General features: G+C 60.7%; 79 protein-coding genes, 4 tRNA genes, 2 pseudogenes and 1 riboswitch. Of the genes and pseudogenes, 52 read left to right on the plus strand and 33 right to left on the minus strand.

Features of this window, described 5'->3' with window-relative positions; all coding sequences use genetic code 11:
• Positions 1–239 precede the first annotated feature (239 nt).
• Positions 240–842 (plus strand): hypothetical protein, encoded by a 603-nt coding sequence (locus tag QCBJ_RS28765; RefSeq protein ID WP_102062084.1) that lies wholly within the window; start codon positions 240–242, stop codon positions 840–842.
• Positions 843–1,087: 245 nt separating this feature from the next.
• Here QCBJ_RS28765 and QCBJ_RS28770 read toward each other — a convergent pair whose 3' ends face one another.
• The 4 genes from QCBJ_RS28770 to QCBJ_RS28785 all read right to left on the minus strand — a co-directional run bounded on the left by QCBJ_RS28770 (position 1,088) and on the right by QCBJ_RS28785 (position 6,167).
• Positions 1,088–3,514 (minus strand): TonB-dependent siderophore receptor, encoded by a 2,427-nt coding sequence (locus tag QCBJ_RS28770; RefSeq protein ID WP_102062085.1) that lies wholly within the window; start codon positions 3,512–3,514, stop codon positions 1,088–1,090.
• Between the two features lie 121 nt (positions 3,515–3,635).
• On the minus strand, positions 3,636–4,574 hold the full coding sequence (locus tag QCBJ_RS28775; protein ID WP_102062086.1) for a FecR domain-containing protein: 939 nt from the start codon (positions 4,572–4,574) through the stop codon (positions 3,636–3,638).
• 3 nt (positions 4,575–4,577) lie between these two features.
• Positions 4,578–5,087, minus strand: coding sequence for a sigma-70 family RNA polymerase sigma factor (locus QCBJ_RS28780; protein ID WP_102062087.1), 510 nt, complete (start codon positions 5,085–5,087; stop codon positions 4,578–4,580).
• A 156-nt stretch (positions 5,088–5,243) separates the two neighbouring features.
• Positions 5,244–6,167 (minus strand): LysR family transcriptional regulator, encoded by a 924-nt coding sequence (locus QCBJ_RS28785; RefSeq protein WP_102062088.1) that lies wholly within the window; start codon positions 6,165–6,167, stop codon positions 5,244–5,246.
• A 195-nt stretch (positions 6,168–6,362) separates the two neighbouring features.
• On the opposite strand from QCBJ_RS28785, the gene QCBJ_RS28790 reads away from it, so the two are divergent.
• The 3 genes from QCBJ_RS28790 to QCBJ_RS28800 are packed head-to-tail and all read left to right on the plus strand — an operon-like array spanning position 6,363 to position 9,053.
• Complete coding sequence (locus QCBJ_RS28790) at positions 6,363–6,767, plus strand: heme-binding protein (RefSeq protein WP_082893894.1); 405 nt, start codon at positions 6,363–6,365, stop codon at positions 6,765–6,767.
• A 57-nt stretch (positions 6,768–6,824) separates the two neighbouring features.
• Positions 6,825–8,339 carry an MFS transporter gene (locus QCBJ_RS28795; protein ID WP_102062089.1) on the plus strand — a complete coding sequence of 505 codons (1,515 nt, stop codon included), beginning with the start codon at positions 6,825–6,827 and terminating at the stop codon, positions 8,337–8,339.
• 30 nt (positions 8,340–8,369) lie between these two features.
• A complete protein-coding gene (locus tag QCBJ_RS28800) occupies positions 8,370–9,053 on the plus strand; it encodes an HAD hydrolase-like protein (protein WP_102062090.1) in 684 nt (227 codons plus the stop codon).
• A 157-nt stretch (positions 9,054–9,210) separates the two neighbouring features.
• On the opposite strand, the gene QCBJ_RS28805 is transcribed toward QCBJ_RS28800, so the two are convergent.
• Entirely contained in the window at positions 9,211–10,104 is an 894-nt protein-coding gene (locus tag QCBJ_RS28805) for an AraC family transcriptional regulator (RefSeq protein ID WP_102062091.1), read from the minus strand.
• Between the two features lie 138 nt (positions 10,105–10,242).
• Between QCBJ_RS28805 and QCBJ_RS28810 the strand changes: the two genes are divergently transcribed.
• From QCBJ_RS28810 to QCBJ_RS28820, 3 genes are read left to right on the plus strand one after another with little or no spacing between them, the layout of a single operon-like run.
• A complete protein-coding gene (locus QCBJ_RS28810) occupies positions 10,243–10,986 on the plus strand; it encodes an SDR family NAD(P)-dependent oxidoreductase (protein ID WP_102062092.1) in 744 nt (247 codons plus the stop codon).
• Positions 10,987–11,004: 18 nt separating this feature from the next.
• Positions 11,005–11,406: a VOC family protein gene (locus tag QCBJ_RS28815; RefSeq protein WP_102062131.1), complete on the plus strand. Its 402-nt coding sequence runs from the start codon at positions 11,005–11,007 to the stop codon at positions 11,404–11,406.
• Positions 11,403–12,380, plus strand: coding sequence for a trans-acting enoyl reductase family protein (locus tag QCBJ_RS28820; RefSeq protein ID WP_102062093.1), 978 nt, complete (start codon positions 11,403–11,405; stop codon positions 12,378–12,380). Before QCBJ_RS28815 ends, QCBJ_RS28820 begins: the two co-directional genes overlap by 4 nt.
• Before the next feature lie 349 nt (positions 12,381–12,729).
• Here QCBJ_RS28820 and QCBJ_RS28830 read toward each other — a convergent pair whose 3' ends face one another.
• Positions 12,730–13,977, minus strand: a complete 1,248-nt coding sequence (locus QCBJ_RS28830; RefSeq protein ID WP_102062094.1) for an acyl-CoA dehydrogenase family protein — start codon at positions 13,975–13,977, stop codon at positions 12,730–12,732.
• Between the two features lie 241 nt (positions 13,978–14,218).
• On the opposite strand from QCBJ_RS28830, the gene QCBJ_RS28835 reads away from it, so the two are divergent.
• A complete protein-coding gene (locus QCBJ_RS28835; protein ID WP_102062095.1) occupies positions 14,219–15,145 on the plus strand; it encodes an ABC transporter substrate-binding protein in 927 nt (308 codons plus the stop codon).
• A gap of 462 nt (positions 15,146–15,607) precedes the next feature.
• Here QCBJ_RS28835 and gudD read toward each other — a convergent pair whose 3' ends face one another.
• Positions 15,608–16,933 carry a glucarate dehydratase gene (gene gudD, locus QCBJ_RS28840; protein WP_102062096.1) on the minus strand — a complete coding sequence of 442 codons (1,326 nt, stop codon included), beginning with the start codon at positions 16,931–16,933 and terminating at the stop codon, positions 15,608–15,610.
• Positions 16,934–16,952: 19 nt separating this feature from the next.
• Positions 16,953–18,311: an MFS transporter gene (locus QCBJ_RS28845; protein WP_015885037.1), complete on the minus strand. Its 1,359-nt coding sequence runs from the start codon at positions 18,309–18,311 to the stop codon at positions 16,953–16,955.
• Between the two features lie 325 nt (positions 18,312–18,636).
• Between QCBJ_RS28845 and QCBJ_RS28850 the strand changes: the two genes are divergently transcribed.
• The 3 genes from QCBJ_RS28850 to QCBJ_RS30885 all read left to right on the plus strand — a co-directional run bounded on the left by QCBJ_RS28850 (position 18,637) and on the right by QCBJ_RS30885 (position 22,508).
• Positions 18,637–19,356, plus strand: a complete 720-nt coding sequence (locus QCBJ_RS28850; RefSeq protein ID WP_046036683.1) for a FadR/GntR family transcriptional regulator — start codon at positions 18,637–18,639, stop codon at positions 19,354–19,356.
• Positions 19,353–20,048, plus strand: a complete 696-nt coding sequence (locus QCBJ_RS28855; protein WP_102062097.1) for a tRNA (adenine(22)-N(1))-methyltransferase TrmK — start codon at positions 19,353–19,355, stop codon at positions 20,046–20,048. Before QCBJ_RS28850 ends, QCBJ_RS28855 begins: the two co-directional genes overlap by 4 nt.
• A gap of 1,452 nt (positions 20,049–21,500) precedes the next feature.
• Positions 21,501–22,508, plus strand: a complete 1,008-nt coding sequence (locus tag QCBJ_RS30885; protein ID WP_370636186.1) for a methyl-accepting chemotaxis protein — start codon at positions 21,501–21,503, stop codon at positions 22,506–22,508.
• 3 nt (positions 22,509–22,511) lie between these two features.
• Here the strand turns inward: QCBJ_RS30885 and QCBJ_RS28865 are convergent, their stop codons facing one another.
• Positions 22,512–23,633, minus strand: a complete 1,122-nt coding sequence (locus tag QCBJ_RS28865) for a lactonase family protein (RefSeq protein ID WP_102062132.1) — start codon at positions 23,631–23,633, stop codon at positions 22,512–22,514.
• Positions 23,634–23,902: 269 nt separating this feature from the next.
• Between QCBJ_RS28865 and QCBJ_RS28870 the strand changes: the two genes are divergently transcribed.
• The 4 genes from QCBJ_RS28870 (at position 23,903) to QCBJ_RS28885 (ending at position 28,832) form a co-directional block, all read left to right on the plus strand.
• Positions 23,903–24,361, plus strand: coding sequence for a transposase (locus QCBJ_RS28870; protein ID WP_064052818.1), 459 nt, complete (start codon positions 23,903–23,905; stop codon positions 24,359–24,361).
• Positions 24,362–25,474: 1,113 nt separating this feature from the next.
• The gene (locus tag QCBJ_RS28875) at positions 25,475–27,217 is read left to right on the plus strand and encodes an OPT family oligopeptide transporter (RefSeq protein ID WP_102062099.1); all 1,743 of its coding nucleotides are present in this window, start codon (positions 25,475–25,477) and stop codon (positions 27,215–27,217) included.
• A gap of 135 nt (positions 27,218–27,352) precedes the next feature.
• Positions 27,353–27,979, plus strand: coding sequence for a glutathione S-transferase family protein (locus QCBJ_RS28880; protein WP_046036594.1), 627 nt, complete (start codon positions 27,353–27,355; stop codon positions 27,977–27,979).
• 127 nt (positions 27,980–28,106) lie between these two features.
• Complete coding sequence (locus QCBJ_RS28885; protein WP_102062100.1) at positions 28,107–28,832, plus strand: BPL-N domain-containing protein; 726 nt, start codon at positions 28,107–28,109, stop codon at positions 28,830–28,832.
• A 261-nt stretch (positions 28,833–29,093) separates the two neighbouring features.
• Here the strand turns inward: QCBJ_RS28885 and QCBJ_RS28890 are convergent, their stop codons facing one another.
• Positions 29,094–30,341: a hypothetical protein gene (locus QCBJ_RS28890; RefSeq protein WP_102062101.1), complete on the minus strand. Its 1,248-nt coding sequence runs from the start codon at positions 30,339–30,341 to the stop codon at positions 29,094–29,096.
• A gap of 148 nt (positions 30,342–30,489) precedes the next feature.
• Here QCBJ_RS28890 and QCBJ_RS28895 point away from each other — a divergent pair, with 148 nt between their 5' ends.
• Positions 30,490–31,209 carry a hypothetical protein gene (locus QCBJ_RS28895; RefSeq protein WP_102062102.1) on the plus strand — a complete coding sequence of 240 codons (720 nt, stop codon included), beginning with the start codon at positions 30,490–30,492 and terminating at the stop codon, positions 31,207–31,209.
• On the opposite strand, the gene QCBJ_RS28900 is transcribed toward QCBJ_RS28895, so the two are convergent.
• The 3 genes from QCBJ_RS28900 to QCBJ_RS28910 form a co-directional block, all read right to left on the minus strand.
• Positions 31,193–31,573 carry a hypothetical protein gene (locus QCBJ_RS28900; protein WP_015885026.1) on the minus strand — a complete coding sequence of 127 codons (381 nt, stop codon included), beginning with the start codon at positions 31,571–31,573 and terminating at the stop codon, positions 31,193–31,195. The genes QCBJ_RS28895 and QCBJ_RS28900 overlap by 17 nt on opposite strands.
• A 94-nt stretch (positions 31,574–31,667) precedes the next feature.
• A complete protein-coding gene (locus tag QCBJ_RS28905; protein ID WP_046036599.1) occupies positions 31,668–32,363 on the minus strand; it encodes a DUF1963 domain-containing protein in 696 nt (231 codons plus the stop codon).
• A gap of 40 nt (positions 32,364–32,403) precedes the next feature.
• Complete coding sequence (locus QCBJ_RS28910; RefSeq protein ID WP_102062103.1) at positions 32,404–33,267, minus strand: LysR family transcriptional regulator; 864 nt, start codon at positions 33,265–33,267, stop codon at positions 32,404–32,406.
• A gap of 112 nt (positions 33,268–33,379) precedes the next feature.
• On the opposite strand from QCBJ_RS28910, the gene QCBJ_RS28915 reads away from it, so the two are divergent.
• Entirely contained in the window at positions 33,380–33,988 is a 609-nt protein-coding gene (locus QCBJ_RS28915) for a LysE family translocator (protein WP_102062104.1), read from the plus strand.
• Positions 33,989–34,002: 14 nt separating this feature from the next.
• On the opposite strand, the gene QCBJ_RS28920 is transcribed toward QCBJ_RS28915, so the two are convergent.
• The 4 genes and pseudogenes from QCBJ_RS28920 to QCBJ_RS28940 all read right to left on the minus strand — a co-directional run.
• Positions 34,003–34,539: a hypothetical protein gene (locus tag QCBJ_RS28920; RefSeq protein ID WP_256581573.1), complete on the minus strand. Its 537-nt coding sequence runs from the start codon at positions 34,537–34,539 to the stop codon at positions 34,003–34,005.
• Positions 34,540–34,577: 38 nt separating this feature from the next.
• Positions 34,578–34,820 (minus strand): hypothetical protein, encoded by a 243-nt coding sequence (locus QCBJ_RS28925; protein WP_015885021.1) that lies wholly within the window; start codon positions 34,818–34,820, stop codon positions 34,578–34,580.
• Positions 34,821–35,182: 362 nt separating this feature from the next.
• Positions 35,183–35,821 carry a DUF2625 domain-containing protein gene (locus QCBJ_RS28935; RefSeq protein WP_102062106.1) on the minus strand — a complete coding sequence of 213 codons (639 nt, stop codon included), beginning with the start codon at positions 35,819–35,821 and terminating at the stop codon, positions 35,183–35,185.
• Between the two features lie 30 nt (positions 35,822–35,851).
• Positions 35,852–35,962, minus strand: a pseudogene (locus QCBJ_RS28940) (transposase domain-containing protein); the annotation flags it as partial.
• 64 nt (positions 35,963–36,026) lie between these two features.
• On the opposite strand from QCBJ_RS28940, the gene QCBJ_RS30530 reads away from it, so the two are divergent.
• The 3 genes from QCBJ_RS30530 (at position 36,027) to QCBJ_RS28950 (ending at position 38,834) form a co-directional block, all read left to right on the plus strand.
• Entirely contained in the window at positions 36,027–36,152 is a 126-nt protein-coding gene (locus tag QCBJ_RS30530; RefSeq protein WP_256581574.1) for a hypothetical protein, read from the plus strand.
• Positions 36,153–36,255: 103 nt separating this feature from the next.
• The gene (locus tag QCBJ_RS28945) at positions 36,256–37,824 is read left to right on the plus strand and encodes a J domain-containing protein (protein WP_102062107.1); all 1,569 of its coding nucleotides are present in this window, start codon (positions 36,256–36,258) and stop codon (positions 37,822–37,824) included.
• Positions 37,821–38,834: a DUF3829 domain-containing protein gene (locus QCBJ_RS28950; RefSeq protein WP_102062108.1), complete on the plus strand. Its 1,014-nt coding sequence runs from the start codon at positions 37,821–37,823 to the stop codon at positions 38,832–38,834. Before QCBJ_RS28945 ends, QCBJ_RS28950 begins: the two co-directional genes overlap by 4 nt.
• 48 nt (positions 38,835–38,882) lie before the next feature.
• Here the strand turns inward: QCBJ_RS28950 and QCBJ_RS28955 are convergent.
• A pseudogene (locus QCBJ_RS28955) lies at positions 38,883–39,100 on the minus strand (DUF3313 family protein); the annotation flags it as partial.
• A gap of 5 nt (positions 39,101–39,105) precedes the next feature.
• Between QCBJ_RS28955 and QCBJ_RS30890 the strand changes: the two are divergent.
• Together QCBJ_RS30890 and QCBJ_RS28965 are read left to right on the plus strand one after the other, a co-directional pair.
• Positions 39,106–39,369 (plus strand): hypothetical protein, encoded by a 264-nt coding sequence (locus QCBJ_RS30890; RefSeq protein WP_371916692.1) that lies wholly within the window; start codon positions 39,106–39,108, stop codon positions 39,367–39,369.
• 465 nt (positions 39,370–39,834) lie between these two features.
• Positions 39,835–40,254: a contact-dependent growth inhibition system immunity protein gene (locus QCBJ_RS28965; protein ID WP_102062109.1), complete on the plus strand. Its 420-nt coding sequence runs from the start codon at positions 39,835–39,837 to the stop codon at positions 40,252–40,254.
• 666 nt (positions 40,255–40,920) lie between these two features.
• Here the strand turns inward: QCBJ_RS28965 and QCBJ_RS28975 are convergent.
• From QCBJ_RS28975 to QCBJ_RS28990, 4 genes are all read right to left on the minus strand, one after another.
• Positions 40,921–41,160, minus strand: coding sequence for a DUF6124 family protein (locus QCBJ_RS28975; protein ID WP_102062110.1), 240 nt, complete (start codon positions 41,158–41,160; stop codon positions 40,921–40,923).
• 335 nt (positions 41,161–41,495) lie between these two features.
• Positions 41,496–42,485 carry a zinc-dependent alcohol dehydrogenase family protein gene (locus tag QCBJ_RS28980; RefSeq protein ID WP_102062111.1) on the minus strand — a complete coding sequence of 330 codons (990 nt, stop codon included), beginning with the start codon at positions 42,483–42,485 and terminating at the stop codon, positions 41,496–41,498.
• An 85-nt stretch (positions 42,486–42,570) separates the two neighbouring features.
• Positions 42,571–42,996, minus strand: a complete 426-nt coding sequence (locus tag QCBJ_RS28985) for a DUF6691 family protein (RefSeq protein WP_102062112.1) — start codon at positions 42,994–42,996, stop codon at positions 42,571–42,573.
• A 2-nt stretch (positions 42,997–42,998) separates the two neighbouring features.
• Entirely contained in the window at positions 42,999–43,430 is a 432-nt protein-coding gene (locus QCBJ_RS28990; protein ID WP_102062113.1) for a YeeE/YedE family protein, read from the minus strand.
• A gap of 128 nt (positions 43,431–43,558) precedes the next feature.
• Here QCBJ_RS28990 and QCBJ_RS28995 point away from each other — a divergent pair, with 128 nt between their 5' ends.
• From QCBJ_RS28995 to QCBJ_RS29015, 5 genes are all read left to right on the plus strand, one after another.
• Complete coding sequence (locus tag QCBJ_RS28995) at positions 43,559–44,500, plus strand: hypothetical protein (RefSeq protein WP_102062114.1); 942 nt, start codon at positions 43,559–43,561, stop codon at positions 44,498–44,500.
• A gap of 106 nt (positions 44,501–44,606) precedes the next feature.
• Entirely contained in the window at positions 44,607–44,840 is a 234-nt protein-coding gene (locus tag QCBJ_RS29000; RefSeq protein ID WP_046036616.1) for a hypothetical protein, read from the plus strand.
• Positions 44,841–45,024: 184 nt separating this feature from the next.
• Positions 45,025–45,585 carry a nucleotidyltransferase family protein gene (locus QCBJ_RS29005; RefSeq protein ID WP_046036617.1) on the plus strand — a complete coding sequence of 187 codons (561 nt, stop codon included), beginning with the start codon at positions 45,025–45,027 and terminating at the stop codon, positions 45,583–45,585.
• A gap of 65 nt (positions 45,586–45,650) precedes the next feature.
• Entirely contained in the window at positions 45,651–46,091 is a 441-nt protein-coding gene (locus tag QCBJ_RS29010) for a TspO/MBR family protein (RefSeq protein WP_046036618.1), read from the plus strand.
• A complete protein-coding gene (locus QCBJ_RS29015; protein WP_102062115.1) occupies positions 46,091–47,017 on the plus strand; it encodes an alpha/beta hydrolase fold domain-containing protein in 927 nt (308 codons plus the stop codon). The genes QCBJ_RS29010 and QCBJ_RS29015 overlap by 1 nt, the downstream gene beginning before the upstream one ends.
• Positions 47,018–47,205: 188 nt before the next feature.
• On the opposite strand, the gene QCBJ_RS29020 is transcribed toward QCBJ_RS29015, so the two are convergent.
• Positions 47,206–47,640 (minus strand): DUF6678 family protein, encoded by a 435-nt coding sequence (locus QCBJ_RS29020; RefSeq protein WP_102062116.1) that lies wholly within the window; start codon positions 47,638–47,640, stop codon positions 47,206–47,208.
• A gap of 213 nt (positions 47,641–47,853) precedes the next feature.
• Here QCBJ_RS29020 and QCBJ_RS29025 point away from each other — a divergent pair, with 213 nt between their 5' ends.
• Entirely contained in the window at positions 47,854–48,078 is a 225-nt protein-coding gene (locus QCBJ_RS29025) for a hypothetical protein (RefSeq protein WP_102062117.1), read from the plus strand.
• A complete protein-coding gene (locus tag QCBJ_RS29030; RefSeq protein ID WP_102062118.1) occupies positions 48,075–48,572 on the plus strand; it encodes a GNAT family N-acetyltransferase in 498 nt (165 codons plus the stop codon). Before QCBJ_RS29025 ends, QCBJ_RS29030 begins: the two co-directional genes overlap by 4 nt.
• Positions 48,573–48,767: 195 nt before the next feature.
• On the opposite strand, the gene QCBJ_RS29035 is transcribed toward QCBJ_RS29030, so the two are convergent.
• The 3 genes from QCBJ_RS29035 to QCBJ_RS29045 are packed head-to-tail and all read right to left on the minus strand — an operon-like array spanning position 48,768 to position 51,540.
• On the minus strand, positions 48,768–49,532 hold the full coding sequence (locus QCBJ_RS29035) for an ABC transporter ATP-binding protein (protein WP_102062119.1): 765 nt from the start codon (positions 49,530–49,532) through the stop codon (positions 48,768–48,770).
• The gene (locus QCBJ_RS29040) at positions 49,529–50,533 is read right to left on the minus strand and encodes an iron ABC transporter permease (protein ID WP_015884998.1); all 1,005 of its coding nucleotides are present in this window, start codon (positions 50,531–50,533) and stop codon (positions 49,529–49,531) included. Before QCBJ_RS29040 ends, QCBJ_RS29035 begins: the two co-directional genes overlap by 4 nt.
• A complete protein-coding gene (locus QCBJ_RS29045) occupies positions 50,530–51,540 on the minus strand; it encodes an ABC transporter substrate-binding protein (RefSeq protein ID WP_102062120.1) in 1,011 nt (336 codons plus the stop codon). The genes QCBJ_RS29040 and QCBJ_RS29045 overlap by 4 nt, the downstream gene beginning before the upstream one ends.
• Before the next feature lie 115 nt (positions 51,541–51,655).
• A riboswitch (cobalamin riboswitch) is annotated at positions 51,656–51,851 on the minus strand.
• A 103-nt stretch (positions 51,852–51,954) separates the two neighbouring features.
• Between QCBJ_RS29045 and QCBJ_RS29050 the strand changes: the two genes are divergently transcribed.
• Complete coding sequence (locus QCBJ_RS29050) at positions 51,955–52,398, plus strand: hypothetical protein (RefSeq protein WP_015884996.1); 444 nt, start codon at positions 51,955–51,957, stop codon at positions 52,396–52,398.
• 465 nt (positions 52,399–52,863) lie between these two features.
• Here QCBJ_RS29050 and QCBJ_RS29055 read toward each other — a convergent pair whose 3' ends face one another.
• On the minus strand, positions 52,864–53,793 hold the full coding sequence (locus QCBJ_RS29055) for a DNA/RNA non-specific endonuclease (protein WP_102062121.1): 930 nt from the start codon (positions 53,791–53,793) through the stop codon (positions 52,864–52,866).
• Between the two features lie 128 nt (positions 53,794–53,921).
• Between QCBJ_RS29055 and QCBJ_RS29060 the strand changes: the two genes are divergently transcribed.
• Positions 53,922–54,983: a M4 family metallopeptidase gene (locus QCBJ_RS29060; protein ID WP_015884994.1), complete on the plus strand. Its 1,062-nt coding sequence runs from the start codon at positions 53,922–53,924 to the stop codon at positions 54,981–54,983.
• Positions 54,984–54,997: 14 nt separating this feature from the next.
• Positions 54,998–55,303 carry a protealysin inhibitor emfourin gene (locus tag QCBJ_RS29065; RefSeq protein ID WP_015884993.1) on the plus strand — a complete coding sequence of 102 codons (306 nt, stop codon included), beginning with the start codon at positions 54,998–55,000 and terminating at the stop codon, positions 55,301–55,303.
• Between the two features lie 3 nt (positions 55,304–55,306).
• On the opposite strand, the gene QCBJ_RS29070 is transcribed toward QCBJ_RS29065, so the two are convergent.
• Positions 55,307–56,506, minus strand: a complete 1,200-nt coding sequence (locus QCBJ_RS29070) for an MFS transporter (RefSeq protein WP_102062122.1) — start codon at positions 56,504–56,506, stop codon at positions 55,307–55,309.
• A 112-nt stretch (positions 56,507–56,618) separates the two neighbouring features.
• Here QCBJ_RS29070 and QCBJ_RS29075 point away from each other — a divergent pair, with 112 nt between their 5' ends.
• Complete coding sequence (locus QCBJ_RS29075; protein WP_102062123.1) at positions 56,619–57,527, plus strand: LysR family transcriptional regulator; 909 nt, start codon at positions 56,619–56,621, stop codon at positions 57,525–57,527.
• Between the two features lie 117 nt (positions 57,528–57,644).
• Here the strand turns inward: QCBJ_RS29075 and QCBJ_RS29080 are convergent, their stop codons facing one another.
• Entirely contained in the window at positions 57,645–59,036 is a 1,392-nt protein-coding gene (locus QCBJ_RS29080; protein ID WP_102062124.1) for an aldehyde dehydrogenase family protein, read from the minus strand.
• Positions 59,037–59,139: 103 nt separating this feature from the next.
• Here QCBJ_RS29080 and QCBJ_RS29085 point away from each other — a divergent pair, with 103 nt between their 5' ends.
• Complete coding sequence (locus QCBJ_RS29085; protein ID WP_102062125.1) at positions 59,140–60,012, plus strand: LysR family transcriptional regulator; 873 nt, start codon at positions 59,140–59,142, stop codon at positions 60,010–60,012.
• Positions 60,013–60,029: 17 nt separating this feature from the next.
• Here the strand turns inward: QCBJ_RS29085 and QCBJ_RS29090 are convergent, their stop codons facing one another.
• Both QCBJ_RS29090 and QCBJ_RS29095 read right to left on the minus strand, forming a co-directional pair.
• Positions 60,030–60,239, minus strand: a complete 210-nt coding sequence (locus QCBJ_RS29090) for a hypothetical protein (protein WP_046035306.1) — start codon at positions 60,237–60,239, stop codon at positions 60,030–60,032.
• Between the two features lie 306 nt (positions 60,240–60,545).
• Positions 60,546–61,742 carry an amino acid aminotransferase gene (locus tag QCBJ_RS29095; RefSeq protein ID WP_015884988.1) on the minus strand — a complete coding sequence of 399 codons (1,197 nt, stop codon included), beginning with the start codon at positions 61,740–61,742 and terminating at the stop codon, positions 60,546–60,548.
• 343 nt (positions 61,743–62,085) lie between these two features.
• Between QCBJ_RS29095 and uvrB the strand changes: the two genes are divergently transcribed.
• The 13 genes from uvrB (at position 62,086) to QCBJ_RS29160 (ending at position 74,515) form a co-directional block, all read left to right on the plus strand.
• Complete coding sequence (gene uvrB, locus QCBJ_RS29100) at positions 62,086–64,101, plus strand: excinuclease ABC subunit UvrB (RefSeq protein ID WP_010209048.1); 2,016 nt, start codon at positions 62,086–62,088, stop codon at positions 64,099–64,101.
• Between the two features lie 196 nt (positions 64,102–64,297).
• Positions 64,298–65,779, plus strand: a complete 1,482-nt coding sequence (gene gltX / locus QCBJ_RS29105) for a glutamate--tRNA ligase (protein WP_015884987.1) — start codon at positions 64,298–64,300, stop codon at positions 65,777–65,779.
• Positions 65,780–65,926: 147 nt separating this feature from the next.
• Positions 65,927–66,002: transfer RNA gene (locus QCBJ_RS29110), tRNA-Ala, on the plus strand.
• 78 nt (positions 66,003–66,080) lie between these two features.
• A tRNA-Glu gene (locus tag QCBJ_RS29115) sits at positions 66,081–66,156 on the plus strand.
• 50 nt (positions 66,157–66,206) lie between these two features.
• Positions 66,207–66,282, plus strand: a tRNA-Ala gene (locus QCBJ_RS29120).
• Positions 66,283–66,359: 77 nt separating this feature from the next.
• Positions 66,360–66,435: transfer RNA gene (locus QCBJ_RS29125), tRNA-Glu, on the plus strand.
• Positions 66,436–66,617: 182 nt separating this feature from the next.
• The gene (locus QCBJ_RS29130; protein ID WP_043205666.1) at positions 66,618–67,157 is read left to right on the plus strand and encodes a TetR/AcrR family transcriptional regulator; all 540 of its coding nucleotides are present in this window, start codon (positions 66,618–66,620) and stop codon (positions 67,155–67,157) included.
• A gap of 14 nt (positions 67,158–67,171) precedes the next feature.
• On the plus strand, positions 67,172–68,005 hold the full coding sequence (locus tag QCBJ_RS29135; protein WP_043206304.1) for an alpha/beta hydrolase: 834 nt from the start codon (positions 67,172–67,174) through the stop codon (positions 68,003–68,005).
• Positions 68,006–68,045: 40 nt separating this feature from the next.
• Positions 68,046–68,480 carry a thioesterase family protein gene (locus tag QCBJ_RS29140; protein ID WP_015884984.1) on the plus strand — a complete coding sequence of 145 codons (435 nt, stop codon included), beginning with the start codon at positions 68,046–68,048 and terminating at the stop codon, positions 68,478–68,480.
• Positions 68,481–68,535: 55 nt separating this feature from the next.
• On the plus strand, positions 68,536–69,513 hold the full coding sequence (locus QCBJ_RS29145) for a tRNA-dihydrouridine synthase (RefSeq protein ID WP_102062126.1): 978 nt from the start codon (positions 68,536–68,538) through the stop codon (positions 69,511–69,513).
• A 563-nt stretch (positions 69,514–70,076) separates the two neighbouring features.
• Positions 70,077–71,480 (plus strand): hypothetical protein, encoded by a 1,404-nt coding sequence (locus QCBJ_RS29150; RefSeq protein ID WP_102062127.1) that lies wholly within the window; start codon positions 70,077–70,079, stop codon positions 71,478–71,480.
• A gap of 269 nt (positions 71,481–71,749) precedes the next feature.
• Positions 71,750–72,511: a hypothetical protein gene (locus tag QCBJ_RS29155; RefSeq protein WP_318185836.1), complete on the plus strand. Its 762-nt coding sequence runs from the start codon at positions 71,750–71,752 to the stop codon at positions 72,509–72,511.
• A 69-nt stretch (positions 72,512–72,580) separates the two neighbouring features.
• Entirely contained in the window at positions 72,581–74,515 is a 1,935-nt protein-coding gene (locus QCBJ_RS29160; RefSeq protein WP_102062129.1) for a hypothetical protein, read from the plus strand.
• On the opposite strand, the gene QCBJ_RS29165 is transcribed toward QCBJ_RS29160, so the two are convergent.
• Both QCBJ_RS29165 and QCBJ_RS29170 read right to left on the minus strand, forming a co-directional pair.
• Positions 74,512–77,808 (minus strand): EAL domain-containing protein, encoded by a 3,297-nt coding sequence (locus QCBJ_RS29165; RefSeq protein WP_046035316.1) that lies wholly within the window; start codon positions 77,806–77,808, stop codon positions 74,512–74,514. The genes QCBJ_RS29160 and QCBJ_RS29165 overlap by 4 nt on opposite strands.
• Before the next feature lie 65 nt (positions 77,809–77,873).
• Positions 77,874–78,764, minus strand: a complete 891-nt coding sequence (locus tag QCBJ_RS29170; protein WP_015884978.1) for a LysR family transcriptional regulator — start codon at positions 78,762–78,764, stop codon at positions 77,874–77,876.
• Positions 78,765–78,904: 140 nt separating this feature from the next.
• On the opposite strand from QCBJ_RS29170, the gene leuC reads away from it, so the two are divergent.
• The 5 genes from leuC (at position 78,905) to asd (ending at position 84,202) form a co-directional block, all read left to right on the plus strand.
• Positions 78,905–80,323 carry a 3-isopropylmalate dehydratase large subunit gene (leuC, locus tag QCBJ_RS29175; RefSeq protein WP_015884977.1) on the plus strand — a complete coding sequence of 473 codons (1,419 nt, stop codon included), beginning with the start codon at positions 78,905–78,907 and terminating at the stop codon, positions 80,321–80,323.
• Positions 80,324–80,333: 10 nt separating this feature from the next.
• Complete coding sequence (gene leuD, locus QCBJ_RS29180; RefSeq protein ID WP_015884976.1) at positions 80,334–80,978, plus strand: 3-isopropylmalate dehydratase small subunit; 645 nt, start codon at positions 80,334–80,336, stop codon at positions 80,976–80,978.
• Positions 80,979–81,124: 146 nt separating this feature from the next.
• Positions 81,125–81,889, plus strand: coding sequence for a class I SAM-dependent methyltransferase (locus tag QCBJ_RS29185; RefSeq protein ID WP_102062130.1), 765 nt, complete (start codon positions 81,125–81,127; stop codon positions 81,887–81,889).
• A gap of 53 nt (positions 81,890–81,942) precedes the next feature.
• Positions 81,943–83,025 carry a 3-isopropylmalate dehydrogenase gene (gene leuB / locus QCBJ_RS29190; RefSeq protein WP_049712330.1) on the plus strand — a complete coding sequence of 361 codons (1,083 nt, stop codon included), beginning with the start codon at positions 81,943–81,945 and terminating at the stop codon, positions 83,023–83,025.
• Positions 83,026–83,089: 64 nt separating this feature from the next.
• The gene (gene asd / locus QCBJ_RS29195) at positions 83,090–84,202 is read left to right on the plus strand and encodes an aspartate-semialdehyde dehydrogenase (protein WP_015884973.1); all 1,113 of its coding nucleotides are present in this window, start codon (positions 83,090–83,092) and stop codon (positions 84,200–84,202) included.
• The last annotated feature ends 252 nt before the right edge of the window (positions 84,203–84,454 follow it).

The following is an 84,454-nucleotide window of genomic DNA, read 5'->3' on the forward strand; positions in this document are numbered from 1 at the left end:
ACCATGCTGGCAGCCTTGAGCTTGAACTCACTCGAATAAGATTTACGCATATCCAAACACCTCAGATTTGGGCGCTATCATAGCGCCCGATTGAAGTGTCCAAAATCATTAGGCCAGTTCAGTTGCCTTCGCACAGGGATGATCAAGCGCGTCGCTAACGGCCCGAAATCTTTCACCGGTTACGCAATGCTCCTCCTTTCTTGTGGTCTCTACTCCGACTCCGCAAAAGGACAGGCTTCATGTCGATACGCGCTGCGTTCTGCCTGCTGCCCCTGCCATTATTCGCAGGCTGCCAGTACTTCCCACACACCAATTACTTCACTGCACCTGTAAACGAGCCCAATCCTGCCTGGATACGCATCGTCAACTTCACTCAGCATGCCGATCTGTACCAATACGAAAACGGTATACGTTCGGGCGGCGTAATTCGCAGTGGGCCGCTTCCTTTCACCCGTACGCAGGATGAGGGTATGCCGAAAGCAGGGCAAAACCTCACGTCGGACTATTACGAAACCCGGATCAGACCCGGCATCGAAACTCACGTGGGTATGTTCTGGGAAGGGGCGCGCACGCAATCCTGCTACGTCACGACGAAGTTCATGCCTCAAGCTGGGCGCCTTTACCAGTTCAGGCTGACATCCGGTTCATCAGGCACCTGTACGTTGTACCCGTCGCTGATCGAGCGCGACAAGGACGGAGGCGGGTGGCATCTCACTCCAAACACGCAGGTGACGTACAAGGGCGAAGGGCCGACGGCCAAAACCCATTACAACAATAGCCGCTTTGAGGATCCCGATTACCATCCACCTGCGGATCTCTATCCCGGCATAGACGTTTTATAAATAGGCAAACGAGCACACGCTTGTGGCTGCCAACACGACTACAAGGAATCGTTCATTGGGTGTCAGAAAGTATTGGCTAACGCTTGGCGAACGAGCATCAGAGGGTCTGTGGAGCAATGGGAAGATGTCCGATATAACGACATTGGCGTCAGCGCTGGGATGAGGCTGCCCCAGCATTTTTACTCGGGCATAAAAAACGGCTTACCTCTCGGTAAGCCGCTTTTTAGTCAATGATGTGCATCTGATCACCAGGAGTATTTAACGCTGGTCAGTAGCGTGCGCCGCATCCCGGGGTAGCACTCATAGGAATCGTCACAGGTGGCCACATATTCAGTGTCCAACAGGTTTTGCGCATTGACCGAGACGGTCACGTGTTTGTTGATCGGGTAGCTGGCGCCCGCATCGAACAGTGTGTAGTTGTCGATGTGGTAGGTATTGCCGTTGTCGCCATACAGCACGCCGGTGTAGCGGGCACCGCCGCCCAAGCTCAGGCCTTTGAGCGGGCTGTCGTTGAAGGTGTAGTTCAACCAGGTGGACGCCATGTGCCTGGGCACGTTGGCCGGGCGTTTGCCTTCGTCGCCGCGATTGCTCTTGGTGATTTCGGCGTGGGTGTAGGTGTAGGACGCGATCAGATCCCAGTGCTGATCCAGCCGCGCCTTGATCTCGGCTTCGATGCCGCGCGATTGTTGTTCGCCCGACGCAACGGTGAAGCCGGTGTTCACGCCGCCGACGATTTCCGTCGTCAGCACATTGGTCTTGGTCAGGTCGTAAGCGGCCAGAGTCATCAGGATGGCGTCGGTGGGCTGGTATTTCACACCCACTTCCCATTGATGCGCCATGCTTGGGTCGAACGCACTGCCGTTGCGGTCTGTGCCGGTGTTGGGGGTGAACGACTCGGCATAGCTGACGTAGGGTGCCAGGCCGAACTCGGTGAGATAGGTCAGGCCCAGCCGGCCGGTGAAGGCATTGTCTTTCTGGTTGGAGGACGCGCCGACATGGTTATCCAGAGCGTTGCGAACATAGTCATAGCGCCCGCCGGCCGTGACGATCCAGTGGTCGTCGAACTTGATCTGGTCTTGAATATAACCGCCAACCTGTTCGATGGTCTGGTCGTAATCAATTGAGCTCAGGCTGTTGGCGGCGTTGGGACGAGCGATCGCCAAGCCATATTGTGGCGCGTTCAGGTTCAGGCCTGGCGCTTGAGTGCGCCAGCGCGAGATATCGGCGTCTTGCCAGGTATAGTCGACGCCCATCAACAGGGTGTGGCTGAGCGGGCCGGTGGTGAAGTCGGCCTGCAATTGGTTGTCCAGGTTGAACGTGTCCATGTGCTGGTCGAAGCGGTCGGCGATCCGCGTCACGTTGCCGGTGTTGGTGTCGACGGCGGTGGGCAGCAGATTCTGGAAGATCAGGTCGACCTGCCCGTAGCGGGCGTTCTGGCGGAACTCCCAGGTGTCGTCCAGCCGATGGCGAAACTCGTAGCCCAGGCTGAATTGTTCCTGGTCCAGATGGTTGAAGCTGTGATCGCCCATCAGCGTGTTGGTGGTGTGGCCGTTCGGCGTGCTGTAGGCGAACAGCGAGCCGCCGTTCGAATCGCGCATGAAGTCACTGAGCAGGGTCAGGCTGGTGTCTTCATCCGGCGCCCAGGTGAGGGACGGCGCGATGTACAGGCGGTCGTCTTTCAGCGCGTGGCCGTCCGCATAATCCACTTGGGTATCGGCTTCACGGGCCAGGCCGACTACGCGGTAGAGCAGGTGTTGCTCGTCACTCAGCACGCCGCCGATATCAAACTGGCCTTGCAGGCGATCATGGTTACCGCCGGTCAACTGCACTTCGTTGACGTGATTGGCCTCGGGCTTTTTGCTGACCCGGTTGACAATGCCGCCCGCATCCCCTTGGCCGAACAGGCTGGAGGCCGGGCCACGCACAACGTCTATGCGGTCCAGCGAGTAAGGTTCGCTGCGGAAAAACGCGTAGCTGTTGTTTTGCTGACGCAGCCCATTGAGGTAGTCACTGCTGGCCTGGCCGTTGAAGCCTCGAATGTACAACCAGTCAAAACCCTTGGGGTCCAAGCCGTAGGCTTCCACCTTGACGCCGGGTACGTAGCGCAACGCGTCGGTGACAGTCTGCGCGCCTTGGGCCTGCATTTGCTGGCGGGTGATCACCGAGATCGACTGCGGGATTTCGATGATCGGTGTATCGGTCTTGGTACCTGCGCTGCTGCGGGTGGCCACGTAACCTTCCACTGGGCCTGCGGCTGACTCAACCGATTGGCCGGTGATGCTCGTGGGGTCCAATTGCAGCGTTGCGTCGACGGCAGGGATCAGCGAGTAGCTGCCGTTACTCAGCGACACGGCCTGCAACTTGCTGCCGGCCAGCAGCTGGCGCAAGCCTGAGTCCACCGTGTAGGCGCCGTGTAAACCAGGCGAGCGTTGCCCTTGCGCCTGGGCAGGGTCGAACGAAATATTGACCCCCGCCGTGGCTGCAAACTGTGCCAGTGCGGTGTTGACCGAGCCGGAGGGGATGTCGAACTGGGTCGCGGCCGTCTGCGCCCAGGCGGGCGCGGCAACCATGATCGAGGTCAGCGGCGCGCCCAGGGCCATGCCGAGCAGCGTGCGGCGCACGATGCGGGTCAGTGAAGGGGGTCGTTGAGTGGTTGGCTTGTGTACGGACATACCGTTTCCTTTCGCCCAGTGGCAGTAGAGTGAGAGCGGCGTCTGATGCGCCTCTATCTACCAAGTCGAATGAGAAATTGAATCAACAACCCCTGGCGGGCATTTATTTTCTGGCGCTTGTTCAGACCGACTCCACGCGCGTCCAATAGCGACTGAATTGGCGGATGCGCACAGGCAGGGTAGCGGACAGGTTTTCCAGGATCGTATCGATATTGTTCAAATGAAACGCCCCCGAAATACGCAGCCCCGCGACCTGCGCTTGGCAGCCCAGGTGCCCAGGACGGTAGCGTTGGAGTTCAAGGATCAAATCCTCCAAGCGCCAGTTGTTGACCACCAACATGCCGTGGGTCCAGGCATCGGCGTCGGGGCTCGCAGGCTGCACGTCAGCCACCTGGTCCTGGCTGAACCACACCTGCTGGCCCGCCTCCACCCGCACTGTCGGCGTGTGGGTTGCGCTGCGCACTTCGACGGCATGTTCAAGCACACAGACCCGGGTTTGAGCGTCTTCGCAGCGCACGATAAAGCGTGTTCCCAGCGCACGGACACTGCCTTCGCGGGTGTGCACCACAAAGGGCCGGGCCTGGGCATCACGCGCGGTTTCTACAAAGATTTCCCCGCTGAGCAATTGCAGCTCGCGAAGGCTTGGGCTGAAGTGAATATTCATTGCGGTGGCGGTATTGAGGCGTACCCGACTGCCATCTTCCAGGCGCAGGCTTTTGCTTTCCCCCGTCACGGTGCGCTGGTCTGCCACCAGTGACGGCAGTGCAGTGGTGCGCCAGGCCAACGTGCCGGCCCCACCGGCCGCAAGTAATAGCGACAGCACCTTGAGCACTTCACGGCGCTTGACCCGTGCACTGTTGAGCGTTGGCCGAGCGATACCGGAGCCGACCCGATCAAAGCGTTCCTGCAGTTGGATCAGCCGTTCCCAGGCCTGACGATGTCCAGGCGCACCCTCAAGCCAGCGCCGATGCGCTTCCTGGGTGGTTTCATCGGCGTCATCACATCGCAAGTCGACGTACCAGCGTGCGGCGGCTTCAAGGGTTGCGTGATCCAGTGCCACGCCTTACTCCTCGGTGGCCAGCAGGCAGTGCATCAACGCGCGCACCGCGTGTTTCTTGACGGTGTTGACCGACACGTGCAGTTGTCGGCCGATCTCCACATAGCTCAAGCCATCCAGCTGGGCCATCAGGAAAATCTGCCGAGTGCGAGCGCCCAGGCCATTCAGAATCCGGTCGATTTCCAGCAAGGTTTCAATGATCAGAAAGCGTGTTTCCGGCGAGATATCCAGCGCTTCGGGTCGGGATGCCAGGGTTTCCAAATACGCCTGTTCCACCGTCCGGCGCCGGAACATATCAATCATCAGGCTGCGCGCGATGGTGCTCAAATACGCACGCGGCTCACGTAGTTCAGGCGCTTTTCGTTGGGTCAGTACCCGCATGAAGGTATCTTGAGCCATGTCCGCTGCGTGATCGACACAGCCCAGGCGTTTGCGCAGCCAGCCACACAGCCAGCGATGATGATCGGCGTAGAGGGTGTGTACGGTCTGTTGGTGCAGGCGGTCGACGGAGGACATGGCTCAAACCTGAAAAGGTTTATATGATAATCAATCTCATTTTCGTGTTTGCTGGATGATTTTGCAAGGCTGGAAATTGGGGCAGGCGGCGTCGTTGCGGCTGGAGCCCCTGGAGAAATAACCATGTCGCCCTATAGCCCAAGGGACGCCTACCCTTCAGGGCATTTCTTGCTGCGCACTCCGCAGAGGATCGCCGTTCCACACGCGTTCATCGGTCTCAAGGATCTGGCTAATCAGGTTGCACACAATCGGCAGCCTCTCATGGCGGCGAAACAAAGCCCCCACCTCTGAAAAAATGGGAGGCCCGGCGATCTCCCGAAAGACCACATTTGGCAGTTGAATCGTTTGAATCAGAACGCTGGGAATGACTGCTATACCCACGCCCAGTGCCACGTGTGTCAGCACTGCGACCAGACTTCCAGGCGCCGAGACAATGTATGGATCGAATCTCCCGCGCTTGGCCACCTCACGCACCCCTAGCGCTTGTTCAGGCAGCACAAACAACTCGCTCGCAAGCGCACTCGGGCGAATGGCATCATCTGTCTTCGCCAAGACATGGTCAGTTGGCAACGCCAGGCAGAAGCGGTCGCGCGCCAAAATACGGCTGGAGATTGCATCAGGTAGATGCACGGGCATTCGTACAAAGGCCACATCAATCCGCCCATCCTCAAGAAGTGCCGTGAGGTGCTCGGTAGGGAGTTCCTTGGTGTTCACCATGACGTCTGGCCACTGATTGCGAAAGCGCTGGACTTGGTCCTGGAGTACCCCGAAAAAGGCGGCTGAACCAACGTAGCCGATTTCCACTCGGCCAACCTGGCCTCGGCCTGCACGTTGGCCCACGTTAATAGCCCTCTCAAATTGCTCAAGGGTAGAGCGGGCTTCTGTCAGAAACGCTTCCCCAGCCGGCGTCAAAACGACAGACCGCTTTGTTCTATTAAACAGCCGAGCGTCTAACAAGCGCTCTACTTCCTGGATCTGCGCAGTGAGCGTTGGGGCCGAAACGCCCAACTGCTCAGCTGAGCGTGAAAAATGTAGATTTTCCGCAACGGTGACGAAGGCGCGAAGATGGCGAATGTCCATGTCACTTGATTCCAGTATTCAGTTCTTCTGAATTATATAGCTGATAGGTTTTATTGTTCTGAATTGTCTCCCCTGTTTCAATCGTTGGACTCACTTTCCCAGGAGTTCACCGTGTTCCGTCTTCTCCCCGTCGCAATCGCTGTTGGCCTAGCGGGATCCCTCGCACTTGTTTCCTTGCCAGCCGCCGCATTAGATTTGCCCAACCAGCCAGTTCTGACGCTTGCCGCCGCTCAACAGATCCTCACAGCGGCGCAAACGAAGGCGCAAACGGCTGGGTGGCCGTGCGTCATCTCCGTTGTCGATAGTGCTGGCCTGCCCATTCTCCTCGTTCGCATGGACAACGCCGCTGTGCCAGCGGGTGTTGAGCTCGCCCCCGGAAAAGCGCGTACCGCCGCTCTGTTCCGACGTCCCAGCGGCGCCTTGGAAGATGCCATCAACGGCCCCCGACCTGCCGCGATCACCGCCCAAGGCTTTGTGCTGATGCGTGGTGGTTTTCCGATCATCGTCAACGGACACACCGTTGGGGCGGTAGGGGTATCTGCGGACACACCCCAGCACGATGAAGAGATCGCTCAAGCCGGGCTGGCTGCATTTAAATAAATGCCCTGTTGAGAACGTGCAGTTACCGCTCCCGCTATTAGAAGAGACTGTCATTCCATGAGAAAAGAAGCGGCCATACTGGTTGTCGCGTCGGCGGGCTGTGCCATGACCGTTCTAGATACGAACGTCGTGGGCATCGTTTTGCCAACCATTGCCAGGGATCTTCAAGCCTCGTTTGCAGAGGTCGAGTGGGTCATAAGCACCTATGTGCTGTGCTTCGCTGCCCTCCTGCTTCCGGCGGGCTCCATCGCTGACCGGTACGGCCGGCGACGCGTCTTTCTGTTCGGAATAGCGCTCTTTGCAGCCTCTTCCCTGGCCTGTGGTTTGGCGCCTTCAGCGGCAGGCCTGTATCTGGCGCGAGCGGTACAGGGCGTCGGAGCCGCTTTCCTGCTTGCTCCTGCCCTCGCCATCATCGGGCACACGTTTCACGATGAAAAATCGCGCAGCCACGCTTGGGCGATATGGGGCGGCATCATGGGACTCACAATGGTTGTCTCGCCGCTCATAGGTGGAGTGATCAGTAGTTCACTTGGATGGCGCTGGGCGTTCTATATCAACATCCCCGTCTGCTTATTGCTGGCGGCAGCGGTCGTGACGCTGGTGGATGAATCTCGTGATCCCACGCCGAGAACGCTGGACATCCCGGGAATTGCGCTTTTCGCGCTGGGGATGTTCAGTGCCACATGGGCACTCATCGCCGGTCCCAGTCATGGATGGTCGAGTATCCCTGTCCTCATGAGCATGATCGGGGGGCTGCTGTTGTTCGCAGTCTTTGTCTGGGTCGAAAAACGTCGGCCCCACCCGATGCTGGATCTCGAATTGTTCACCGCCAGGCCCTTCGTTGGCGCCGTACTCGCGATGCTAGCCTATGCCTCGTCTGCTCAAGTCATGGCATCGCTGTTACCGCTCTTTCTACAAAATGGCCGTGGCAACGGGGTCCTCCAAGCGGGTATCGCCATGCTTCCATTTGCCGTTGCGATGCTGATTTTTCCGCAAGTAGGTAGGCGACTTTCGCCTTACCTTGAGAGCGCGGGCATCCTGGCGCTGGGCCTCTTAATCGTTGCACTTGGTAACCTTATCCTGATGTTCGCCGCCGTTCAGCAGGGAGCACTGTTGCTGATTTGCGGCATGGCAATTCTGGGAACAGGCGGTGGATTACTGAATGGCGAAACCCAGAAGGCCATCATGGGCACGGTTCCTCGAAGTCGCGCCGGAATGGCGTCCGGCATTAGCACTACCTCCAGATTCACCGGCATATTGTTGGGTTTCGCTGGACTCGGAGCGGTACTGGCCAGCGGCGTGAAATCGGCGATTGAAAGCAAACTAATAGACGCGGGAGTTTCTGCTCAACCCGGATTTTCCGAATACGTCATGGCAGGCGACTTCGAACGTGCTATCGCACTGTATCCCCACGACTTAAACGAAACGTTGAGTGGGCTTGCCCAGCAGAGTTACAGCCAGGGGTTTGCCGGCGCATTTGTGATTGCCGCTATGTTCTCGCTACTCGCATCCGCTGCGGTGTATGGGCTGATGCGCAGCAAACGACGCTGTAGCCAGAATCCTGCAATCTAACCAGAGTCCTGCAAAACGCGAGTAAAGCCCATGCCGATAAACGACCTGAACATTGCACACCCGGTAGAGACAGGCGCGATCATTTTTGACCTCGACGGCACGCTCGTCGATTCAGCGGGCGACATGACAGCACAACTGAACACCCTTCTTATCGAGTCGGATCTTGAGCCTCTTTTGGTCGCAACAGCTTCAAAGTTCCTCGGTGACGGGCTGCGGTCATTTGCCAGGCGAGCGTTCTGTTTGCGAGGGATGAATAATATGGAAGAAGCGATCAATACCTTCATCTCGCGCTACGAACACACCGACTATCCGATGACAAAGCCTTATGACGGGGTGATGGAAACCCTTGGCGTGTTGCAAGAAGCGGGGTGGAGAATGTCTGTCTGTACCAACAAAGACGAATCGATTGCCATCGATATTCTTAAGCAAACCGACCTGTTGAGGTTTATTGATAGGGTGTGCGGCGGGGATACCGTGTCGTTCAAGAAGCCTGACCCCGGACACCTGGGTGCGTTGGTAGCGCGTGCCGATTACGCAACGCTTCCCAAAATAATGATAGGCGACAATAAGAACGATTTTGAAGCCGCACGCGGATACGGAATACCGTTTGCCTTTGCCAGTTGGGGCTATGGATCCCTGCCTGACGATTGCACAGCCGTTAATCTCATAAAATTCAGAGATATTCTCGGCATCGTTGGCTTGCATGGGCACTGAGCAGCAGCTAAGGATGGGCTCTCGTCCTTGTCGGTCTACTAAATTCCGGGCCCTTTGCACGCACTAAGGTCAGCGGTTTTCCAAGGGTGGGCGGCGCTCATATCGGTCACCGCGCGAGTGGCACCGCGCGTACGGTTCGGTTGAGTGCTGTCACCGACTAGCGTCTGACGTCTCTCGTATCGCTGAGGATCCGCCCAGCATCTTTTGCAGGGGATAGCCCGAACACCCGGGCATAATCTCGACTGAATTGCGTGGCGCTTTCGTAGCCAACCTCGAAGGCTGCAGCCATGACGCTCATGGAACTTGCAACCATCAATGTTCGCGCCTGTAGCAAGCGCACGCGTTTCTGATACTGCAAGGGGCTCAAGTTGGTGACAGCCTTGAAATGGCGATGAAATGCCGAGACGCTCATCGATGCTCGTTCCGCCAACCGTTCTACGCCGATGGGCTCGGCAAAGTCGCGGCGAATCCATTGGATAGCCATGTTAACGCGGGCCATTGCGGTATCAGGCGCTGCGATTTCTCTGAGCATCCAGCCATGCGGCCCCTGTAGGACGCGGAAGATGATCTCCCGCTCGTAAACCGGGGCCAACGCTGCGATGGCCTCTGGATCGCCCATCAGTCGGAGCATGCGTACCCATGCGTCCATCAACTCGGTCGTAACCGAGGCCACCGAAAAGCCGGGATTATTTTCCATGCGGGCTGCAGGTTTGGGCAGGTCGGCGAATAATGTCGACAGCACCACCGGATCAAGCGTCAGGCTGACTGCCAGATAAGGCTCGCCTGATGCGGCGGGATGTACTAAACCCACGGCGGGTAAATCGATGGACATGACGAAGTAGGTCGCAGAATCATACCTAAGCGTGCGATTACCCACGGTCATGCTTTTGCTGCCTTGCAGAATCAAATTGATCATGGGGTCATAGACCGCCGCCAGCAGGTGCTCGGGGATCTTGCCTTGAACCATCGCTACGCGCGGGATGCCTGTTTCGGTTCGGCGGTTTTCAGCGCCGGCCGCCAGTGATCTGAGTTCTTTGAGTGAGTTGTCCATGGTTGGCATGCTGAAGGCATAACGGCTCCACGCGCAAGCAAAAAGCAGAAACAGGCAGGTTTCGAGTAGGAACGGATATGACCTGCCAGGCGCTGATTATTACTCTGGATGCACATTCCAAGCACAGAGGAAACGGATATGGGCGTCATCGTGATCACAGGCGGCAGTCGCGGAATCGGTGCCAGTGCCGCTGAGCATATTGCCAAAAAAGGGATGGGCGTCATCCTGACCTATAACGCCAACCCCCAGGCGGCGGCGTCGGTGGTGAAGCACATTGAGGACGCGGGTGGGAAAGCCGTAGCGCTCAAGCTCGATGTCTCGGACGTTGGCAGTTTCGAGGCATTTCGCGAGGCAGTCGTGGTAGCCCTGCGGGAGACGTGGAATGCCACTACGCTGAGTGGCCTGGTCAACAACGCAGGTTATGGGTTGTTCAACCCGTTGGCTTCCGTCAGCGAGGCGCAGTTCGATGACTTGTTCAAAGTGCATCTCAAAGGTCCGTTTTTTCTCACTCAGGCATTGCTGCCGCTGCTGGCGGAAGGCGCCAGTATCGTCAACCTGACCAGCGCCACTACTCGTGTAGCCACCGCTGGCGTTGCACCGTACGCCGCGTTCAAGGGCGGGCTCGAAGTGCTCACTCGCTATATGGCCAAAGAGTTTGGTGAGCGGCACATACGGGCCAATGCCGTATCACCGGGTGCTATCCGTACCGAGCTGGGTGGCGGGCTGAACGACGAGTTCGAAGCGATGCTGGCGGCGCAAACAGCACTCGGAAGGGTGGGTGAGCCCGAAGATGTCGCGCGGGTGATTGCCATGCTGCTGTCCGAAGAGGGCGCTTGGATCAATGCCCAGACGATTGAAGTCGCCGGCGGCTACAACATCTGAACATACGGGGTGTACACCATGCTTGATCATATTTTTTTGTCGGTAAGCGATATCGCACGCTCTATCCGTTTCTATGAGGCTGCACTGACGCCGCTGGGCATCACCGCGCGTTTGGACTACGACGGCAAGGACGGTCCACCGGGGCATCCAGACCTGAAAGGTTTTGGCGCCAATGGCCGCATCTTTTTCTGGTTGCGCGAAGGTGTGTCTGAAGGGCGGGCTGTGCACGTGGGTTTCGTCGCGAACAACAAGGCCGAAGTTGATGCTGCCTACGCCGCGGCCATAGCGCAGGGCGCCATCGATAATGGCGCGCCGGGCGCCCGCTTACACTACGACCCCGATTACTACGCAGCCAATGTACTGGACCCGGATGGGTACAGCCTGGAATTCGTCTATAAAAAATGGCAGCACGCCCAATGAGCACACTTCTGATCTACGGAGCCACGGGCTACACCGGTCGTATGGCGGCCCAGCGGGCAAAAGCGCTTGAGCTGAATGTTGAAATCGCCGGACGCAGCGAGCAGCGGCTTGCCACCCTTGCCGCGCAATTGGGCGTGCCATATCGAGTGTTCGATACGGGCGCAGTGACCGACACTGATCTGTCTGGCATCGCGGTATTACTAAACTTCGCGGGGCCATTCGCGCAAACGGCAGAACCATTGATACACGCGTGCATCAAGGCTGGCGTCGACTATCTGGACATCACCGCCGAGATCAACGTTTACCGGCTGGCTGAGAGACTGGGCGTTCAAGCCGCTGCCAATCAGGTGATGCTGTTGCCAGGCGTTGGTTGGGACGTCGTCCCCACTGATTCGCTGGCGGTGCAGGTTGCCAGGCGCGTTGAACAGCCGCTGGCGCTGAGCATTGCACTTCAGGTCCCAGGGTCAATGTCCCGTGGGTCGGCCATGAGCGTCAGTGAGATCATCGGTGCCGGCCTACTCGCTAGGGTGGACGGCGAATTGGTTATGGCGCCCGATGCGACGCCACGGCACTTTGACTTTGGTCAGGGGCCGGTCCTTTGCGCGCCGCTCTCCTTTGGTGACCTGGTCACAGGTTGGCATTCGACGGGCATTCCTAATATCGCGATGTTTGTGCATATCGCGGGCGATGCGTTTCCAGACGGTGATCTGTCGCAACTGCCTGACGGGCCCACGGCAGAGCAGCGGGATGCACATCGCGCCCGCGCAGTGGTTGAGGTCATAGGTGCTGATGGAACAATCGCAAGGTCTGTGATCGAAACCGTGAACGGCTATTCCTATACACCCTTGGCTGCGGTGGAAGCTGCGCGCCGTGTACTGAACGGCGAACGACGTACGGGCTTTGCGACACCGGCCACGGTCTTCGGAGATGGATTTGCCGAGAGCATTGCCGGGACGGTAATTACCAACTTTTAACGTTGGTGCTGGCGATTCAGGTGGTTGCGGTGCGCTCGCGACCGAAGTGGGTCTTTAGCGTATCGGTCACTTCGCTTGAAAAAGCCAGGTAGCTGGCGGTATCGGTGACGTCGAGCGCGAGCATCGCGGCTTTGCCATCCCGCGCCTCGATTTCCTGATTCAGCGATATTCCTGCGCAGTAGGTACAACGTATCAGTGCGACGACCGCTACCTGTGGCGAGGGAGCTTGCTCCCGTCGGGCTGCGAAGCGGCCCCACTGCAGTATTCCTGAAAAAATACGGTGGCGGGTTTCAGGGCCGCTTCGCAGCCAGCGCGGGCGGTGCGACGATTTGCAGGTATGAGCTGTTCATCAGGCCTGGGTCTTTGCCACACCCACCCGCCACTGCGCCGGCGGCAAAATCCCGTTCACCAGGTAATTCCCCACAATCCGCGACTTGTACACGCGCGGGTTGTGGTTCGCCAGGGTGCGCGCATTGCGCCACAGCCGGTCCAGCGCTTTGTCGCTGGCGGTGGCACTGGCACCCAGTGCATCGAACAGCGCCGTGGTTGCCGCAAGCGTTGCGTCGACCACCGGGTTGACCGCCAGGCACACTTCCAGCTCCGCCAAGGCCACCTGGGGGTCGTCATCCTGCAGCGGTTGGTCGTGGGCAATCACATACTGCGCGGTGTGTTCCAGGCGTTGCGCCGCTTGTTGGGTGATGGCTTGCGCGGCATAGGCTTGGCTGGCGACTTCGCCGATTACTTGCAGCAGCTGCACGTCGTGGCCTGCGGTGTCGGCGTTGCCGGTGGTGAAGGTGCGGGCGCGTTTGCTGAGTTCTTCGGCACCACTGAGCGCGGCACGCCGAGCGATGCCGGCGAGGGTGCTGAGGTGGTAGAGCTGGAAGAATGATTGCCCATGGCCAAAGCGCTGGTGGGTGAGGCGCACATCGTCGTCCACCACCGGTGCGTTGTCGAACACGCAGGTGCCGCTGGCGGTGAGGCGTTGGCCGAAGCCGTTCCAGTCATCGATGATCTGCACGCCGGGGGCCTTGAGGTCGACGACCACGCTGTAGACCGTGCCGTCTTCGCCAGTGGCGATGGTGTTGATCAGGTCGCTGTAGAGCGCGCCGGTGGTGTAGAACTTTTTGCCGCTGATACGCAGCGCACCGGCGTCGTCACGGTGCAGGCGGGTGTCGAAATCGCCACGGGCCTGGCTGCCGACTTCGGTGCTGCCCGGCGACAGCAGGGCGCCCTGGCCGAGCCGGTCCAGCCATTTGGCGCGCCAGTCGGGGTCCTTGGCGCTGAGCACGTCTTCGCAAAAACCAAAGTGGCCACGCAGGGCCTGAGTGATGTTGGAATCAGCGGCGGATAACTCGGTGAGCAACGTGAGCAGCTCGACCAGCGTGGCGTCCTGGCCGCCATAGCTGGCCGGCAGGCGCCAGCGCGGTAAGCCCAGGGCGTTCAGTTGCTGGATCACCGTGGCGAGGCTGGCGCGCGTCTGATCCGCCTCGGCGGCCTGAGCGAGGATGTGCGCAAACAGCGGCCGAAACGGCGCGGCCAGGTGTTCGTAGCGGGCAGTGGGCGGCGTGCCCCAGATATTCAAAGCGGGAGTCGGCATGCAATGGACCTTGCAGAAAGTGGTTCAGGTGCTGGGGTCCAGTGGTCTGGTGACGTCACCCTAACTCAGGGGCGGCCAAGTTTTTAATACGAAAAGCAGCTAGCGACCTGTACGACGGTTCTATCGATAGTGCGCAACAGTATTAAACCTCGCCCTCTTATTGCGATAGCTTCTACGCTGAACGACCAGACTGCATGCCCACAGATGGTTGAAACAGCCATCTAACCGTGTGGGAATTTTTATGATCAACCGCCGAACACTGCTTTCTTTGCTGGGCCTTGCTTCCCTGACCCTGCAGGGCCCTTCCGCCTGGGCAGCGGAGCCGCTGACCCTGACGGTGGGCGACCAGTTCTTCTCCAACCGCATCGTGCTGGAGCTGTCCGGGGAGCTGAAAGACCTGCCGTACACCATCGATTTCAAGCGTTTCAACACCGGCTCCCCCGTGGCCTCGGCAGTGGCCAGCGGTGCGCTGGACGTGGGCATCGTCGGCGATACCCCGGTGATCAGCCTGGCCGCGAATGGCGCGCCGGTGAAGGTGGTCGCCAGTACCCAGACCAGCCTCGACGGCGTCGGCATTGTGGCGCGCAACGGCATTCATTCAGTGGCCGACCTCAAGGGCAAGACCGTCGCCATCTGGAACGGTTCGTGGAGCCAACAGTTGGCGTACAAGGCGTTGGATGAGGCCGGTGTGCCGCGCAGCAGCGTCCACTTCAAGTACCTGCTGCCGGCGGAGGCGAGCCTGGCGTTGACCCAAGGCGACATCGACGCCTTCGGCACCTGGGAACCCTACGTGTCGTTGCAGGAAAAAGAAGGCAGCAGCCTGATCCGCAACGCCAAAGGCTTGATGAGCGCGCCCACCTACATCGTGGCGTACGAGCCGGCCCTGGCGCAGAAAAGCGCGATCATCAAAGACTTTGTTGCCCGCCTTACCCGCGCTCGGGAGTGGAGCAACACGCACATCGATGAGTACGCCGAAGCCTGGTCCAAGGCCAACCAGTCGGCGCCGGAAATCGCCAAGGTGTGGTTCAAGCGCGATGCGATCAAGGTACTCCCGATCTCGCCGACGATTGTCAGCGAGGCCCAGGCAACGGCGGATTTCCTGGTGGATGCGCAGATGCTGAAGCAGCGGTATGACGTGGCGCCGTTGTTTGATCGGGTGCTGAACTAGGATTTTTCTTCCGGGGCTCATCGGAAACAAAAAATCACTGGCATCGACAGGGAGTAGCCATCAGGCTACAAGTGATTCTGTGACTGATCTGATTGGCAGGACGCCCGAGTTTGATACAGGGCTCGACGGTTTGAGGGAGGGATAAAACCGATCAGAAGCGAGGAATCAAGCGCGCAAAAGAGATTCTTGATGCTCTAGGGGTTGAGCTGACCGTGCAGCCCATCAAACGACCACGCTCGGCGAAACAACCAAGATCAACTGTGGGAGCTGTCGAGCCCCGGCGAGGCTGCGAAGGCGGCGGTACTGCTGGCTTTTTTCGCCTGACACTCCGCTATCGCAGCCTCGCTGAAGCTCGACAGCTCCCACAGGGGATTGGCTGTGTTGGCGGGATTTTGGTTGTACCTGCCAGCACGATTTCAGCAACAACCAAGCTCCCACATTGACCTAAGTTGCCTTAGGGAATTACCGCACCAGGCACGGCTGCTTGTTGTTGAAGCGCCATCCCGGAATCAGGAACTGCATCGCCACGCTGTCATCCCGCGCGCCGAGGCCCATGCCTTTGTATACCTCGTGGGCCTTGGCCACCGCGTCCATGTCGATCTCCACACCCAGGCCTGGCTTGCTCGGCACTTTCACGTAGCCGCCTTCGATTTTCAGCGGTGCCTTGGTCAGGCGTTGGCCGTCCTGCCAGATCCAATGGGTGTCGATGGCGGTGATGTCGCCGGGGGCAGCGGCGGCGACCTGGGTGAACATCGCCAGGGAAATATCAAAGTGGTTGTTGGAGTGCGAGCCCCAGGTGAGGCCCCAGTCGTTGCACATCTGCGCCACGCGCACCGAGCCCTGCAGGGTCCAGAAGTGTGGGTCGGCGAGGGGGATGTCCACCGATTGCAACTGGATCGCATGGCCCATTTCGCGCCAGTCGGTGGCGATCATATTGGTGGCGGTCTTGAGGCCGGTGGCGCGGCGGAATTCGGCCATGACCTCGCGGCCCGAGTAGCCGTTCTCTGCACCGCAGGGGTCTTCGGCGTAGGCGAGTACGTGGTGCTGGTCGCGGCACAGGCGGATGGCTTCTTTCAATGACCAGGCGCCATTCGGGTCGAGGGTGATGCGTGCGTCGGGGAAACGTTCGGCCAGGGCGGTGACGGCTTCGATTTCGGCATCGCCACTGAGCACGCCGCCCTTGAGCTTGAAGTCATTGAAGCCGTACTTGGCTTGGGCGGCTTCGGCCAGGCGCACCACGGCGTCGCTGGTCAGGGCCTTTTCGTGACGCAGGCGGAACCATTCATCGTCGCTGTCGGCTTCGTTGCGGTAGGCCAGGTCGGTCGCGTTGCGGTCGCCGACATAGAACAGGTAGCCGAGCATTTTCACCGCATCGCGCTGCTGCCCTTCACCGAGCAAGGCGGCTACGGGGACTTCGAGGAACTGACCCAGCAGGTCGAGCAGCGCGGCTTCCACGGCGGTGACGGCGTGGATGGTGATGCGCAGGTCGAAGGTTTGCAGGCCGCGGCCGGCCGCATCCCGTGAGGCAAAGGTGCTGCGCATCTGGTTGAGGACACGCTGGTACTGGCCGATCGGCTGGCCCACCACCAGGCTGCGGGCGTCTTCGAGCGTTTCGCGGATACGCTCGCCGCCGGGGACTTCACCCACGCCGGTATTGCCGCTGCTGTCCTTGAGGATGACGATATTGCGCGTGAAGTAGGGGCCATGGGCGCCGCTGAGGTTGAGCAGCATGCCGTCGTGGCCGGCGACGGGGATGACCTGGAAGTGAGTGACGACGGGAGTATTCATGGCAGGTTCCTAAAGGGGCTCAGAGAGGTTTGCTGATGGCAGCGCCTGTTGGCGCGCTGGGCGACGTCAACACGGCAGACGGCGACGTCTTGGCGAAGAACACCAGGATCGCGGCGAGCACCGAGGTGCCGGCCAGGCCGTAGAGGCCGCCCTGGATCGAACCGGTGGTCTGTTCGAGAAAGCCGAAGGTGGTCGGCGCAACGAAGCCGCCCAGGTTGCCGATGGAGTTGATCAACGCGATCACCGCTGCGGCGATGCGCACATCCAGGTATCCCTGGGGGATTGGCCAGAACAGCGACGATGCCGACTTGAAGCCAATGGCCGCAAAACAGATCGCCACAAAGGCAAACACCGGCCCACCGGTGGTGGACATGAACATGCCGGCCGCTGCAATCAACAGCGCTGCCGCCACCCAGGCCTGCTGGAACTTGAACTTGCCCGACAGCGAAGCGAAGGCGTACATGGCGATGATCGAAATCAGCCAGGGAATCGAGTTGAAAAAACCGACCTGCACATCACTCAAGTCTCCCATTTTCTTGATGATGCTCGGCAGCCAGAAGGTCGCCGCGTAAATCGTCAGTTGGATGCAAAAGTACAGGGCGCAAAACAGCAGGATCTGACGGTCCTTGAGCAGCTTGCCAATCGTCGGTTTGACGGTGGTGAGGGCTTCACGTTCGCGCTGTTCCTGGTCGATAGCGTTGACCAGTGCGTCCTGTTCTTCGCGGGTCATCCATTTGGCGTCGTGGGGCTTGGAGTCCAGCCAGAACCACACAAAGAAACCGATCACCACCGAGGCCAGGCCTTCAATGGCAAACATCCACTGCCAGCCGTGAAAGCCAAACCCTTCGATCTGCAACAGCACCCCCGACAGCGGGCCGGAAATCAGCGAGGCCACCGCAGAACCACTGAGAAAAATCGCGATGGCTTTACCGCGCTCCACGCCCGGCAGCCAGCGGGTGAAATAGTAGATCACCCCAGGGAAGAAACCGGCTTCGGCCACGCCCAACAGAAAACGCAGGATGTAGAAGTGGGTTTCGTTCTGGATGAACGCCATCATCGTCGCGACGATGCCCCAGGTGAACATGATGCGGGTCAGCCAGATACGTGCCCCGACCTTTTGCAGCAGCATGTTGGAGGGCACTTCGAAGAGGGCGTAGCCGATGAAGAACAACCCGGCGCCGAACCCATAGGCGGCGGCGCCGATGCCCAGGTCATGTTCCATGTGCGTGCGTACAAAGCCGATATTGACCCGGTCGATGTAGTTGAGGATGAACATGATCACGAACAGTGGGAGCACATGGCCCTTCACTTTGCTCACGGCGCGCGCGAGGACCGAATCACTTTCTGGTGCGGCAGATGCATGGCTTGAATTGTTCACAATTCAAAACTCCCCCTGATTATTTTTATGCGGGTTTGCGTGTTTTGTTGATAGACATCATACAAGTTGTTTTCTTTTTATCGCAATGCATGGGGGCTATTTTTGCTCTTATAAGGGGCCTGCCTGATTGTGTGTTCTGGTTATTTTCCAGTGTTTACGGGTTTTTTGCGCGTTTGGCGAAAGGGGAGGCGCATTTCTGAAATTATTACTAAATCGGCGGTTCAGGTTGGTTGTCATACAAGTTTGGCGTATTTTTGATTTGCAGGACCTTGCCCGTCCAGGCGGTGTTAAGCTCCCCCCAGCCCAACCCCGTGGACCCGCCGTAATGCCGATTGATAGCGCAGCCCCTCCCCGTAGACGCTCCACCAACCTGGCCCAAGGCGTGGTCGATGCCCTGACCCAGCGCATCCTGCTCGGCCAGTTGAAGCCCGGTGAAAAACTGCCGTCGGAATCCACCATCGTGCTTGAGCATGGGGTGAGCCGTACCGTGGTCCGCGAGGCGCTTTCGAAGTTGCAGGCGTCCGGGTTGGTCGAGACGCGTCATGGCATCGGTACCTTTGTGCTGGCGCAACAGGCTCAACAAGGGCTGCGCCTGCACGTGGACACGGTGGCCAGCGTGCGCAACATGCTCGAACTGCGCCTGGGCCTGGAGGTGCAAGCCGTGGCGCTGGCGGCCTTGCGCCGAACCGGGGAACAACTCGCGCACATGCGCCAAGCGCTGGATGACTACCAAGCCTCCCTGGCCAACAACGACAGCTGCGTGGAGGAAGACAAACGCTTTCACCAACTGATTGCCGAGGCCACCGGCAATACCTTCTTCACTGAAATCATGCTGCACCTGGGCAATGCGATGATCCCGCGCACCCAAGTGAAGGGCGATGAACGTGGCGGTGCCGACTTTGCCAAACTGGGTCAGTTGGCGAACCTGGAACACGAGGCGATCTTCAATGCGATCAAACGCCAGGACCCGGACGCCGCCCGCGCCGCTATGGTGCTGCACCTGACCAACAGCCGGGATCGTTTTTCGGGGGAGCAAGACCGGTGAACGAACACACTTTATCCCTGCGCCTGGAGCGCGTGGCGGCGAACGTGCCCCATGGCGCGCGCCTGGCCGATATCGGTTCCGACCACGCTTACCTGCCGGTCGCGTTGATGCGCCGGGGGGTGATCGCTGCGGCAGTGGCGGGGGAGGTGGCGACGACGCCTTTTCATGCAGCGCAACGCACCGTGCGTGACAACGGCCTGGAGCAGCACATCACCGTGCGCCTGGCCGATGGTCTGGCGGCCATCGAGGCGTCGGACGGGATCACCGCGATCAGCGTCTGCGGCATGGGCGGCGAGACGATCCGGGACATCCTGGAAAGCGGCAAGGCGCATCTGAGCGGCCAGGAGCGGCTGGTCCTGCAACCCAACGGCGGTGAGCAGCCGTTGCGTCAGTGGCTGATGGACAACGGTTATTCGATCCGCAGTGAAGAGCTGCTGCGGGAGAACCGTTTCTATTACGAGATCATCGTTGCCGAGCGCGCCGGGCCGGTGGTGTATAGCGCTGAGCAGCTGTACTTCGGCCCGCTGCAGATGCAGGCGCGTAGCCCAGCGTTCATCGCCAAGTGGCAGCGCATGTTGCATCAGAAGCAGAAGACCCTGGCGAGCCTGGAACACGCGCGGCAGGCGGTGCCGGAGGACAAGGTGCAAGAGATTGCCCGGCAGGCGGGGTGGATTGCTCAATTGCTGGCGTGAGCGGGTGAAGGGTTAAAAGCGTCAGGTGGCCAACGTTCTTTTCGGGGCTGCTGTGCAGTCCAGCGCGGGGCAAGCCCGCTCACCACCAGTAAGTTTGCGGGCCCTCAAGTTCGGTTGGGGAGCGGCCGATAGGATGCCTGTGATTAAGGGTGTTTTGGAACGCGTCTCGGGCAGTCGTCTCCGACGGTGACAGCGCCGTTGTCGATGCTGAGTGTTTTCGCCCCATTTTCGAGCACGCAGAGGAGGCTGCTGGTGCACCGCCCGCCCTGTTTCAGGGCTGTGCAGCAGCGGCCCGTATCTTGCTTGGGCCTTCTCAATCAATGACATGGCATTTTGCCGTTAGTCATTTCAAGCATTCGCCCACCGTCGCACCGTGTGGGTTGTTTTGGGGAGTTGTCGTACATGCACAGCCTTTTGTCACCCGGTATCCGCCTGCTCGGGCGTTTCGGCTTTGCGCGTAAGTTCCAGGTCCTGTTTTTCCTGTTCATGCTGCCCCTGGCGGGTAGCCTGTGGATGATGGGGTCCGACTATCGCGACAAATTAAGCGTGATTTCCAGCGAGCAGTCCGGCCTTCGGCAGCTGTTAGCGCTGGACGCGTTAGATGGCCAGTTGACGGCTCAGCGCAACCTGGCCGCGCGCTGGAAAGCGGCAGACATCCTGCACGCCCCGACGCCGGCGGCGAAGGCCGCGATGGACAAGGTCGATGCGAATTTCCCAGTGATCCAGCAAAGCCTGCAAGCCTTGGGCGATTCGTTGAAAACCCAGAACGCCAGCGCTGACATCCTGTCGCGCTTCGAGGCGTTGCAGGCCACGGTCAAGGGCATGGACTCCCAATCCCTGCGCACCGTAGGCTGGTGGCCGGACGGTTATGATCGTTTCACCGCGGCCCTGACGGCGATGCAAACCCTGCGCGAGCAGATCACCCTGGACGCCGGGCTGATCCTCGATCCGTGGCTGGAAACCTACATGCTCATGCAGATGGGCACCCAGCACACCCCTGACCTGATAGAGCGGGTCGGCCGGATGGCCAGCGTCGGGCAGTCGTCTATTTCTTCGGGACAGTTCACTTTGCAAAGCCGGTTGCAACTGCGCGACCTGCGCAGCCGCATCGGCGATGCGCGGGACCAGTTGGCCAAGGCCGCCGCCTCGCTCAAGGCCAAGCAATACGCCGGGATGGAACCGTGGACAGCGCAGTACGACACCAGCCTGCAGTTGCTGGATAACGAACTCAAAGTGCTCGACGACGGCGTATTCGGCGGCAGCATCAAGCTCGATACGGCCGGTTTCGAACGCAGTATCGACGCGATGCTCGACTCGCTCGGTGCGCTGCGCATTCAGTCGCTGAAGTCCATGGATGCGCGCCTGAGCTACTACCACGACCGCGCGAGCCAGCAGTTCATCCCGCTGGCGCTGACGTTCGGCCTGCTGGCCTTGGCGGCGCTGTACCTGTTCATGTGCCTGCAAACTTCCATCCGCCGCAGCGCCAGCGGCATCACCACGCTCGCCGAGTCTTTGCGCGATGGCAACCTGTGTGTGGAAGTGGCGGTGGAGGGGCGCGACGAACTCGCCGCCATCAGCACCGCGCTGAACGTCGCGGTGGTGCAATTGCGCACCAGCCTGCTCGGGGTCAATCACGAAACCCAGCAGCTCGGCTCGGCGGTGCTCACCCTCAATTCGCAGTCGGGCAGTACCCTCACCGAAGTCGAAGACCAGCAGCACCAGATCAGCCAGATTGCCGCCGCCGCCACGCAGTTGGCCGCCACCTCCCTGGGCGTCGCGCAAAGTTGTGAACAAGCCTCGGGCAGTGCCCAGCAAACCCGGCGCATCGCCGAAGACAGCAGTCGCGACAGCCAGCGCACCACCGCCAGCATCCAACAGCTCAACCAACGCCTGACCGACACCGCCAATGCATTGGAACAAGTGAGCCAGCAGGGCCAGCAGATTCAGTCGGTGGTCGACACCATTCGCGGCATTGCCGAGCAGACCAACCTGCTGGCACTGAACGCCGCCATTGAAGCGGCGCGTGCCGGCGAGCAGGGCCGGGGGTTTGCCGTGGTTGCCGATGAAGTGCGCAGCCTGTCGCAACGCACCCAGGCCTCCACCGCGCAGATCGCCGGCACCGTGGACAGCCTGCGCGCCACCGTCAGCCAGGCGGTCACCCTGATGGGGGCCGCGTGCGATCAGGCGCTGACCGACGCCGAGTCCGTCACCGGGCTGGGCGCGCGCTTAGGCGAAATCGCCGGCGCGGTGCAGAACGTCACCGACACGCTGGCGCAGATCGCCACGGCGGTCGAGGAGCAGGCCGCGACGGCGGACGAGGTGAGCGGCAACATCCAGCAAGTGGACCAGGCGGCGGGGCGCTTGCTGGAGGGTGCGCGAGCGGTCAACCGCGCGGCGGACACCCTGAGCAAGGGCAGCCAGGCGTTGAGTGACAACACCGCGCGGTTCCGGTTGAGCTGAGGGTTATTTCGCTGCGGTATGCAGCACTTCAATCCACAGCGCGCCTTTGCCCGACGGTGCTTCGCTCACCCGCTTCAAGGCACCTGTGTCGCTGACGGCATAGGTGCCAACGGTGTCGCTTTTTTCACCCGTCACCAGCAGCCACTGCCCATTGGGTGAGAAGGCGATATTGCGCGGCTGTTTCTCTTCTACCGGGTAGTTGTCGAGAAAACGCAGGCCGCCGGTAGCGGCATCCACCGCAAAGGCCGATACCGAACTGCTGGTGCGCTCACTCATCAGCAGCAGCTTGCCATCCGGCGAGAGGCGCAGGTCGGCCGCCCAGATGCGCGGCGTCGGGTCGTCTTTCAAGTCGTTGTTGCGCGCATCCCGCACTTCGCCGTGGGCCAGTTTCAAGCGATCGGGAATGCCGTTGGCCACGCCAATCGGGGTCAACGCGCCGCTGCGGTCATCGATGGAAAACGCGGTGACGGTGCCGCTCATTTCCCCGACCACGTACAGGTATTTACCGTTGGCCGAAAACGCCAGGTGCCGAGGCCCGGTGTTGGCCGGGACACTCACGTAGCCAGTACCGATGGGCGTGAGTGCGCCGGTGTCGGCGTCGAAGCGGTATTGCAGCACATGGTCCGCACCCAGATTGCCCGCGTAGGCAAAGCGATTGCTCGGGTCGGTGCGCAGCGAATGCGCGTGGGGGCCGGTCTTGTAGGTGAGGATCTTGTCGGCCTTGTCGACGGGCTGCACGCTGAGGGTGTCTGCACCGTAAGACGCGGCGAGCAAGTAACGCCCGGCGCGGTCGGTGGCCAGGTACGCCATGCTCTCGGCCAGCGGCGCCTTGGACTGCGGCGTCAAATGCCCGCTGGTGGGGTCAATGCTGAAACCCTGGACCTGAAACGGCTTGACCCGCAAGGCGGCGAACAGCGTTTTGCCGTCAGGGCTGAGGGCCATGGGGTTGACCTGGTCGCCGGCGTTGACTTGATTGACCAGCTTCAGCGCACCGTTGTCTTCGTCGAGGCGGTACTGGGAAATCATCCCGTCACCGGGGCTGGAGATATACGCAAAGGTGGCGGCGTTGCCGTGTGCACTGAAGCCGCAGACAACGGCGGCGGCCAGGAGGAGAGGTTTATTCACTGCGGAACCCTTATTTTTATGATTGTGGTCAGTCATCGTATGACTGTAAATGAATCTCGGCAATGGTTGTTTTTTTAACGCGATGGGCGATGGCCTCGCTCCCTTGCTGGCCTCTTCTGGTGATCGAGCTTTTGTGGTGAGCCCGCTTACCCCAACGATATTAAGCGCCGCAATAGGCCCAGATACATTCAGTCATCAAGTGATACTGGCCCCCCGCACACCGCACGCTAGCGTTATTGCTCTTCAGGACTTTCACCAAGAGCAATGGAATGCGCCCCACACCCCAATCCCATCGTCTGCGTCACGGTCGCTATTCGGAACACGGACGCAGCTACCTGATTACCGTCGTCGTTCATCACCGTCAGCGTCTATTCACAGACCTTTCCCTGGGGCGTCTGCTGGTTGCCGAATTCCGGCAGGCTCATGAGCGGGGACTGGTCGACTCTCTGGCCTGGGTCATCATGCCTGACCACATTCACTGGTTGTTTGAGTTGAAGCAGATGACCTTGGCCGACGTGGTGCGACGCATGAAGTCGCGTAGCACATTGACCATCAACCGACGCCGTCAAAGCAAAGAACGTGTCTGGCAACCGGGCTATCACGACAGGGCGGTGCGGGAAGAGGACGATATTCGCAAAATGGCCCGCTACATCATTGCCAACCCATTGCGAGCCGGCTTGGTGGAGCGGGTAGGGGATTATTCATTATGGGATGCGGCGTGGCTTTAAGCTGAAACGGAGGTTTTTCCAGCAAGACCGCCCGTTCGGCTCACCCTGTTTTTGATGAGCGGACTTCTCTGGCAAGCAAGCTTTTGTGATGAGCAAGCTTTTGTGATGGTCGAGCTTTCGTGGTGAGCGGGCTTTTGTGGTGAGCGGGCTTGCCCCGCGCTGGGCTGCGCAGCAGCCCCCAACCTGGCCACGCGCTCTGCCTGATTCAACGCACCGGTCGCATTAGGGCCGCTTCGCAGCCCAGCGCGGGGCAAGCCCGCTCACTACAAAAGGCCCGCCCCTCAGCACCCAATCAGAAACCCTCAGCCCCCCGTGCGCACTTGCTGAGCTCATCTGGTGAAGCCTCTGTAGTGATCGAGCTTTTGTGATGGTGGAGCTTTTGTGGTGAGCGGGCTTGCCCCGCGCTGGGCTGCGCAGCAGCCCCAAAACCTGGCCACGCGTTCTGCCTGATTCAACGCACTGGTCGCATTGGGGCTGCTGCGCAGCCCAGCGCGGGGCAAGCCCGCTCACTACAAAAGGCCCGCCCCTCAGCACCCAATCAGAAACCTTCAGCCCCCCGGGCGCACTTGCTGGGCTCATCTGGTGATCGAGCCTCTGTAGTGATCGAGCTTTTGTGATGGTGGAGCTTTTGTGGTGAGCGGGCTTGTCGAATCGTCGCACCGCCCGCGCTGGGCTGCGTAGCAGCCCCAAAACCTGGCCACGCGCTCTGCCTGATTCAACGCACTCGTCGCATTAGGGCCGCTTCGCAGCCCAGCGCGGGGCAAGCCCGCTCACTACAAAAGGCCCGCCCCTCAGCACCCAATCAGAAACCCTCAGCCCCCCGGGCGCACTTGCTGGGCTCATCTGGTGAAGCCTCTGTAGTGATCGAGCTTTTGTGGTGAGCGGGCTTGCCCCGCGCTGGGCTGCGCAGCAGCCCCAAACCTGGCCACGCGTTCTGCCTGATTCAACGCACTGGTCCCATTAGGGCCGCTTCGCAGCCCAGCGCGGGCGGTGCGACGATTCGACAAGCCCGCTCACTACAAAAGGCCGACCCGGCGCATTAACTCAGGAACCTTCAGCCCCCCGCAGGGCTCACTTGTCTGGTCGCCCCGTTCCCTGCCGAAAGGAATCCGCATGCCCTCGACCTTGCCAACGCTCCCCATGCACGCCCCTGTCGAACGTGAACTCAGCCTGCGCGCCGTGATCACCGGCACTGTTCTTGGCATTCTGCTCACGCCTTCCAACGTGTACGCCGGGTTGAAGATCGGCTGGTCGTTCAACATGTCGATCATCGCGTTGCTGGTCGGCTACGCGATCTGGCAAGGCCTGTCCAAGCGCTCCTCCGGGCAACTGCCGTGGACGCTGCATGAAAGCAACATCAACCAGACCGTCGCCTCGGCAGCGGCGTCGATCATTTCCGGCGGGCTGGTGGCGCCGATCCCGGCTTACACCTTGCTCACGGGCAACCAGCTGGACGCTCTCCCGATGATCGCCTGGGTGTTCTCGGTGAGCTTCCTGGGTATCTGGATCGCCTGGTACCTGCGCCCATCACTGCTCAATGACAACGCACTGAAATTCCCCGAGGGCATGGCCACCCTGGAAACCCTGCTGCACATCTACAACCACGGCCGCGAAGCCGCGACGCGCTTGAAGGTGTTGCTCAGTGCGGCGTTACTGTCCGGCTCGGTCAAGTGGGTGGATACCTTTATCTGGGCCTTCCCGCGCTGGTCGCCGAGCGCCTCGTGGGAGCGCCTGACCTTCACCGCCGACCCATCGCTGTTGCTGGTGGGCTTCGGCGGGATCATCGGTATTCGTGTGGGCTTGACGCTGCTGCTCGGTGCTTTGCTCGCCTGGGGTGGCCTGGCGCCGTGGCTGTTGGCGCAAGGCCTGGTGACATTACCGGCCGACAGCAGCGGCCCCCAGTTCGCCGCCCTGGTGGAGTGGTTGCTGTGGCCGGGGGTGAGCCTGATGGTGTGTTCCACCTTGGCCTCGCTGGCCATCCGTTTATGCGCCTTGCACCGGTCGACCCAAGCCGATGGCGGTACCCCTTGGCGTATCCCCAAGCCCGGACCTGCCGCCGGTTTCGCCCTGTCGATTGTGCTGGTGGTGGGCCTGCAGGCGCTGTTATTCGGGATCAACCTGTGGATGGCCTTGCTGACCATCCCGTTGGCCATCTGCCTGGCCGCCGTGGCCGCGCGCGTCGTCGGTGCTACGGGTATTCCGCCCATCGGCGCCATCGGGCAACTGTCGCAGCTGAGCTTCGGCATCGTCGCGCCGGGGCAGGTGCCGATCAACCTGATGAGCGCCAACACCGCCGGTGGTTCGGCCGGGCAATGCACGGACCTGATGAATGATTTCAAGGTGGGCAAGGCCATTGGCGCCACGCCGCACAAGCAAGTGATCGCGCAGATCCTGGGGATTTTCGTCGGCAGCATCGTGGGCGTGTTCGCCTACCTGGCGCTGATTCCCGACCCCCACTCCATGCTGCTCACCGAAGAGTGGCCGGCACCGGCGGTCGCCACCTGGAAAGCCGTGGCGCAAACCCTGACCCTCGGGCTGGATTCGTTGTCGACGAGCATCCGCTGGGCAATCGTTATCGGCGGCTTAGTCGGCGTGTTGCTGGGCGTGCTGGACAGCACCTTGGCGGCCCATCGCGCCCGCTACCTGCCCAGCGCCGCCGCCTTGGGCCTGACCTTTGTATTGCCGGCCTCGGTCTCGCTGATGATGGCCCTGGGCGCCGTGCTCACCTGGCTGGTGAGCTGCCGCTGGCCGAGCATCACCGAACGCTTTGCGATCACCGCTGCGGCGGGGTTGATTGCGGGGGAGAGTATTACGGGCGTGGGGGCTTCGTTGTGGGCGATGGTGGGGAACGGCTGATCAGCCGAATGCCTCTTTTCCAACCGATGCCCCTGGTAATGATGGCGCTCGTCACCTGGAAAATTATTTGATGGCACTGCGCGACGGTGGCGTAGTCTGTTTATCCACAACCCACTCTTGCCCAGCGGAGCCTCCATGATCATCGTCCATCACCTCAACAACTCACGCTCGCAACGCATCCTGTGGCTGCTTGAAGAACTCGGCCTGCCTTACGAGATCAAGCGTTACCAACGCGACCTGAAAACCAACCTGGCGCCGCCTGAACTCAAGGCCATCCACCCGTTGGGCAAATCCCCAGTGATCGAAGACGGCGGCCGGGTGCTGATCGAATCCGCCGCCATTATCGACTACCTGATCCGCCACCACGGCCAGGGCCGCCTGCAACCGGACCCTGCCAGCGCCGCCTACGACACCTACGTGCAATGGCTGCACTTTGCCGAAGGCTCGGCGATGCTGCCGCTGATGCTCAACCTCTACGTCGGCCGTTTGGGCGACGCCGGTGCGCCGCTGCACCCGCGTATTGAGTCGGAAGTGGCTAACCATCTGGGTTACCTGAATGACGAGCTGGCGGGTAAGTCCTATCTGCTGGGGGATGAGTTGAGCGGCGCGGATATCCAGATGAGCTTCATCGGCGAAATCGCCAAGGCCCAAGGCAAGCTGCAGGCCTACCCGAACCTGGCGGCGTGGGTGAAAAAATTTCAGGCGCGGCCTGCTTATCGCAAGGCGGTGGAGCAGGGTGGGGAGTATGCGTTTGCCAAATGAAGGGTTTGGCAGCGCCACGCCAGGCCCATAAACAGCGCGCCCATTGTGACCGGTGTTTACAACTGTTAACGGATTGATTGGCGCAGTCGTTATAGGCTTTGCCCTGTCCGTACAGGAGTCTTCGGTCATGAGCCTACGCGCTGTCGCCGCCACGTTGTTTGCATCCGTGCTGTTGCTGCCTTCGCCTACCGAGGCTGCGACGCCCATCACCCACGTCGCCATCTACCGGGGTCCGGCGGGCTGCGATGACTGTTCCGAGAACGTGGCGAAGGCCCTGCATCGCCTCAACCCCGACTACCAGATCGATTACGTGGGCGCGGATGAGGCCATCGACATCACACCGAAAACCCTGGTGCGCTACGACCTCTACGTGCAACCCGGCGGCGGCCAGGACATTCCCGGTGCCCTGCGCAGCCTGGGCGATGCGCGCAGCGAGGCGATCCGTGATTACGTGGCCAACGGCGGGCGCTACCTGGGCTTGTGCATGGGCGCCTACCTGGCGGATGACAGCAACCTCGGCTTGATCCCGGTGGACCTCGACGGCGAAGCCGGCCGCCCCGGCTTCGAAGTGCCCGACATCGCCGACGCCGCCGTGCAGGTCACGTGGGACGGCAAGCCTGACCAGGTGTTCTTCCAGGACGGCCCTTACTTCCCCAAGGTCGCGCCCTACACGGCCATCGCCACCTACCGCAACGGCGACGTCGCGGCCGCGCGGTACACCTTCGAGAAGGGCGTGGTGATACTGAGCGGCCCGCATCCCGAAGCCAGCGCGCAGTGGTTCGAGAATGCCGACATTGCGTTGAGCAAAATGCCGCAAGGCGACCTGTTTGGCGCGCTCATACGCCACTTCTAACCGCCCCTCCATTTCCTGTAGTGAGCGGGCTTGCCCCGCGCTGGGTGGCGCAGCCGCCCCAAACCCAGGCACCGCATTCTGTCTGAAAGAATGCGGTGTTTTTATTGGGGCGGCTGCGCCACCCAGCGCGGGGCAAGCCCGCTCACCACAGTAAGCCCGCTCACTACAACAAGCCCGCTCACCACGAGTGCGACCGCGGCTAAAACACAATGGGCGTTCAATCGCCGGGTCGATGTGTTCTTGCGCGGCGTGGAGCTTTAGTCAGCGCACCACATCCAGCGCCTGGATTTCATTCACATAGTGGGTCTGGCTCGACGTCGACTCCAGCGTCAGGGCGACGCCCAGGTCCTCGATAAACGCCCGTGAGGACGTGTAGCCGTCCTGCTCACAGGCCAGCCGGATGGCATCACCCGTCAACGACGCGAACACCTCGCGCGCCGGGAAGCGCTCGCCGACCTTACAGGTCAAGGTGGTCTCGGTCGGTTTGTCAGTGGGCTTGACCGGCACATTGGCCATCTTGAGGTGGGCACTCAAGGTCTGGCCCGGCGCCCAACGGGTCGGTAGTTTGACCTCGGCCTCGCGGGTCTGCAGCACCTGGCCTTCACCGACACCGTTCATTTTAGATTTCAGCTGGATCAGGTCCGCCACCATTAACCGGTCCACATTGAAGGCGTTGCCATAGGCCTCATTCTTGACCAGCAAACCGCCTTCGGCCTTGAACCGGATGGTGATCGGCGCCTCCTTGCCCGCGTCATTTTTTGACAGATACGTGTAATTCAGCGTCTTGAACTTGGGCTGCAACAACGGTGCATCGAGGCCCTGGAGCACAGTGGGCGGCACCGGCACATCGGCGAGATTCGTGTCGGCCACCGTGCGCGGGTAATCGACCGGCGCAATGTCCGGCCGCAGCAGCGCCACCAAGCCGGGCGTCACACCGCCCTGTACCGAACAGCTCACGCGGGAATGATTACCCTCCGGCTCCACGATCAGCACCCGCTCCACATGGCGCAGCCCCGGTGCCTTGCCTGGCATCGGCTTGATCGCCTGCCAACTGTTGCCCACCTTGAGTTCGCTGCGCGTGTATTGCCCCTCGCCTTTTTGCAGCGCACCGGGTGGGTCCAGCAGTGCCGCGAAGCGCTGGGCGACGTCATCAATGTTGCCGTCCACCGTGAAACCCCAGAAGTAATACAGGCCCAACGGGCCAAGATCGCTGACCTCATCGTTGTAGGACAGCAACTTCAAACCGGCGATGGCCGGCGCGCTCACCGGCACCGCAGTGGCCTTGGGGTCGGTGCGATCGCGCACCGCGATCCAGCTGAAGTCCTTCTCTTGCTTGAGCGGGGCGTAGGCCCGCCAGGCGTCGCGGTGGGTGTTCAGGCTGCTGAAAAAACTCGCGTCGCAGCGGGTGAAAGCCTTGAGGGTGTCGACCAGCGCGGCGTCGTCGGCGTGGGCGAGGGAAGGCAACAGCAAGGCTGCGGCGAGGGCGACGGCGGACGCGGGCAACTTCATAGCGTGGGATTTCCGTATCGAGGCGGGAGGAGGGGCATTATCCAGAGATTGTCGAGTGGGCTCTAGCGCTTATCAGTGACGACTGACTTAAGACTTGCCCCGTCGCCGCCGATAACCCGAAAGACCCCGCCAATCATGGACTGATTAAATGGCCCTTATCCTCAGCTCTGCCTCTATCCCACCTGCCAATACCGCCCTAAAGCCTTCCGGCCAAAAGCTCACGCCCGAGCCGATGACGGACGCCGCCAAGGCAGCCTTGGCCAACGCGGCCCCGGCGGCTGTCTACCACCCCAGCGAAAACACCTCGATCACCGCGCAACCCCTGGAAGTCATCGACACGTGGGTCGGCCGCTCGGCATCGCCGGACTTGCCTCGATTCGTACAACGTTACCAGGGCGCAACAAGCACGCTGAAAGCCGCAGTTGAGACCTTTCGGGCCACACTGCCGGCAGACCTGGCCAACAAAAAGTTCGGCTTCACCGTCGAGGCCAATGACACGCTGAAGGTGCTCGACACGGCGGGCCAGCTCAGCCCTTCGGACACTCAACGGCTCAGCGACCTGCTTAATCAGTCCCGCGACCTGAAGCCTGCGTCGATCCAATACCGCGAGGCGACGATCGACATGCTGGACGCCGACTCGCCCTGGTCGGGAAACCTGATGGGCTACTACAGCCTGACCCAGGAAAACTTCGCCGCCACGCTTGACCTGGCCGCACTGTTCAATCGCCCCGGCTCTTTGCCGCCCAAGGAATATTCAGCCGGGTTGTTTATAAACCAACTGGCCAACAAAGGCACAGTCGCCACACGCGAGACGGAAGCGGCGATGCTTGAGCGGCGCGGCGCGCAGCGGTTTACCGCACAGGCCTGACAACGCTGGCCGCGCGAGCCAGCCGCACACCCCAATCGCCGCCGTGCTGCACGTGGCATTCCTCTTCGGAGTCGAAGTGCACGCAGCGGTCCAACGGCACGGCGGGGACGTCAGCGTCCTGCAACGCAGTGGCGGTCAACGCGCGCATGCGCTGGTCGACGCCGCTGGCCAGGGCGTGGTCCTTGCTGGCGCGCGTGTCGAACACCCAGGTGATACGCAGGCTTTGGGGGAACGCGGTGTAGTTGACCGTATGCGTCAGCCATTCGAACCCCGGGATTTCAGCCTTGGCCGTTTCGCAGGCTTCAGTCAGCGCGGCGACCAGTTGGCGTTCAATACCGGCGATTTCACGTTTGGACAGGGCCATGTAATGCTCCGAATGCAGATCAATGGTAGGCGTTGTCGAGCTTGCGCGAGGCCGAGATGGGGTCATCTCCCGCAGCCTGTGTATCGCATCCCGCTCAATAAAAATCATAATAAAGCGCCCACTCCCCCGTGATGCGGTGCTTCCAGAACATCAAGCTCCCGCTATCCACCACATTCAGCTGGATTTTTGCGTCCGACGAAATCTGGAACACAAACTCGAACCCCTCACCGGGGTCGACACCCGATTGGCAGAACGACGGATAGCCGCCGAGCTTATGCTCATAGGTGTGGGTCACCAGGTCGTAGTAACTCTGTATCTCCCCGGCGCGTTCCAGCTTGAGTATTTCCTGCTCAAGCTCAGCAGGTACACCGCCGCCATCCCACAACGGGTAATCCTCCGGCACGGGTTCCGCCTTCAAGGGGAACGGCTTGAGAAACGCGCCCGGCACCGGCAGGGTTTTACGCACCAGCACATCGTCCGGTCCGTATTCGCGTATCAGCCAGTTATCCCCCATGGGTTCAAAATGCTCGGGGAACGGGTTCGACACAAACAGCGTCAACACCCGAACGCCCTTCAGCGCCGGGCTGTTGAAGGGCAGGGCGGGCAAGTAGAACTGCGCGTAGGGCAGCAACGGTTCCCCGGTCTTATTGGTGGGGATGCCTTCATCGGCGCGGAACAGAAAGACGTTACCCAGCCAGCTTTCTTCATCAGTGCCCGCAGGGCGAAAACCGCCGGCGATGAGTTTGAGCGCCGGGCGGGCCAGGCGTCGTTTGAGGTCTTGGATATCCATAAGGTGTGAACCTTCCTTTTGATAGCGGTACGCGACAGGGCTATGCCTGAGCTCTAAGTGCACTGATGATAAACCCATGCAGGCTGTTGACGGCCTTGGACCCGCGCGAGGCCCTACTACGTAGAATCGACACCTCCATGGGTTCGATAGCGCCCAAGCCGTGTTCGCCGCTCAAGACCTGCAAGGATGGCTGCACGGTGCATTGGGTAATCGCAGCAATCGCCAGCCCACCTTCCACGGCGGCGACCTGGCCGGCCAGGCTGGAGCTGTTGTACACCACCTTGAATTGACGGCCCTGTTGCGCCAGTGAATTCACCGCGTACCGGCGCGCCAGGCTTTCGCTTTCGTAGACGGCGATAGGCACCGGGTCTCGGCGCCACAGTTCGAACTGTGGGGAACCTACCCAGACCATCGGCTCCTTGAACAGAAAAGTCCCCGTGTGCGCCGAGTCCCTGGACACCAGCGCAAGATCGAGGTCGCCACTGCGCAAACGCGGGATCAGGGCGGTCGACTGTTCACAGGTCAGCTCGATGTCCACCCCCGCATACCGTGGCGCAAACCGTTTCAGCACTGGCGTGAGGTACTTGGCCGCGTAGTCCTCGGCAACGCCAAGGCGGATGCGCCCGGTCAACGCTTCACCGTGAAACGCCGCCTGGGTTTCGGCGTGCAGGGCAAGCATGCGGCGGGCATAGCCCAGCAACGTCTGGCCGTCGTCGGTCAGTTGAAGGTGCCGGGGGCCACGGTTCAGTAAGGGCCGGCCCAGCGCAGCCTCAAGTTTTTTCATCTGCATGCTGACGGCGGACTGCGACCGATTGACCTCATGGGCCGCACCCGAAAGCGAGCCAGCATCCACCACGGCCACAAAGCACTTGAGCCAATCGATCTGCAAATCGCTGGAGGACATGGTGGTTACCTTTATTCGTTAATCGAATGGCTGCGCCATGAATTATGCGCTTTTCACGGTAGTTGTTCATTCGCAAGATAGCGGCCAGAACCTACCCATTAAGGACCTGATCATGCCCTTCGAGACCTGGTTGCTCTACCTGTTCACCTGCTGCGGGATATCCGTGGTGCCAGGGCCGAATGCGTTACTGGTGCTGACCCACGGCGCGCTGCACGGCAGTCGCAGAACCCTGTTCACCATCAGCGGCGGCGTGCTCGGCTTTGCCCTGGTGCTTGCGCTGTGCGCGCTGGGCCTGGGGGCACTGATCCAAGCCTCGGCCAGCGCGTTCACGGCCTTGAAGATCGCCGGCGGGCTCTACCTGATCTGGCTGGGCTACGGACTGTGGCGCGCCGGCCCCGTCACCCTGGAAACGGCGGCTACCACCGGCCTGCGACGCTGGTCGCTGTTCCGCCAGGGGTTGGTCTCGGCCCTCTCAAACCCCAAGGCGCTGCTGCTGTTCACCGCGTTTATCCCACCCTTCCTGGACCCCCACAGAAACATCATCACGCAGACCGCCATCATCGCGCTGACCTACGCCGTGGTGGAGTTTGTGGTCGAATACCTGGTGGCCAGCGCCGCTCACTGGGTACGGCCATGGTTGGCTCGCACGGGGCGGCGGTTCAATAAAGTCTGCGGTGGGTTCTTCGTGTTGTTTGGGGTGGCGTTGCCGTTGCATAGCTGAGGGCGAGACGTGGCTCAGAAGTTATCGCCCCAGTTGCACAACTTGCTCTCACCCAATGGCACCCGGGTGCCCTCAGTCTTGCCGACCAACATGCGCTTAAGCGTCACCCCGCACTTATAGCGACCCGCTGCATCCAGTTCGTAATCCATCCCCGCCTCCGGCACGAAAGTGAACATGTTGTAGCAACGATTGCCGATGTAATGAAACGCGATGGGCTGCCCGGCCGGCACCCGCAGCTCACTCATCACCGTGGCATCCGAACCCCCCTCGACGGGCGCCATGCCCAAGCTTTCGCCATTGCGGTCTGCGTAGCCATCTCGATTGACCACCATCACCCCCGCGCCGGGCAGGCGGAAGTTGATGCAGTTGGAATTGGGCACGGCGCGCACCATGCCATCGCTCATCACACGCAGGCGCACGGTTTCAGCGCTGGTGGGCGTGGTGTAGGGCGTGGAGAAGGAGCGCACATCCGTCAACGCGCCGCAGCCGGTGAGGGCGGCGAGGAGGGTAAGGCAGATGAGGGGTTTGAGCGGGCGCGGGGAGTTGTTCATGGTGTCGATTCCATTCGTAAGGGGGTCGATAAGCGTGGTTAGGCAACCGAAACACGCACCCGTTGCCACTCATTCCAGCAGTCCTCGGCGACGATATCCGGATAACCCCGTTCGGTTTCCATCGCCAGCGCGGTGCTGAACGGCAGCGCAATACAGGTGGCTGCATCGCGGATTTCACACGCTTCAGCTTCGGTCAACGGCACGCCCTTTTTCGCCTCGGCGGCGGTGAGCACAGCTACAAGGGCGGGGACAAAAACCAGGCATAGCGGATCGGTGGACATCGAGTGCTTCCCTGAGTGAGCGGCGCAGAAGGCGCCAGTGTAAACGTGGGAAACCAAATTCGTCGCCTCAATCTCCCGTTTGTCCAATTCTCTGACCCCAATTCTCCCTTCCGAAGTCAGCCGGGTGATGAACCTAAAGCCTTCTGCCACTGCTTCTTTCTCAAGGGCGGAAATTTGTGGCGGCAGGTGCGTGACCTGATGAATCTCTATTTGCGGTCAATCCTCCCTGATGGGGTACGAAACCCTTCTAAGCGTAAGCGTCCGGTAATTACACATATCAACTTTGAAATGTCTGTGCGTTACCAGCGCAAGTTGACTCGCTGCCGTTCTACATTACTTTAATTAAGAATGATCGCCCGGGCCTACAACTTGCTGGCTAATGTGCAGTTCAAATCATACTGTTCAGCCATACTTACAACCCTGCGCGCGCTTATCGCCACTGAGCCCTCTTGTGTCCATAGGAATGGATAGAAAGACACGCATTGATCACCGCTCACACGCTGGATGTCGTCGTGCCAGGATTCCCAACGCAGGCCCTCATAGAAGGCCGCCGTACGATTGCTCACAGCCCATTCCAAGAAGGCGGTATAACCGATGCCCAATGGCTCCCAAAGCAGGTTGTCGGGCGCCCAGTAATACACCGCTCCCACATCATCACCCAAGCCGCCGCCGTTGATGGAAAAGCATCCACCTGCGGCGTCATCTGCCACCAGCAGATGCCCTTGCGCACGTCCCTCGCTCCATCCCGGCAGGGTTCTTGTGAGTTTTTGATGACCTGAACCAAGAATACGAAGCCAGCCATGATCAATCAGTATCCCGCCAGTCTCAAATGCTATAGCGCCCAAAGTCGACTTGGTCGTTACCTGTAGCTGTAGGAGGACGCTGGTGTTTTGAGGGGAGGGGGGAAGCAAGTCGTAGGGGCGGTCGGCCTGCTCCAGCATCTCCCGTACGTAGATCATGGCTGGATCATTAATTTCAACCAAATCTTCTATGCATTTCATTAGCCAATCCTTGATAGCAAGAACTCTAAGTTAGACGGGGACCCACTGATGCGGCAACAACTGTTCGATCTCGCTAGCCCGTTGCGTCGGCAGCCGTATCAGCACTTCTCTGAGATAGGCAGACGGATCATGCCTATTCACGAGCATGAAATAGGGGTCAGACCACCATTATTGAAAACGTGGTCTGACCCCAATTCTCCTCCTGATGCAGTTCTATCGTGCCAGCCTGCATGCCTACGACGGCGACCGCGCCGCCTGGGGCCGGGATATCCAGGCGATGTTGAAACAAGACAGCGCCAACCCGTACTACCGCTGGTTTGTTGGCCAATAGCCAGCACTGAAACGAGGACAGATTCGCGCCAAACAGGTAAGGTGCGCCCCATTGCATCGCCCGCCAGGAGGGCGGTGCCGTTGTTCATGGAGTTGCGCCGCACATGAGTTGCTGGAACATCCTCGGCCTGCCTTCCGATGCCGACACCCGCACGATCAAACGTCAATACGCCGCCCTGCTGAAGAAAACCCGCCCGGATGACGACCCCGAGGGCTTTCAACGCCTGCGGGAAGCCTATGAAGAGGCGTTGAACTGGATGGAATGGCAGCGGGAAGATGATCAGCCTACGGTCGTGGAGCCGGTGCCCACTGCCGTCACGGTCGAGACCCTGCAACAGCAGTATCAGCAAGCCCTGGCAACCGGCACCGGGCTGATGTTTGAAGTCACGCTGCTGCAACGCATTGTCGACACCCACGACGTCAGCCTCGAGGACCGCCAATGGGCCTTTGAAACCTTCCATTGGCTGACCGCCTGGCAACGCCTGGAACTGCCCGACGTGCTGATTGAAGCCCTGGAGATGCACAGCAAGGCGGCCCTGCAAAAATCCCTGCGCCTGCCCCTGGAACAGCAGGATGAGGCCGGCTTCCTGGCCGCCTATGAGGCGCGCTTGCGTGAGCCCTGGATTGACAAGACACCCCACGCACAGTGGTTAAACACGTGGCTGGCCAAGCTGCTGCTGGACACCCGCTACTGGTCTCCGAACGTGTTTGAAGCCGTGTGCGCCGGCCAGGGCTGGCACGGTGGCAGCGACCATACCTGCCCGCCCGACGATTGGCCGCAGTTGCTGCGGCGCCAGCAAAGCCCGCAGTTTATCGCCCGGCAACGCGAGCTGGCGGCGGAGCCTCCCGGCACCCCGCAGCAACGCGCCGCCCGCCTGCTGCTGGCACCCATGACTCTGGGGCAACGCCGCGCCTTCGCCCAACGCCTGGACGCAGACGACTGGGCCGCCTGCCAACGACTCAGCGCCGACATCTATGCCGACCACCCCACGGTAGCAGCCTCGATGCCAGGCGGCACGCCCTACTTCTGGCAAGGCTGGGAACGTACGTTCGACAGTTGGCCGCTGGTGCTGGCAACCGTCGTGGGCTGCATGGTGGGCGCCCTGATACACGCCGATTCCCTGGCCGGCAACCTGGTGAGAACCGTTGGCGTCGGCCTGTTGTGGTCGATCCCCATCGTGATGGGCGGCTTTGTAGGGTGGCATGTATGGCGCCCGCTGGCCCACCAGTATCGCGTGCTGGATGATCGCCTGGGCGCCATGCTTCCCCGGTGGTTGAGCCCGACACGTCTGCCCCTGTTACCGTTGCGCGACCTGCTGCCAGGCGCGGTGATGATGGCAGCGGCCGGTTATAAAATCGGCCCGGCGGCCAGCGTGACGCTGCTGCTCGTGCTGGCTGCCATTGGCCTGTTCAAGCGGCACACCCTGAAAACCCACACCCCGTGGAAGGCCGACAACGCCCAATGGTCAACCCGCGCGATCGCCCTGGGAATCGCCATCTGCGTTGTGCTGTACAGCGGATTGAAGGCATTCGACAGCCAACACCAGGTCAATCCCAACCAGGGCTTGCAGCAATGGACCGAACGCCTGTGCAGCCGACTGCCGGCCACCGCCCGGGAGTGCCACGCCCCCGCCACCGAGGCGCAATGGTACGGCCAGGAGGCCAAACGATGAATCCGAAATGGTTGGTGCCCATCGCCCTGACACTGGGCCTGGGCTTGCTCGGCCTGGCAGGGGCCAGCAAGCAGGTGGCGCAAGTGCAACTCTGGCTGGACAAGCGCCATGGCCCCGAAACCGCCAAGGCCAGCGCCCTGGCGCCGATCATCGACTGCATGAACCGCGTCGACCGGGACTGGCGCCTGTTCTATTACGGCTACACCCATCAGGAATGGTACAGGCCTTCGATTTTCGACGAGCAGACCTATGAGTCCCTCGTGCAGATGGACCGGATCCTCAAGGAGTTCGGCGACCACGACGAAGCCCTGGGCCGCGACCTGCAAAACGATATCTGTGCCCAGCGCATCACCGGCAAACTGGAGCGCCTGGAGCCCAATAGCCCATTGATCAATGCTGCCGGACGCTACGTGCTGGCCTTGCAGGACGTCACGCCGCTGACCAACTCGTTCGACTTCTACCAGCGGCTTGGCATGGCGCGCTTTCAACCGCCCCAAGGGCAAGTCGCCCAGGCCATGGCCATCAAGGGCGATGCCTATATGGCCGCCTCCACCGAGCTGCGCAAGCGCCTGGAACGCGAGGACGTGCGCCTGCGCCCCGGGCAGTTGGCGCTGCTGCAGGCGCGCTTTGGCCAGGACACCCACTGGCACCTGCTCAACTACATGATTGCCGCACGAACAGCGGTGGACGAACTGGAGCAAGGGGTTTACCTCGCCACACTGACTCCGCAAACCCTCGCGCCATTGATCGACGCGGTGCAACAGGCGAGCGCCCACGGCAAGGCGTATGTGCGCCTGCACCCCGGCACACCGCGGGACGAATTTGCCAACTACCTCTGGTACACCATCACGCCGTCGTCGGACGCGTACCTGCAAGCGTTGCAAACCCTTCAGCAGCACTGGCAGGAACATGCGACGCCGCAGCAGCTGAGTGACGACTATGCCCTCATCACCCACCGCTACGACGTCTTGCTCAGCTTCTACAACAAGCCGGCCCGTAGTACGTTTTGAGGCTTAGCCCTTTTTAAGCTTCAGGTACGACTGATGCAGGTCCGAAGCCTAGCCGTCGATGACGCTCTTCACGTCATCGGCCTTCATTACCTGGGAGTCGTTCGACAACGGCTTGCCGGTGCCTTTGCGCACGACCTGGGCGACTACTTTGCCGCTGTCGCCATCGAGTAACTGGCTTCGGTACCCAGGGTAGTTTCCTGGTCACGAATCCCAGTGCCAGTGCTGACCGCTGCAGCCATCAACGCCACGGGAATGTACTCATACGGATTGGGTGGGAGCTGACATTCCTCAGCACGGAGAGCTAGAAGGCGGAGTTCGTTCCTTCAAGCACGGCTATGGCTGCGCGGTTAGCCTCCCCACCGGTACAGTAGACTTTGACTTTGGGGCTTATGGTGAGATCGGTGGCTTCGACGCTTGGCGACTTGCTAGTTTCGCAGGCGACAAGTTGTCGGAATACGGTTTTGCTGATGAGGATGCACTCACAGAGTACTTCAAAGCAGAAGCTGCTGCCGGTTCTCTCGTGTATTCCGGGTAGATTCTCTAATACGTAGCAGACGACACCTCACAATTTCTGTCGAAATAGTCCGTTCTATCCGTGCATTAAGTTCTCAGTACAAGGCGCCTACCTGGATCTGCCAATTTCGGTCACCTACCACCGCCAGGTTTGGCCGATTAATGCCCGTTCCGACAGGCAGAAATCGGCCAGAAGCAGCCACTCGGCCCACGGCACCAAACGGTCCAATGAGCTCAAAGGTGAGGATGGAATCTCGGTTGAGAAGGCCAATTAGCTCGGCGATCAGACACTGGCTGCTCGAAAGCACATCACTACCCAGCATTGAGAAGGCATACTGCCACTCTGAGAAACTGCTTGGATGGCTAAGAGGGCTTACCAGCCATGCCGAAACGCTTAAGAATGTAATTAGCCCAGAGGCGCAAGCGGCCCGACAGGCAGCTTTAGATACTTTAAAACGTATCTCTGACCTCTAAATGGTGCGGGTATATGAAAAAGACATTTCGTCAAATAGATGAGAGTAATGGGTTTAAGTGGGAAGTTGAGCCTGATCCTGATGAGTCTGCGCTTGAGTCGTGGCACAGGTCGATTCTGGACACTCCGATAACTGAGCTCGATATCGGCGACCTTTGCAGATCGGTCAGGCAAGATATGTATACGTCGGAATTATTGCCTATCGTGGTTCGCGAGTTGGATAAGGAAGTGCTGGTAGGATTTCTGGATGACGCCGAGTTGCTAAAAGGAACCTCAAAATTATCGGAGGCAGTCTGGGCGAAAAATTTACTGCTGACGCAAAGAATGTTGAATATTCTGAGGCGAGATAAAGAGCTTATTGCTGTGGAGCCTCGCGCTGTCGAATATGCTCAGGCTCTAGAGAGGAAACTGCTGGCAGCGCTTAATGGTAAATGACATAAGAAGGAAAAGGGGAAAGGGGGACGGATTTGAATGGCACTTACTTAACAGCTAACAGGCTGATCTGATTACAAAAAAAATGAAAAAAGGCCGCCCTCGGTCTACGGTGATAGTTGCGAAAAGGTCAGTGACATAAAGGACTATACACAGCCGCATCTGCGCAATTGTATGACCGATATTCCATCCATCCCGACGCAGAGCAGCAGGGAATTTATCTTGTGATCTGGTTCGGCGGCGATGAACTGGTCGCAAACAAAAAATACAACCTTAAACTCCGCTTCGGAACTGAAGGCCAGCATCGAAGAGACGCTCCCGCCTGAGCTAGTTGGGCTAATTGATGTGTTGGTCTTGGACGTTTCCGAGTCCTAAAGTTATGCCTGAAACGCAGAGACGAAGACTATATGCGACAAGCCCAGGTGATTCGAAAAATAGCACTCTGAGTCGTCCAGATTTTTTATACGCTTGGTGCAGTGACAACGCCCGCTAATAGGCCGGTAGCGTGCGTTTCCAAACGTCCGCTTATGGCCGAGAGTAGCCATTCATGAAAGGCCGTTTTGAGACCATTGAAAAGGGGACGAAACGATTCTTCATGGATCAATCCGTCCTCCTTTTTTCGTACTACGACTCAGCGACTGATCCGCCTCGCCTTCTGGATAGCTATGATCAGCCAGCGGAGGGGGCCTCACGATCAAGGAGCTTGGCTGTGAGTAACACGCCCAATTCACTCAGTTGGTGAATTGCCAGCGCGATGTCACGCTGTCTGCCACTCAGGCCCTCGGAGAGGTCGAGCAGAAGGGTGCTGACCGAGGCGAAGGTCTCGTAGCTATTGGTAACGAGGGTTTCATTGCTGGCGTCTGGAGCAACGCAGAAAAGCGCGGTTGAATCCGGTATGACCTTAGACATAAAAGATATCCTGGCTTATGCCACCACCTCCCCGCTACTAAACGAGTGGGTGGCAGCTGTACGCAGGTTAGTAGACCGGTGGATATCTAAAGCCGGCGCGTCCGAGGACGCCCTGCGCACAGCCGCCATCAAGCACAGACGCGATGTCTGACTGATGAAGCTCATGCACATTTAGATAACCGATCCGGGCTACTAAACCCGATCACCGAGAAATTCAGCGACCGCGCCACCTTAGATTCGACCACCCCAGCGCACAAGCCGGCGGATTCTGACGCACGCGTAGGCAATCGGGCAACCCACTCCCCAGTTTTGGGAATTGTCCTAGGACACCGCCCTCACACTGTCACCACCACCTTCCCAACCTGCTGGTTCGCCTCCAAAAACCGATGCGCCTCCTGCACTTCATCCAACCCAAACGTCTTCGCAATCACCGGCGACAACGCCCCCGACGCCAGCCCCTCTAAAATAAACGCCTTGGCCCGTGCCAACACCACCGGGTCAGCCACGATCTCGGCGTAGAGATACCCCTTGAGCGTCAAACATTTGCCCAGCACGGTAAACAATGGAAACGGTGTCGGCTCCGAGCTCAGCGCGCCGTACTCCAGCAATATCCCGCCCCTGGCCATGCTCTGGGTGAGCGCTTCAAAGCCCGGCCCGCCGATGGGGTCGAACACCACGCGGGCGCCTTGGCCGTCGGTCAATTGCATCACGCGTTCGACCAGGTCCTCTTCATCGCTGACGATGACATGGGTCGCGCCGGCATCCAGCAGCGCTTGTTTTTTTGCGCGGGTGCGGGTCACTGCGATGGCGGTGGCGCCGACGCTGCGGGCGATCTGGAAGGCGGCCAGGCCGACGCTGCTGGAGGCGGCGGTCACCAACACTACGTCGCCCTGGGTGAGTTTGGCCTGTTCCACCAGCGCGCCCCAGGCGGTGACGTATTGCATCCAGGACGCGGCGGCTTGCACGAAGCTGAGGGTTTGCGGGTGTTTGACGGTGAGGTGGGCGGGCACGTTGGCCACTTCGCCGTAGGTGCCCCAGCGGGCGATGTCCAGCGGTGGGATGACGCTGACGGCGTCGCCCACTTGAATGTCGGTGACATCGGCGCCGACCGCGACCACCACGCCGGCGGCTTCGTAGCCCAGGCGGCTGGGGAATTCGGCTTCCTGCAGGTAGGCGTGGTTGCGGAACATCACTTCGGCGCGGTTGAGGCCGAAGGCTTTGACGTCGATTTGCACTTCATCGGCGGCGGGGGCGGGGACGTCCACGTCTTCCAGTTTCAAGACGCTGGCGTCGCCGTAGGCGTGAATCCTGACTATGCGTGCCATGAATGTTGACCTCCGTATTGATCCATGAGGCGTTCAATGTAGGCCGGGGACGGTGTGAGATAAAGCAGAACGTCTTGCCCGTGTATCAAGCCTTGGCCGACCTGCGCGACTCCAGTCCTTCAAATACCCACATTCCCACCCCCATCGCCAGCACGAACACCCCCACCTGCCATTGCCCCGTCAGCAACAATGCCACCGCAGGCCCCGGACACAACCCGGCGATCCCCCAGCCAACCCCGAACACCACGCTGCCGAGCACCAGCCGCCGGTCGATTGTGCGGTGGGTCGGCATCTGCATCGGCGCGCCCAGTAACGAGGTGCGTCGGAGCCTGGCGAAGTAGAAGAACACGCTGCTGACCACGAGCGCACCGAGCATGACGAGCGCCAGGGAAGGGTCCCATTCACCGGCCAGGTCGAGAAACCCCAGCACCTTTGCCGGGTTGGTCATGCCGCTGAGGTACAGCCCCAGGCCAAAGATCAGGCCGGCGATTAATGCGGTCAGTTTGCGCATGCTCAGGCTCCTATCAGGTGGCGAGTCACGTAGACAGCGACAAACCCGCTGCCCATGAAGCAACCCACTGCCACCAGCGAGCGCAACGACAAGCGCGACAGCCCGCAGATCCCATGCCCGCTGGTACACCCGGCGCCGTAGCGTGTGCCGATGCCGACCAGCAGCCCCGCCAGTACCAACGCAGCGCCACCGGCCGGGACCGACACGCTGGGCAGGGTGCCGAACAGTGACCAGAGCCAGGGCGAGGCGAGCAGGCCGAGCAGGAACAGGCCTTTTTCAGCGCGCCCTTCGCCATGTTTGGCCAGCAGGCTGCCGAGCAGGCCGCTGATGCCGGCGATGCGGCCGTTGAGCAGGATGAACAGGCCGGCGCTGAGGCCGATCAGTGCGCCGCCGAGCAGGGAGGCCCAGGGGGTGAAGTCGGGAGATAGGGTCATGGTGCGGGGCCTGCGCGGCGGGTGGGGGATCAAGCTTATCGATATCACGGTTTTGTGGGGAGGGTCATGAAACAAATGGGCGCGCTCACGTATCATCCGGGGCCACGCACGCACATCAGGAGAGCGGCATGTGGATTGGCCATCGGTTCGAGCGAACGGAGCAGGATGATTTGCTCATCCACTCGCACAACCCTGTGCAGAGTGCTGTCGTGTGGTGGGTAGGCGGGCTGGCCTTGAGCGTGCCGGTGGTGTTCGTGGTGTGCGGGATCATCGAGGGCTATTTGCCGCTGGTGGGCCTGCACCCGCTGTCCTCGCTGCTGATCGTGCTCGCGTTGCTGCTGATGCCGGCCATGGGGCTGTTCCTGATGGTGTACACCGGCATTCGCGAGACCTTGCGTTTGTCGCGACACGACGGGGAGGGGCAACGCCTGACCCGCAATGCCTTTGGGCGCCGCGAGCGGGTGCGTCAGGCGTTTCGACTCGATCACCCACACGCCCTCGAACTGCGCCGCCGCCCACAGGCGAAGCCGATCTACACCCAGCTGTGGTTGGTGATGCGCGATGGCACCGAGCACCGCTTGACCCCCGACAATGTTCCGGTGGTACCGGGCAGCCCGCGCACCGAGCGGTGGCTGGCGGAATTGGCCGGCTACCTGAACATGGCGGTGCCAACCGACGTGATCGATGCGTCGGCACCGCGCAAGCTGCCCTATCGGCCTGCGCCATCGCCGGCCAAGGCCGCCCGCGCGCAAAAAGGAAAAGAGCCTGCGCTTTCAGCGGAGTCGACCGAGGCTGTCGGCATGCCCGCACGCGGTCTGCTGGGCCTGCTGGGTGCGTTTTTGGCGGTGTTGGAGTTGTCGCAGCTCTTCGCACTGGTGCCCGCGCTGTTCACGGGTCGGCTGCGGGTCAGTGGTTTTCGATCCCGTGCAACGACCTTCGATTGGGCGGAGCAACCCGTCACCTTTTCATTCAACCTGCTTATCGGCGTGGTCGAGGTGGTGATCGTGGGCTATATCGCTTGGGCATGCCTGCGCATCGCTTTTCAAGGCCGGTTCAAGTCGGCGCCCTGAGCGCAGGTTAATCAAAAGCCGCCCCTTTCTGTTCCAGCCGGTCTACCATGCCACCCCCGGCAGTGGTTCCACGCGCTACCGATCTCTCTCTTTTAAGGTATCGCCCATGTCCATCGACCAGATCAGCCTGCCCAAAGGCGTAGGCCCCCACGCCACCAAGCTTTTCGACGCCATCACCGGCGCCGCCACGCCTGAAGAACTCAACCGTGCCGGCGGTAAAGCCGAGGGTTTTGTGCTGGGTCTTGAGTCGACCAAGGCCATCAAAAGCCAGGTCGCCGAGTCGTTGTATGTGGTTTACGATGACGCGGCGACTCACCGTGCGGGTGAGTTGAAGGCTTGATCATCGGTCGGTCCTCCTGGTGGTGAGGGCGCTTGTTCCCGGTGGGCTGCGCAGCAGTCTCAAAACCGGCTGACGCGGGTTATCAGGCAAAACACGGACGCCGATGAGGGCCGCTTCGCGCCCCAACGGGAGCAAGCTCCCTCGCCACAAGGGGCGCGGCGGGTAAGTTCAAGAAGGAATGCGCATGACATTGACCGTCGACGCTTTGCTCAACCTGGCCATGGCCAACCCCATCAATGCCGAGATTACCGCGCGCCTGCCCGACCTTGGCGTGGACCAGTGCTTTCTCACGGCGGGCTGCCTGTTCCAGGCGGTGTGGAATCATCAGTCGAACCTGCCTGCTGACCAGGGCGTCAAAGACTACGACGTTTTCTACTTCGATACGGACCTGTCCTACGAGGCTGAGGATGCGGTGATCCGTGCGGCCGAGGTGCTGTTCAAGGACCTGGGCGTGAATGTTGAAGTGAAAAACCAGGCGCGGGTTCATCTGTGGTATGGCCAGCGGTTTGGTCGGCCGTATCCGCAGTTGCACACGGCCAAGCAGGGGATTGATCGTTACCTGGTGGCGGGTACGTGCATCGGCTTGGAGATTGCGACGGGTGAGGTGTATGCGCCGTATGGTTTGGAGGATGTGGAGCAGGGTGTGCTGCGCATCAACCCGCTGCATCCGGAGCGGGAGTTGTTCGTGCAGAAGGCCCGCAGTTATCAGGCGCGATGGCCTTGGCTGAACATCGTGATGCCCTGAATTGCAGTGAACTTTTACCCGTGTCCTACGCGTCCAAGCTTGAAATGCCCAGCCAAGGACCGACCATGACCTTCTTCATCTTCCTGCTCGCCTGCGCCGCCGCTGCCAGTACCGGCATCATCTTCAAACCCGGCGCCTGGTACGAATCCCTGGTCAAACCCAGCTTCACCCCGCCCAATTGGCTGTTCCCGGTGGCGTGGACGATCATCTACCTATTGCTGGCCTGGGCCGGTTATCGCCTGAGCCTTATCCCAGGTAGCCAAATGGTGTTGGCCCTGTGGGCGGCGCAGATTGCGTTGAATACGCTGTGGACGCCGGTGTTCTTCGGCGCCCATCGCTTACTGGCGGGGATGGTGATTATCGCGGTGCTGTGGGTGACCGTGGCGGCGATGGTGGTGCTGGCGGTGCGCCTGGACCTGATCACCGGCTTGATCCTGTTCCCTTACCTGGCGTGGCTGTGCGTGGCGGCAGCGCTGAATTTCTCGATCCTGCGGAATAACCGTTGATGGCCTACACACCCTGGCCCGCCAGCGAGCCTGAACGGGCCGAGATGCGCCGTTTCAACCAGAAACTCGCGTGGATGCCACGTTTTAAAATCCGCAATCGCGTTACGCCGCGCCTGATCCAGGCGTTGTTGCGCGCCAGTCAAAAGATCAAGCGGGCGCCGGTGGCTGAGACCCGACTCGTGGGTTCAGTCCCGGTGCGCATCCTGCGGCCGAGCGGCAAGCCCAAGGGCGTGGTGCTGGACATCCACGGCGGCGGCTGGGTGATCGGCAATGCGCAGATGAACGACGACCTCAACCTCGGCATGGTCAACGCCTGCGACGTGACGGTGGTGTCGGTGGACTATCGGCTGGCAGTCGACACGCCGGTCGAGGGCCTGATGGACGACTGCCTGGCGGCCGCCCGCTGGTTGCTGACCACCGATGAATTTGCCGACCTGCCGGTGATCGTGGTCGGCGAATCGGCCGGTGGGCATTTGGCGGCGGCGACGTTGCTGGCGTTGAAGCAATGGCCGGACGTGCTCACGCGTGTGAGCGCAGCGGTGCTGTATTACGGCGTCTACGACCTGACCGGTACCCCGAGCGTGCGCACGGCGGGGAAGCACACGTTGTTGCTGGACGGGCCGGGCATGGTCGAGGCACTGCGCAGGCTGACGCCGGGGTTGAGCGACGAGGAACGTCGCCAGCCGCCGTTGTCACCGTTGTATGGCGATTTCGAAGGCCTGCCTCCGGCGTTGATGTTTGTGGGGGAGTTGGACCCGTTGAAGGATGACACGCTGTTGATCGCTGAGCGGTGGCCGGGCGCTGAGGCGCACCTGTTGCCGGAGGCGGCGCATGGGTTTATTCATTTTCCGGTGGCGATGGGGGGGAGCGTGCTTGCTTATAGCCGCCAGTGGATCAGTGCCCGACTGGGGATGACGGCGGGATGATCATTCAAGCGGCCATGCCGACTCTAACTTGTGGTGAGCGGGCTTGCCCCGCGCCAGGGTCGCAACGGTACCCCAGACACACCGAGGCGCCGGGGGGTGGGGCGGCTTCGCCACCCAGCGCGGGGCAAGCCCGCTCACTACAGTGAGGGTGGCTGAAGCGGCGTCGCCGCAGAATCCGCCGCTGTGCGTTATACCGGCGGAAAGTCATCGTAGGATTTTGGAAGGTAGCCCCATATTCTCAGCACATCGGCCTTCACTTCAAATTCGAAGCCTATCTGCGAGACAATCTGAGAGATTTCGTCGGTATGGTCAATATACGTTCGTGGCAATAATACGCCCAACGAAGGCGCCTCTTGCCACACGCCGATGTCGAGCCATTCGACATACGCAAAAGGGAACGGCAGGTGGTAAAACCATTCCACATCCCATCCCGAGATATGGCCTGTGATGCATTTTGAGCGATACGAAGGTACCCACTCCGAGCGCTGGCGCATGTGTGTAATCAGTTCGTTCCACTTGGTGTTGTTTGCCGCGCCGGCCAGGTTTCTTGCCGCTACGGTGGTCTGGATGGTCTTGCGGTTTTTATCATTCTGTCGGGTGCCGGGGCCCGGTAGTTCATTCATATTTATCACTCTCGACTCACTCATTTGACTGATACGTTTGCGTGACTTCCAGCAGCTTAATGGTGGTCCAGGATATTGGGTTTTACTTTTTTTGCCTCCGGGAATTGTCTGAACGAGTAACCTGGCTATCTTTGCCAAGAGCGGGTTGGGAGCTTGAAACTTGGTGATCTGATCCGGCTGATCAGTTGCCTCTCTCACATAACAAGGACCCCCATGCGCGAATACACCATCAACTATCGGTTCAACGGCGAACCCCGCACCCATGCATTCGAACTCAACCAGCCTGAGTTGCGGGTACACGAGGCGGCGTTGCACCTGCTGCAGTTGCATTTTGGCGATGCGGAAAATGGCTTGATCCTGCCGCCTGCGGATGCGCTGCCGGAGCAAATTCTGGAGCAGGCGCAGGTGGTAGGGATTACGCAGATAGAGGTTGCATGAGCACAAGTCCCATTATTCAGACGGTCACGGCGGCGGATATCCCCGAGGTGCTGAGGTTCGTGCTGCACGCTCGTGCCGAGCTGTTTCCCACGCTCAGCGCCACAGGGATGCCGGCGGACCTGGCGCGGTTCGAGGCGGTTTATCTGCAGGGCGATGGGCGTTTTCTTATCGCGCGCGATGAGGGCCAAATCGTCGCCGCCATGGGTTATCTGCCCTATGACGGGCGTTTTGCGCAGTTGAATTACCAAGGCCGCAAGACGGTGGAAGTGGTGCGCTTGTTTGTAGCACCAGCGTTTCGCCGTTTTGGCTTGGCGGGGCAGTTGTACCGTGCGTTGGAAGCGATGGCGAAAGCCGATCGGGTGGAGGTGATGTACTTGCATACCCATCCGTTTTTGCCGGGGGCAATTGAATTTTGGGTTCGGCAGGGGTTTGAGGTCGTGGATGTGGAAGCAGACCCGGTGTGGCGGACGACGCATATGCACAGGGCTTTATAGATCAATGCTCCGGGGGGCTTATTGCTCTGGGGGGCTTATTGTAGTGAGCGGGCTTGCCCCGCGCTGGGCTGCGAAGCAGCCCCCTGAAGCCATACGCCCCGGTTCGACCTGGAGGAATGCAGCGGCCTTATTGGGGCTGCTGCGCAGCCCAGCGCGGGGCAAGCCCGCTCACTACAGTAACGCTTTACTCCGGCTTTAGATTGGGCGTAGCCGCAGGATTTGCGCCCCATCAAACGGGTCTGTCAGGTAGTGCGCTTGCACCCCAAACGTCTCCTGCAACCGCTGTGGCGTCAGCACGTCCAGGGGTTTGCCCAGCGCCACCAACCGCCCGTGGTCCAGCACCGCCAAGCGGTCACAGGTCAGCGCCTGGTTCAGGTCATGCAGGGCAATCAAGGTGGTGACAGGCAACCGTTGCACGCCCTCCAAAATCCCCAGTTGATGCTGGATATCCAGGTGATTGGTCGGCTCATCCAATAACAGGATCTGCGGCCGTTGCGCCAATGCACGGGCGATGTGCACGCGTTGGCGTTCACCGCCCGAGAGGCTGCGCCAGGCGCGCTGGCTCAGGTGGGTGGCGTCGACGTCATGCAAGGCCTGTTTCACGATGGCGTCGTCATCCAAGGACCACGGGCTCAACGCCGACAACCACGGCGTACGGCCCAGCGCCACGGCGTCGAACACGCGGATGGCGTCGTTTGTGTCGGCCTGTTGTTCCACCACCGCCAGTTGCTGCGCGATGTCGCGGCGGGACAGGCTGCCCAGGCGCCGGCCGCCCAGTAACACTTCGCCGGACGCGGGTGTACGCAGGCCGGCCAGCAGTTTGAGCAAGGTCGATTTGCCCGAGCCGTTCGGGCCGACGATGCCGAGGGTTTCGCCCAGGTGTACGTCCAGATGAATGTCGCGCAGCAGCTCGGCCTCGCGCACCTTGAAACCCAGCCCGGTGCAGCTCAGAACCGTCATCGCGCGTTCCTCCGGCCGATCAGGATCAGTGCAAACACCGGCGCGCCCACCAGCGCCGTGACCACGCCAACGGGAATCACCTGGCCCTTGATCAGCGTGCGTGACAGCACGTCCGCCGCAATCAAAAACAGTGCGCCACCCAAGGCGCTCGCCGGCAGCAGGCGCGAGTGCCCGGTGCCGAGCAGCAGGCGCACAGCATGCGGAATCACCAGCCCGACGAAGCCGATGGAGCCGACAATCGACACCATCACTGCCGTCACCAGGGCCGCGCAGCCCACCAGCACAAACTGCACCCGGCGCACCGGAATGCCGAGGGACGCTGCCGAGTCGCTGCCAAAGGTAAACGCATCCAGCGCCCGACGGTGCCACAGGCAAACGGCCAAACCCACGACCGCCACCGGCACCGCCAACCACACCGATGGCCAGCGCACGCCGCTGAGGTTGCCCAGCAGCCAAAACAGGATGCCGCGCGCCTGTTCGGAACTGGCCGATTTGGTGATCAGGAACGCGGTGAGCGCATTGAACAACTGCGAACCGGCAATGCCCGCGAGGATGATCTGGCCGGTGCCGCTGGCCGAACCGCTGGCGCGGGCCAGCAGGATCACCAGCGCAAACGCCGCCATCGCACCGACAAACGCGCCGGCGGACAACGAAATCAACCCGCCGCCCACGCCCATCAACGCCACCAATACCGCGCCGGTCGATGCGCCGGCGCTGATGCCCAGCAGGTACGGATCGGCCAGCGGGTTGCGCAACAGTGATTGCAGGATCACCCCGCACGTCGCTAACCCCGCACCGCAGGCGGCGGCGACCAGCGCGCGGGTGAGGCGGTAGTTCCACACCACGCCTTCATCAATGGGGTCGAGCACGTAGCCGGCCGCCCACAGTTTGTTGGCGAGCACCTGGAGCACGACCTGCGGCGAAATGGCGGTTTCGCCGATGGCCACGCCGGCGAGTACGGCGATCAGCAGCAATGCCAGGGCGAATAGGGTGCGCATCATTTTGGCAGGTCGTAGCCGTCGATGGCCGTGGCCAGTTGTTCAAGGCCGTCGAACATGCGGATGCTGGCCTGCAACGCCAGGGCGTCGAGGATGATGATGCGGTTGTTTTTCACCGCGTCCATGTTGCGGGTCACTGGGTCGCTGCGCAGGAAGGCGAGTTTCTTTTCATGGTCGTCGGCGGGGTAGCGGCGACGGTCCATGCGGGCGATCACCAGGAAGGTCGGGTTGGCCTTGGCAATGGTTTCCCAGCCGACGGCGGGCCACTCTTCATCGGACTGCACCACGTTGGACAGGCCGAGGGTTTGCAGCATGAACTGGGGAATGCCTTTGTGGCCGGCCACGTACGGGTCGCTGGCCATCTCCGAGCTGGAGAACCACACCAACGCGCTGGCCTGCTTGAGGCCTTTGCTCTGCACGGTGGCGACGGATTTGGCCAAGCGCGCCTTGAGTTCGTCGTTTAACTGCTGGCCGCGATCCTGTACGTCGAAGATCTGCGCCAATTGGCTGATGCTTTTATAAATGGTCTCGATACGGAACGGCTCCAGCCGCGTGCCGTCCGCGCCCACCAGGTTGTCCTTGCCTTCGCAGTCGGAGGGCAGCAGGTAGGTGGGGATCTTCAGTTCATGGAATTGCTCGCGGGTGCCGACCACGCCCTGCGGCCCGACCACCCATTCCAGCTCGGCGGCCACCAGTTGCGGGCGTTTGGCGATCACGGCTTCGAAGCTCGGCTCGTTGTTGGCCAGGCGCTCGATGCGGTCGTTCTGTGCCTTGTACTGCGGTAACACGCTGTTGAACCACAGCGAAGTGCCGACCACTTTATCGCCCACGCCCAAGGCGTAGAGCATCTCGGTAGCGGCTTGGCCGATGGTCACGCTGCGCGCCGGCGCCTGCTGGAAGGTGAGGCTACTGCCGCAGTTTTCCACGGTGAGTGGGTAGTGGGTGGGCGCGGCGTGGGCCAGGGCACAGAAGCCAATGCCGGTGAGCAGGGCGGTAACGCGTGGCAGCATGGGACGATCTCCGAGTGAACCGTACGTGCAACTGGGGAGGTACGGTTCGGAAATACACCCTCGAGCGCTGTGGTAGAGACAGGCAAGAATGTCCTTCCCGGACACCCCGCCGGTTAGTGATTGAGCTTGAGCCGGCAGGTCTCCTGACTGATGCGTCGTCGCCAGGCTCCGGCCTTCCCGGACAAGGTCCAGTGGCATCGAGGAGCAGGCTCAGCACCTACAGTTGCGGGGGCAGTTCCGATTGACGCGGGGGTACCGCGCTTCGGATTCCCTATTAGTCCCGTTTGGGAACCGGCGCGGTATGGTAGTCGATCGCGAGGTTGAACGGGAGGCCGTGACGCCAACGGTGGCTCTTTGGCGGTGGGGCTCCTATGATGCGCAGCCAATGGATCGCTTTATCACAAGGAATACACAGTGAAATTATTTCTCGCGTTCGCCCTCGTCGCCACGCTCGCCGGTTGTGCCACCCAGGGTAAATCTGAAAAGCAGATTCTTGACGAGGCCGCCACCGCGTATGTCGCGTCGATGCCGGCCGGGTCGGACAAGCTCCGTTTGCACACGATGAGCATCCCCAAAAGCGGGATGTTCGGCGATACCCTGGCGATTTCCATGGCGGGTGAGCAAAACGCCGCTCGCCTCAGGGGAGAGCTGCTCGATGCCAAACGCTTGGGCGATGTGTTCTTTTTGATTATCGGTGCCGGCACCCCGGTTGATGTTGCGGTGATCGGCAAAGCAGTCGAAGGGCAGGATTTGAAGGGGATGCAGATTTACTACTCGGGTACTGAGGCGCAGAAGGACACGGTGCGTGCGGCGGTCGAGAAAACGCAGGCGCAGTTTCATTACATCAATGCGCAATGAGGGTTTGCCCGTTGGCCTGATAACTCTGGGTACGGTGCTGGACCTGTGGCGAGGGAGCTTGCTCCCGCTGGCGCCCTGACCGCCGACCTGGATGTTGGGTCAGACCGGGTACATATCCGTTGCTGCGGTAACGGCCGCTGTGGGTTCCGCCCTTACGGCGGGTCACTTTTGGAAGAGCGCCAAAAGTAACCAAAAACGCTTCGCCCCAACACTCGGCACCTCGCTTAGGCTCGGTGTGCCCTCACTCCGGCTTGAATCCGTGGGCCGCCGCCACGCGCCATCCATGGCGCGGGGCGGCTAACCCGGCGTCCTGCCGGGTTACCCACGGATTCAAGCCTGCGTTCGGCCAGCGTGTTTGACGGGGCGCCTAAGATCAAAAGCACGATCAAGATCAAGATCAAGGTCAAGAGCGGCTCGCTTCGCATCGTGGTTGGCGTTGGTCGTTATCAACATGTGAGGGCTCGGTTAGAGACGAATGTCTTCTGGACCTTGTATCAGTGCTTCAATCCGCGTGCCGGTGGCGCGTTCTTCGTTGCTGAAACCGTCGTAGTCGGCCAGGTTGGCGAAGCGGATGCCGGTCAGGCGTTCGATCTGGATGACGCTGCGCTGGTAGGTCCGGAGTTGGCCGAACACCAGGTCGAGTTGGCCCAGTTCGCGGCTCTGGTCGATCATGTAGGCGCTGGCGGAAGGCTTGCCGTCGTCGCTGAGGTAGGCGACCACTTTCCAGAACGCCTTGGGGATTTTCACGCCCCGGTAGACGCGGTCGTCATCGGCGAATACCGGGCCGGTAAACACCGTGGCGCGGGCTTTCCAGCGCTGGGTGTTGTCGAGGATGTAGTCTTCGAGTTCCAGCCAGGTCTTCTGGTTGAACCCGCTCATCTGCGGCGAGCAGTTGGTGAAATGGAAGGTGTCGAGGTTGGCGGTTTTAGCGTCGTCGCCCCAGTTGGGGTCTTGGCGGCGTACCAGGTGGCCGCGATCCAGGCCGTTGCTGGCGTAGAGCGCTTCGCCCACCTGCGCGTCGATGGGCAGGCGGCCGTCATAGGCCCAGGTGTCGTTGCTGCGCACGATGTCCACAGGCTGCCCGCCGTCGATGTTGACGCCTACATACAGCGCGAGCCGTTTTGAGCGGGACATTGTTATCGAGAAGTGTGTGTAGTCCAGGCGCTCCTTCTGTGCATCCCCCGCCAAGGCCTCTTCAACCGTGGGCCAGGGCACCACGAAATTGCCGAGAAAGTCCTCTGTGTAGCCGCGCCGGTCCTTCAAGTCTTTGGCCGGTGTGACGTGGGGTGTCGCCGCCCTGGCCTCCAAGAGGGTGGGGCTGGGCGCAATCAACGGGCGCAGGTCGGCGAGCCGTGGACGGTGGGAAAGATCGATTTTGGCTTTACGGGCAGGCATCGGTAAGTCCTCCTTGGATAAACACGACTGCAACATAGGTTAATGACAATTGATGACACGCGTTAACGTCTCGGGGCTATCCTGAATCGGTTGCCTGGACGTTGTCACATACTCAATGGAGCCTGACCATGTGTGTTCGCCACCCCCGTCACCCGATTTTCTGCCTGATTCCGCCGTACATGCTCGACCAGATCGCACGTAATGGCGATAAGGCGCAACGGGATGTCGCATTGCGCACCCGCGCCAAGGACAGCACGTTCCGCTCGCTGCGCATGGTCGCGGTGCCCGCCAAGGGCCCGGCCCGCATGGCCTTGGTCATGGGCGCCGACAAACGGCGTTCGATCTACAGCGCCGAAGGCACCGATAGCCTGCCCGGCAAGCTGGTGCGTGGCGAAGGCCAGCCCGCCAGTGGTGATGCCGCGGTGGACGAGGCCTATGATGGCCTGGGCGCCACCTTCGATTTTTTCGATCAGGTGTTCGACCGTAACTCCATCGACGATGCCGGCATGGCCTTGGACGCTACCGTTCACTTTGGCCAGAACTACAACAATGCGTTCTGGAACTCGACCCAGATGGTGTTTGGTGATGGCGATGAGCAACTGTTCAATCGTTTCACGGTGGCGCTCGATGTGATTGGCCATGAGTTGGCCCATGGCGTGACCGAGGACGAGGCCAAACTGATGTATTTCAACCAATCCGGCGCGTTGAACGAGTCGCTGTCGGACGTGTTCGGTTCGTTGATCAAGCAATACGCGTTGAAGCAAACCGCAGAGGACGCCGATTGGCTGATCGGCAAAGGGCTGTTCACCAAAAAGATCAAAGGCACCGCCCTGCGCTCGATGAAAGCCCCCGGCACGGCGTTTGACGACAAACTGCTGGGCAAGGACCCTCAGCCGGGGCACATGGATGATTTTGTGCAGACCTACGAGGACAATGGCGGGGTGCATATCAATTCCGGCATTCCCAACCATGCGTTCTACCAGGTCGCGACAAAACTCGGCGGGTTTGCCTGGGAACGGGCTGGGCGCATCTGGTATGACGCGCTGCGCGATGCGCGGTTGCGGCCCAATTCGGGGTTCCTGCGTTTTGCGCGCATTACCTACGATGTTGCCGGTCGACTCTACGGCGCGAACAAGGATGAACAGAAGGCGGTCAAGGACGGTTGGAAGGCGGTCGGCATTTCTGTCTGACGTGAGGAACAACCATGCACATTTCGATCAAGGAAAACGGCGGGGCCGGGTATTTTCCGGGCCTGGCCAAGCCGCGTACGGTGGAACTGGCCACACTGCCCGAGCAGGACCAGCAGGAGTTGCGGCAGCTTATCGAGGCCGCCGACTTCTTCCAGCTGCCGCAAAGCAACGCACCGACCCCCGGTAATCCGGGCCAGGTGCATTACACGCTGACCGTGACAGAAGGCCAGCGCGAGCACACCGTCTGTGTGCTCGCGCCGGTGAAGTCGCAGGCGCTGGACGGCCTGGTGCAGTGCGTGCGGCGGCATATCCGTGATTGAGGTTCAGGTCGGGGCGTGCACCTTGTCCGCGAGAGACGCGCCCAGGCAGTAGAGCAACCCGCCCGCGATCACAAACAGCGCCAGCAGGTAGAACATGCAATGGGCCGGCTGTGACACCAGCACCATCCCGCACAGTACCGGCCCCAGTGCCGCGCCGACGTTGCCGAGGTTTTGCGCGCCGTAGTACATGCCGCGCAGATGATCGGGCGCGATGATGTCGATGAACATGTATTCGGCGGGGAACACGATGATTTCGCCCAGCGTGAAGATCGCCATGGACACCACCCAGAACGTCAGCGAGGTGGACAAGCCAAACCCCGCCAACCCGACGATGAACATCCCCAGCCCTCCGGCGAGCCACAGGTGCAAGTGTTGATGGGTGATCCGCTTGCCAATCATGTATTGCAGACTGATCACCATCAGCGCGTTGGTGGCCACCACGCTGCTGATAATCCGGTAGGCCGCCTCGGGCGTGGTGGTGACGACCAGGTATTGCGAGAGGTAAGCCGTGAACTGGCCAAACACCACGGCGCTGAGGATGCCGCCCAAGGTAAAGCACACCAGGCGGCAGTCCCTCAGCAGTAATTTGCCCACCGCCAGGAAGGGCGCGGCGGGCTGGCTGGCGTGGGTTGGCGCCCAGTGCCTGTCGCCCCACACGCAATAAACCATGAAGAACCCGGCCCCAAGCCCCGCCGAGGCCAAAAAGGGCAGGCTGATGGCCAGTGCGGCTAGCCCAGCACCGAGGAACGGGCCGACGGCATAGCCGATATTGGTCAGGGTGTATTTGATCGAAAACGCTTCGCTGCGCGCCTCGGCGGGAAGCAGTCGGCCAAACCCGGATTTGACCGCGATATCGATGACGGCGTAGGCCAGGTTGATCGCGACCAGGCAGACGTAGAACACCCACAGATCCTGAGCGATAAACGCCCCCAAAAAACCGCCGGTGAACACCGCGCAACAGCCGAGGATCAGGCGGTGACCGGGCAGGCTGTCCACCAGAAAGCCGCCATACAGGCTTAACAAAGAGCCGATGATCAGCGAGCCGCCGATCACCAGGCCGATGTCGGCGACGCCCAACTGGAACTGGCTCGACAGGTAGATCACCAGATAGGGCAGGGTGATCGCCCTCGCGAGCGTCAGCACCAGGGACGCGCCCAGTAGCAGGTTGACGGCCAGGGGGTAGTTTTTCAGCGTGGTCAGCATCCGAGCCTCAGTGCCAGGGTTTATCCGGTCATAGCTTACTGTTGAGCTGATTTCTGATTTAGGATGCTTTTTACAAAGTTGCCTGAACTGAATTCACCAATACAGGATGTGCATGTTTTCTTCCGAACGCTTGAAGGGTATCGATGTGTTTGTGTGTGTCTCGGACCACGGCAGCTTTACCGCCGCCGCCGAGAAAATGAACCTGACCGCCTCGGCCATCAGTAAAAGCATCGCGCGGCTGGAAAAACGCTTGGGTGTTCGGCTGTTCCAGCGCACCACGCGGCGCTTGTCCCTCACCGATGCCGGTGTGGCGTTTTACCGGACGTGCACGGGCGTACTGGCCGACTTGGAAGAGGCCGAGCTTTTACTGCACGTGGAAAATACCGAGGCCCGCGGTCGTGTGCGCATCGACCTGCCCAGCGCATTGGGGCGCGCGCAGGTACTGCCGGTGTTACTGCCTTTTTTGCAGGCGCATCCGCTGCTATTGGCGCACTTCACGTTTGGCGACGGGTTCATCGAGCCGTTCGAGGAAGGCGTGGACATTGTGGTGCGTATCGGCGGCACGAATGCCTGGCCGGAAACCGTCGGGCAGCGTGTGCTCGCCCATGAATGGCATAGCTTGTATGCCTCGCCGGTCTACTTGTCGCGGCACGGCACCCCGCTGTCGGAAGACGATCTTGAGCACCATCAGTGCATCGCCTACGGCTGGGTGGACGGGCGCATCAGCCCATGGAATTTCGCGGATGAACAGGGCGCTCCCCGACGCCGGCAGATCACCCCGCAACTGGTGGTGGGCAATGGAGACGGGCTGTTGATGGCCGCCTTGGCCGGTTGCGGCATCGTGCAATTGCCCTCGTGGATGGTCCAGCAACCGCTGCAGGAAGGGACGCTGGTCGAGGTGTTGCCCCACCTGGCCACCCAAGGGGCGGCAATCACGTTGGGCTGGGTCAAAAGCCGCCAGGCGTTGCCCAAGGTACGCGTGGTACTGGAGGCATTGGTGGCCGGGCTTGGGAAGCAATAGCTTCAGGTGATTTAACTGGGGGGAGGGGGCAAGCCCTAATGCCAGTCAGCTAAGGGCATTAGGGCTTGCCCCTCCCACAGTTGAGCGGTGCCGTTGCGACAGGCGGTGAGGCTTCGCTTACTTGCGATCCAGCCACACCGTCTGCGCGTTGCAGAATTCCCGCACGCCGAAGTGCGACAACTCACGCCCGAAGCCGCTCTTCTTGATCCCCCCAAACGCTACCCGAGGGTCGGAGACGCTGAAGGCGTTGACGAAAACACCGCCGGTTTCCAGTTGGTTGGCGATGTCCCGTGCCTTCGCCGCGTCGGTGGTGAAGATGCTGGCGGTGAGGCCGAACTCGCTGTCATTCGCCAGGGCCACGGCGTGGTCGGCGTCGCGGGCGGTGATGATCGAGGCAACGGGACCGAACAGTTCCTGTTTGAACGAGGTCATCTGGTCGGTGACGTTGGCCAGTACGGTCGGTGCGTAGTAATTGCCGGCGCCGGGCACTTTGTGGCCGCCCAGCAGCAGGGTCGCCCCTTCTTCCAGCGTGGCCTGGACCTGGCCGTGCAGCTCGTCACGCAAATCGAAACGGGCCATCGGGCCGATGTAGGTGGCCGCTGATGTCGGGTCGCCCATGACCAAGGCACGGCTGGCGTCGAGGAATTTGGCGGTGAAGGCTTCTACCACACCCTCCTCGATGATCAGGCGCTTGGCGGCGGCGCAGACCTGGCCGCTGTTCTGGAAGCGGCCGATCAGTGCGGCTTGCACAGCGGCGTCGAGGTCGGCGTCGTTGAGCACGATGAAGGGGTCGGAGCCGCCCAGCTCCAGCACGCATTTTTTCAGCGCAGCACCGGCTTGTGAACCGATGGCGATCCCGGCACGCACGCTGCCGGTGAGGGTGACGGCGGCGATACGTGGGTCGGCGATGGCTGCGGACACGCCGTCGTTGGCCACGTTGATCACTTCGAACAGGCCTTCCGCAAAGCCCGCTTTTTGGAAGGCCTGCTTGATCAGGTAGGCGCTGCCCATCACGTTCGGGGCGTGTTTGAGCACGTAGGTGTTGCCGGCGAGCATGGTCGGCACGGCGCCACGCAGCACTTGCCACACCGGGAAGTTCCACGGCATCACGGCGAGAATAGGGCCCAGCGGGCGGTACTCGATCTGGGCGCTGCCGTTGTCCACCAGGGTCGGTTCTGGAGCGAGCATGGCCGGGCCATGGGCGGCGTACCATTCGCTGAGCAGCGCGCACTTCTCGATTTCGGCACGGGCCTGGGCGATGGGTTTGCCCATCTCCAGGGTGATCATCTGCGCCATGTCTTGGGCTTGCTCGCGCAAGGCGCCGGCCAGGGCCAGCAGCCTTTCGGCGCGCTGGCTCACCGGCTGGCGGCGCCAGGTGCGGAAGGCTTCGGTGGCGCGGTCGAGGGCGGCGTCCAGTTGCAACGCGCTTTCGTAGGGGTAGCTGCCGACTGTTTCGCCAGTGGCGGGGTTGATCGACAGGGCGTGAGTCTGATGAGAAATAGCGTTCATGGCACCGTCCGGCTGAATGAGTGGAATGGGGTAAGCCTACGGGGATGCATGTTTTCTGGAAACTGAATAATATTAAGCAATACGTTCACGATTGGAGAATGACTTGGATCTGGTGCAGCTGGAAATCTTCAAGGCCGTTGCCGAGCAAGGCAGCATCAGCGCCGCCGCGCAGTTGATTCATCGCGTGCCATCGAACCTGACCACGCGCATCAAGCAACTGGAGCAGGACCTGGGTGTGGAATTGTTTATCCGCGAGAAAAGTCGCCTGCGCCTGTCACCGGCCGGGTGGAATTTCCTCGGCTATACGCGGCGCATCCTCGACCTGGTGCAGGAAGCCCGCGCGACGGTGGCGGGGGAGGAGCCCCAGGGCGCGTTTGCCCTCGGTTCGCTGGAGAGCACCGCGGCCGTGCGTATCCCGGCGTTGCTGGCGGCGTATAACCAGAAGCACACCAAGGTTGAGTTGGACCTGAGCACCGGGCCCTCGGGCACGATGATCGAGGGCGTGCTGTCGGGGCGGCTGACGGCTGCGTTCGTCGACGGGCCGGTGCTGCATTCCACCTTGGAAGGCGTGGCAGTGTTTGAGGAGGAGATGGTGGTGATCGCGCCGCTGCATCACGCGCCCATCACCCGGGGCCAGGACGTGAATGGTGAGAACATCTACACCTTCCGCTCCAACTGTTCCTATCGGCACCACTTCGAGCGCTGGTTCTCACAGGACGGCGCGGTGCCAGGCAAGATTTTCGAGATTGAGTCCTATCACGGCATGCTCGCCTGCGTCAGCGCCGGCGCCGGATTGGCGTTGATGCCGCGCAGCATGCTGGAGAGCATGCCGGGGTTTACCACGGTGAGCCTGTGGCCGCTGACGGACAGTTTTCGCACGCTGCATACCTGGCTGATCTGGCGCCGGGGCACGGTGTCGCAGAGTTTGAACAGCTTCGTGAAGTTGCTGGAGGAATGCGACCTGGTTGACTCCTAGATCTAATGTGGGAGGTATCAGCCGCCGAATTGCAGGGTGCCCATGGCCAATTTCGCCATGATCGCCGTCGCGCCCAATTGCACCAGCCACAGCGCCAGTCCACCGAGGAACACACCCAGTGCCACTTGCAGCACCAGGCTCTTCTGGCGCTTGGCTTGCGGCGCGCGTGGGGTGAAGTGGTCCAGCTCGTCGCGGTCGGCACGCAGGTCCAGGTCTTCGTTTCTCATAGGGATCTCACAACAAAGGGGCAATCGACGGTCAGTTTAGGGGCTGAGTGCTGCGCCCAGTGAATTTTTTGCAAACGATGCAATTCCCGTGGCGAGCGCTGAACCTGTGGTGAGCGAGCTTGCTCGCGCTGGGGCGCGCAGCGGCCCCTTGTTCAGGCACCGCGTTCTCTCAGGAAGTTCCAGGTGGCAGGGGATGGGGCTGCTGCGCAGCCCAGCGCGAGCAAGCTCGCTCACCACAGGTTCGGCATTCGCCCATAAAAAAGGGAAGCCGTGAATGGCTTCCCTTTCATCACACCTGTTTCAGGCTTACAACACTTGAACAATCGCCTTGGTCACCGCACCAATGTTCGACTGGTTCAACGCCGCCACACAGATACGCCCGGTATCCAGTGCGTAGATGCCAAACTCGCTGCGCAAGCGGGTGACTTGCTCAACGGTCAAGCCGGAGTAGGAGAACATCCCACGTTGACGGCCGACGAAGCTGAAGTCGTGGCCCGGAGCCGCCTTGGCCAGTTCGGCGACCATCTGCTCGCGCATGCCACGGATGCGCAGGCGCATTTCAGCCAGCTCGGCTTCCCACTGGGCGCGCAGCTCAGGGTTGTTCAGTACCGCTGCCACGATGGCCGCGCCGTGGGTCGGCGGATTGGAGTAGTTGGTGCGGATCACACGCTTGACCTGGGACAGGATGCGCGCGCTTTCTTCCTTGGATTCACTGACGATCGACAGTGCGCCAACGCGCTCGCCGTACAGGGAGAACGACTTGGAGAACGAGCTGGACACAAAGAAGGTCAGGCCCGACTCAGCGAACAGGCGCACCGCGGCGGCGTCTTCGTGGATGCCATCGCCAAAGCCCTGGTAGGCCATGTCGAGGAACGGCACCAGGTTCTTGGCCTTGACCACGTCCAGCACGTTCTGCCAGTCGGCCGGGCTCAGGTCGACGCCGGTCGGGTTGTGGCAGCAGGCGTGCAGCACCACGATGGACTGTGGCGGCAGGGCATTGAGGTCATCGAGCAGGCCGGCACGGTTCACGTCGTGGGTGGCGGCGTCGTAGTAGCGGTAGTTCTGCACCGGGAAACCGGCCGTTTCGAACAGCGCGCGGTGGTTTTCCCAGCTCGGGTCGCTGATGGCGACGACGGCGTTGGGTAGCAGCTGCTTGAGGAAGTCGGCGCCGATTTTCAGCGCGCCGGTGCCGCCGACCGCTTGTACGGTGACGACGCGGTTGGCTTCGAGCAGGGGCGACTCAGCGCCGAACAGCAGGGTTTGCACGGCCTTGTCGTAGGCCGCGATGCCGTCGATCGGCAAGTAGCCACGGGCGGCGTGTTGCGCCACGCGAATGGCTTCCGCTTCGGCAACGGCACGCAAGAGTGGAATCTTCCCCTCCTCGTCGCAGTAAACGCCCACGCCAAGGTTGACCTTGGTGGTCCGTGTGTCGGCGTTGAATGCTTCGTTGAGGCCCAGGATAGGATCGCGTGGTGCCATTTCGACAGCGGAGAACAGGCTCATTTTTGCGGCAGCTCTATGGGGGAATGGAGGGACGTGTCGCGCTCCAGCCGAATGCACTAGAGCGGTGCACAAACGGGGAGCTAGTATAGAGGCCCTCACTGCCGAGGGCGACCACCGAAACGGCTTTTCGGCCAAGTTTTTCGGTTTATTTGCCGACCGTTAGTCTTATTGCAACGTTGATCGTAGACGGCAGTCAGGACGATTGCCTTGAAACCCGCCACATTCGCCACCACTTCTATGGCTATCATGGTTTTTTCCTACGATCCGCGCTGAATCTTCGCGGGTGGTGGTCTATTTCGTCCTCGACGGGTTTACAGTCTGGGGTGACTACACGAGGTACGTTATGTCGGATTTCCAACTCGTCACCCGCTTTGAACCCGCTGGCGATCAGCCGGAAGCCATTCGCCAGATGGTCGAAGGCATCGAGGCCGGCCTGGCCCACCAGACGCTGCTCGGGGTGACCGGTTCGGGCAAGACCTTCAGCATCGCCAACGTGATCGCGCAGATCAACCGCCCCACCCTGGTGCTGGCGCCGAACAAAACCCTGGCCGCGCAGCTCTACGGCGAGTTCAAGGCGTTCTTCCCGAACAACGCGGTGGAGTATTTCGTTTCCTATTACGACTACTACCAGCCCGAAGCCTACGTGCCGTCTTCCGATACCTTTATCGAGAAGGATGCGTCGATCAACGACCACATCGAGCAGATGCGGCTGTCGGCGACCAAGGCGCTGCTGGAGCGCAAGGACGCGATCATCGTCACCACGGTGTCGTGCATCTACGGCCTGGGCAGCCCGGAAACCTATTTGAAGATGGTGCTGCACGTTGATCGCGGCGACAAGCTCGACCAGCGCGAGCTGCTGCGTCGGCTGACCAGCTTGCAATACACCCGCAACGACATGGACTTTGCCCGCGCCACCTTCAGGGTGCGTGGTGACGTGATCGACATCTACCCGGCCGAATCCGACCTGGAAGCGATCCGCATCGAACTGTTTGACGATGAAGTCGAGAGCCTGTCGGCCTTCGACCCGTTGACCGGCGAAGTGATCCGCAAGCTGCCGCGCTTCACCTTCTATCCGAAAAGCCACTACGTGACCCCGCGTGAAACCCTTATGGGCGCCATCGAGGGCATCAAGGTCGAGTTGGCCGAGCGCCTGGAGTACCTGCGCTCCAACAACAAGCTGGTGGAAGCCCAGCGCCTGGAGCAGCGCACCCGCTTTGACCTGGAGATGATCCTGGAGCTGGGGTACTGCAACGGTATCGAAAACTACTCGCGCTACCTGTCGGGCCGTGAATCCGGCGCGCCGCCGCCGACCCTCTACGATTACCTGCCGCCCGACGCGCTGCTGGTGATCGACGAGTCCCACGTCAGCGTGCCGCAGGTCGGCGCGATGTATAAGGGCGACCGCTCGCGTAAAGAAACCCTGGTGGAATACGGTTTCCGCCTGCCGTCGGCGCTGGATAACCGGCCGATGCGCTTTGACGAGTGGGAAGCCATCAGCCCGCAAACCATTTTTGTGTCGGCCACGCCGGGCAACTACGAGGCCGAGCATGCGGGCCGCGTGATCGAGCAACTGGTGCGTCCGACGGGGCTGGTCGACCCGGAAATCGAAATCCGCCCGGCGTTGACCCAGGTGGATGACTTGCTCTCGGAAATCACCAAGCGCGTGGCCCTTGAAGAGCGGGTGCTGGTCACCACGCTGACCAAGCGCATGTCCGAAGACTTGACCGACTACCTGGCCGACCACGGCGTGCGCGTACGCTACCTGCACTCGGACATCGACACTGTGGAACGGGTGGAAATCATCCGCGACCTGCGCCTGGGCACCTTCGATGTACTGGTGGGGATCAACCTGCTGCGCGAAGGCCTGGACATGCCGGAAGTGTCGCTGGTGGCGATCCTTGATGCCGACAAAGAAGGCTTCCTGCGCTCCGAGCGCTCGTTGATCCAGACCATCGGCCGCGCCGCGCGGAACCTCAACGGCCGGGCGATTCTTTATGCGGACCGCATCACCGGGTCTATGGAGCGCGCGATTGGCGAGACCCAACGCCGTCGCGACAAGCAGATTGCCTTCAACCTGGAAAATGGCATCACCCCGAAAGGCGTGTTCAAGGACGTCGCCGACATCATGGAAGGCGCCACCGTGCCCGGCTCGCGCAGCAAGAAGCGTAAGGGCATGGCCAAGGCTGCCGAGGAAAGCGCCAAGTACGAAAACGAACTGCGCTCGCCGAGTGAGATCACCAAGCGGATTCGACAGCTGGAAGAGAAGATGTACCAGTTGGCGCGGGACCTGGAGTTTGAGGCGGCGGCGCAGACGCGGGATGAGATTGGCAAGTTGCGTGAGCGCTTGCTTGCCGTCTGATTTACGGTGGTTTTACCGGCCTCATCGGGGGCAAGCCCCCTCCCACACTGGACCGCATTTCCATGTTGGACCTCGGTCAAATGTGGGAGGGGGCTTGCCCCCGATGGCCGCGCCTCGGTTTTCCAGAAATCACCCAGGCTGTTACCATTCGCCCCTTGTTTCAATTTTCAGTTTTATCGCCCATTCGAGACCAGCCATGACCACCGTCCGCACGCGCATTGCGCCATCGCCTACTGGGGATCCCCACGTCGGCACTGCTTACATCGCCTTGTTCAACTACTGCTTTGCCAAGCAGCACGGCGGTGAATTCATCCTGCGGATCGAAGACACCGATCAACTGCGCTCCACCCGTGAGTCGGAACAGCAGATTTTCGATGCCTTGCGCTGGCTGGGCATTACCTGGGCGGAAGGCCCGGACGTTGGCGGCCCGCACGGCCCGTATCGCCAGAGCGAGCGCAGCGACATCTACAAGCAGTACACCCAGCAACTGGTCGATATGGGCCACGCGTTCCCGTGCTTCTGCACCGCCGAAGAACTGGACCAGATGCGCGCCGAGCAACAGGCCCGTGGCGAAACCCCGCGCTATGACGGCCGCGCGCTGCTGCTGTCGAAGGAAGAAGTGGCCCAGCGCCTGGCGGCTGGCGAACCTCACGTGATCCGCATGAAAGTGCCGAGCGAAGGCGTGTGCGTGGTGCCGGACATGCTGCGCGGCGACGTCGAGATCCCTTGGGACCGCATGGACATGCAGGTGCTGATGAAGACCGACGGCCTGCCGACGTACTTCCTGGCCAACGTGGTCGACGACCACTTGATGGGCATCACCCACGTACTGCGCGGCGAAGAATGGTTGCCATCGGCACCGAAACTGATCCTGCTCTACGAATACTTCGGCTGGGAACAACCGCAGCTGTGCTACATGCCGCTGCTGCGTAACCCGGACAAGAGCAAGCTGTCCAAGCGCAAGAACCCGACCTCGGTGACCTTCTACGAGCGCATGGGCTTCATGCCTGAGGCGATGCTCAACTATCTGGGGCGCATGGGCTGGTCGATGCCGGACGAGCGCGAGAAGTTCTCGCTGCAGGAAATGGTCGACAACTTCGACCTGTCCCGCGTGTCGCTGGGCGGGCCGATCTTCGACATCGAGAAACTGTCGTGGCTCAACGGCCAGTGGCTGCGTGACTTGCCGGTCGAGGAGTTCGCCAGCCGCGTGCAGCAGTGGGCGTTGAACCCTGAGTACATGATGAAGATCGCGCCGCTGGTGCAGGGCAGGGTGGAGACGTTCAGCCAGGTCGCGCCTTTGGCCAGTTTCTTCTTTGCCGGTGGCGTTAATCCGGATCCCAAGCTGTTCGAGTCCAAGAAGCTCTCGGGCGACCAGGTTCGCCAGTTGATGCAGTTGATCCTGTGGAAGCTGGAAAGCCTGCGCCAGTGGGAGAAGGATGCGATCACCGCGACGATCCAGGCGGTGGTGGAATCCCTGGAATTGAAACTGCGCGACGCCATGCCGCTGATGTTCGCCGCGATCACCGGGCAGGCCAGTTCGGTGTCGGTGCTGGATGCAATGGAAATCCTCGGCCCGGACCTGACGCGTTTCCGTCTGCGCCAAGCCCTTGATTTGCTTGGTGGTGTATCGAAGAAAGAAAACAAAGAGTGGGAAAAACTGCTGGGCGCTATCGCCTGAGCAAGCGGTTGAAACGACGAAACCCCGGTTTTCCGGGGTTTCGCCGGTAAGTGATTGTTATCCCGGCAAAAAATTTTGGAAATTGTTGAAAATAAATTTGACACACTTCCAAACCGCCATTAAGATTCGCCCCGTCCTCACCGATGAGGGGCTATAGCTCAGCTGGGAGAGCGCTTGCATGGCATGCAAGAGGTCAACGGTTCGATCCCGTTTAGCTCCACCAATTTGTAGGTTCAAGGTCTGGCCACACCGTCCTTGAATTGATCAGTTCTCAGCGCTGATCAGCTGTACAGAAGGTTTTGTCCCCTTCGTCTAGTGGCCTAGGACACCGCCCTTTCACGGCGGTAACAGGGGTTCGAGTCCCCTAGGGGACGCCAGTTTCAACAAGCAGCTCGAAAGGTCTGCTGCGTCGCGAGACGAAAAATCCGGGGCTATAGCTCAGCTGGGAGAGCGCTTGCATGGCATGCAAGAGGTCAACGGTTCGATCCCGTTTAGCTCCACCAATTTACAGGTTCAAGGTTCCGGCCACACCGTCCTTGAATCGATCAGTCTCAGCCTGATCAATGTACAGAAGGTTTGTGTCCCCTTCGTCTAGTGGCCTAGGACACCGCCCTTTCACGGCGGTAACAGGGGTTCGAGTCCCCTAGGGGACGCCACGATTACCCGCTCTGCGGGATTTTTAAGGGTCATTCAATTATTGAATGGCCCTTTTGTTTGTCTGGCGTTTGACCAATTCTTTCTTCCCTTCCTGCTTTCTCTTCTGACCGACGGTCATGCCTGTCGCTTGCCAAATATTATTATGGTAATAATATTCAACCCATGAACGACGGAGGCAATGATGAGCGATAAAAAAGCGCAAACCCGCGAACGTATTTTGCAGGCCGCCAGCGCCGCGTTGATCCAGCGTGGCCCGGCCGAACCGAGTGTGGGTGAAGTCATGGGCGCGGCGGGGCTGACCGTCGGTGGTTTCTACGCGCATTTTGAAAGCAAGGACGCGCTGATGCTGGAGGCCTTCACCCAGTTGCTGGCCAAGCGTCGCGCATCGATTGACGACATGGACTCACAGCTCACCGGCGAGGAGCGCAGAGGCCTGGTGGCGGCATTTTACCTGTCGCGCAAGCACCGTGACTCAACCGCCCAGGCCTGCCCGATCCCCGCGACCGTCGGCGAGATGAGCCGACTGCCGGATGAATTCCGCCAGGCGCTGAACGACCACTGCGAGCTGATGGCGGCGCAACTCGCCGCGGGCCCTGAAGACACCGACAAAGCCCTGGCTGACATGGCGCTGATGATCGGTGGCCTGGCCTTGGCCCGCGCCTTGGGGCCGGGGGAACTGTCTGACCGTGTGCTGCGCGCCGCCAAGTCGGCCGTGCGCTAGAAGAGGGCTGCATGATGGGCACGCTGACCTGGATTCGTCGCTTCAACGGCACGCTGGGGCGCCTGGCCCCCCAAACCGTGGCCAATCGGATGCGTCGCGCCTTCATGACGCCACGCGACCTGCCACCGCGCGACTGGGAACTGCCGCTGCTGGCGCAATCGGAGCGCATCACCTTGCGTTTCGGGTTGTCCGCCCTGCGCTGGGGCCAAGGGCCTGCGGTGTTGTTGATGCACGGTTGGGAAGGCCGGCCCACACAGTTTGCCAGCCTGATCACTGCGCTGGTCGACAATGGTTACTCGGTGATTGCCCTGGACGGTCCTGCCCATGGCCGTTCGCCAGGGCGTGAAGCCCATGTGCTGCTGTTTGCCCGCGCCATGCTTGAAGCCGCCGCCGAGTTGCCGCCGCTGCACGCCGTGATCGGTCATTCCATGGGGGGCGCCAGTGCGATGCTGGCGGTGCAGTTGGGGTTGCGCACCGAGGCGTTGGTGAGTATTGCCTCGCCGTCGCGCTTTTTGGACGTGCTGCGCGGCTTTACCCAGATGGTCGGTTTGCCGGCGCGGGCGCGTTCGGCGTTTATCCAGGAAGTCGAGTTGACGTTCGGGATGCCGCTCAAACACTTGGACGTGGCCCATTACCAGATGAATATTCCCGGCCTGATCGTGCATGCCGAAGACGATACCTTCGTCCCGGTCAAGGCGTCTCAGGCCATCCACGAAGCCTGGTTCGACAGCCGCTTGCTGCGCCTGGAGCAGGGCGGTCACCAAAAAGTGCTGGCTGATCCGCGTGTGATCGACGCTGTGCTGGCGTTGTTGGCCGGCCGTCGTTTACAGGCGCTGCAAAGCGCCTGATACACTCTCCCCGCCGACATTAATCGACTGGGAGCAAGGCATGGGTTGGGATTTGGCAACGCCGTTTATCATCGATCTGCAGGTTGCGCCTGAAGACATCGACGGCCTGGGGCACGCCAATAACGCGGTGTACGTGTCCTGGCTGGAGCGCTGCGCCTGGCGCCACTCCCAGCGCCTGGGGCTGGACCTTACCGAATATCGCCGCCTGGACCGTGCCATGGCCGTGGTGCGGCACGAGATCGACTACCTGGCCGCAGGTTATGAAGGCGACGAATTGCAACTGGCCACTTGGATCGTCGACTGGGACCAGCGCCTGAAGATGACCCGGCGTTTTCAGCTGGTCCGGCCGCGTGACGGCGTAACGCTGTTGCGCGCGCACACCACCTTTGTCTGCATCGAACTGTCCAGCGGCAAGCCTAAGCGCATGCCCGCCGAGTTTCTCGACGGTTACGGCCCCGCCCTGACAGGGGGTTAACGGTTGCTGTGGGAAACCCAGTAAACTGCGCCACGATTTTTGTTGAGTGTTTTCCATGCAAATTGCTTTGGCGCCCATGGAGGGGTTGGTCGACAACATCCTGCGGGACGTGCTGACCCGCGTCGGCGGTATCGATTGGTGCGTGACCGAGTTTATCCGCGTCAATGACCGCCTGCTCACCCCAGCGTATTTCCACAAGCTCGCCCCGGAACTGCTGCACGGTGCCCACACCGCTGCCGGCGTGCCGCTGCGTGTGCAATTGCTCGGGTCTGACCCGGTGTGCCTGGCGGAAAACGCCGCCCTGGCGTGTGAGCTGGGTTCGCAAGTCATCGACCTCAACTTCGGCTGCCCGGCCAAGACCGTCAACAAATCCCGGGGCGGCGCGGTGCTGCTTAAGGAGCCGGAGCTGCTTAATCAAATCGTCGAGCACGTGCGCCGCGCGGTACCGGCTCACATACCGGTCACTGCCAAGATGCGCCTGGGTTTCGACAGCCCGGACGGCGCCCTGGTCTGCGCCACCGCCCTGGCCGAAGGCGGCGCGGCACATATTGTCGTGCATGCGCGCACCAAGACCGATGGCTACAAGCCGCCGGCCCACTGGGAATGGATCCCGCGAGTCCAGGACGTGGTCAAGGTGCCGGTGTTCGCCAACGGTGATATCTGGAGCGTCGAAGATTGGCGGCGTTGCCGGGAGATCAGCGGCGTCGAAGACATCATGCTGGGTCGTGGCCTTGTAGCACGTCCGGACTTGGCGCGGCAGATCGCAGCGGCGCGGGCGGGCGAGGAAGTGGTCGAGATGACCTGGGCAGAGATGCAGCCCATGCTTCAGGATTTCTGGACCCAGTCGGTGGCGCAACTGACCGAACGTCAGGCACCGGGCCGCTTGAAGCAATGGCTGGCGATGCTCACGCGCAATTACCCTGAGGCTGTGGAGTTATTTACCCTGATGCGCAGGGAGACGGACTTGGAGCAGGTCGGACGTTTGCTGGGTATGCCCAGTCAACGAGAGCAGTCAGCGGTGTTGCAAGATTAAGTTTACATATATAAGTGTTTCATCCTCTGTTGTAACGGGCGCCGAAAGGCGCCTTTTTTTTTGCCTGAAAAGTTACGTGGGGCGTAACGGCATGATGTCTGGGGCGATTTTCAATATTCATAGTCATTGGACAGTTGTTGGGGTGTTGCGGGATATATGAAAGTAACCATGAGCGGCTGGCTCGACTGCTACTAAGTTTTAATGCGTGATTTTGTCGCTCGGCTGCCCAAGTCATTGCGTGCGCGTCAATTAACATACGTTGGATGAGCTAATTAAGTTGAATGTTTTCTTTAAGTTGCTTTTTTGCCGGGGTGTTACCCGATGTGTGTGTTAAAGAGGCGAATGATCCACGCTCAGCCTTGATTTCTCGCTGGATGTCCATAGGTAAAAGTTTCCATCGGTCATTTGGTTTCCTTATATGAGCTGCGGTTTTTCGGAACTCATCTCCGTTACGCCCCACGAATCTTGCGAGTTTGTAGTGCTCACGGTTGTTTCATACTCTAAATCACTCAGTGTGCCTCCTCTGTCAGTGCGGGGGATGGCACAGCTTAAGGAATAAAAATATGTCTAATGTATCGACCAAACAGTTCGTGCCGATGAACACGGATTACGCACAACTTAATCAATCAGCAGTGCCCATGAATAATCCGCGTGAGCTGACCTCGTCCACGGACAGCGCGAATAAGTTTCTGAAAGACAGTCATCCTGCGCCAAAAGAAAACAATGTGAGCGTGAATAAGGAGTCCCTGGAAAAGTTGTTTGCCATGTTTGAGTTCGCAGTGAAGGCGATGCGTAGCATGCTCGCCGGCATGGGGGTGCTGCCCAAGTTGCCCGGTGAACTGGATGCCCAGCCCCCACTGAAACCTGGCGCCGATTCCAAGGTTGTTGCGGACACGGGCGTATCGGACAAAGGGACTCCCGAAACGGATGCCAAGACCAAAACCAAGCCGGGCCCTGACGCCAAAGCGACTACGAATACGAGCGTGCCATCCAAGCTTGTTACTGAAGGGGATGCCAAGGCCAAAACGAAGCCGGAACAGGATTCCAAGGCGACTACGCAGACCAGCGTGCCACCCAAGCTTGTTACTGAAGGAGATGCCAAGGCCAACACGAAGCCGGAGCAGGATTCCAAAGCGACTACGCAGACGAGCGTGCCACCCAAGCTTGTTACTGAAGGAGATGCCAAGGCCAACACGAAGCCGGAGCAGGATTCCAAAGCGACTACGCAGACGAGCGTGCCACCCAAGCTTGTTACTGAAGGGGATGCCAAGGCCAAAACGAAGCCGGAACAGGATTCCAAGGCGACTACGCAGACCAGCGTGCTACCCAAGCTTGTTACTGAAGGGGATGCCAAGGCCAACACGAAGCCGGGCCAGGATTCCAAAGCGGCTACGACTACGAGCGTGCCACTCACGCTCTTGCCTAGTAGCAAGCCGGAATTAACGCCTCTCACCCGTGTTGAACAGAATAATAAACAGTCTTCGGAGATCAACCTGACCGTGCAGGTCCAGGGCTGTCACTGCCCGCATACCGGTGAAAAAGTTGCGCCACAGCCGCTGGTGACGACGAATGTCGATAAGCAACCATCGCCACAACCGCCGGTGTCAACGAATGTCGATAAGCAACCATCGCCACAACCGCCGGTGTCAACGAATGTCGATAAGCAACCATCGCCACAACCGCCGGTGTCGACGAATGTCGATAAGCAACCGGCGCCACAGCCGCCGGTGACGACGAATGTCGATAAGCGACCATCGCCACAGCCGCTGGTGACGACGAATGTCGATAAGCGACCGGTGCCACAGTCTCCGGTTACCCCGTCCACCGTGGACCCGAAGCCCGACACTCCGCCCACTCCGGACATTACCTGCCCCGCACCGGATGACGTGGACGGTTTCAACAAGGCTTCGCACAACCGTTTCGACAACCATCGAGCTGCAAGGCCCAGCCTCCGTCCACGCTTCTGAGCCTGCTGTCTTGAGGCGTTGAGCATCAATGTCCGCTCCCTGGCCCATGCGGTCAGGGAGCACTCAGAGAGATTTGAAGCATGTCATCGATAAGCCATAACCCTGCTGCACGACTTTCCATCGAGCCCTTCCGAGTCCCTGACCCTGGTACTCGCGGCGCATCGGCTTCCGTTAACCGGGCCAATGCAAATGAGGCGACACCGGCGCCCCGTATAGACGTGACGCCCCAAGGTTTCAGTAACAACGCAGACCCTACGGCCTTGATGGGGATGCTGGTAGATCTGTTCGCACAGTTCTTCAACCAGTTGCAGAGGCTTTTGCGTAAAGATGTACCCCCACCTGATTCGACCCACAATGACGTACCTCTACCACAACCCCGTGTGCTACCGGCTCCTGATACAACACCCACCGATAAGCGACGCGAGCCGATCCCCGAACTTTCCAATAAGCGTAAAGGTGAAAAACCCGACAATATCTGGAATGGCTTTCGGCAAGGAAAGGATGGTAATTGCGTAACCGTTTCCGCCATCAAGGCGGCGATGGCGAAGTTTGGTCAAAGCCCAAAGGATATCTACACGTCTGTTGAGCCGGTCGCAGAGGGTTTTAAAGTCGTTATGCGCGATGGGTTTGAGTTGAAATTGACGAAGTCAGAGTTGAATAGCGCTATTCGTGGTTCCAACTTTGTGCAACTTAATGATCCTGGAATGCTAAAGGATGCGCACTTCCTGTTTGCGTGTTCTGCCAAGCGAGCGCAAATGGAGAACAACGACGGCTGGGCGAATAGAAGTTTTAATGCGGCCATCGCCACGCTCAATAATGGTGAGGATGAACACGGGCCGGGGGAAGGTTTCAAACGCCTGGGGTTAAAAGCTCATATGAAGCGCGTGTCGGTGCGTGAGTTCGCTGACCAATCGTTGATCGGGATGGTCAACAGGCGCCGGCACTCGGTTGCGGTGGTGAACGGGAGTGAGGAGATCTACGGACGTAAAGGTGGCCGGCCCACAGAGGGACAAGCTATTGCGTTGATCTGATAACACCGTTCGACGGCCCGAATTATCGGTCACGGATTCGCCCGACTATTTCATTTAAGAGTTAATGATATGAGTACGTTCGCAACGGGTTCTTCTGCTCGCTCAATGTCGATGGCGCCGCTGTTGTCGAGTCACTTGGAAAAACAAGTTACGCCCCTCACTGCATTTGATGCGCCGGAGCGTCGCTTTGGCGAGCATTTCAACGCGAGTTCACACAGTGCAGTCATCAAGCTGATGATGCTCACCTTTGGCGCGCGTCCTACCGATATGTTCAATGATGTACGCAGCACCGGTGATGGTTATGACGTGACCATGAAAGATGGTATCCAGCTGCATCTTTCCCGGCAGGAGTTGCAGCAGGCGGCCGCCGCGTCGCGTTTTGCCGGCAATGATAGCGATATCTTGAGCAGTGCCTATTTGGCGCTGGCTGTATTCATCAAACGCAAACAACTCGGCAGTGGCAACGCCGCTGGCCTGGCAGGTTTTGAGGCGGTATTGACCGAGTCTTTGCAGGGGGAGACGACGTTTAACATGCTCAAAGGCATGGGGTTGTCCGGTCATCTCCAATATGTACCCACCGCGACGGTTGTCGGCGAAGGGGGTAACGGTGTGGTAGATAGCTATGATGCGGGGTCGTCCCTGATTCACGCTGGCAAGGCGCACCGCTTCGGCAGGGAGAGCTCACCTGATCGTAGTTATCTGTACACGTTGGTGAACGATAGCGCGCCGAAGCCCCGCATCATCCCGTCCCCTGTCACGCCGGTCGTCGTGCCCGAAGCCGACCCGCCCACGAAGAATGTCCGCCCCCAGGCCGCCGAGGTGTTGCAGGGTTTCACCACGTCCTCGCGAAATGTTGGTGAAGTATTCGACCTGAGTAGCCATGCCGCCGTCATCAAACTGATGATGCTCAGGTTCGGTCGTTCGCCCTCCGACATGTTTGAAAAAGTCGAGGGTACGCAGAGCGGGTACAGCGTCACCATGAAGGATGGGTTTGAACTGACGTTATCCCGGCAAGAGCTGCAGCGTGCCAGCGAAGCTTCACGGTTTACCGGCCCGGACGCGCACATGATCACGGACGCCCATTTCATGCTGGCCGCGTTTGCCAAGCGCAAGCAAATTGAACGCAATGTTCAGTTTGATTCGGCGTTATCGGGCACTTTGCGTGGAGAAACGCCTTACAACGTCTTAAGGGGCATGGGCCTGATCGGTTTTTTGCGGGTTGCACCACCCGGCAAGTTGCTTGAACCACACAGCGTCGGCGTCACCAATACGTTCAACTTTTCAGGCGAGTTGGTCGTCGAGGGCATCAAGCATGGTCAGGGTGGGAAAGCGGCTGTCGTGAAGGACTACGGCTATCAACTTGCTGCGGATTTACCCGGCGAACCCCACAAGGGTAGGCCTGCGCAGTTCTCGGCGGCGCCTGTAGGTGTTCCGCCTGCCGATATCTGGGCCGGGTTCTATCAAGGCGTGGAGGGCAACTGTGTCACGGTGTCGGCGATCAAGGCGGCGATGATGAAGTACGGGCAAAACCCGCTGGGCATCTACAAGCGTGTGACTGAAACATTGGAAGGTTTCACCATTACCATGCGCGACGCCTGCACGGTGACGCTCACCCATGCCGAGCTGGAAATGGCACGAGCAGCCGCCAACTTCAAGGGGGAGGATAAGGGCCTGGTTGACGACGCTGTGTTCCTTTATGCGGTGAGCGCCAAGCGCGCCCAACGTGAGAATCATGAGTTCAAGGCCGGGGGCAGCTTTGGCGCTGCGCTGCAAACGCTGAACGACGGTGAGATGCCCGGCGATGCATTGCGCCGCCTTGGCTTGTACGCCTTTACTCGGCCAAGCAGTGTGCAGGAACTCGCGTCAGGCGTGCCAGGCACCCTGGCGAACTTCTGGCACTCCGTGGTGGTGGTCGAGGGCGCCCTGGATGAATATGGCGTCAAGCGCGACTTGCAAGGCTCGGAATGGATGCAAAAGGGCGGCGTTGCACTCAAACTGATCTAGGCCCGGCCGTCACCTGCGATCAAGCGCTCCCTGAATCCGAGCATAGGCAGTGGCCGGCTGTGCAAATACCCTTGGTACAGATGGCAACCCAGGCCTTGCAGAAATGCCAATTGCTCCTGGGTTTCCACACCTTCGGCAATCACCTCCAGGTTCAAGCTGCGGGCCATGGCCACGATGGCACGGATGATTTCGGCGTCGTTAGGGTCATGGGTGGCGTCACGCACGAAGGATTGGTCGATCTTCAGCGCGTCCACCGGCAAGCGTTTGAGGTACGTGAGCGATGAGTAGCCGGTGCCGAAGTCATCCATCGCGAAGCTCACGCCGAGCTTTTTCAGGCGGCGCATTTTGCTGATGGTGTCGTCCAGGTTCTGGATCACGATGCCCTCGGTAATTTCCAGCTTTAACAGGCTGAATGGCAGTTGGTGTTGCTTGAGACTGCGCTCCACCCGCTCGACAAAATCGTTCTGGCGAAACTGCCGTGGGCTGATATTCACGCACAGGCTGAAATTCAGCGGGTCCACCAAGCCCTCCGCGATCAGCTGTTGAAAGGCCGCGCAGGCTTCATCAAGGATCCAGGTGCCGACTTCAAGGATCAGACCGCTGTCCTCCAGCACCTTGATAAATTCGGCGGGCGACTGCGCGCCCAGTTGCGGATGCTGCCAGCGCACCAGGGCCTCTGCGCCGACGATCTTGTTGCCGCGCGCGTCCACTTGCGGCTGGTAGTGCACGCTGAACTCGCCGCGTGACAGGGCCAGGCGCAGGTCGGTCTCCATGCGCAGGCGTTCGCTGGCGGTTTTTTGCATGCTGTTGTGGAACATCTGCGTGGTGTTGCGCCCTGAGTCCTTGGCGCGGTACAGGGCGATGTCGGCGCGCTTGAGCAAGTCGGCGGGGGTGGAGCCATGATCGGGAATCAGCGCCACCCCAATACTCGGCGTGACCTGCAGGCGGTGGCCATCGAGGAACATGGGCTCCGAGAGCAATTCGCGCAGGGTGTCGGCCAGTTCCTGTACCTGGGCGCTGACTTCCATGCGCGAACCGTCCAGGCCGCTGAGCAGCACCACAAATTCATCACCCCCCAGGCGCGCCACGGTGTCTTCCATGCGCACGCTGGCTTCCAGGCGTGCGGTGACGATCTTCAGCACCGTGTCCCCCACCGGATGGCCGAGGGAATCGTTGATGTGCTTGAAGTGGTCGAGGTCGAGGAACAGCAGCGCGCCGCGCAGGTTATGGCGCTTGAGCAGGGCGATCTGCTGGCTGAGGCGGTCCATCAACAGGGCGCGGTTGGGCAAGTTGGTCAGCGGGTCGTGGTAGGCCAGGTGGCGGATCTGCGCCTGGGCGTTTTTCAGCAGGCTCACGTCGCGGGCGGTCAGCAGCAGGCACGGGGTTTCATTCAGGGTGATGGGCTCCACCGACACTTCCACTGCCAGCAACTCGCCGCGCTTGTTGTGCCAAAGCATTTCCAGATGGTGGATGCGGCCTTTGATCTGCAGCTCGGCCAACAGCGCCGAGCGCTGGTTTTCATCGGCCCAGATACCGATCTGGTAGAGGGTCAGGCCGATGGCCTCCTCGGCACGGTAGCCGGTCAGGCGACAGAAACCATCGTTGACCTCCACATAACGCCCGGTATCGCGCTCGGTGATAGAAATGGCGTCGGGACTGGAATGGAAGGCCTTGGCGAACTTCTCTTCGCTGGCCTTGAGGGCCGCTTCCGAGCGTTGTTGCTGGGTGATATCGCGCAGCGTGGTGACAATGCACCGCTGGTCGCCGACCTTGATCAGGCGACTGGAAATCACGCAGGTCAGGCTTTGGCCGTTTTTGTGATGCACCATGATCGCCACATTGTTCAGCGCCTGCTCGCGGATCACCCGTTCGATACGCTCCAGGCGCTTGCTCGACTCGTCCCACAGGCCAATCTGCTCGGCGCTTTTGTCGATCACCTCGGCCGCTGTCCAGCCGAAGGTCTGGGTAAAGGCGGGGTTGATCTCGATAAACGCGCCGCCGTCCAGGCAGGTGACGCAGATGGGGTCGGGGCTGGCCTGGAACAGGCTGGCGAATTTTTCTTCGGAGGCGGTCAAGCGTTGTTCACGTTCCACTTGGTCGGTGATGTCCAGCAAGGTCCCGGCCATACGCAGTGGCGCGCCTTGGGCGTCGCGGTAGAGGCGGGCGCGACTTTCCAGGTAACGTGAACTGCCGTCTTCCATGGGCACCCGGTAGGTCAGTTGATAGTTGCCGGCCGGGCCCTCGCGCAGGGTTCGGTAAGCGTTGCGCATGTTTTCGCGCTCTTCACCGGGCATGCCTTCGAAAAAAGCATCGAAGGATTCGTGGAACGGTTCCGGCGGCAGGCCGTGTAACTGAGCGGCGCGCGCCGAGCCGTAGAGCATGCCGGTAGGGATGTGCCAGTCCCAGGTGCCCAGTTGCGCCGAGTCCAGGGCCAGGTCAAGGCGCTCCTGGCTGTCCTTGAGCGCCTGTTCGGCGTTTTTGCGCTCGGTGGTGTCGAGGAAGGTGCTGAGCAAATAGGCCTCGCCTTCCAGTTCGACCTTTTGCGCGCTGAGGGTGCCATCGTGGATCTGGCCATTACTGGCGCAAAACTGCACCTCCATGGTGATGGGCTCGCCCTTGCGCTGTGTGGCCTTGACCAACTGCGCGCGTTGCTCGGGGTGGCGCCATAGGCCCAGGTCCAGGGTGGTGCGCCCGATAGCGTCGGCCACCGGCCAGCCGAAGAGCATTTCGAAATACTGGTTGGCTTCGCTGATCAGCCCGTCGGCCTGGCGGGTCAGCAGGACCATGTTGGGGCACAGGTGGAACAGCGTGGCGAAGCGTTTTTCGGAGTGGCTGAGGGCGTGCTCGCGTTCACGCTGGCGCGTAGTCTCGCGGATCACCCCGATCATGCGGCGCCGCCCGGCCTTGTCCGGCGCCAGGCTGCCGTTGATTTCCAGCCAGTGATGGGTGCCATCCGGCCATTGAATGTGGTGGTGCATGGCCTGTTCGAACGGCTCCCCAGCCAGCACCGCGTGAAAAGCCCGTATCACCCGGCCGCGATCCTGCGGGGCCAGCAGGTCCAGGTAATCCAGGTCCTTGGGCAGCGGCTGGCGGGGGTCGAAACCGAACAGCGCCTGGGTGCCCCGTGACCAACTGATGCGCCCGGTGTCGATTTCCCAGCACCACGCACCCAGCCGGGCAGCATTAAGGGCTGCCAGCAGTTGCGGGGCGCTGTCCCAGCTTTGCTCCGCCTCTTGAGGGTCAAGGGCGTAAATGCGGGGCAGGGGTGGCACGGAATCGACGGGGTTGCGCATTATCAAAGGGCCTTGGCTCGATGGGCGTATAGCGCGGTTTATTCAGGCCCTGAGGCCGCACGGTTTCATGCCGGTATCCCTGGCAGATCGACCTGTGCATCCAATAGGCTCATGAAAGCCCGCGCAGCGTTCGACAGCGTCCTTTCGGTGTGCACGATATAGCCTAGCTGGCGACTGAGCTGTATGCCCGGCAAAGCGATACTTGCTACCTGATCATCGAGCATGGTACGCGGCAATACGCTCCAGGCCAGGCCGATGGACACCATCATCTTGATAGTTTCCAGGTAGTTAGTGCTCATCGCGATGTTCGGCGTGAGGCCCTGGGCCTCGAACAGCCGGCTGACAATATGGTGGGTAAAGGTGTTGCCACCGGGGAAAACCGCCGGGTGGCCGGCAATATCGGCCAGGCTGACACGGCCATTGCTGATCAGGCTGTGCTCCGGCGCCACCACGAAATCCAGTGGATCGTCCCACACGGGTGTGGCACGCACGAGGTGGTGGGGCTCGGGCGCCAGGGTGATCACCGCCACTTCGGCGCGACCATGGAGGATTTCTTCGTAGGCCACTTCTGAATCGAGGAACTGAATATCCAGCGCCACATTCGGGTATTCCCGGGTAAAGGTCCGCAGCACCGGCGGCAAGCGGTGCAGGCCAATGTGGTGACTGGTGGCCAGCGTGAGGCGCCCGCTGACTTCACCGGTGAGGTTGGTCAGGGCGCGACGTGTGTCGTCCAGCACGTTGAGGATCTGATAGGCGCGTGGCAGCAGGGCTCGTCCGGCTTCGGTCAAGCCGACTTCACGGCCCAGGCGGTCGAACAAGCGCACCTTTAATTGTTGCTCCAGGCCGGCGATGCGTTTGCTGATGGCCGGCTGGGTCAGGTGCAGGCGTTCACCGGCGCCGGAGAAACTGCCGGTCTCGGCGATGGCAATAAAGGCATTGAGGTTGGCCAAGTCCATGGTGGTATTCCAGTTGGTAATCCAAAGCATAAAAAATATGAATTTGAGTTATTTAATGTAGCGCCATACCATCAGCCTCACAAGCCAAAGGGTTATTGAAAAGCCCGGCATAGAGAAACACCGCTGATGAGGACCGACTGATGGCCGGCAAAACGCTTTACGACAAGCTTTGGGATTCCCATGAAGTGAAACGGCGCGACGATGGCTCGTCGCTGATCTATATCGACCGTCACATCATCCATGAAGTGACCTCGCCCCAAGCGTTCGAAGGCCTGCGGCTGGCCGGGCGCAAGCCTTGGCGCGTCGATTCCATCATCGCCACCCCGGACCACAACGTACCCACCACCCCTGAGCGCAAGGGCGGTATCGAAGCCATTGCCGACCAAGTGTCGCGTTTGCAGGTGCAGACCCTCGACGACTACTGTGACGAATATGGCATCACCGAATTCAAGATGAATGACGTGCGTCAAGGCATCGTGCACGTGATCGGCCCGGAGCAGGGCGCCACCTTGCCGGGCATGACCGTGGTCTGCGGCGATTCCCACACCTCCACCCACGGTGCGTTCGGCGCCTTGGCCCACGGCATCGGCACTTCCGAGGTGGAACATGTGTTCGCCACCCAGTGCCTGGTCGCCAAAAAGATGAAGAATATGTTGGTGAAGGTCGAAGGCACGTTGCCGTTCGGCGTGACCGCCAAGGACATCGTGCTCGCGGTGATCGGCAAGATCGGCACCGCCGGCGGTAACGGCCATGCCATCGAGTTTGCCGGCAGTGCGATTCGCGACTTGTCGATCGAAGGCCGCATGACCATCTGCAACATGTCCATCGAAGCCGGTGCCCGTGTGGGCATGGTGGCGGCGGATGAAAAGACCGTCGACTACGTCAAGGGGCGTCCATTCGCACCTGCAGGCGCGGATTGGGATGCAGCGGTCGAAGCCTGGAAAGACTTGGTGTCCGACGCCGATGCGGTGTTCGACACGGTGGTCGAGCTGGACGCGGCCCAGATCAAGCCGCAAGTCAGCTGGGGCACTTCGCCGGAAATGGTTCTGGCGGTTGACCAGAACGTGCCGGATCCGGCTAAAGAGGCTGACCTGGTCAAGCGGGGCTCCATCGAGCGCGCGTTGAAGTACATGGGGTTGAAAGCCAACCAGGCGATTACTGACATTCAGTTGGATCGCGTATTCATCGGTTCCTGCACCAACTCGCGGATCGAAGACCTGCGCGCCGCGGCGGTGATCGCCAAGGGCCGCAAAGTCGCCTCGACCATCAAGCAGGCGATCGTGGTGCCGGGTTCAGGCCTGGTGAAAGCCCAGGCAGAAGCTGAAGGCCTCGACAAGATCTTCCTCGAAGCCGGTTTTGAATGGCGTGAGCCGGGCTGCTCGATGTGCCTGGCGATGAACCCCGACCGCCTGGAGTCGGGCGAGCATTGCGCGTCCACCTCCAACCGTAACTTCGAAGGGCGTCAGGGCGCCGGCGGGCGTACCCACCTGGTCAGCCCGGCCATGGCCGCTGCCGCTGCCGTCAACGGTCGTTTCATCGACGTTCGCGAATTGATCTGAGGAATACCCGATGCGTGCTTTTACTCAACACACTGGCCTTGTCGCCCCTTTGGACCGTGCCAACGTCGACACCGACCAGATCATCCCCAAGCAGTTCTTGAAGTCGATCAAGCGCACCGGTTTCGGCCCGAACCTGTTCGACGAGTGGCGCTACCTGGACGTGGGCTACGCCTACCAGGACAACTCCAAGCGCCCGTTGAACAAGGACTTCGTGCTCAACGCCGAGCGTTACCAGGGCGCCAGCGTGCTGCTGGCGCGGGAAAACTTCGGCTGCGGCTCCAGCCGTGAGCACGCGCCGTGGGCGCTGGAAGAATATGGCTTTCGCAGCATCATCGCGCCGAGCTACGCGGACATCTTCTTCAACAACAGCTTCAAGAACGGCCTGTTGCCGATCATCTTGAGCGATGCCGAAGTCGACGAGCTGTTCAAGCAGGTGGAAGCCGAAGAGGGCTACCAGTTGACCGTCGACCTGGCCGCGCAAACCGTGACGCGTCCGGACGGCAAGGTGTATCACTTTGAAGTGGATGCGTTCCGTAAGCACTGCCTGATCAACGGCCTGGACGATATCGGCCTGACCTTGCAGGACGGCGATGCGATTGCCGCGTTTGAAGCCAAGCACCGGGCGAGCCAGCCTTGGTTGTTTCGTGATGCCTGATATGAGGTAGGTCGTGCTGGCCCCATCGCGGGCAAGCCCGACTCCCACAGTTGACCGAGTTGTTCAGGAGAACACCGATCAATGTGGGAGCTGGCTTGCCTGCGATAGCGCCCGTACAACCACCCCAAAACCCAAGGAAAACCACCATGACCGCCACCGCCCACACCCAAGTCGTGCAAAAACAATTCGGCGAGCAAGCCTCGGCCTACCTGAGCAGTGCCGTACACGCCCAAGGCACCGAATTCGCGCTGTTACAGGCCGAACTGGTCGGGCAGGGCGCTGCGCGACTGCTGGACCTGGGTTGCGGTGCCGGTCATGTGAGTTTCAATATGGCGCCGCTGGTTAAAGAGGTCGTGGCCTATGACCTCTCCCAGCAGATGCTCGACGTCGTCGCCACCGCTGCGGTAGACCGCGGCTTTGAGAACATCCGCACCGTACAGGGCGCCGCCGAACGCCTGCCGTTCGCCGACGGTGAGTTCGACTTCGTGTTCAGCCGTTATTCGGCCCACCACTGGAGCGACCTCCGCCTGGCCCTGCGCGAAGTGCGCCGCGTGCTCAAGCCGGGCGGCGTGGTGGCGTTCGTCGACGTCTTGTCACCGGGCAGCCCGCTGTTGGACACTTACCTGCAAACCGCCGAAGTGCTGCGCGACACCAGCCACGTGCGCGATTACTCCGCCGCCGAGTGGATGCAGCAGCTCAGCGAAACCGGTCTGCACGTGCGCAACAGTAGCCGCCAGCGTTTGCGCCTGGAATACACCTCCTGGGTCGAGCGCATGCGCACGCCAGAGGTGTTGCGTGCCGCGATCCTTGAGCTGCAACAGGCGATGGGCCAGGAAGTGCGCGATTACTACGAAATTCAAGCCGACGGCACCTTCAGCACCGACGTGCTGGTGGTCTTTGCCGAACGCTGATTGATTTTTCCCGACCTGCCCACGGGCGGGTCGCTTGATGAAATGAGGAACGCATGAGCAAGCAGATTCTGATTCTCCCTGGCGACGGCATTGGTCCGGAAATCATGGCCGAAGCGGTCAAGGTCCTGGAGCTCGCCAACAGCAAGTACAGCCTGGGCTTCGAGCTGAGCCACGACGTGATCGGCGGCGCTGCCATCGACAAGCACGGCGTACCGCTGGCCGACGAGACCCTGGACCGTGCACGCGCGGCCGACGCCGTGCTGCTCGGCGCCGTGGGCGGCCCGAAATGGGACAAGATCGAACGTGACATCCGCCCTGAGCGCGGCCTGCTGAAAATCCGCGCGCAACTGGGCCTGTTCGGCAACCTGCGCCCGGCCATCCTCTATCCGCAACTGGCGGACGCCTCAAGCCTCAAGCCGGAAGTGGTCGCGGGCCTGGATATCCTGATCGTGCGCGAGCTGACCGGCGGTATCTACTTTGGCTCGCCACGCGGTGTGCGTGAGTTGGAAAATGGTGAGCGCCAGGCCTACGACACCCTGCCGTACAGCGAGAGCGAAATCCGCCGTATCGCCCGTGTCGGTTTCGACATGGCCCGCGTGCGTGGCAAGAAGGTCTGCTCGGTGGACAAGGCCAACGTGCTGGCCTCCAGCCAACTGTGGCGCGAAATCGTCGAAGAAGTGGCCAAGGACTACCCGGACGTCGAACTGAGCCACATGTACGTCGACAACGCCGCCATGCAACTGGTGCGTGCACCCAAGCAGTTCGACGTGATCGTCACCGACAACCTGTTCGGCGACATCCTGTCCGACCAGGCGTCGATGCTCACCGGTTCCATCGGCATGCTGCCGTCGGCGTCCCTGGACACCCACAACAAGGGCATGTACGAGCCTTGCCACGGTTCGGCGCCGGACATCGCAGGCCAGGGCATTGCCAACCCGTTGGCGACCATTTTGTCGGTCTCCATGATGCTGCGTTACAGCTTCAACCTGAGCGACGCGGCGGATGCCATCGAGAAGGCCGTGAGCCTGGTGCTCGATCAGGGCCTGCGCACCGGCGACATCTGGTCGCAGGGTTGCACCAAGGTCGGTACGCAAGAAATGGGCGACGCAGTAGTCGCCGCGCTGCGGAATCTGTAATCTCTCGGGCCCACTTGCAGTTGTTGCTGCAAGGCGGCCCACTTTTTAACAAGGTGTAGTTGCGATGAAACGTGTAGGTCTGATCGGTTGGCGCGGTATGGTCGGTTCCGTGCTCATGCAGCGGATGCTGGAAGAGCAGGATTTCGATCTTATTGAGCCGGTGTTTTTCACCACTTCGAACGTGGGTGGCCAAGGGCCGTCCGTGGGCAAGGATATTGCTCCGCTCAAGGACGCCTACAACATTGAAGAGCTGAAAACCCTCGACGTGATTCTGACCTGTCAGGGTGGCGACTACACCAGCGAAGTCTTCCCCAAGCTGCGCGAAGCCGGCTGGCAGGGTTACTGGATCGACGCCGCCTCCAGCCTGCGCATGCAGGACGATGCGGTGATCATCCTTGACCCGGTGAACCGCAAGGTCATCGACCAGCAACTGGACGCCGGCACCAAGAACTACGTCGGCGGCAACTGCACCGTCAGCCTGATGCTGATGGGCCTGGGTGGCCTGTTCGAAGCCGGCCTGGTCGAGTGGATGAGCGCCATGACTTATCAGGCGGCCTCCGGGGCCGGCGCGCAGAACATGCGCGAACTGATCAAGCAAATGGGCGCGACCCACGCTGCCGTCGCCGATCAACTGGCCGACCCGGCCAGCGCGATCCTCGACATCGACCGCCGTGTGGCTGAAGCCATGCGCAGCGAGGCGTACCCGACCGAGAACTTCGGCGTGCCATTGGCCGGCAGCCTGATCCCCTGGATCGACAAAGAGCTGCCGAACGGCCAGAGCCGCGAAGAGTGGAAGGCCCAGGCCGAGACCAACAAGATCCTCGGCCGCTTCAAGAGCCCGATCCCGGTGGACGGCATCTGCGTGCGTATCGGCGCGATGCGCTGCCACAGCCAGGCGCTGACCATCAAGCTGAACAAAGACGTGCCGATCGCCGATATCGAAGCGTTGATCAGCCAGCACAACCCCTGGGTCAAGCTGGTGCCGAACAACCGCGACATCAGCATGCAGGAGCTGAGCCCGACCAAGGTCACCGGCACCTTGAATGTACCGGTAGGCCGTCTGCGCAAGCTGAACATGGGCAGCCAGTTCCTGGGCGCGTTCACCGTAGGCGACCAGCTGCTGTGGGGCGCGGCCGAACCGCTGCGCCGCATGCTGCGGATTCTGCTGGAACGTTGATAGTTTGAGGCAATGAGAGAAACCCGCGACTGGTGACAGGCGCGGGTTTTTTGTTGTTTGGTCGGGCCTTATCGGGGGCAAGCCCCTTCCCACCCTTGATTGGCGAACGCGCCCAAATGTGGGAGGGGGCTTGAACTGGTCAAGTAATCTTGGACACCGATTACGGTTCACGCCGCCAACCTTTCCTTCACGACCGGCGACCTGTAGTCGTTATAGCTGTGAGGCCTGCTGATGTTGTAGCGCGAGACATAG

The sequence above is a fragment of the Pseudomonas sp. QC2 genome (assembly GCF_002859085.1).
GTDB classification, from domain to species: domain Bacteria; phylum Pseudomonadota; class Gammaproteobacteria; order Pseudomonadales; family Pseudomonadaceae; genus Aquipseudomonas; species Aquipseudomonas petroselini.

Bases quoted from the DNA above. Each gene is read 5' to 3' on its own strand.
- QCBJ_RS28950 (WP_102062108.1), top strand. From the start codon at position 37,821: ATGAATCCGAAATGGTTGGTGCCCATCGCCCTGACACTGGGCCTGGGC.
- leuB (WP_049712330.1), top strand. From the start codon at position 81,943: ATGAGCAAGCAGATTCTGATTCTCCCTGGCGACGGCATTGGTCCGGAA.
- gudD (WP_102062096.1), bottom strand. From the start codon at position 16,933: ATGAATACTCCCGTCGTCACTCACTTCCAGGTCATCCCCGTCGCCGGC.
- QCBJ_RS28915 (WP_102062104.1), top strand. From the start codon at position 33,380: ATGCCCTTCGAGACCTGGTTGCTCTACCTGTTCACCTGCTGCGGGATA.
- QCBJ_RS29045 (WP_102062120.1), bottom strand. From the start codon at position 51,540: ATGCTGCCACGCGTTACCGCCCTGCTCACCGGCATTGGCTTCTGTGCC.
- QCBJ_RS29130 (WP_043205666.1), top strand. From the start codon at position 66,618: ATGAGCGATAAAAAAGCGCAAACCCGCGAACGTATTTTGCAGGCCGCC.
- QCBJ_RS28885 (WP_102062100.1), top strand. From the start codon at position 28,107: ATGAGCCTACGCGCTGTCGCCGCCACGTTGTTTGCATCCGTGCTGTTG.
- QCBJ_RS28785 (WP_102062088.1), bottom strand. From the start codon at position 6,167: ATGGACATTCGCCATCTTCGCGCCTTCGTCACCGTTGCGGAAAATCTA.
- QCBJ_RS28925 (WP_015885021.1), bottom strand. From the start codon at position 34,820: ATGTCCACCGATCCGCTATGCCTGGTTTTTGTCCCCGCCCTTGTAGCT.
- QCBJ_RS28875 (WP_102062099.1), top strand. From the start codon at position 25,475: ATGCCCTCGACCTTGCCAACGCTCCCCATGCACGCCCCTGTCGAACGT.
- QCBJ_RS28805 (WP_102062091.1), bottom strand. From the start codon at position 10,104: ATGGACAACTCACTCAAAGAACTCAGATCACTGGCGGCCGGCGCTGAA.
- QCBJ_RS28985 (WP_102062112.1), bottom strand. From the start codon at position 42,996: ATGCGCAAACTGACCGCATTAATCGCCGGCCTGATCTTTGGCCTGGGG.
- QCBJ_RS28770 (WP_102062085.1), bottom strand. From the start codon at position 3,514: ATGTCCGTACACAAGCCAACCACTCAACGACCCCCTTCACTGACCCGC.
- QCBJ_RS28980 (WP_102062111.1), bottom strand. From the start codon at position 42,485: ATGGCACGCATAGTCAGGATTCACGCCTACGGCGACGCCAGCGTCTTG.
- QCBJ_RS29010 (WP_046036618.1), top strand. From the start codon at position 45,651: ATGACCTTCTTCATCTTCCTGCTCGCCTGCGCCGCCGCTGCCAGTACC.
- QCBJ_RS29000 (WP_046036616.1), top strand. From the start codon at position 44,607: ATGTCCATCGACCAGATCAGCCTGCCCAAAGGCGTAGGCCCCCACGCC.
- QCBJ_RS29070 (WP_102062122.1), bottom strand. From the start codon at position 56,506: ATGCTGACCACGCTGAAAAACTACCCCCTGGCCGTCAACCTGCTACTG.
- QCBJ_RS29155 (WP_318185836.1), top strand. From the start codon at position 71,750: ATGCTGGTAGATCTGTTCGCACAGTTCTTCAACCAGTTGCAGAGGCTT.
- uvrB (WP_010209048.1), top strand. From the start codon at position 62,086: ATGTCGGATTTCCAACTCGTCACCCGCTTTGAACCCGCTGGCGATCAG.
- QCBJ_RS28880 (WP_046036594.1), top strand. From the start codon at position 27,353: ATGATCATCGTCCATCACCTCAACAACTCACGCTCGCAACGCATCCTG.
- QCBJ_RS29055 (WP_102062121.1), bottom strand. From the start codon at position 53,793: ATGCCTGCCCGTAAAGCCAAAATCGATCTTTCCCACCGTCCACGGCTC.
- gltX (WP_015884987.1), top strand. From the start codon at position 64,298: ATGACCACCGTCCGCACGCGCATTGCGCCATCGCCTACTGGGGATCCC.
- QCBJ_RS28800 (WP_102062090.1), top strand. From the start codon at position 8,370: ATGCCGATAAACGACCTGAACATTGCACACCCGGTAGAGACAGGCGCG.
- QCBJ_RS28835 (WP_102062095.1), top strand. From the start codon at position 14,219: ATGATCAACCGCCGAACACTGCTTTCTTTGCTGGGCCTTGCTTCCCTG.
- QCBJ_RS29145 (WP_102062126.1), top strand. From the start codon at position 68,536: ATGCAAATTGCTTTGGCGCCCATGGAGGGGTTGGTCGACAACATCCTG.
- QCBJ_RS28890 (WP_102062101.1), bottom strand. From the start codon at position 30,341: ATGAAGTTGCCCGCGTCCGCCGTCGCCCTCGCCGCAGCCTTGCTGTTG.
- QCBJ_RS28990 (WP_102062113.1), bottom strand. From the start codon at position 43,430: ATGACCCTATCTCCCGACTTCACCCCCTGGGCCTCCCTGCTCGGCGGC.
- QCBJ_RS29020 (WP_102062116.1), bottom strand. From the start codon at position 47,640: ATGAATGAACTACCGGGCCCCGGCACCCGACAGAATGATAAAAACCGC.
- QCBJ_RS29165 (WP_046035316.1), bottom strand. From the start codon at position 77,808: ATGCGCAACCCCGTCGATTCCGTGCCACCCCTGCCCCGCATTTACGCC.
- QCBJ_RS28995 (WP_102062114.1), top strand. From the start codon at position 43,559: ATGTGGATTGGCCATCGGTTCGAGCGAACGGAGCAGGATGATTTGCTC.
- QCBJ_RS29015 (WP_102062115.1), top strand. From the start codon at position 46,091: ATGGCCTACACACCCTGGCCCGCCAGCGAGCCTGAACGGGCCGAGATG.
- QCBJ_RS29005 (WP_046036617.1), top strand. From the start codon at position 45,025: ATGACATTGACCGTCGACGCTTTGCTCAACCTGGCCATGGCCAACCCC.
- QCBJ_RS30885 (WP_370636186.1), top strand. From the start codon at position 21,501: ATGTGCCTGCAAACTTCCATCCGCCGCAGCGCCAGCGGCATCACCACG.
- QCBJ_RS29035 (WP_102062119.1), bottom strand. From the start codon at position 49,532: ATGACGGTTCTGAGCTGCACCGGGCTGGGTTTCAAGGTGCGCGAGGCC.
- QCBJ_RS28905 (WP_046036599.1), bottom strand. From the start codon at position 32,363: ATGGATATCCAAGACCTCAAACGACGCCTGGCCCGCCCGGCGCTCAAA.
- QCBJ_RS28820 (WP_102062093.1), top strand. From the start codon at position 11,403: ATGAGCACACTTCTGATCTACGGAGCCACGGGCTACACCGGTCGTATG.
- QCBJ_RS29040 (WP_015884998.1), bottom strand. From the start codon at position 50,533: ATGATGCGCACCCTATTCGCCCTGGCATTGCTGCTGATCGCCGTACTC.
- leuC (WP_015884977.1), top strand. From the start codon at position 78,905: ATGGCCGGCAAAACGCTTTACGACAAGCTTTGGGATTCCCATGAAGTG.
- QCBJ_RS29135 (WP_043206304.1), top strand. From the start codon at position 67,172: ATGGGCACGCTGACCTGGATTCGTCGCTTCAACGGCACGCTGGGGCGC.
- QCBJ_RS29065 (WP_015884993.1), top strand. From the start codon at position 54,998: ATGCACATTTCGATCAAGGAAAACGGCGGGGCCGGGTATTTTCCGGGC.
- QCBJ_RS28975 (WP_102062110.1), bottom strand. From the start codon at position 41,160: ATGTCTAAGGTCATACCGGATTCAACCGCGCTTTTCTGCGTTGCTCCA.
- QCBJ_RS28910 (WP_102062103.1), bottom strand. From the start codon at position 33,267: ATGTCCTCCAGCGATTTGCAGATCGATTGGCTCAAGTGCTTTGTGGCC.
- QCBJ_RS29075 (WP_102062123.1), top strand. From the start codon at position 56,619: ATGTTTTCTTCCGAACGCTTGAAGGGTATCGATGTGTTTGTGTGTGTC.
- QCBJ_RS29140 (WP_015884984.1), top strand. From the start codon at position 68,046: ATGGGTTGGGATTTGGCAACGCCGTTTATCATCGATCTGCAGGTTGCG.
- QCBJ_RS29025 (WP_102062117.1), top strand. From the start codon at position 47,854: ATGCGCGAATACACCATCAACTATCGGTTCAACGGCGAACCCCGCACC.
- QCBJ_RS28765 (WP_102062084.1), top strand. From the start codon at position 240: ATGTCGATACGCGCTGCGTTCTGCCTGCTGCCCCTGCCATTATTCGCA.
- QCBJ_RS28870 (WP_064052818.1), top strand. From the start codon at position 23,903: ATGCGCCCCACACCCCAATCCCATCGTCTGCGTCACGGTCGCTATTCG.
- QCBJ_RS28810 (WP_102062092.1), top strand. From the start codon at position 10,243: ATGGGCGTCATCGTGATCACAGGCGGCAGTCGCGGAATCGGTGCCAGT.
- QCBJ_RS28850 (WP_046036683.1), top strand. From the start codon at position 18,637: ATGCCGATTGATAGCGCAGCCCCTCCCCGTAGACGCTCCACCAACCTG.
- QCBJ_RS29170 (WP_015884978.1), bottom strand. From the start codon at position 78,764: ATGGACTTGGCCAACCTCAATGCCTTTATTGCCATCGCCGAGACCGGC.
- QCBJ_RS28920 (WP_256581573.1), bottom strand. From the start codon at position 34,539: ATGAACAACTCCCCGCGCCCGCTCAAACCCCTCATCTGCCTTACCCTC.
- QCBJ_RS29185 (WP_102062130.1), top strand. From the start codon at position 81,125: ATGACCGCCACCGCCCACACCCAAGTCGTGCAAAAACAATTCGGCGAG.
- QCBJ_RS28780 (WP_102062087.1), bottom strand. From the start codon at position 5,087: ATGTCCTCCGTCGACCGCCTGCACCAACAGACCGTACACACCCTCTAC.
- QCBJ_RS29060 (WP_015884994.1), top strand. From the start codon at position 53,922: ATGTGTGTTCGCCACCCCCGTCACCCGATTTTCTGCCTGATTCCGCCG.
- leuD (WP_015884976.1), top strand. From the start codon at position 80,334: ATGCGTGCTTTTACTCAACACACTGGCCTTGTCGCCCCTTTGGACCGT.
- QCBJ_RS28935 (WP_102062106.1), bottom strand. From the start codon at position 35,821: ATGAAATGCATAGAAGATTTGGTTGAAATTAATGATCCAGCCATGATC.
- QCBJ_RS29030 (WP_102062118.1), top strand. From the start codon at position 48,075: ATGAGCACAAGTCCCATTATTCAGACGGTCACGGCGGCGGATATCCCC.
- QCBJ_RS30530 (WP_256581574.1), top strand. From the start codon at position 36,027: ATGCAGTTCTATCGTGCCAGCCTGCATGCCTACGACGGCGACCGCGCC.
- QCBJ_RS29090 (WP_046035306.1), bottom strand. From the start codon at position 60,239: ATGAGAAACGAAGACCTGGACCTGCGTGCCGACCGCGACGAGCTGGAC.
- asd (WP_015884973.1), top strand. From the start codon at position 83,090: ATGAAACGTGTAGGTCTGATCGGTTGGCGCGGTATGGTCGGTTCCGTG.
- QCBJ_RS28900 (WP_015885026.1), bottom strand. From the start codon at position 31,573: ATGGCCCTGTCCAAACGTGAAATCGCCGGTATTGAACGCCAACTGGTC.
- QCBJ_RS29150 (WP_102062127.1), top strand. From the start codon at position 70,077: ATGTCTAATGTATCGACCAAACAGTTCGTGCCGATGAACACGGATTAC.
- QCBJ_RS28895 (WP_102062102.1), top strand. From the start codon at position 30,490: ATGGCCCTTATCCTCAGCTCTGCCTCTATCCCACCTGCCAATACCGCC.
- QCBJ_RS28965 (WP_102062109.1), top strand. From the start codon at position 39,835: ATGAAAAAGACATTTCGTCAAATAGATGAGAGTAATGGGTTTAAGTGG.
- QCBJ_RS28830 (WP_102062094.1), bottom strand. From the start codon at position 13,977: ATGCCGACTCCCGCTTTGAATATCTGGGGCACGCCGCCCACTGCCCGC.
- QCBJ_RS28795 (WP_102062089.1), top strand. From the start codon at position 6,825: ATGAGAAAAGAAGCGGCCATACTGGTTGTCGCGTCGGCGGGCTGTGCC.
- QCBJ_RS29160 (WP_102062129.1), top strand. From the start codon at position 72,581: ATGAGTACGTTCGCAACGGGTTCTTCTGCTCGCTCAATGTCGATGGCG.
- QCBJ_RS29080 (WP_102062124.1), bottom strand. From the start codon at position 59,036: ATGAACGCTATTTCTCATCAGACTCACGCCCTGTCGATCAACCCCGCC.
- QCBJ_RS29095 (WP_015884988.1), bottom strand. From the start codon at position 61,742: ATGAGCCTGTTCTCCGCTGTCGAAATGGCACCACGCGATCCTATCCTG.
- QCBJ_RS28945 (WP_102062107.1), top strand. From the start codon at position 36,256: ATGAGTTGCTGGAACATCCTCGGCCTGCCTTCCGATGCCGACACCCGC.
- QCBJ_RS28815 (WP_102062131.1), top strand. From the start codon at position 11,005: ATGCTTGATCATATTTTTTTGTCGGTAAGCGATATCGCACGCTCTATC.